The organism is Citrobacter sp. Cpo015 (genome assembly GCF_030333035.1).
Lineage (GTDB): Bacteria > Pseudomonadota > Gammaproteobacteria > Enterobacterales > Enterobacteriaceae > Citrobacter > Citrobacter portucalensis.
Genome location: NZ_JAOWGS010000019.1, coordinates 921674 through 1037016, shown reverse-complemented (window position 1 = coordinate 1037016; position 115343 = coordinate 921674). Strand labels below are relative to the sequence as shown.

The 115343-nt window shown below is 51.0% G+C and carries 112 protein-coding genes and 2 pseudogenes (2 of these 114 running past the window's edge); 51 read left to right on the top strand and 63 right to left on the bottom strand.

The features are described 5' to 3' along the window. Both curA and OGY67_RS05065 read right to left on the bottom strand, forming a co-directional pair. Positions 1-893: the 5' portion of an NADPH-dependent curcumin/dihydrocurcumin reductase gene (gene curA, locus OGY67_RS05070; protein ID WP_286573629.1), read on the bottom strand. Its footprint begins 142 nt before the window's first position; 893 of the gene's 1035 nt are visible here — the first part of the coding sequence; its start codon is at positions 891-893; its stop codon lies beyond the left edge, outside the window. 58 nt (positions 894-951) lie between these two features. Then, positions 952-1527 carry a helix-turn-helix domain-containing protein gene (locus OGY67_RS05065; protein WP_191215778.1) on the bottom strand — a complete coding sequence of 192 codons (576 nt, stop codon included), beginning with the start codon at positions 1525-1527 and terminating at the stop codon, positions 952-954. Positions 1528-1564: 37 nt separating this feature from the next. Here OGY67_RS05065 and OGY67_RS05060 point away from each other — a divergent pair, with 37 nt between their 5' ends. Continuing rightward, positions 1565-2083 (top strand): GNAT family N-acetyltransferase, encoded by a 519-nt coding sequence (locus tag OGY67_RS05060; RefSeq protein WP_286573627.1) that lies wholly within the window; start codon positions 1565-1567, stop codon positions 2081-2083. Next, positions 2080-2529: a DMT family transporter gene (locus OGY67_RS05055; RefSeq protein WP_048227592.1), complete on the top strand. Its 450-nt coding sequence runs from the start codon at positions 2080-2082 to the stop codon at positions 2527-2529. The genes OGY67_RS05060 and OGY67_RS05055 overlap by 4 nt, the downstream gene beginning before the upstream one ends. Positions 2530-2593: 64 nt before the next feature. Here the strand turns inward: OGY67_RS05055 and OGY67_RS05050 are convergent, their stop codons facing one another. Beyond that, a complete protein-coding gene (locus OGY67_RS05050; protein ID WP_003020183.1) occupies positions 2594-2827 on the bottom strand; it encodes a YdcY family protein in 234 nt (77 codons plus the stop codon). A gap of 17 nt (positions 2828-2844) precedes the next feature. Beyond that, positions 2845-4443, bottom strand: a complete 1599-nt coding sequence (locus tag OGY67_RS05045) for an ABC transporter substrate-binding protein (protein WP_048227591.1) — start codon at positions 4441-4443, stop codon at positions 2845-2847. Positions 4444-4725: 282 nt separating this feature from the next. Here OGY67_RS05045 and OGY67_RS05040 point away from each other — a divergent pair, with 282 nt between their 5' ends. The 3 genes from OGY67_RS05040 to OGY67_RS05030 are packed head-to-tail and all read left to right on the top strand — an operon-like array spanning position 4726 to position 11178. Continuing rightward, positions 4726-6033 (top strand): SrfA family protein, encoded by a 1308-nt coding sequence (locus OGY67_RS05040; RefSeq protein WP_286573625.1) that lies wholly within the window; start codon positions 4726-4728, stop codon positions 6031-6033. A gap of 4 nt (positions 6034-6037) precedes the next feature. Continuing rightward, positions 6038-9019 (top strand): virulence factor SrfB, encoded by a 2982-nt coding sequence (locus OGY67_RS05035; protein ID WP_286573623.1) that lies wholly within the window; start codon positions 6038-6040, stop codon positions 9017-9019. After that, positions 9016-11178: a virulence factor SrfC family protein gene (locus tag OGY67_RS05030; RefSeq protein ID WP_286573621.1), complete on the top strand. Its 2163-nt coding sequence runs from the start codon at positions 9016-9018 to the stop codon at positions 11176-11178. Before OGY67_RS05035 ends, OGY67_RS05030 begins: the two co-directional genes overlap by 4 nt. A 19-nt stretch (positions 11179-11197) precedes the next feature. Here the strand turns inward: OGY67_RS05030 and OGY67_RS05025 are convergent, their stop codons facing one another. After that, the gene (locus OGY67_RS05025; RefSeq protein ID WP_003020198.1) at positions 11198-11371 is read right to left on the bottom strand and encodes a GhoT/OrtT family toxin; all 174 of its coding nucleotides are present in this window, start codon (positions 11369-11371) and stop codon (positions 11198-11200) included. Positions 11372-11563: 192 nt separating this feature from the next. Between OGY67_RS05025 and yncL the strand changes: the two genes are divergently transcribed. Continuing rightward, positions 11564-11659 carry a stress response membrane protein YncL gene (gene yncL / locus OGY67_RS05020; protein ID WP_071524268.1) on the top strand — a complete coding sequence of 32 codons (96 nt, stop codon included), beginning with the start codon at positions 11564-11566 and terminating at the stop codon, positions 11657-11659. 119 nt (positions 11660-11778) lie between these two features. Here the strand turns inward: yncL and OGY67_RS05015 are convergent, their stop codons facing one another. Next, entirely contained in the window at positions 11779-12558 is a 780-nt protein-coding gene (locus OGY67_RS05015) for an AraC family transcriptional regulator (RefSeq protein WP_286573619.1), read from the bottom strand. Between the two features lie 101 nt (positions 12559-12659). Here OGY67_RS05015 and OGY67_RS05010 point away from each other — a divergent pair, with 101 nt between their 5' ends. Then, positions 12660-13787 (top strand): multidrug effflux MFS transporter, encoded by a 1128-nt coding sequence (locus OGY67_RS05010; protein WP_286573617.1) that lies wholly within the window; start codon positions 12660-12662, stop codon positions 13785-13787. A gap of 193 nt (positions 13788-13980) precedes the next feature. Here the strand turns inward: OGY67_RS05010 and patD are convergent, their stop codons facing one another. The 6 genes from patD to OGY67_RS04980 all read right to left on the bottom strand — a co-directional run bounded on the left by patD (position 13981) and on the right by OGY67_RS04980 (position 21086). Then, on the bottom strand, positions 13981-15408 hold the full coding sequence (gene patD, locus OGY67_RS05005) for an aminobutyraldehyde dehydrogenase (protein ID WP_079934066.1): 1428 nt from the start codon (positions 15406-15408) through the stop codon (positions 13981-13983). Positions 15409-15429: 21 nt separating this feature from the next. After that, positions 15430-16236, bottom strand: coding sequence for an ABC transporter permease (locus tag OGY67_RS05000; RefSeq protein WP_003020204.1), 807 nt, complete (start codon positions 16234-16236; stop codon positions 15430-15432). Then, the gene (locus OGY67_RS04995) at positions 16226-17170 is read right to left on the bottom strand and encodes an ABC transporter permease (RefSeq protein ID WP_003833133.1); all 945 of its coding nucleotides are present in this window, start codon (positions 17168-17170) and stop codon (positions 16226-16228) included. The genes OGY67_RS05000 and OGY67_RS04995 overlap by 11 nt, the downstream gene beginning before the upstream one ends. Then, positions 17171-18187: an ABC transporter ATP-binding protein gene (locus OGY67_RS04990; protein ID WP_048235324.1), complete on the bottom strand. Its 1017-nt coding sequence runs from the start codon at positions 18185-18187 to the stop codon at positions 17171-17173. Between the two features lie 16 nt (positions 18188-18203). Continuing rightward, positions 18204-19349, bottom strand: coding sequence for a putative ABC transporter substrate-binding protein YdcS (ydcS, locus tag OGY67_RS04985; protein WP_286573613.1), 1146 nt, complete (start codon positions 19347-19349; stop codon positions 18204-18206). A 327-nt stretch (positions 19350-19676) separates the two neighbouring features. Continuing rightward, on the bottom strand, positions 19677-21086 hold the full coding sequence (locus OGY67_RS04980; protein ID WP_286573610.1) for an aminotransferase-like domain-containing protein: 1410 nt from the start codon (positions 21084-21086) through the stop codon (positions 19677-19679). A 310-nt stretch (positions 21087-21396) separates the two neighbouring features. On the opposite strand from OGY67_RS04980, the gene OGY67_RS04975 reads away from it, so the two are divergent. The 4 genes from OGY67_RS04975 to OGY67_RS04960 all read left to right on the top strand — a co-directional run bounded on the left by OGY67_RS04975 (position 21397) and on the right by OGY67_RS04960 (position 24355). Beyond that, positions 21397-22800 (top strand): cytochrome ubiquinol oxidase subunit I, encoded by a 1404-nt coding sequence (locus OGY67_RS04975; protein ID WP_060682173.1) that lies wholly within the window; start codon positions 21397-21399, stop codon positions 22798-22800. Further along, complete coding sequence (gene cydB / locus OGY67_RS04970; RefSeq protein ID WP_111465540.1) at positions 22800-23810, top strand: cytochrome d ubiquinol oxidase subunit II; 1011 nt, start codon at positions 22800-22802, stop codon at positions 23808-23810. The genes OGY67_RS04975 and cydB overlap by 1 nt, the downstream gene beginning before the upstream one ends. Beyond that, a complete protein-coding gene (locus OGY67_RS04965; RefSeq protein ID WP_003020230.1) occupies positions 23810-23935 on the top strand; it encodes a DUF2474 domain-containing protein in 126 nt (41 codons plus the stop codon). The genes cydB and OGY67_RS04965 overlap by 1 nt, the downstream gene beginning before the upstream one ends. A gap of 189 nt (positions 23936-24124) precedes the next feature. Further along, a complete protein-coding gene (locus OGY67_RS04960; RefSeq protein WP_003020233.1) occupies positions 24125-24355 on the top strand; it encodes a DUF2554 family protein in 231 nt (76 codons plus the stop codon). Positions 24356-24358: 3 nt separating this feature from the next. Here OGY67_RS04960 and rlhA read toward each other — a convergent pair whose 3' ends face one another. Beyond that, entirely contained in the window at positions 24359-26320 is a 1962-nt protein-coding gene (gene rlhA, locus OGY67_RS04955) for a 23S rRNA 5-hydroxycytidine C2501 synthase (RefSeq protein ID WP_198802257.1), read from the bottom strand. 79 nt (positions 26321-26399) lie between these two features. Further along, positions 26400-26936, bottom strand: coding sequence for a helix-turn-helix domain-containing protein (locus OGY67_RS04950; RefSeq protein WP_071446326.1), 537 nt, complete (start codon positions 26934-26936; stop codon positions 26400-26402). 105 nt (positions 26937-27041) lie between these two features. Here OGY67_RS04950 and OGY67_RS04945 point away from each other — a divergent pair, with 105 nt between their 5' ends. Further along, on the top strand, positions 27042-28208 hold the full coding sequence (locus OGY67_RS04945) for a benzoate/H(+) symporter BenE family transporter (protein WP_126317998.1): 1167 nt from the start codon (positions 27042-27044) through the stop codon (positions 28206-28208). On the opposite strand, the gene OGY67_RS04940 is transcribed toward OGY67_RS04945, so the two are convergent. Beyond that, the gene (locus tag OGY67_RS04940; RefSeq protein WP_286573606.1) at positions 28191-29060 is read right to left on the bottom strand and encodes an AraC family transcriptional regulator; all 870 of its coding nucleotides are present in this window, start codon (positions 29058-29060) and stop codon (positions 28191-28193) included. The two genes, OGY67_RS04945 and OGY67_RS04940, sit on opposite strands and share 18 nt — an antisense overlap. 184 nt (positions 29061-29244) lie before the next feature. Between OGY67_RS04940 and OGY67_RS04935 the strand changes: the two genes are divergently transcribed. Beyond that, entirely contained in the window at positions 29245-30153 is a 909-nt protein-coding gene (locus OGY67_RS04935) for a DMT family transporter (RefSeq protein ID WP_032943534.1), read from the top strand. A 37-nt stretch (positions 30154-30190) separates the two neighbouring features. Here the strand turns inward: OGY67_RS04935 and OGY67_RS04930 are convergent, their stop codons facing one another. From OGY67_RS04930 to tehA, 3 genes are all read right to left on the bottom strand, one after another. Then, positions 30191-30865, bottom strand: a complete 675-nt coding sequence (locus OGY67_RS04930) for a DUF3313 domain-containing protein (protein ID WP_003833157.1) — start codon at positions 30863-30865, stop codon at positions 30191-30193. A gap of 155 nt (positions 30866-31020) precedes the next feature. Then, positions 31021-31617: a tellurite resistance methyltransferase TehB gene (gene tehB / locus OGY67_RS04925; protein ID WP_071446324.1), complete on the bottom strand. Its 597-nt coding sequence runs from the start codon at positions 31615-31617 to the stop codon at positions 31021-31023. Continuing rightward, on the bottom strand, positions 31617-32618 hold the full coding sequence (gene tehA, locus OGY67_RS04920; protein WP_008784854.1) for a dicarboxylate transporter/tellurite-resistance protein TehA: 1002 nt from the start codon (positions 32616-32618) through the stop codon (positions 31617-31619). The genes tehB and tehA overlap by 1 nt, the downstream gene beginning before the upstream one ends. 113 nt (positions 32619-32731) lie before the next feature. Here tehA and ydcK point away from each other — a divergent pair, with 113 nt between their 5' ends. Continuing rightward, the gene (ydcK, locus tag OGY67_RS04915; RefSeq protein WP_286573603.1) at positions 32732-33712 is read left to right on the top strand and encodes a YdcK family protein; all 981 of its coding nucleotides are present in this window, start codon (positions 32732-32734) and stop codon (positions 33710-33712) included. On the opposite strand, the gene rimL is transcribed toward ydcK, so the two are convergent. Continuing rightward, the gene (gene rimL / locus OGY67_RS04910) at positions 33704-34249 is read right to left on the bottom strand and encodes a 50S ribosomal protein L7/L12-serine acetyltransferase (protein ID WP_286573601.1); all 546 of its coding nucleotides are present in this window, start codon (positions 34247-34249) and stop codon (positions 33704-33706) included. The two genes, ydcK and rimL, sit on opposite strands and share 9 nt — an antisense overlap. Positions 34250-34467: 218 nt before the next feature. Here rimL and alr point away from each other — a divergent pair, with 218 nt between their 5' ends. Then, the gene (gene alr, locus OGY67_RS04905; RefSeq protein WP_003833167.1) at positions 34468-35694 is read left to right on the top strand and encodes an alanine racemase; all 1227 of its coding nucleotides are present in this window, start codon (positions 34468-34470) and stop codon (positions 35692-35694) included. Positions 35695-35760: 66 nt separating this feature from the next. On the opposite strand, the gene OGY67_RS04900 is transcribed toward alr, so the two are convergent. From OGY67_RS04900 to OGY67_RS04885, 4 genes are all read right to left on the bottom strand, one after another. Continuing rightward, a complete protein-coding gene (locus tag OGY67_RS04900) occupies positions 35761-35985 on the bottom strand; it encodes an HP1242/YdcH family protein (RefSeq protein ID WP_003833168.1) in 225 nt (74 codons plus the stop codon). 167 nt (positions 35986-36152) lie between these two features. Further along, positions 36153-37808 carry a glucan biosynthesis protein D gene (locus OGY67_RS04895; protein WP_286573600.1) on the bottom strand — a complete coding sequence of 552 codons (1656 nt, stop codon included), beginning with the start codon at positions 37806-37808 and terminating at the stop codon, positions 36153-36155. A 193-nt stretch (positions 37809-38001) separates the two neighbouring features. Further along, entirely contained in the window at positions 38002-39345 is a 1344-nt protein-coding gene (gene hglS, locus OGY67_RS04890) for a 2-oxoadipate dioxygenase/decarboxylase HglS (protein WP_130714628.1), read from the bottom strand. A gap of 120 nt (positions 39346-39465) precedes the next feature. Then, positions 39466-40368, bottom strand: a complete 903-nt coding sequence (locus tag OGY67_RS04885; RefSeq protein WP_286573597.1) for a manganese-dependent inorganic pyrophosphatase — start codon at positions 40366-40368, stop codon at positions 39466-39468. Positions 40369-40599: 231 nt separating this feature from the next. Here OGY67_RS04885 and OGY67_RS04880 point away from each other — a divergent pair, with 231 nt between their 5' ends. Further along, entirely contained in the window at positions 40600-41523 is a 924-nt protein-coding gene (locus OGY67_RS04880) for a LysR substrate-binding domain-containing protein (RefSeq protein ID WP_234096136.1), read from the top strand. A gap of 52 nt (positions 41524-41575) precedes the next feature. Here OGY67_RS04880 and OGY67_RS04875 read toward each other — a convergent pair whose 3' ends face one another. The 3 genes from OGY67_RS04875 to OGY67_RS04865 form a co-directional block, all read right to left on the bottom strand. Then, complete coding sequence (locus OGY67_RS04875; RefSeq protein ID WP_234096137.1) at positions 41576-43252, bottom strand: methyl-accepting chemotaxis protein; 1677 nt, start codon at positions 43250-43252, stop codon at positions 41576-41578. 169 nt (positions 43253-43421) lie between these two features. Continuing rightward, the gene (locus tag OGY67_RS04870) at positions 43422-44540 is read right to left on the bottom strand and encodes an S-(hydroxymethyl)glutathione dehydrogenase/class III alcohol dehydrogenase (protein ID WP_008784862.1); all 1119 of its coding nucleotides are present in this window, start codon (positions 44538-44540) and stop codon (positions 43422-43424) included. 32 nt (positions 44541-44572) lie between these two features. Beyond that, complete coding sequence (locus OGY67_RS04865; protein ID WP_003833178.1) at positions 44573-44848, bottom strand: metal/formaldehyde-sensitive transcriptional repressor; 276 nt, start codon at positions 44846-44848, stop codon at positions 44573-44575. A gap of 724 nt (positions 44849-45572) precedes the next feature. Here OGY67_RS04865 and OGY67_RS04860 point away from each other — a divergent pair. Together OGY67_RS04860 and OGY67_RS04855 are read left to right on the top strand one after the other, a co-directional pair. Beyond that, positions 45573-45935, top strand: coding sequence for a CHAP domain-containing protein (locus OGY67_RS04860; protein WP_103285263.1), 363 nt, complete (start codon positions 45573-45575; stop codon positions 45933-45935). A gap of 1 nt (position 45936) precedes the next feature. Next, complete coding sequence (locus OGY67_RS04855) at positions 45937-46389, top strand: DUF3828 domain-containing protein (protein WP_060683722.1); 453 nt, start codon at positions 45937-45939, stop codon at positions 46387-46389. Between the two features lie 491 nt (positions 46390-46880). On the opposite strand, the gene OGY67_RS04850 is transcribed toward OGY67_RS04855, so the two are convergent. From OGY67_RS04850 to OGY67_RS04835, 4 genes are all read right to left on the bottom strand, one after another. Continuing rightward, positions 46881-47669 carry a hypothetical protein gene (locus tag OGY67_RS04850; RefSeq protein WP_137377961.1) on the bottom strand — a complete coding sequence of 263 codons (789 nt, stop codon included), beginning with the start codon at positions 47667-47669 and terminating at the stop codon, positions 46881-46883. Positions 47670-47854: 185 nt separating this feature from the next. Continuing rightward, complete coding sequence (gene ompA / locus OGY67_RS04845) at positions 47855-48901, bottom strand: porin OmpA (protein ID WP_032943541.1); 1047 nt, start codon at positions 48899-48901, stop codon at positions 47855-47857. A gap of 150 nt (positions 48902-49051) precedes the next feature. Next, positions 49052-50320 carry a Y-family DNA polymerase gene (locus OGY67_RS04840; protein ID WP_286573590.1) on the bottom strand — a complete coding sequence of 423 codons (1269 nt, stop codon included), beginning with the start codon at positions 50318-50320 and terminating at the stop codon, positions 49052-49054. 2 nt (positions 50321-50322) lie between these two features. Continuing rightward, entirely contained in the window at positions 50323-50742 is a 420-nt protein-coding gene (locus tag OGY67_RS04835) for a translesion error-prone DNA polymerase V autoproteolytic subunit (protein WP_286573588.1), read from the bottom strand. A gap of 260 nt (positions 50743-51002) precedes the next feature. On the opposite strand from OGY67_RS04835, the gene OGY67_RS04830 reads away from it, so the two are divergent. Continuing rightward, positions 51003-51929 (top strand): DMT family transporter, encoded by a 927-nt coding sequence (locus OGY67_RS04830; protein ID WP_286573586.1) that lies wholly within the window; start codon positions 51003-51005, stop codon positions 51927-51929. A 38-nt stretch (positions 51930-51967) separates the two neighbouring features. On the opposite strand, the gene cybB is transcribed toward OGY67_RS04830, so the two are convergent. After that, on the bottom strand, positions 51968-52498 hold the full coding sequence (gene cybB, locus OGY67_RS04825; protein WP_008784870.1) for a cytochrome b561: 531 nt from the start codon (positions 52496-52498) through the stop codon (positions 51968-51970). A gap of 189 nt (positions 52499-52687) precedes the next feature. Here cybB and gap point away from each other — a divergent pair, with 189 nt between their 5' ends. Both gap and OGY67_RS04815 read left to right on the top strand, forming a co-directional pair. Further along, positions 52688-53689, top strand: a complete 1002-nt coding sequence (gap, locus tag OGY67_RS04820) for a type I glyceraldehyde-3-phosphate dehydrogenase (protein ID WP_008784871.1) — start codon at positions 52688-52690, stop codon at positions 53687-53689. A gap of 126 nt (positions 53690-53815) precedes the next feature. Beyond that, positions 53816-54742, top strand: a complete 927-nt coding sequence (locus OGY67_RS04815) for an alpha/beta hydrolase (protein ID WP_204192504.1) — start codon at positions 53816-53818, stop codon at positions 54740-54742. A gap of 41 nt (positions 54743-54783) precedes the next feature. On the opposite strand, the gene aldA is transcribed toward OGY67_RS04815, so the two are convergent. The 3 genes from aldA to hrpA form a co-directional block, all read right to left on the bottom strand. Further along, positions 54784-56223, bottom strand: coding sequence for an aldehyde dehydrogenase (gene aldA, locus OGY67_RS04810; RefSeq protein WP_060682156.1), 1440 nt, complete (start codon positions 56221-56223; stop codon positions 54784-54786). Positions 56224-56422: 199 nt separating this feature from the next. Then, entirely contained in the window at positions 56423-57220 is a 798-nt protein-coding gene (locus tag OGY67_RS04805; RefSeq protein ID WP_286573803.1) for a YdcF family protein, read from the bottom strand. A gap of 79 nt (positions 57221-57299) precedes the next feature. Next, positions 57300-61202 (bottom strand): ATP-dependent RNA helicase HrpA, encoded by a 3903-nt coding sequence (hrpA, locus tag OGY67_RS04800; RefSeq protein WP_286573582.1) that lies wholly within the window; start codon positions 61200-61202, stop codon positions 57300-57302. A gap of 201 nt (positions 61203-61403) precedes the next feature. On the opposite strand from hrpA, the gene azoR reads away from it, so the two are divergent. Further along, positions 61404-62009, top strand: a complete 606-nt coding sequence (gene azoR / locus OGY67_RS04795; protein WP_003020341.1) for an FMN-dependent NADH-azoreductase — start codon at positions 61404-61406, stop codon at positions 62007-62009. A gap of 42 nt (positions 62010-62051) precedes the next feature. On the opposite strand, the gene OGY67_RS04790 is transcribed toward azoR, so the two are convergent. The 4 genes from OGY67_RS04790 to OGY67_RS04775 form a co-directional block, all read right to left on the bottom strand. Further along, entirely contained in the window at positions 62052-62243 is a 192-nt protein-coding gene (locus OGY67_RS04790; protein WP_008784880.1) for a hypothetical protein, read from the bottom strand. A 124-nt stretch (positions 62244-62367) separates the two neighbouring features. Continuing rightward, complete coding sequence (locus OGY67_RS04785) at positions 62368-62694, bottom strand: YdbL family probable chaperone protein (RefSeq protein ID WP_208744859.1); 327 nt, start codon at positions 62692-62694, stop codon at positions 62368-62370. Positions 62695-62701: 7 nt separating this feature from the next. After that, positions 62702-62893: a YnbE family lipoprotein gene (locus OGY67_RS04780; protein WP_008784882.1), complete on the bottom strand. Its 192-nt coding sequence runs from the start codon at positions 62891-62893 to the stop codon at positions 62702-62704. Next, positions 62890-65529: a YdbH family protein gene (locus OGY67_RS04775; protein ID WP_286573580.1), complete on the bottom strand. Its 2640-nt coding sequence runs from the start codon at positions 65527-65529 to the stop codon at positions 62890-62892. Before OGY67_RS04775 ends, OGY67_RS04780 begins: the two co-directional genes overlap by 4 nt. A gap of 616 nt (positions 65530-66145) precedes the next feature. Here OGY67_RS04775 and OGY67_RS04770 point away from each other — a divergent pair. Together OGY67_RS04770 and hslJ are read left to right on the top strand one after the other, a co-directional pair. Next, positions 66146-67135: a 2-hydroxyacid dehydrogenase gene (locus tag OGY67_RS04770; RefSeq protein ID WP_003833196.1), complete on the top strand. Its 990-nt coding sequence runs from the start codon at positions 66146-66148 to the stop codon at positions 67133-67135. Positions 67136-67247: 112 nt separating this feature from the next. Further along, the gene (gene hslJ / locus OGY67_RS04765; RefSeq protein ID WP_008784884.1) at positions 67248-67664 is read left to right on the top strand and encodes a heat shock protein HslJ; all 417 of its coding nucleotides are present in this window, start codon (positions 67248-67250) and stop codon (positions 67662-67664) included. Between the two features lie 13 nt (positions 67665-67677). On the opposite strand, the gene OGY67_RS04760 is transcribed toward hslJ, so the two are convergent. Beyond that, the gene (locus tag OGY67_RS04760) at positions 67678-67944 is read right to left on the bottom strand and encodes a putative hemolysin (protein ID WP_003833199.1); all 267 of its coding nucleotides are present in this window, start codon (positions 67942-67944) and stop codon (positions 67678-67680) included. Positions 67945-68218: 274 nt separating this feature from the next. On the opposite strand from OGY67_RS04760, the gene nifJ reads away from it, so the two are divergent. From nifJ to ttcA, 8 genes and pseudogenes are all read left to right on the top strand, one after another. Beyond that, positions 68219-71743 (top strand): pyruvate:ferredoxin (flavodoxin) oxidoreductase, encoded by a 3525-nt coding sequence (gene nifJ / locus OGY67_RS04755; RefSeq protein ID WP_234691979.1) that lies wholly within the window; start codon positions 68219-68221, stop codon positions 71741-71743. A 367-nt stretch (positions 71744-72110) separates the two neighbouring features. Then, positions 72111-73250, top strand: a complete 1140-nt coding sequence (gene ompC, locus OGY67_RS04750) for a porin OmpC (protein WP_128611628.1) — start codon at positions 72111-72113, stop codon at positions 73248-73250. A 146-nt stretch (positions 73251-73396) separates the two neighbouring features. After that, entirely contained in the window at positions 73397-73609 is a 213-nt protein-coding gene (locus tag OGY67_RS04745) for a KTSC domain-containing protein (RefSeq protein ID WP_003833205.1), read from the top strand. An 81-nt stretch (positions 73610-73690) separates the two neighbouring features. Further along, complete coding sequence (gene uspF, locus OGY67_RS04740; RefSeq protein ID WP_003833207.1) at positions 73691-74125, top strand: universal stress protein UspF; 435 nt, start codon at positions 73691-73693, stop codon at positions 74123-74125. A 163-nt stretch (positions 74126-74288) separates the two neighbouring features. After that, complete coding sequence (locus OGY67_RS04735; protein WP_139762107.1) at positions 74289-74546, top strand: hypothetical protein; 258 nt, start codon at positions 74289-74291, stop codon at positions 74544-74546. A gap of 321 nt (positions 74547-74867) precedes the next feature. After that, entirely contained in the window at positions 74868-75110 is a 243-nt protein-coding gene (locus OGY67_RS04730; protein ID WP_032943565.1) for a DinI family protein, read from the top strand. Between the two features lie 321 nt (positions 75111-75431). Continuing rightward, positions 75432-75695: pseudogene (locus tag OGY67_RS04725) on the top strand (tyrosine-type recombinase/integrase); the annotation flags it as partial. Between the two features lie 49 nt (positions 75696-75744). Next, positions 75745-76680: a tRNA 2-thiocytidine(32) synthetase TtcA gene (gene ttcA, locus OGY67_RS04720; protein ID WP_008784889.1), complete on the top strand. Its 936-nt coding sequence runs from the start codon at positions 75745-75747 to the stop codon at positions 76678-76680. Between the two features lie 78 nt (positions 76681-76758). Here ttcA and dbpA read toward each other — a convergent pair whose 3' ends face one another. From dbpA to OGY67_RS04700, 4 genes are all read right to left on the bottom strand, one after another. Further along, complete coding sequence (dbpA, locus tag OGY67_RS04715) at positions 76759-78132, bottom strand: ATP-dependent RNA helicase DbpA (RefSeq protein ID WP_286573574.1); 1374 nt, start codon at positions 78130-78132, stop codon at positions 76759-76761. 28 nt (positions 78133-78160) lie between these two features. Beyond that, positions 78161-78328: a proline-rich small protein YnaL gene (gene ynaL / locus OGY67_RS04710; RefSeq protein ID WP_108912468.1), complete on the bottom strand. Its 168-nt coding sequence runs from the start codon at positions 78326-78328 to the stop codon at positions 78161-78163. 275 nt (positions 78329-78603) lie between these two features. Further along, on the bottom strand, positions 78604-79587 hold the full coding sequence (gene zntB / locus OGY67_RS04705) for a zinc transporter ZntB (RefSeq protein ID WP_003833215.1): 984 nt from the start codon (positions 79585-79587) through the stop codon (positions 78604-78606). A gap of 154 nt (positions 79588-79741) precedes the next feature. Further along, a complete protein-coding gene (locus OGY67_RS04700) occupies positions 79742-80851 on the bottom strand; it encodes a methyl-accepting chemotaxis protein (RefSeq protein ID WP_032943572.1) in 1110 nt (369 codons plus the stop codon). A 411-nt stretch (positions 80852-81262) separates the two neighbouring features. Here OGY67_RS04700 and OGY67_RS04695 point away from each other — a divergent pair, with 411 nt between their 5' ends. Then, positions 81263-83377: a putative bifunctional diguanylate cyclase/phosphodiesterase gene (locus tag OGY67_RS04695; protein WP_111465508.1), complete on the top strand. Its 2115-nt coding sequence runs from the start codon at positions 81263-81265 to the stop codon at positions 83375-83377. 67 nt (positions 83378-83444) lie between these two features. Then, the gene (locus tag OGY67_RS04690) at positions 83445-84677 is read left to right on the top strand and encodes a GGDEF domain-containing protein (RefSeq protein WP_008784893.1); all 1233 of its coding nucleotides are present in this window, start codon (positions 83445-83447) and stop codon (positions 84675-84677) included. Between the two features lie 12 nt (positions 84678-84689). Here the strand turns inward: OGY67_RS04690 and smrA are convergent, their stop codons facing one another. Further along, positions 84690-85253, bottom strand: coding sequence for a DNA endonuclease SmrA (gene smrA, locus OGY67_RS04685; protein WP_234691981.1), 564 nt, complete (start codon positions 85251-85253; stop codon positions 84690-84692). Positions 85254-85478: 225 nt separating this feature from the next. On the opposite strand from smrA, the gene ogt reads away from it, so the two are divergent. The 3 genes from ogt (at position 85479) to uspE (ending at position 88043) form a co-directional block, all read left to right on the top strand. After that, the gene (gene ogt / locus OGY67_RS04680) at positions 85479-85994 is read left to right on the top strand and encodes a methylated-DNA--[protein]-cysteine S-methyltransferase (protein WP_008784895.1); all 516 of its coding nucleotides are present in this window, start codon (positions 85479-85481) and stop codon (positions 85992-85994) included. A gap of 194 nt (positions 85995-86188) precedes the next feature. Next, on the top strand, positions 86189-86941 hold the full coding sequence (gene fnr / locus OGY67_RS04675; protein ID WP_003020397.1) for a fumarate/nitrate reduction transcriptional regulator Fnr: 753 nt from the start codon (positions 86189-86191) through the stop codon (positions 86939-86941). A 151-nt stretch (positions 86942-87092) separates the two neighbouring features. Next, the gene (uspE, locus tag OGY67_RS04670; RefSeq protein WP_003833229.1) at positions 87093-88043 is read left to right on the top strand and encodes a universal stress protein UspE; all 951 of its coding nucleotides are present in this window, start codon (positions 87093-87095) and stop codon (positions 88041-88043) included. A gap of 48 nt (positions 88044-88091) precedes the next feature. On the opposite strand, the gene OGY67_RS04665 is transcribed toward uspE, so the two are convergent. Beyond that, the gene (locus OGY67_RS04665; protein WP_003020403.1) at positions 88092-88352 is read right to left on the bottom strand and encodes a DUF2534 family protein; all 261 of its coding nucleotides are present in this window, start codon (positions 88350-88352) and stop codon (positions 88092-88094) included. A gap of 245 nt (positions 88353-88597) precedes the next feature. Here OGY67_RS04665 and OGY67_RS04660 point away from each other — a divergent pair, with 245 nt between their 5' ends. Beyond that, the gene (locus tag OGY67_RS04660) at positions 88598-89629 is read left to right on the top strand and encodes a mechanosensitive ion channel family protein (protein WP_003843943.1); all 1032 of its coding nucleotides are present in this window, start codon (positions 88598-88600) and stop codon (positions 89627-89629) included. Positions 89630-89667: 38 nt separating this feature from the next. Here the strand turns inward: OGY67_RS04660 and OGY67_RS04655 are convergent, their stop codons facing one another. The 4 genes from OGY67_RS04655 to OGY67_RS04640 form a co-directional block, all read right to left on the bottom strand. Then, positions 89668-90720, bottom strand: a complete 1053-nt coding sequence (locus OGY67_RS04655) for an NAD(P)-dependent alcohol dehydrogenase (protein WP_286573571.1) — start codon at positions 90718-90720, stop codon at positions 89668-89670. 43 nt (positions 90721-90763) lie between these two features. Beyond that, positions 90764-91171: a cupin domain-containing protein gene (locus OGY67_RS04650; protein ID WP_020996378.1), complete on the bottom strand. Its 408-nt coding sequence runs from the start codon at positions 91169-91171 to the stop codon at positions 90764-90766. 32 nt (positions 91172-91203) lie between these two features. Continuing rightward, positions 91204-91833 carry a carboxymuconolactone decarboxylase family protein gene (locus OGY67_RS04645; protein ID WP_020996377.1) on the bottom strand — a complete coding sequence of 210 codons (630 nt, stop codon included), beginning with the start codon at positions 91831-91833 and terminating at the stop codon, positions 91204-91206. A 172-nt stretch (positions 91834-92005) separates the two neighbouring features. Then, positions 92006-92389: a VOC family protein gene (locus tag OGY67_RS04640; protein WP_008784902.1), complete on the bottom strand. Its 384-nt coding sequence runs from the start codon at positions 92387-92389 to the stop codon at positions 92006-92008. A 120-nt stretch (positions 92390-92509) separates the two neighbouring features. Here OGY67_RS04640 and OGY67_RS04635 point away from each other — a divergent pair, with 120 nt between their 5' ends. Continuing rightward, the gene (locus OGY67_RS04635; protein ID WP_234691982.1) at positions 92510-93280 is read left to right on the top strand and encodes a DeoR/GlpR family DNA-binding transcription regulator; all 771 of its coding nucleotides are present in this window, start codon (positions 92510-92512) and stop codon (positions 93278-93280) included. Here OGY67_RS04635 and OGY67_RS04630 read toward each other — a convergent pair. Then, a complete protein-coding gene (locus OGY67_RS04630) occupies positions 93277-93561 on the bottom strand; it encodes a Rho-binding antiterminator (protein ID WP_032943584.1) in 285 nt (94 codons plus the stop codon). The genes OGY67_RS04635 and OGY67_RS04630 overlap by 4 nt on opposite strands. Before the next feature lie 66 nt (positions 93562-93627). Further along, the gene (locus tag OGY67_RS04625) at positions 93628-93858 is read right to left on the bottom strand and encodes a glutaredoxin family protein (protein ID WP_008784905.1); all 231 of its coding nucleotides are present in this window, start codon (positions 93856-93858) and stop codon (positions 93628-93630) included. A 114-nt stretch (positions 93859-93972) separates the two neighbouring features. Here OGY67_RS04625 and OGY67_RS04620 point away from each other — a divergent pair, with 114 nt between their 5' ends. Beyond that, the gene (locus OGY67_RS04620; protein ID WP_008784906.1) at positions 93973-94536 is read left to right on the top strand and encodes a MarR family winged helix-turn-helix transcriptional regulator; all 564 of its coding nucleotides are present in this window, start codon (positions 93973-93975) and stop codon (positions 94534-94536) included. A gap of 37 nt (positions 94537-94573) precedes the next feature. Here the strand turns inward: OGY67_RS04620 and mppA are convergent, their stop codons facing one another. Next, positions 94574-96187 carry a murein tripeptide ABC transporter substrate-binding protein MppA gene (mppA, locus tag OGY67_RS04615; RefSeq protein ID WP_008784907.1) on the bottom strand — a complete coding sequence of 538 codons (1614 nt, stop codon included), beginning with the start codon at positions 96185-96187 and terminating at the stop codon, positions 94574-94576. A gap of 184 nt (positions 96188-96371) precedes the next feature. On the opposite strand from mppA, the gene mpaA reads away from it, so the two are divergent. Beyond that, entirely contained in the window at positions 96372-97100 is a 729-nt protein-coding gene (gene mpaA / locus OGY67_RS04610; RefSeq protein WP_060682138.1) for a murein tripeptide amidase MpaA, read from the top strand. Here mpaA and ycjG read toward each other — a convergent pair. Continuing rightward, entirely contained in the window at positions 97075-98040 is a 966-nt protein-coding gene (ycjG, locus tag OGY67_RS04605) for an L-Ala-D/L-Glu epimerase (protein WP_008784909.1), read from the bottom strand. The two genes, mpaA and ycjG, sit on opposite strands and share 26 nt — an antisense overlap. A gap of 115 nt (positions 98041-98155) precedes the next feature. Here ycjG and tpx point away from each other — a divergent pair, with 115 nt between their 5' ends. Then, positions 98156-98662, top strand: coding sequence for a thiol peroxidase (tpx, locus tag OGY67_RS04600; RefSeq protein WP_003020437.1), 507 nt, complete (start codon positions 98156-98158; stop codon positions 98660-98662). A 55-nt stretch (positions 98663-98717) separates the two neighbouring features. On the opposite strand, the gene tyrR is transcribed toward tpx, so the two are convergent. The 4 genes from tyrR to pspE all read right to left on the bottom strand — a co-directional run bounded on the left by tyrR (position 98718) and on the right by pspE (position 103325). After that, entirely contained in the window at positions 98718-100262 is a 1545-nt protein-coding gene (gene tyrR, locus OGY67_RS04595; RefSeq protein WP_008784910.1) for a transcriptional regulator TyrR, read from the bottom strand. A 147-nt stretch (positions 100263-100409) separates the two neighbouring features. Then, positions 100410-101471, bottom strand: coding sequence for a YcjF family protein (locus OGY67_RS04590; RefSeq protein WP_008784911.1), 1062 nt, complete (start codon positions 101469-101471; stop codon positions 100410-100412). After that, positions 101468-102865 (bottom strand): YcjX family GTP-binding protein, encoded by a 1398-nt coding sequence (locus OGY67_RS04585; RefSeq protein ID WP_286573567.1) that lies wholly within the window; start codon positions 102863-102865, stop codon positions 101468-101470. Before OGY67_RS04585 ends, OGY67_RS04590 begins: the two co-directional genes overlap by 4 nt. 142 nt (positions 102866-103007) lie before the next feature. Beyond that, a complete protein-coding gene (pspE, locus tag OGY67_RS04580; RefSeq protein ID WP_008784913.1) occupies positions 103008-103325 on the bottom strand; it encodes a thiosulfate sulfurtransferase PspE in 318 nt (105 codons plus the stop codon). 155 nt (positions 103326-103480) lie between these two features. Between pspE and OGY67_RS04575 the strand changes: the two are divergent. Beyond that, positions 103481-103606, top strand: a pseudogene (locus tag OGY67_RS04575) (LacI family DNA-binding transcriptional regulator); the annotation flags it as partial. Positions 103607-103771: 165 nt separating this feature from the next. Here OGY67_RS04575 and pspD read toward each other — a convergent pair. From pspD to pspA, 4 genes are read right to left on the bottom strand one after another with little or no spacing between them, the layout of a single operon-like run. Further along, the gene (pspD, locus tag OGY67_RS04570; RefSeq protein WP_286573565.1) at positions 103772-104002 is read right to left on the bottom strand and encodes a phage shock protein PspD; all 231 of its coding nucleotides are present in this window, start codon (positions 104000-104002) and stop codon (positions 103772-103774) included. An 8-nt stretch (positions 104003-104010) separates the two neighbouring features. Then, positions 104011-104370 carry an envelope stress response membrane protein PspC gene (gene pspC, locus OGY67_RS04565; RefSeq protein WP_040093158.1) on the bottom strand — a complete coding sequence of 120 codons (360 nt, stop codon included), beginning with the start codon at positions 104368-104370 and terminating at the stop codon, positions 104011-104013. Further along, positions 104370-104594: an envelope stress response membrane protein PspB gene (gene pspB / locus OGY67_RS04560; RefSeq protein WP_003020509.1), complete on the bottom strand. Its 225-nt coding sequence runs from the start codon at positions 104592-104594 to the stop codon at positions 104370-104372. Before pspB ends, pspC begins: the two co-directional genes overlap by 1 nt. A gap of 54 nt (positions 104595-104648) precedes the next feature. After that, the gene (pspA, locus tag OGY67_RS04555; protein WP_003020532.1) at positions 104649-105317 is read right to left on the bottom strand and encodes a phage shock protein PspA; all 669 of its coding nucleotides are present in this window, start codon (positions 105315-105317) and stop codon (positions 104649-104651) included. Positions 105318-105472: 155 nt separating this feature from the next. Between pspA and pspF the strand changes: the two genes are divergently transcribed. After that, complete coding sequence (gene pspF, locus OGY67_RS04550; RefSeq protein WP_161495982.1) at positions 105473-106462, top strand: phage shock protein operon transcriptional activator; 990 nt, start codon at positions 105473-105475, stop codon at positions 106460-106462. A gap of 94 nt (positions 106463-106556) precedes the next feature. Further along, a complete protein-coding gene (locus tag OGY67_RS04545; protein ID WP_063865802.1) occupies positions 106557-107201 on the top strand; it encodes a quinolone resistance pentapeptide repeat protein QnrB16 in 645 nt (214 codons plus the stop codon). Between the two features lie 41 nt (positions 107202-107242). Here the strand turns inward: OGY67_RS04545 and OGY67_RS04540 are convergent, their stop codons facing one another. After that, positions 107243-107695, bottom strand: a complete 453-nt coding sequence (locus tag OGY67_RS04540) for an SgcJ/EcaC family oxidoreductase (RefSeq protein WP_003833285.1) — start codon at positions 107693-107695, stop codon at positions 107243-107245. A 534-nt stretch (positions 107696-108229) separates the two neighbouring features. Here OGY67_RS04540 and sapA point away from each other — a divergent pair. The 5 genes from sapA to sapF are packed head-to-tail and all read left to right on the top strand — an operon-like array spanning position 108230 to position 113512. After that, positions 108230-109873 (top strand): ABC transporter substrate-binding protein SapA, encoded by a 1644-nt coding sequence (gene sapA, locus OGY67_RS04535; RefSeq protein ID WP_003833288.1) that lies wholly within the window; start codon positions 108230-108232, stop codon positions 109871-109873. Further along, on the top strand, positions 109870-110835 hold the full coding sequence (gene sapB / locus OGY67_RS04530) for a peptide ABC transporter permease SapB (protein ID WP_252431221.1): 966 nt from the start codon (positions 109870-109872) through the stop codon (positions 110833-110835). The genes sapA and sapB overlap by 4 nt, the downstream gene beginning before the upstream one ends. Further along, complete coding sequence (gene sapC / locus OGY67_RS04525) at positions 110822-111712, top strand: peptide ABC transporter permease SapC (RefSeq protein WP_003833291.1); 891 nt, start codon at positions 110822-110824, stop codon at positions 111710-111712. The genes sapB and sapC overlap by 14 nt, the downstream gene beginning before the upstream one ends. Continuing rightward, a complete protein-coding gene (gene sapD / locus OGY67_RS04520; RefSeq protein WP_003020556.1) occupies positions 111712-112704 on the top strand; it encodes a peptide ABC transporter ATP-binding protein SapD in 993 nt (330 codons plus the stop codon). The genes sapC and sapD overlap by 1 nt, the downstream gene beginning before the upstream one ends. Position 112705: 1 nt before the next feature. Continuing rightward, a complete protein-coding gene (gene sapF / locus OGY67_RS04515; RefSeq protein WP_003020558.1) occupies positions 112706-113512 on the top strand; it encodes a peptide ABC transporter ATP-binding protein SapF in 807 nt (268 codons plus the stop codon). A gap of 38 nt (positions 113513-113550) precedes the next feature. On the opposite strand, the gene OGY67_RS04510 is transcribed toward sapF, so the two are convergent. Next, positions 113551-114243: an EAL domain-containing protein gene (locus OGY67_RS04510; RefSeq protein ID WP_032943595.1), complete on the bottom strand. Its 693-nt coding sequence runs from the start codon at positions 114241-114243 to the stop codon at positions 113551-113553. Positions 114244-114685: 442 nt separating this feature from the next. On the opposite strand from OGY67_RS04510, the gene fabI reads away from it, so the two are divergent. Further along, on the top strand, positions 114686-115343 hold the 5' portion of the coding sequence (gene fabI, locus OGY67_RS04505; protein WP_032943597.1) for an enoyl-ACP reductase FabI. Its footprint extends 131 nt past the window's final position; only the first 658 of its 789 coding nucleotides appear in the window; it begins with the start codon at positions 114686-114688; its stop codon lies off the right edge, out of view.

Genomic DNA, 115343 nt, shown 5'->3' with positions numbered 1-115343 from the left:
TCCCGCTGAAACTCATGAATACGGTGTCCATAATCCTGACCAATGATAAAACCCTGCATGCGGATACGCTTTTTCAGCAGCGTTGCCATTAACAGCGGTAATCTGTCAGGTCCGGCCGGAAGCGACGTTGCGTTATAACCGCTGACCAGGCCACAAAGCGGGATCCGCGCTGAGGTGTTGAGTAACGGCAAGACAGCATCAAATACTTTTCCTCCGACGTTTTCGTAATAAATATCAATACCCTGCGGACAGGCTTTTGCCAGTTGTTGCGCAAAATCTTGTGCGTGGTGATCGAGACAAGCATCAAAACCCAATACCTCGGTGGCATGTCGGCATTTCTCTGCCCCACCCGACACACCGATCACCCGACAACCCTTAAGCTTACCGATCTGCCCGACCGTTGCGCCAACCGGCCCGGTTGCGGCAGCTACCACCAGCGTTTCCCCCGCTTTTGGCTGACCAATATCCAGCAGGCCCATATAAGCGGTAAACCCCGGCATACCCATAACACCTAGCGCCCAGGAGGGATGCTCGGGATGATCGCCAAGCTTCACCAGCCCGTTTCCGTCGGAGATGTCATAGTCCTGCCAACCGCTGTAGCTCAATACCCATTCGCCTGGCTGGTAGTCCGGATGGTGGGATGACACCACGCGACTTACGGTCCCCCCCACCATAACACCACCAACCTCTACTGGTGGTGAGTAAGATGGCTCATCGCTCATGCGGCCACGCATGTAGGGATCTAGGGAAAGATAAACGGTGCGCAGCAAAATCTGGCCTTCACCTGGCGTTGCCACCTCATCTTCTTCAAGACGGAAGTTCTCTGGGACCGGCGCGCCATGCGGGCGGGAAGCCAGTACCCAGCGACGGTTACGATTAGTCTGTTGACCCATGATGTGCTCCTCTGCTTTTGGCATGAATCCATCAATAGTAGCAGCCCGTTCCTGCTATTTAGCTGACGACGTGGTTTAACCGCACAACCAGGTAAACGCAGGGTTGCGCGGTTTCATTGATAAACCGACAGTCATTCGGCGGGCCAAGTTCCAGGCAATCACCTGCCTGCATTTCATGGCGTACGTCCCCTTCGACAAAGACTAATTCTCCCTGCTGTAACCAGATAAGTTGTCTGGCCTGCACATAGGAAGAGGCTGGCATCGGGATATCACTTCCGGCAGGTAATTCGATCTGCACCAGATCGATAGGCAGATCGCTGCGCGGTGAAACATGGCGGCGCAGATAGTGGCTTTGTGGATCGTGCCAAACAGGCTGATCGACGAAGCGCAATAGCTTGCCCTCCTGCATTTCAGCCCGCGCAATCAGGGTAGACATGCTGATGCCAAACGCGCCGGAAAGCCTGCCCAGCAGCATAGCCGTTGGACTACTCTCGCCGCGCTCTATTTTATGGATCATGGCCCGCGACACACCCGCGCGCTCGGCAAGTTCCGTGAGTGACCAACCGCGAGATTCCCGCTCAATGCGAATTCTTGCACTGATCCGTTGATTTATGCTGTCTTCAATAGTATTCATATTGTAATACTATAGTGAACAACCCCTGAGGTTCAACATGTCAATTCGATTTGCCAGCAAAGAAGACTGCGCCGCCATTGCAGAAATCTACAACCATGCGGTACTGCATACGGCGGCTATCTGGAACGATCAAACGGTCGATGCCGAAAACCGTATTTCCTGGTATGAAGCCCGCCAATTGATGGGGTATCCGGTGCTGGTGAGTGAACAGAATGGCGTGGTTACGGGATACGCCTCCTTTGGCGACTGGCGTAACTTTGATGGCTTCCGTCATACCGTTGAACATTCGGTGTATGTTCATCCTGAACATCAGGGAAAAGGGCTAGGACGGGCACTGCTCAGCAGACTGATAGACGAAGCCCGCGCATGCGGCAAGCATGTGATGGTGGCAGGTATTGAGTCTCAGAATCAGGCATCACTGCATCTGCACAGCTTGCTGGGTTTTAAAACCACCGCGCAAATGCCGCAGGTTGGAACCAAATTTGGCCGTTGGCTGGATCTGACCTTCATGCAGTTACAGCTAGACGATCGCCGCGATCCGGATGCCCGTAGATGAACCAGACGCTGACCCTCTCCTTTCTGATTGCCGCAGGTATTGGTCTGGTGGTGCAAAATACCTTGATGGTACGCATCACCCAGACATCCTCGACGATCCTCATCGCCATGTTGCTTAACTCGCTGGTCGGGATCGTGCTGTTTGTCAGCATACTGTGGTTTAAACAAGGAGCTGCGGGATTTGGAGAACTGGTATCCAGCGTGCGCTGGTGGACACTCATCCCCGGATTGCTGGGATCGTTCTTTGTTTTTGCCAGTATCAGTGGGTACCAAAATGTGGGGGCCGCTACCACTATCGCGGTGCTGGTGGCTAGCCAGTTAATCGGCGGGCTGGTGCTGGATATTCTACGTAGTCACGGCGTGCCGCTGCGGGCGCTGGTAGGCCCGGTCTGTGGCGCGGTGCTGTTGGTCATCGGGGCGTGGCTGGTGGCGAGACGTTCATTTTAATTGCCTGATGGCGCTTCGCTTATCCGACCTACAGAGCGTGCCTGTAGGTCGGATAAGTGAAATATCAGAGGATTGTGCCGCCTTTGGTCAATTGTTCGCGACGGGCTTCCATATCTTCTTTATGCTGACGGCCATGATGTGCGATAGCCGTACGCAAACGCTGTTGCTGGGTATAGCGATCTTCCCGGCTCAACGCGACATCATCGCTGAGCTCAATCAGCAATTCATTCATATGCGTAATGACGCTCTCTTCAATGGCGGCATCAACACGTGCGCTGACCTCATCCAGATGCGACATAACCTCTCCTTAACTCATTAATTTAATTTTGCTTTTGAAAAATCACTGCCCATCAGGCTGACGCTGTATCCGCTGACGTTGCTGCGCGTAGCGTAGAACGTTTTACCGTTTGCCAGGGCTATCCACGGAGCCTGCTGGTAGAAAATCTCTTGCGATTGCTGGTAAAGCGCGGCGCGCTCTTCCGGTTTACTCACCAGCTTCGCCTTTTGAACCAGCGAATTATACTCTTTATCGCACCAGCGCGCGGCGTTAGATCCGGTTTTTATGCTGTCGCAGCCCAGCAGCACATCGGCGAAATTATCCGGATCGCCGTTGTCTGACATCCAGCCAAACAACGCGGTGTCATGCTCACCTTTACGCATTCCGGAGAGATATTCCCCCCACTCGTACGACACAATTTTCGCCTTCACGCCCACCTTTGCCCAGTCGCTCTGGATCATCTCAGCAATCCGTCGGGAGTTCGGGTTGTAAGGGCGCTGAACCGGCATTGACCACAGCGTCGCTTCAAAGCCGTTTTCCAGCCCCGCCTGCTTCAGCAGATCTTTTGCCTTTTGCGGGTCGTAAGCGTAATCCTGCAGATCTTTATTGAAGCCCATCATATTCGGCGGGATCGGTGATTTTGCCACCGTACCGGAACCTAAAAAGACGGCGTTAATAATGGCCTTTTTATCGGTCGCGTAGTTTAGCGCCTGACGCACCAGTACGTTATCAAACGGTTTTTTCTCGGTATTAAACGCCAGATACCCGACGTTTAGCGCTTCAACCGAATGCAGCGTCAAATCTTTATTCTTTTTAATCTCGTCAAACTGTACGGGGGCTGGCGCCGGGATTATCTGGCACTCATTGGTTTGCAGTTTTGCCAGTCGCGTCTGGACGTTTGGCGTGATTGAGAAGATCAGGTGCTTCGTTGGAACGGCGCCATCCCAGTAGTTAGGGTTGGCAAGATAGCGGATTTGCGAGTCCTGCTTGTACTGTTGCAACACGTAAGGCCCGGTGCCAATCGGCCAGTTATCGACGTTTTCCGGGGTGCCTTTTTTCAGCATCGCGTCGGCATATTCCGCAGAAAGGATGGAGGCAAAATCCATACCCCAGTCGGCAAGAAACGCGGCATTAGGTTCATTGAGGACAAACTGAACGTGATAATCATCGACCTTCTTCACTTCTTTAATCAGTTTATCCAGACCAACATCGTTAAAGTATTCGTAGCTTCCCTGAGAAACCTTGTGATACGGATGATCGGCATCTTTCTGCCGTAATACCGAGAAAATCACGTCATCTGCGTTGAAGTCGCGGGTCGGTTTAAAGAATTTATTACTGTTGAATTTCACGCCCTGACGCAGGGTAAACGTGTAAGTCTTACCATCCGGGGAAATCGTCCAGTCCGTTGCCAGAGACGGTATCGGGGTATTCTTTACTGGATCAAAGTTGATGAGTCGGTTGTAGAGCACCTGTGAACTGGCCACAAATGAAGGACCTGAACTGGCGATTTGCGGGTTAAATGACTCCGGAGATGCTTCAGAGCAATAGATGATGGTGTCAGTATTGGCCGCGAACGCAGCGCCTGACGGTAAGACGGCGCTGAGAGCCAGCGCGAGTAACGTTTTCCTTGCAATCATAGTTATAAGCCTTCTTATTTTATTATTAACAGGGATATCAGAGCATAGCTGACAAAAACTGACCAATAACAAATCACTATCAGGTTATTCTAATCCGGTGTATTTCGCTGAATAATTCATCACTCCAAGCGAATTAATTTCCCTTAAGTCTTTTTCAAAACGTCAAGATTTTTCCCGGCACTCTATGCCATGAAAATTAGCCCCTTTTTGCCTCTCTTTCGCCGTTTGCTCGTTTTTATAAAACGTAAAGTAGATACGTGAAGAAGTCTAAGGGGTAACAACGTGGCAAAAACTCTCTTGCGCAGCGGCAATTTGGATGACTATCAGGCCGTGGGCGGCGGTGGTCAGGCCGTGTTTGATTCAGCATTGCAAATTCGTGAAACGCTTCGTCTGCGTAAACAGCAGGCGATGGTGGATTGTCTGGCGATCCCACAAATTAACGACAACGGCGATCGGGTTGACTGGTATTCCCCGATAGAAGGGAAGGCCGTGGCGTGGAAAGCCGCTGATGAAGAAGCACGTTTTCGTGCGCTGCGCTATCTGGGGAGCACGCTGGAAAATGCGGCGACCCTGAGCCGTAAAAGCCTGCAATCGGGGAAAACTTCCCTACAGCTGTTTGGCTCACTGCTCGAAAAAGCCATCCAATTTCCCGGTGAAAATCACGTGTTTCTGGTTGATGGCAAACCCGTTATTACGTTCTGGGGCTTCGTCAATCTGAATGAAAATCCCCGCGACGATGTGCTCGACTGCCTGCGCATTGCCGATGTTCCTCCTGTGGTTACCGTAGCAGAGCCAGAACAGGAAGAAGAAATCGCACCGGAAATTACCTTTGCCGAGGCCGATGTCCCCTTACTGACGCCGGTCGTTGATCTGCCAAAACCGGTTGAACCTGAACCTCACCCCCCGGTTATTGTTAGCGAACCTGAAGTCACTGCCCCGCCGGTACATGAAAAGCCCATACGCCGCCTGCCGCTGTGGAGCCTCCCCGTTGCCGCAGTGATTATTGCAGCCATCGTTGGGCCGCTGCTGTGGAAGCAACAGACCACCCAGCCCTTACCCGCAGTAGCCGCTATTGAAGTCGCTAAGGTTGATATGGCACCGCTACCAGCACTGACATCTGCACTGCCCCTGCATCGTGCTGAAGTGACTCCCGCTGCGAAGAAAGAGAAACCTGTCGAAGGACCGGTGGTGATCGCCGCGATTCCAAAAGATGCGCTGGTGATGGATGCCAACCAGATGAAGGCAGGAACGACGCGTTTTCTCAACGGTAACTGGCGCGTCATGGTCGATGTTAAAGATCCGGTGAGCGGCAAAGCGCCGTCGCTGCGCTATCAGATCCAGGCCAATAAAGGCACTGCGCGCGTGGTTCATGGTGACAACATTGTTTGTCGTGCCGAGATTTTCTCTGGTTTGCACCAGTCGGGTGAATTAATGATTAAGAGTCGCGGCAATGCCCGTTGTACCGACGGTTCACGTTATCCGATGCCTGAAATTACCTGCAAAGCGGGAACCAATGACGTCGCCGCCTGTACCGCGCGTTATGACGATCACGCGGAAATCCCTCTGACGATCAAAAAGATAGGTGCCTGATTTTATGTTGGTGAATCTGTGTGATTACAAACAGAGCGTGACGCTCATCGCCAATAGCGGTGTGCAATTTCTGGATTTCGGCCTCACGCCGCAGGAATCTGCGCACCATGGACGCTTTGTGCGCAAAACGGCAAACGGTCCGCTACTGAGACTAGACTTCGATCTGACGTCAGGACGCTATACCCTACCGGGCAGCACCGGCGCGCAACCCGAAGTGGTGAAGCCGGAAAGTACTCAGACGCTGCACTATTCGCTGGACGTGCTCGACGGCGTCTGGCTGCCACTGCCGTTTTTGCGCTTTAACCCGCCGCGTACGTTTGTTGAAGGTCCGGATAACTGGGCACGCGTGCAGGTGCGAAAGCTGCCGCAGCCGGACAGCGCGGGCAACACCCACCGTGTTACCGTAGCGCTGGACAGCCAGCTTACTGAAAATGCCCCTGCGGCGTTAACCCCCAACGAAAATGATCTGCTTAACGGTACACGGTTTGCGCTGGCCTGGCATGACAACGAAATTGCTGATTTCCTTGACCAGACCTGGATTGACGGCTGGTTGCGCGAATCTTTTATGCACCATGTCACCCAACATGAGAACCGCTCAGAACAAGAGATCCAGCAGGCGCTGCGTAACTTTGAATACCAGGCGCACTGGCTGAATGTGCTGACCCTGTTAGGTGAGCAGCTTTCCGTCCCGGAAGTGAAACTGGTTACGCACACCCTTAGCGCACCCGCCATTCCCGTCGATCTTATTTTGGATATCGGTAATACCCATACCTGTGGTGTCCTGATTGAAGATCACGGGGATGCCAATGACGGGCTGCGTCAGACCGCTGAATTGCAGGTCCGTTCGTTAAGCGAGCCGCAGTTCCTCAACGATCCGCTATTCACCAGTCGGCTGGAGTTTTCCGAAGCACGCTTTGGTAAGCAGCACTTTTCCGTTGAGAGCGGACGTGATGACGCCTTTATCTGGCCGTCGATTGTGCGTGTGGGTGATGAAGCCCGTAAGCTGGCGATGCAGCGTATGGGCACCGAGGGCAACAGTGGGATCTCAAGCCCGCGCCGCTATCTGTGGGATGAAACGCCGGTGCTGCATGACTGGCGCTTTAGCCAGATGAATGGCAAAACCCAGCGCGAACCGCTGGCTACCGCCTTCCCGCTGATGAACCTGATGAACGATGACGGGCAACCGCTGTTCAGCCTGCCGCAGGACGATCGTCTGCCAGTGTTCTCACCACAATACAGCCGCAGCACGCTGATGACACATATGCTGTGCGAAATACTGGCCCAGGCGCTGGGGCAAATTAACAGCGTAGCGACGCGTTTGCGCCTCGGATTCCCGGCGTCTCCTCGTCAGTTGCGGACGCTGATCCTGACCCTACCGTCGGCGATGCCCAAACAGGAGCGCGAGATTTTCCGCCTGCGCATGTTTGAAGCTATTGCCCTGGTCTGGAAAGCGATGGGCTGGCACCCGCAGGATGAAGACTTCACCACCCGTAAGCAGCAGGAAAAAAGTGTGGTTCCCGTACCTGAAATTCAGATGGAATGGGATGAAGCCAGCTGCGGGCAACTGGTGTGGCTGTATAACGAAGCTATCTCACACTACGATGGCCACACCGAATCGTTCTTTAACGCCCTTGCCCGCCCGGACCGTTTGCCGGAGCCTGGTGAGACTAAAGGTCGAGCACTGCGCGTGGCATCGATCGATATTGGCGGCGGGACAACGGATATGGCTGTCGTTCATTACCAGCTTGATGACGGCGTTGGCGCGAATGTCAAAATTACCCCGCATCTGCTGTTCCGTGAAGGTTTTAAAGTTGCGGGCGATGACATGCTGCTGGACGTGATTCAGCGCTGCGTGTTGCCTGCACTGCAAACCCGCTTACAACAGGCTGGCGTGACCGACGCCGCCGCATTGCTGGCCACGCTATTTGGCGATTCTGGTCGCATTGACACCCAGGCGATTTTGCGTCAACAAACGGCGTTGCAGCTCTTTATGCCGCTTGGTCATGCGGTCCTCTCTGCCTGGGAACAAAGCGATATTAACGATCCGGTCGCCGGACTACATGCCACCTTTGGGGAACTCCTGAGTCAACAACCCACGCGCAACGTGATGAACTACATCCAACAGGCTATCGATCATGCGTTGCCAGCAGGGTCGCCAGCGTTTGATGTTCTGAGCGTGCCGTTACAGGTACAGTTCAGGCAGTTACAAGAAGCACTATTGGCGGGGCAATTTACCCTGACTTCCCCACTGCACGCGGTTTGTGAGGCCATTTCACATTATCGCTGCGATATCTTATTAGTGACCGGCAGGCCCGCCTGTTTACCGGGTGTACAGGCGTTGATCCGCCATCTGCAACCTGTTCCGGTTAACCGTATGATCTGGATGGATAACTACCGCGTGCATGAGTGGTATCCGTTCAGCCAACAGGGGCGGATTGGTAACCCTAAATCCACCGCTGCTGTAGGCGCTATGCTGTGCAGCCTGGCGCTGGATTTGCGTTTGCCACGTTTTAACTTTAAAGCTGCCGATATCGGCGCTTACTCGACCGTACGCTTTCTCGGTGTGCTGGATAATACGGTCAATACCCTGCGCGATGAGAACATCTGGTATCACGATATTGATCTGGATAAACCTGGGGCGAAGCTGGATACCCGGTTGCATTTCCCGTTACGTGGCAACGTGACGTTAGGATTTCGGCAACTGGCAAACAGCCGCTGGCCTGCCACGCCGCTGTATACGCTCAGCATAAACTCTGCCGAACTGGCAAAAACTATCGCCGGAGATGGCGTGTTGAATGTTCGGCTGCAGCTACGCGGCGGCAGCAAAGAAAGTGGCCCGGAATTCTTCATCCTAAGTGATGCCTGGTTACAGGATGGCACCCCCGTTGCCGCCAATGCCTTAACGTTAAAACTGAATACGCTGGCAGACCGTCGCCATAGCGGAAGCCATTACTGGATTGATAGCGGGAGCGTGTACCTGAAATGAGTAAGATGTTAAATACCGCGCAGGCCGCCATCGAGTGGGTGGTAGATACCCGTCAACGTGCGGCGCGTCTTGATGATGAAGCGGATGCCCTGCTGGCACAGCTTACGCTAGCCGCAGTGAGTGAATCTGCGTTGAAGGAGACCTTTTCATCGCAAGGATGTATAGGGTTATACGGACACTCACAATCGGCAAAAGCACATCTGCTGGCGGCATTGTGCTGCAATGCCACTGGCAAAGTGAATATTGTTACCCCGGATCGCAGCTTTGATTATTTCTCGCATATTAATCCGGGCCATGCACCAACCAATATGGCGATCCGCTTTACGCGCGATGAAAATCCGCATGATAGCGAATGGCCGTTGCGTCTGCGATTACTCAGTGAAGCCGAACTGGTACAGCTATTTATCGCCCAGTTCAGCGCGCTCCCGGGCAACCGACAGGTCGAGAAATCGATTATTGAGGCGCGCCTGGAAAAATGGCAAACGCTGCGTCAGCGTCACCCGGTGCCGGGCATTACCGCACATGATGTTGCGGCAATTGGTCGTTTCTGGCGCTCCTGCGTACCGGCAAACCAGCAGCAAATTGACGATGCACTATGGTATCAGTTTGCCACGTTGCTGCCCGCACTGGACCTGACTACCCGGGCAAACGCCTGGGCGTTACTGTGGGGAGAACAACCAGAACTGACGCAGCAGTGGCTGGCGCTGGCGCACACGTTGCAACAAACCGGACACGCGCAAGAATTAGCGGCCCCGCTGAGCCTGCTGGTTGATCATTTTGGTTTACCTGCCGAAAGTTTCCTGACCCAGGTGGCATTGACCAGCAATAATGAGGCGCAAAGCGATGTGGTGGTTCATCCGATTGAAAATCATCAGTTGCTCAATGCGGTCAGTCTTTCTTTGTCGTCACTGGCGCTGCTCACGCGCGAGCTGGTCCTGACGGTTGAAGACTCGGTGCTGGAGAATGTCGATCTGCTCGATATTCCCCTCGCCCCGGATGCTCATCCTCATCCACTGTGGCAGGCAAAATTAGGCTGGATGCTGGAACATTATCGCCAGCACCTGCAACCGGATGTGCTCTTAATCTGCAACGCGGTCTCTGCCCGCGCCCAGACGCCCGCCATCACCCGCAAGCTGTTGGGCTGGGTCAACGATACCCAACCTGTTCATGATGCCGCATTACCGGGCGTGGTTTGGGCCATTACCCCGCAGGATGCGCGTTTTAGTACCCAGCAAAACCTTGATGAATCCGTGCAGCAATTAATGGGCAAGCCCGGGCTGCATTGGGGCACGTTGCAGGCGCTGGATAAACATAGCTTACAACGTCTTGTCGAATGGCTGACTCAGGCAACCTCACCACAGCAGCGCCAGGCCAGGTTGACTTCTCTACGCGAGCAGCATCAACAGCGCATCCGCGAAACTCTGATAAGCTGGATTAATCCCGCTCAAGCTGAATCGGATAGCCACGAGTCGGTGATCCGCCAGTTACAGGCGCAAGCGGCAAAACATGGCGAACTGCTGGATGGTTTGCTCCCGCCGATGCGCATTTTTGAGTCGCTGCTGCGTATTCAGCAACCTCGCGAGGAGCAGGTAAGCGGTTTATTTAATGAAGAGATTGACCTGTTTGCCGAGGTGCGTGACACACTACACTCGCCGGAAAGTCAGGAGACCGGATATCAGGCACACAAAATGTGGATTAACCACGTGCGCCAGTGGTGTCGCGATGAAAATAATGCCCGTCGTTTACGACTCGATCCCCGTACGTTAAGGCAGGTTGCCGACATTCTCGTCACCACCAGCTATCGCCTGGAGATGCCACAACGCTTACAGCGCATTATGCAGCGCGAAAATGTCTGTGCCGCGCAGTTACACGCCGATATTGGTGATTTTATTACCTGGCTTGGATTTGCCGACGTTGCTGAGGAACAGCGCCCTGCCAGCAGGATCCAAAAAGGATCGGCTATTTTTAGCGCGCCGAAGCAATCGCCGATGTTACGCCTGACGAAGCTGGATGAACAACCCTCGCATGGTGCAAGCCGTTACGTTTACGACTGGCTGGTTGCCTTGTACACCCGTGCGAATGAGAATGCGGAATATCAGCACCCACAGGATGTCTCTGAAACCGACAAAAAACGATTAGATGCCCTGCTTTTCTCCTGAAACGGCGTATACGCCGTCATCAGAAAAGAGAAAACATCAGCGCAACGGGAAAACTCATCGGCCAGGTCGCTCCGACTAATACCGCGCTAAGAAAGCGGATCCGCTTTTTATCGCGGGAAAGAAACCAGGTGATGATTGCCGTGATGACGGCCATCACCGCATAAAAAACCAACATTTTTTGGTATAGGGACATTTAAGGCATCCTGGCCAGAAGGGAAAATCGCGCGCAATATGCTCTTTTTCATGACTCACATCAAGTTTTATTAATTAATTTAAGAAAAACGGCTGTAAAACAACCCATTTTCATTATGTTCAGAATTCGTACTATTGCGGATAGTTATAAGCCGTACTATACCCATAAGGGTTAAAACGAAAGGTGGCAAAAATGAATGTTTCCAGTAAAACTGTGGTGCTGATAAATATATTTGCTGCTGTAGGACTTTTCAGTCTGATATCCGCAAGGTTCGGCTGGTTTGCTTGATGTAACGCTTCTTGATTAATTGCAGCGTCCGCTGGCAGAGAGGATCTTCTCTCTGCCATCAGTAAACAATCTTCCCACTCTGCTATCACTGGGTAAATTATCCTTAATATGTAATACCCCTAATCCTTCTGCGGCATTATATTGCCCGAATAACGGCCAGGTGTTGTGCCGGTATGTTGATGGAAGAAAGCAATAAAAGCACTGTCGCTGACAAACTCCAGATATTGCGCGATCTGGCTGATATGGCATCCATCAGCCAACATTTCCATGGCTTTTAACAACCTAAATTGCTGCCGCCAGTCCTGATAATTCATCCCGGTATCCCTGATAAATATTCGGCTGATCGTCCTCTCGCATGCCCCAACCTGTCGGGACAATTGATTCAGTCGTGGTGGCAATTCACCCATGCGTAATCCCTTGAGCCACACGTTGAGCCGTGGATCTGAGGGGTACTGCAATGTCCAGTTTTCAGTGCGGGCGGCACGCATTTCCTCACAAAAAACGGTAATGAGGCTGGACTGCTGTGCGGCAGGCATTTCCCATGGCCAGAAGGCCATACGTTCTATCACTTCAAAAAACAGCGGATTAACTTCGACTATCTGCAGCGGTAACTCAGATAACGGCAATGCGGTAGAAAAGTACAAAGAGCGATAAGCCATCACACCACGCATTATGGCACGATGTACCGTGCCTGCCGGGATCCAAACCGCACGACGTGGCGGTAGCAGACACAGGGCCTGCTCCAGCTCAATCGTAATACTTCCCGCTGCCGAAAAAAGTAGCTGATGACGAAGATGACTGTGCCGCCCGGAATCATGTACCCCCATATCGGCAGCAATACCGATTACCGGTTTATCAAAGCTATCCGCATCAAAAGCATCATCAGGGGCAATTTTCATTATCTGTCTGATATTTGATATTTAAAGTCCTGATAATGGTAATACGACATATCCCTTTCAGCAATAATGCCCGCCTGTTTTCTGTCTCTCTGGATATTGCTATGAACACACTTCGTCGCCCATCGCTGTGGCTTCTTACGCTACTGATTATGTTTCCACAACTGGTGGAAACCATTTACAGCCCGGCATTGCCGGGTATCGCTACCTCTTTTCACGTAAGCAGTGAGCGCGCGGCTCAAACACTCTCCGTTTATTTTGTTGCCTTTGCCGTCGGCGTAGCGATGTGGGGTTGGCTAAGTGACTGCATCGGACGACGTTGGGCGATGCTGGCAGGGCTTATCTGCTATGGAACAGGTTGCGCATTGGCCGTTGTTGCCACCGACTTCAGCGTTTTGCTGCTGGCACGGATGATCTCCGCCGTCGGTGCGGCTGCGGGGTCGGTCGTGGTACAGACCATGCTAAGGGACAGTTATGAATCAACTGCGCTATCCCGCGTCTTTTCCGTGATGGGGGCCGCACTGGCATTGAGTCCGGTTTTTGGCCTGCTAAGCGGAGGTTGGTTAGTGAGTCTGTACGGCCATACCGGTGTCTTTGTTGCCCTTGTGCTGTTGGCGTTGCTACTGCTAATACTGACAGCGACCATGCTGCCAGAAACCCGGCCCGAACATACGCTCAGCCCGAAGCTTGCCGCGCTATTTTCCCGCATGATGCGGGACAGTGAGTTGCGGAAAAACGCCATGCTGGTTGCCCTGCTGAACACCATGCTGTTTAGCTATTACAGCCTGGCACCGTTTCTTTTTGGGCAATTAGGATGGAGCTCCAGAGCCTTTGGCTGGACGGGGTTGCTACTTGCGTTTGCTTCTCTGTCAGGTAGCCTGCTGAACCGAAGACTGTTAACGACAGGTCTGACGCCGGAACAACTGGTACGTTATGCCTGTGTGCTGGCAGCGTTGTCAGGTCTCGTCGCGTGGTGTTTGCAGCACTCCGCGTGGATCCTGATTCCGGTGTTCGGCGTGGTGATTGCCTATGGTATCGCCATTCCCAATGTGCTGAGTCAGGCGCTGCGTCACTACCGTGAACAGGCCGGTGCCGCAGGTGCTTTGTTCGGATTAAGCTATTACCTGTTACTTGGGATGATGCTGGGTTTAGCAGGCATGGTGCAGCAACTGGGGCTGGTTCTGAGCGTCTGTGCCCTACTCGCCTGGCTTTGCAGCCTGGGCCGCAGATAAACCCGATGGCGATCCTGAAAGCACAAAGCCCCGGCTATATGCTGGGGCTTTGTTGTATCAATTAGCCTGACCTCGCGGATATTTCCAACTTACCGCCGTCCGATGGCGACGAGGCCAGTGGCGCGAATAGTATAGACACACGTATGCCAATATTTAGCTATCCGTGCCCCATTCGCCGATCGCGCTTAAGATATTACTCATGCTTGATCATAACATGGCGAATAACCGTGTAATCCTCTAGCCCATAAACCGACATATCCTTTCCATAGCCAGACTGTTTTTGCCCACCGTGCGGCATCTCGCTAACCAGCGTGAAATGGGTATTGACCCAGGTACAACCATATTGCAGGCGAGCGCTAAAGCGATGCGCTCGCCCAACATCCCGGGTCCAGACGGAGGATGCCAGGCCGTATTTCGAATCGTTGGCCCATGCCAGCACCTGATCTTCATCATCAAATACGGTCACGCTGACCACCGGACCGAAAACTTCCCGCTGTACGATGGCATCGTCCTGCTTCGCCCCAGCAAGCAGCGTCGGGGCAAAATAGTAGCCTGAACCATCCACTTTTTTACCGCCGGTGATGACCTTAATATGGCCCAACGCTTTAGCCTCATCGACCGCTTTAGTCACGCGATCGAGATGTGCCTGCGAGCTCACTGGTCCCAGCTCGGTCGATTCATCATTCGGCGGACCGATTTTCAGGCTGGCAACGGCGGCGCCAAGTTTTTCGACCAGTGCATCATAAATGCCTTTCTGGGCATAGATTCGGCAAGCAGCGGTACAGTCCTGCCCGGCATTGTAATAACCAAAGGTCCGCACGCCGCTCACCACTGCATCCAGATCGGCATCATCAAAAATGATCACCGGAGCTTTTCCGCCCAGTTCCATATGCGTACGCTTAATTGACGGCGCGGTGTGCTGAATAATGTGTTCGCCGGTTGCAATGGAGCCGGTCAGCGAAACCATACGCACTTTTTCATGACCGGTCAGCGGATCGCCCACCGTTTTACCGCGACCAAACAGCACGTTAATCACGCCAGCCGGATAAATGTCTTTGGCGAATTCGGCTAATTTAAGCGCTGTCAGCGGAGTAATTTCTGACGGTTTAATCACCACGCAGTTCCCCGCCGCCAACGCTGGAGCCAGCTTCCACGCCGCCATCATCAGCGGATAGTTCCACGGCGCAATAGAAGCAACCACGCCCAGCGGATCACGGCGAATCATCGAGGTATGCCCTTCCAGATACTCACCGGCCGCCTGTCCTTGCAGGGTACGCGCCGCACCGGCGAAGAAGCGGAAAACATCGGCAATAGCGGGAATTTCATCGTTGAGAACACAGTGCAGCGGTTTACCGCAGTTAAGTGATTCCAGCTCAGCGAAGGTTTGCGCGTTATCAGCAATAGCATCCGCTAGTTTCAGCAGCAGTTCAGAGCGGACTTTCGGCGTGGTTTGCCCCCAGGTGGCAAACGCGGCGTCTGCCGCACGTACAGCGGCATCAACCTGCATGGCTGACGCCTCAGCAATCTCCAGAATGAGTTCACCAGTGGCAGGGTTATAGACTGGCTGCTTTTCACCTTCACCGTTGACCAGCTCGCCATTAATCAGTAATTGATGTTGCATAGCAATTTCCCATATCGTCGTTTATTTACCGTTTCCGGCGAGAGTGTCGCCTTCACGCGTTAGCCACCAGGCCCCTAAAATTGGCAGTGTTGTCACCAGCATTACCAGCAATGCCACAACGTTGGTGACCGGCACATCCCGTGGACGGCCCAATTGATTGAGCAGCCACAGAGGAAGTGTTCTTTCATGTCCGGCGGTGAACGTTGTCACGATGATTTCATCAAACGACAAGGCAAACGCCAGCATCCCCCCCGCCAGAAGTGCCGATGCCAGATTTGGCAGCACGACATAACGAAAGGTTTGCCAGCCATTGGCGCCAAGATCCATAGACGCTTCGACCAGACTCCATGAGGTACGGCGAAAACGCGCCACAACGTTGTTAAACACCACCACCACGCAAAACGTCGCATGGCCCACTACGATCGTGAGAAAACCTGGTTCCAGGTTGATGGTTTTAAACGCCGTCAACAGCGCAAGGCCGGTAATAATGCCCGGCAGCGCGATCGGCAACAGTAGCAACAGCGATATTGCACTTTTGCCAAAAAAGTCCCTACGCCACAGCGCGGCCGCGGCCAGCGTCCCCAGAACAAGGGCAATAGCTGTCGACAACGCAGCGATCTTAAGTGACAACGTCACAGACTCCAGGATATCGCTACGCTGCGCAGCAACGCTAAACCACTTCAGCGTTAATCCCTGGGGTGGAAAACTAAAAGCAGCCTCCTCAGTATTAAAAGCATAGGTGGCGATGATGAGGATGGGAAAGTGCAGGAAAATAACCCCGCCCCATGCCGCCAGTTTGAGTAGCCAGGGTGCGCGTTCAGAGTGCATCGAAAGCTCCCAGACGCTTCACGAACGCCAGATACAGTGCGATTAACACAATCGGCACCAGAGTAAATGCCGCCGCCATCGGCATATTGCCGATCGCCCCTTGTTGTGAATACACCATGTTGCCGATGAAATAGCCCGGCGGTCCTACCAGTTGCGGCACAATAAAGTCACCCAACGTCAGAGAGAAGGTAAAGATTGAACCCGCTGCAATGCCCGGTATCGCCAATGGAAGCACCACATAGCGGAAGGTTTGACGCGGACGCGCGCCCAAATCAGCAGAAGCCTGTAACAGCGACGGCGGAAGTCTCTCCAGCGCGGCCTGTACCGGCAGGATCATAAACGGCAGCCAGATATAGACGAACACCAGGAAACGCCCTAACCCTGAAGTCGACAGCGTATTGCCGCCTACCGCAGGCAATGTCAGGAACGAAAGCAGCAACGGCTCCAGCCCAAGGTGGGTTAAAAACCACTGCGCCACGCCGTCTTTAGCCAACAGCAGCGTCCACGCATAGGCTTTAACGATGTAGCTGGCCCACATTGGCAACATTACGGCAATGTAAAAAAAAGCCTTCATTTTGCCGCTGGTATAGCGAGCCATATACCACGCCATCGGAAACGCCAGAATCGCGCTGGCGATGGTGACTGCTACCGCCATCGTCAGAGTGCGCAAAATGATGTCGTAGTTAGCGGGATTAAACAGCGCCTGCAAATTCGCCAGCGTCAGGTCTGGTGTGACCGACATGGTGAAATCGTCGAAGGTATAAAAACCTTGCCACAACAGCGTCAGTAATGAGCCAAAGTAGACGATGCCAAACCACATCAGCGGTCCGAGGAGCAGCAAAAATAACCCCAACCCCGGATTACGCCAGAAGTAACCTGAGATCCGGTTCAGATTGGTCGACTGTGGAGGCGAATGTAAGACGTTCATAGCCATTCACCTCTCCTCAACCAGCGGTACCATCACGTCGCGTGACCAGGATGCCATCACCTGCTGACCTGGCGACAACGTTGACGGTAGCATTTCTCCCGTCAGGTTCGCCTGGCTAACCAGCAATTTTTCCCCTCCGGCGAGTTTTAGCTCAAACCGCGTCGCCGCCCCCTGATACTGCACCGCCTGAATAACCCCCCGGGCCTGAACTTCTCCTCCGGTATCATTCAAGCGAATGTGTTCCGGACGCAGGGAGAACATCCCCTGTAGCCCACAAACGTTCGCCGACATCGTCGCATCGAAGACATTGGACGTCCCGACGAAACTTGCCACAAACGGCGTACGTGGACGCATATACAGTTCACGCGGAGAATCTACCTGTTCAATGCGACCGTTATTAAACACCGCCACACGATCGGACATCGACAGGGCTTCCCCCTGATCGTGGGTAACAAAAATGAACGTGATGCCAAGAGATTGCTGTAATTTTTTCAGTTCCAGCTGCATCTGTTCACGCAATTTAAGATCCAATGCCCCGAGCGGCTCATCCAACAGCAGGACGCGCGGCTCATTGACCAGCGCCCGGGCAATCGCCACGCGCTGACGTTGCCCACCGGAAAGCTGCGACGGTTTACGCTCATGCACAAAACCGAGTGCGACCTTATCCAGCGCTTCACGTGCTTTCGCGTGGCGCTGTTTTTTATCGATGCCTTTGACCATCAGCCCGTAGGCGACGTTGTCGAGAATCGACATGTGCGGGAACAACGCGTAATCCTGAAATACCGTATTGACGTCCCGTTCCCAGGGCGGCAATTCGCTGGCCTGCTTACCAAAAATGGTAATTGCGCCGCCTGACAGCTGCTCAAACCCGGCAATCAGGCGCAGACAAGTGGTCTTGCCGGAGCCGGATGGCCCCAGCATAGAGAAAAACTCACCGTCGTTAATCGCAATACTTACCCCATCAACTGCACGAACATCCCCATACAAACGCGAGACGTTATGAAACTCCACTGCGTACGTCATAAAACCCCCAGTGGAATTAACGACCGCCCATAATGGCGATGTAATCCTGCGTCCAGCGACTGTAAGGAACGAATTTTCCACCTTCGGCAATCGGCGTTTTCCAGAAGGCAATTTTGTCAAAGTAGCTATAGCCGTTGGTTTCACAACCCTTTTCACCCAACAGAGGGCTGGCTTTACAACCTTCAGGCACCACTGGCAGAGAACCAAACCAGGCCGCTACGTCGCCCTGTACTTTCGGGGTTAATGACCAGTTCATCCATTTGTAAGCACAAACCGGGTGTTTCGCTTCACTGTGCAGCATGGTGGTATCAGCCCATCCTGTAACCCCTTCTTTTGGGAAGACCGTGGCAATTGGCTGACCTTCGCCTTTCAAGGCGTTAGCCTGATAAGGCCAGGCGCTTGACGCTACCACGCCTTCGTTTTTGAAATCGCTCATTTGCACGGTGGTATCGTGCCAATAGCGATGGATCAGCGCGTGCTGATCGCTCAGGACTTTGATCACCGCCTGATACTGTTTTTCAGTGAGCTGATAGGGATCGGTAATACCCAACTGCGGCTGAGTGGCTTTAACGAATAACGCGGCATCGGCAATATAGATCGGGCCATCGTAGGACTGAACGCGCCCTTTATTGCTTTTCCCATCCTCAAGTTTTTGCTCAACAAACACCACGCTCCAGCTATCCGGCGGCGTTGGGAAAATTTTGGTGTTATACATCAGCAGGTTTGGTCCCCACTGGTACGGTGTGCCGTAAACTTTTCCGCCAACGTTAAACCATTCGCCTTTTACCACGCGTGGATCGATGGTTTTCCAGTTAGGGATCAGCGCGGTATTAATTGGCTGAACGCGTTTTCCCATAATCAGGCGCAGTGAGGCATCACCAGAAGCGGTAACCAGGTCGTAGCCGCCTTTTGCCATCAGGCTGACCATTTCATCAGATGTGGCTGCCGTTTTTACATTAACCGCGCAGCCGGTATCTTTCTCAAACTGTGAGACCCAGTCATATTGCTTATCGGTTTGCCCACGTTCGATATAACCCGGCCAGGCAATAATATCCAGGCGGCCTTCCGGTTTATCTAATGATGTGGGGGGTTCGGCTGCCTGCGCAGTCATCAGCGTCATACTGAGTGCGCACAGGCTACTGAGGGCAAACTGCTTGCTCATAACGTCTTACTCCTGTCTAAAAAATATTGAGCGGCAGCCTTGCCGTAAATATATGTCCTTTTCTAAAAATAGTCGGGGTGTTGTAAGCGTTCCTGCTGGCGCAAGGAAATTTAATCAGGTTGTGAGCTAACGCTCATTACGCTACAGACTCTGACCTGGGGGTAATCTTCTGGAGTATAGACAAGGAGTTAGACGCAGAGGTGGCAATAGTAATAACTATTGATATTTTGTATGGACGCACCCGATATAAATAATACCGTGGTTCAGCATTCACTATTTCGAAAATAAGAACACGCTATTCATTTATATTGAATAGCGCGTTATGGTTTATTTCATCATTTCACGAATTAATTTACCAAGCTGTTTTACGGCCTGCTCTTCGCGATCTCCCCAGTGCCATGCCGTATTAAAACGAAAAAAACGTGTCCAGCTTCCCGAGGTCGAGAACATTTTCCCCGGCGCAATACTGATGTGGTGTGCCAGCGCATGGCTACTGAGCACACCGGCATCAAGCGGTTCCGGCAGCTCCAGCCACAGAAAATAACCGCTGTCGTTGTGGTGAATTTTGACTTCCGCCGGAAGATGACGCAGCAGCGTTTGCCAGGCCTGTTGTTTACGTTCCGCCAGTTGCCGACGCAAGCGCCGCAGATGCGCGTCATAGCGCCGGGTTGAAAGATAATCAACAAGGGCAAGCTGCATAGGCGAACTGGTAGATAAGGTGCTCATTAGCTGGAGTCGCTGAATACGCCGGGCATGTTTCCCTGCTGCTACCCAGCCAATACGAAATCCTGGTACCAGACACTTCGAGAAGGACGAACAATGCAGAACGCTGTCGGCGCGATCCCAGGCTTTGGCGGGCAACGGTTTTTCGCGGCCAAAGTACAGCTCGCTGTAAACATCATCTTCAATCAGTATTACGTGGTATTTTTCCAGCAAGGCAACCAGACGCGCCTTTTTCTCTGCGCTGAGCGTAAAACCCAGTGGATTTTGGCTGTTTGTCATTAGCCAGCAAGCTTTTACCGGGTACTCCTGCAACGCCTGCTCCAGCGCGGTGAGATCGATCCCCTCTTTTACGTCGGTGGCAATCGAAAGCGCCTTCAGACGTAATCGCTCCAGGGCCTGCAACGCCCCGTAAAAACAGGGGTTTTCGACAATTACCCAATCACCCGGTTCGGTGACTGCTTGCAGGCTCAGGTTGAGGGCTTCCATCGCGCCGGTGGTGATGACGATTTCATCAGGTGAAATGGTCATCCCCTGTTGAGCATAGCGACGGGCAATGGCATGACGCAGCTCAGCATTCCCCGGCGGCAGGTTTTCAATCACGCTCATGGCGGTGGCAGTTTTACTCACCTGCGCCAACGAGCGATTCAACTGCTGAAGTGGAAACAGCCGCGGGTCGGGGAATGCGGAGGCAAAGGGCATCACTGACGCATCCCGGCTGGCCTGCAACATATCAAAAATGTAGGTATTGATATCCACCGCTTCATCGCGCATAACCTGCACCTGCGGCGCAGCAAATTCACGTTCGGGGCGCGCGGCGACATAATAGCCAGACTGCGGTCGGGCAATAATCCGCCCCTGGCTTTCCAGCAACTGGTATGCGTGTCCGACGGTCATAAAACTCATTCCGCTGCTGACCACCTGCTCACGCAAGGATGGCAAGCGATCGCCTGGCTGCCATACGCCAGACGCAATTTGATCGCGAATTTGCTCTGCCAGTCGCTGGTACTTTTTCATTTTTCGTCCTGATTACCGGTGTCGGTGACAACCACTGTGTATATCAGTTTACATAATCAGGGTATTTTATTTAACTGTTATAGTTAACAGTTTTACAACATCGGTAATGACAGTTCTTTGCCTACGGCGCGTATTTCAAGAAGAGAACGCTATTCAATAACAGGAATCAAGCTTCCAGATTTCATATCAGCGAGTGCAACTTATAACAGAGCTGCAACTGTTATGGTTAAAAAGAACTGTTCTGTTTCTGCCTTCCATTGCTCCTCAGACTTAGAATTGCGCTAAATCAATTTTGCCTGCGGAGTTAAGCATGTTCGGTCTTGACGCGTTTCACCTGGCAAGGATCCAGTTCGCGTTTACGGTATCCTTTCACATCATCTTTCCGGCTATTACTATCGGGCTCGCCAGTTATCTGGCTGTGCTGGAAGGGCTATGGCTAAAAACGAAAAATCCCACCTGGCGATCGCTTTACCATTTCTGGTCGAAAATATTCGCCGTAAATTTTGGTATGGGTGTAGTTTCCGGGCTGGTGATGGCTTATCAGTTCGGCACCAACTGGAGTGGTTTTTCCGAGTTCGCCGGGAGTATCACTGGGCCGTTGCTGACCTATGAAGTATTAACCGCCTTCTTCCTCGAAGCTGGTTTCCTTGGGGTGATGTTGTTTGGCTGGAATCGGGTTGGTCCAGGACTTCATTTCTTTGCCACCTGCATGGTCGCACTGGGTACCATTATTTCAACCTTCTGGATCCTCGCCTCCAACAGCTGGATGCAGACACCGCAAGGCTATGAAATAGTTAACGGCCAGGTCGTTCCCGTCGACTGGTTCGCCGTTATTTTCAATCCCTCATTCCCCTATCGTCTGCTGCATATGTCGGTTGCCGCCTTCCTGAGCAGCGCGTTGTTTGTTGCTGCCTCGGGGGCATGGCATTTGCTGCGCGGGAATAACACACCAGCAATTCGAGCGATGTTTTCGATGGCGCTGTGGATGACATTAATCGTCGCTCCACTGCAGGCCTTGATTGGCGATATGCACGGTTTGAATACGCTGAAGCATCAGCCGGCAAAAATTGCTGCGATTGAAGGACACTGGGAAAATCGCCCCGGTGAACCGACTCCGCTGCTGCTGTTCGGCTGGCCGGATATGGAGCAGGAACGCACCCGCTATGGGCTGGAAATCCCGGCGCTGGGCAGTCTGATCCTGACCCATAGTCTGGACAAACAGGTCCCGGCTCTAAAAGAGTTTCCTAAAGAAGACAGGCCCAACTCCACCATGGTGTTCTGGTCGTTTCGCATAATGGCCGGGCTAGGCATGCTGATGATCCTGTTGGGCGCGTTTGCCCTGTGGCTGCGCTATAAGCAGCGTTTATACACCTCGCGCCCTTTTCTGCGCTTTGCCTTATGGATGGGTCCTTCCGGTCTGATTGCCATCCTTGCCGGTTGGGTGACCACTGAAGTTGGCCGTCAGCCGTGGGTGGTTTACGGTCTGCAACGTACGGCGGATGCGGTTTCTGCACATGGCGATTTGCATATGAGCATCAGCCTGCTGTCCTTCTTTGTGGTGTACAGCTCAGTGTTTGGCGTGGGTTACAGCTACATGATCCGCCTGATCCGTAAAGGGCCACAGGAAGATGACCCGACCATTCCGCCGACAGGCACGCCTGCCCGGCCGCTTTCAGCCGCCGTCCTCGATTCTCAACCGGAGGCACATCGCTAATGGGTATCGATTTATCAGTTATCTGGTTTGTAATTATCGTCTTCGCCACGCTGATGTATATTGTGATGGACGGTTTTGATCTCGGGATTGGCATTTTATTCCCAGCGATTCAGGACGCTGACGACCGCGATGTTATGGTCAACAGCGTAGCCCCGGTATGGGACGGCAATGAAACCTGGCTGGTATTGGGCGGAGCCGGATTATTCGGCGCTTTCCCCCTGGCCTATGCGGTGATCGTCGATGCGCTGACCATCCCGCTGACGCTGATGCTGATCGGTCTGATTTTTCGCGGCGTCGCGTTCGAGTTTCGCTTCAAAGCCACACCGGCTCACCGACCATTCTGGGATAAAGCCTTTCTCGGCGGTTCAATCCTCGCGACATTCACGCAAGGTGTCGTGGTGGGTGCCGTACTCAACGGGTTTTCCGTTACCGGACGCAGCTACAGCGGCGGTCCTTTCGACTGGTTGACCCCGTTCACGTTGTTCTGCGGCGTTGGTCTGGTCGTGGCTTACGCCCTGCTGGGGGCGACATGGCTGGTGATGAAAAGCGAAAATCCGTTGCAGGATAAAATGCGCAGTGTGGCCAAAAAACTGCTGCTGGCAATGTTGGTTGTGATTGCCATTATCAGCCTGTGGACACCACTGGCACATAGCGCGATTGCCGAGCGTTGGTTTAGCCTGCCCAACCTTTGGTTCCTGATGCCGGTTCCGCTGCTGGTTGCGCTTATCAGTCTCTGGCTGTGGCGTTCGCTGGGGCAACATAACTGCCATACGCTGCCTTTTGTATTAACGCTGGGGCTGATTTTTCTCGGGTTTAGCGGGCTGGGGATCAGTATCTGGCCACATATCATTCCACCGTCTATTACGCTCTGGCAGGCGGCGGCTCCGGCACAAAGTCAGGGCTTTATGTTGGTTGGCGCACTGCTGATTATCCCGATAATCCTGGTGTACACCTTCTGGAGCTACTACGTTTTCCGCGGCAAAGTTCAACATGGTGAGGGGTATCATTGATGCAACAAACAATCTGGAAACGCCTGATGTGGCTGGTGATCCTCTGGGGCGGCAGCGTGCTGGCCCTGGCCGCCGTTGGTATGTTCTTTCGTCTCCTGATGACAGCCGCCGGATTTAAGTCCTGATACTCTCCTTGCAAACAACCGGGCAGCACTGTATTGCCCGGTTGTTACAAATCCCAACATCGACTAAACAAAAATGTAAAAAACATCGAAATGGCAAAACAGAGATTGTCATTAACCCGATTAAAATATTGAATAGTCACCGGGCGAAATTATCGCCAATTCCGCAGCTAACGTACCAGAGGGTGCATGATGTTTAAGAAAGGGTTAACGGTGTTATTGCTGGCCAGCGCGCTTTTTTCCGGTCAACTTTTCGCTACTAATCAGGGACATGAATATCTTCAGGTGCAGGATGCCGATCATTTACTACGACACACGGCCGACAGCGATGAACTTCGAGTGACGGCGGAAGAATCCGCCGCCGATCTTCGTGAGCACCATCACTGGCAAAAATCACGCAAACCCGATACACATCTGAGCTAACGATTAACCTTTGCGCTTCGGCAGTGTCTTCATCAGTTCTTCTGGACTGACCGAAGCCACGACGCTGCCCGGCAACGGCATCTTCAGAATGTGGTGCTTCATCTTGCCGATTACGTGCATTTCGCACGGTCGGCAATCAAATTTCAGCGTCAGGACTTCATCGCCGTTAACCAGTTGCATCGGTGTTGCTTTCCAGCTTTTGATGTTACCTTTCGCCTGTTTCGGACACAGGTTAAAGGCGAAACGCAGGCAATGTTTGGTGATCATCACCGGCACTTCGCCCTTTTCTTCATGTGCTTCATAGGCTGCATCAATCAACTGAACGCCATAACGGTGATAAAACTCACGCGCTTTTTGGTTGTAGACGTTAGCCAGGAAACTCAAGTGCGTTTGTGGATAAACCGGCGCTGGCTGAGATACCGGTTTGCGGCTACCGCGCTGATAGCTTTGCAGGCGCGCTGCATCCAGCATATCAACGGCTTCACGCCGGAACTGATTTAGTTGACCGTTTGGCACAAACAGCGCGCCCGGCAGATTCACCTGAATATTACGGGCGTAGTACATAGTCTGACCAAGTTTTGCCAGTCCATCCTGTAGGTTACTCAACGCTTTTTCCGCATTGTTCGCTTCCTCAAACTGGCCGTCCAACGTATGGGTGATACTCACGCCCTCTTCACTGGTGAGCGTCAGAATCAACTGCTCCTGCCAGCCGCCGAGCTCAATATCGATCGCAACACGGCGTTCGCTGGAAGTTTTTGTTAACGCTTGCTGCCAGTTATGATCGAGGTTGCGATTCAGCGGATGATGCGGACGCACTTTGTGCAGATCGGCGGGCATTTCATTCGGCCATACCCGATAACGATTGTTCCCCATTTTTTCCACGGTGTTGGCGCGGAATCCAACCACCTCACGTTTGATTAACACGTTCAGGCCATCCCCGTTTGCCAGCGGTTCGGTCACTTCAACATCGAGATGATCTTTTGCCACCTTCAGGACTTCGCCGACCGGCAAACCGATAAACTTTGGTGAGTCGAATGCACCGATATCCCCTTTACGGGCATTCACAAAATAATCGGTACTGCCGCGATGGAAGGTTTTCTCTGTGGATGGGGTAAAGAAATGTTCGGTGCGTCCCGCTGATGAACGGGCCAGATCGCCGCGTTCTTCAATGATGGCGTCGAGCATCTGGCGATAATGCGCGGTAATATTCTTCACATAACTCATGTCCTTATAGCGCCCTTCAATTTTGAAGGAACGCACACCTGCGTCAATCAACGCACCCAGATTGGCGGTCTGATCGTTATCTTTCATCGATAGCAGATGTTTTTCATAGGATACCACGCGCCCCTGATCGTCTTTCAGGGTATACGGCAGACGGCAAGCCTGGGAACAGTCGCCGCGGTTAGCGCTGCGTCCGGTTTGTGCATGTGAAATATAGCACTGCCCTGAATAGGCAACGCACAGCGCACCGTGAATGAAAAACTCAATGGTCGCATCGGTAGCCTGATGGATAGCGTTAATCTGCTCAAGGCTCAGTTCGCGCGCCAGCACAATCTGGGTGAATCCCACATCGGATAGAAATTTCGCCTTCTCAACGCTGCGAATATCGCACTGGGTGCTGGCGTGCAGTTCAATCGGGGGAATATCCAGTTCCAGAATCCCCATATCCTGCACGATCAGGGCATCAACGCCGGTCTGATACAGATCGGTAATTAACCGTTGTGCGGGCTCCAGCTCATCATCATGCAAGATCGTATTTAGCGTCACAAAGATTTTTGCCCCGTAACGATGGGCAAAAGGCACTAATTCGGCAATATCTTTCAGGCTATTACTGGCGTTATGACGCGCGCCAAAACCTGGTCCACCAATGTAAACGGCGTCTGCGCCGTGCAAAATGGCTTCGCGCGCAATGGCGGTATCCCGAGCCGGGCTTAACAATTCAAGGTGATGAGGCTGCTGGCGCATACAGTTGTTACCATCCACAAGCGGTAAAAATGGCGGTTATTGTAGTCACAAGCGCGGCGTTTCGGAATAGTTTTCCCGATTAACCGCGTGGGTAATGGATCAGCGAATGAAAATGAACCGTTTGCTCGCTACTGTTACGGTAACTATGTGCCGTATCTCCGGCGAAACGGACACCCTCACCGGATTTAAAGGTGCGCCACTGCCCCTCAATACACATATCCAGCAGACCACTAATCACCACCACGTGCTCAATTACGCCGGTTTCATGCGGAGTAGATTCACTGAGCGCGCCGGGTGCCAGCAGTATCGAAAAATGATCGAAGCACAGTTGCGGATCCCACGGGAACAACGGTGTGACGACCATCGCCTGCTGCTGGGGATCGAATGTTAGCGTGCCGTCTGACTCTGGTGGTGAAATAAACGTTGAAAACGGGACGTTCAGTCCGGTGGCTATTTTCCACAATGTTGCCACCGTTGGACTGGATTCGTTGCGCTCAATCTGCCCCAGCATCGCTTTTGACACGCCAGTTTCCTCCGCCAGACGCGAAAGGCTCCATTCCCTCTGGTGACGTAGCGTTTTGAGCGTTGTGGCCAGATAGTGGGTTAAGTTGTCCATTTTTCTCCTTCGTCGCTCTCCTTTCTCAGGGCTACAGCTTAGCACTTGTACGCTATAACGCACAGTGTTACAGTGACTGACCGTTATAACGCACGCGGAGTTGCTATGCGCACATTTTCCATCCCCCTGCCTACAGTTTTGTCGGGTTTTGTGGCGGTCCTGGTCGGCTACGCCAGTTCAGCGGCCATTATCTGGCAAGCGGCGCTCGCCGCAGGTGCGACGACCGGACAAATCGCAGGCTGGATGACCGCACTAGGGCTAGCAATGGGGGTCAGTACGCTGGCGCTGACATTGTGGTATCGCGCCCCTGTACTTACCGCATGGTCAACGCCCGGTGCCGCGCTGCTGGTGACGGGCCTGCAAGGGGTATCGATTCAGGATGCTATCGGTGTTTTTATCGTAGCTAATGCATTGATTGTGCTGTGCGGTATAACCGGGCTGTTTGCCCGCCTGATGAAAATTATTCCCCACTCGCTGGCATCGGCCATGCTGGCCGGGATCTTGCTGCGTTTTGGTTTGCAGGCGTTCAATAGCCTGAACAGTGAGCTTATCTTGTGCGGCAGCATGCTGCTGGCGTGGTTGGTACTAAAAGTAATCGCCCCACGGTATGCCGTTATCGCCGCAATGTTGGTAGGTATAGCCATCGCCCTGGTTAAAGGTGACATTGTCACCGATGGTGTTAATCTGTCACCGGTGTTGCCAGCGTTTATTGCACCACACTTTTCATTAGCCCACAGTATCAGTATTGCGCTACCGCTGTTTCTGGTCACTATGGCTTCGCAAAATGCCCCCGGTATTGCGACCATGAAAGCATCTGGATATTCGTTACCCGTTTCACCCCTGATTGTTTTTACGGGTCTGTTGGCACTGCTATTTTCGCCGTTTGGCGTCTATTCCATCTGCATCGCCGCCATAACCGCCGCAATTTGCCAAAGCCCCGAAGCCCATCCAGATGCAAATCGACGCTGGCTCGCCGCAGCGGCAGCGGGTGTCTTTTACATTCTGGCTGGGGTGTTTGGCGGTTCGGTCACAGGACTGATGGCAGCCCTGCCCGTAAGCTGGATCCAGATGCTTGCTGGTCTGGCATTACTCGGCACGATTAGCGGTAGTTTATTTCAAGCCTTACATAATGAAGCAGAACGCGATGCGGCCATCGTCACTTTTCTGGTTACGGCCAGTGGTCTGACGGTATTTGGTGTTGGGTCTGCATTCTGGGGGCTGGTCGTCGGCGGTATCTGCTACTCAGTGTTGACGTTATTTCGCCGCGCGTAGCTGCGTTGGCGTTTTACCCGTCACTTGTTTAAACCGGTTACTGAAATGGCTCGCCGAACTGAACCCACAGGCCATTGCAATATCCGACAGGCTGCGTGATGAACAACAGACCAGTTGCTGCGCCAGCGCCATACGGCGTTGCATGACGTACTGATGAGGCGCCATATTCATCGACTGGCGAAACATTCTGGCAAAATGGAATTCACTTAGCGCTGCTTCACCTGCCAGATCGCTCAACGTTATGGGATACGCCAGATGTGCTTCAATATAGGCCAGCACGTTGCGTAATATGGCAGGCGCAAGCCCTCCGGTGACGACGGGAAGTCGCCATTGCACATTGCTGTAATGCTGGATCAGATGCGTTAACAGTAGTGAAGATGCCGCGCTAAGCGTGAGGTGATTGGCCGGTTGCTGCCAGTCATTACCAAGCAAAAACTGACGGTAAACCGCCGTGATCCCCGGGTCACTGCCAAACGTATGCTCGTCCAGCGTGAAGCTATAGGGGCTTTTGTCCCAGACTTTTTCACCCACTTCGCGCAAATGCGTGTCCGTACAATAGAGATGAACAAAGGAAAGATCGTCACGAATATCCCAACTGGACTCACTCTCTTTCGGCATCAGGCAAAAACGGTCTGGTCCCCCGCCATTCTTCCAGCCTCCCGCCGTCTTGTGGTAACTCTCGTAACCATCTGCGATGTATAAACTGAGCGTATGGTGATCGCAATATTGGGTGATGGTATCGCGTTTGTTCGACCAGGCCGCCAGTTGGATCCCTGAATGTAACGCAACCGATTCATGCAGCACGGCATTATGTTTGCGCAAGTTTTCAAAGGCACCGTAGGGCTGAGACATACCATCACATTCAAAATAAGTTAGCAGGCTTTCAGTCTATATCAGCTACATATCGTTAACAGCTGCCTTTTCACTATTACGCTAAAAAAAGCGCAAGATTTTGCAAGTCCACCGCAAGCCGATGAAAGCCTCCTGCATTCCGTCGTGACACAGTGTAAGTCTGAATGAATAAAGAGAGAGTCGTATGAACGCACTGTTGTACTGCCTGGTAGTGGTTATTTGGGGAACGACATGGATTGCGATTTATTTGCAGCAAGGTCCGGTTTCTGCACCGGTTTCTATCTTTTGGCGCTTCGCCGTTGCCAGCTCGGTGATGATAGTGATCCTGTTGCTAAGCGGTAAATTACGCAAACTGTCTGGCCGCGATCATCTGTTTTGTCTGTTACAGGGCGGGTGCGTTTTTTGCTTTAACTTCTGGTGTTTTTATACGGCTGCGGCATGGATTAATACCGGCCTGGAGTCGGTGATTTTCTCGATGGCCGTCCTGTTCAATGCAGTCAATAGCTTCATCTTTTTTGGGCAAAAACCACCGCTGCGCTTCTATATTGCAGCGGGTCTGGGACTAACGGGCATCGTGACTCTGTTCTGGCAGGATTTGCTCAACAGCGGGTTTAATCATTCACTGTTACTGGGCATCGGTTTAAGCGCTTTGGGAACCTTCGGCTTCTCATTAGGTAATATGATCAGCCTGCGTCACCAGAAAAAAGGGCTGGAAGTGTTAACAACCAACAGTTGGGCCATGCTGTACGGTACGCTGCTGATCGCCGCCATTGCGCTGGTGCGCGGCGACAACTTCACGCCACAGTGGACATTCAGCTATCTTAGCGCGCTGTTATATCTGGCTATTTTCGGCTCAGTGATTGCCTTTGGCGCTTATTTCACGCTGGTAGGTCGCATTGGTCCCAGTAAGGCGGCATACAGCACGCTGCTGTTCCCGCTGGTGGCGCTGACGCTGTCAACATTGTATGAAGGATACATCTGGCAAGTTAACGCGATTGCTGGACTCGTGTTGATCTTACTGGGAAATCTGGTGATGTTTGCCCGACCGGAAGCGCTGATGGGTAAACTACTCTACCGTCGTCGTGTGGCATAAAAAAACGCACCATCCAGAGATGGTGCGTTCATCATTTTTATTGTGGTTTTTTGTTCACATCAAACATGGAGGCATCGGTCGCCATGTCATCAACAACTTTCTTCAACGTTTCGAACGCCATCGGCGTGCTTTCGTTGTTCAGGTCTTTACCTTCACCCTTACGTACAACTTTAATCACCGGTTTATTGGTCGCTGCATCAATCAACTCACCCTCGAAATAGAGGTTGGTATCCATGGTACGGTGACCCGTCGCCATTTGCGTTCCCGCAACCAGCAGTGCAACCGGGACCACTTCATAGAACTGCAGTCCTTCTTTGCTGGTCGCAACACCGGTAATCGCTCCGCGGAAAATCAGGCTACGTGGCCCTGGGGTTGTAACCAGAGGTTTACGCTGACCGATCGCCGTTTTCAACTTCGTATTGGTATAGGTCAGTAATTGATCAAGAACCTGCTGCCCTACCTGTGTAGTAGGTTTAGGAACCGGATAATACGTTACCGGGTTATACACGATGTTGTCATATTTGGATTCGTTGTAGCTCGGATCAACCCAACGGAGTACCGTTTGTCCCGATGCTGATTTTGTTTCCTTCAGATCAGAGTAATTTTTTAAAAACCCAGAATATTTATCCGGCTCGGTCACTTTTGACGCACAGCCGGATAATGCCAACAAGCCAGTAAGCACTGCAACTTTAAATAAAGTTTGAGTACGCATGAAACGATCCCTTTAGTTTTCGCAATGATGCCTAAAAAGGATAGCAAAACAGTTTCATTTTGGATGTACTAAAAATGGTAAGCACCGCACAATTTTATCTCTGCGCTCAGCACAAAAAATGCTGAACGCAGAAAGAGTTAACCCAAACGGGAGGTTCAGGAAGTTTTGCGTGCCAGCATGGTGGCAAAGCGCAGTTTAATTCGATTACCGTTTTCATCTGTACGATGAAGTTCACCTACGTCTTCGTTATATTTCAGCAGATCCCACCCACTGTAATAGTTGCGTAATTCTCCGGTTTTAAACGCGAACGGAAAACCAACTGTGCACGGAAAATCTTCGGTATCCATCGCCGCGACGATTAAGTTATATCCACCCGGTTTAGTACAACGTTGCATATTCTCAATAAGGCCAGGGATTGTTTTGGCTTCAAGGAACATCAACACAACGGTAGATAGAATAAAATCGTATTCCCCCTCAAAACGTAACGCATTAAGGTCAGCGACCTTCGCGTTCAGGTTGGTCAGCCCCTCAGCCGCTTTGATGCGCTCAAGGTTAGCGATGCTCATGGGGTTTTTATCCCATGCGGTAACGTCATAGCCGTTTGCCGCCAGGTACAGGCTGTTTCGGCCGTTACCGCAGCCCAGATCTAACGTTTTACCTGGTGCAACCACTTTTGCCGCTTCAACGACATCGGAATGCGTACGGGTTAAATCATATTTTTCAGTAAAGTAGTTTTCGTCGCAAAGGGTCATTATTTATCCTCAGATTTCAGTAATGCAGCACGCTCCGTGCGGATGAGCAGTTTCCCTTGCATCAGCAATGCAAACGTACGTATCAGTAATAATGCAATGATAAAATTGGTAAAAATAAACAGTGGGATAGACAGCGTATGAAAAAATCCTGATTCACTGCCGTGCCCAAGATGCAATCCCGTTGTCGCCAACGCAGACACGCCAAACGAGAAGCTCCAGAATGACGCATTAAATGGCTGTGACAAATACCACGGCATAAGGCGTAGCATGAACAGAAGTTGCAGCAGACCATAACCAAATAGCATTTTAGCTAACGTATCCCCCTCGCCGCCGTTGACGCTAAGCCAGGCGCTACAGGCCACCAGCGCGGGTGCCAACTGTATACCAAGTGAAGTCCGTAAAACCGTCGGTAGTTCACCGCAGCTACGTAAACGCTGCAGAATCACCGGCTCCAGGCTGAGCCAGGAAAATACCCCGGCGCCCAAAAACACCAACCCGGCATCGTTGAACCCAAGTGCACCACAGGCCATGGCGCTGATAAAGTTATTGGCAACGGTTGGCAGATACAGACCCGGCGTGGTGGCCTCTTCCGGATGCTCCCCACGCCACAGCCCTGCCGTTTGCCAGGCTGCGTATGCCAGCTGTATGACCACGCCAATACTGAATAACCCAATCGCCAGCGGTCGATACCACGGAACAAATCCAATCGCGACCAGCATCGTGGTGGCCGGAAACAGACTGACAAAGCTACTCATCACCGGATGACGAATTTCCGCCAGTACGCTATGCGGAAAACGCAGTAAACGGCTCAGAAAGGCCAGCGTCAGCAATCCCCAGATGACCATTGCAAGGATGACTAAGCCATCACCAATCCAGTGGCTCACCGGCCACACCTGGCTGGCGTAACGCCACGCAAATCCCATCCCAATTGTACCCAGTACCATGCCAAAATAACCGGCCGGAAGATTGAGGACCCGTTCACTCTGTTTGTTCTTACTCATTTTGTTTATTTTTTAAAGTATATTTGAAATACATTTTATGGAATATCTGCCGGTTTAGCCAGTGCAGAAAACTTTGCTACGTTTAACTAAGGTGCGCAACATGGAAATGAGCTATGACCAAATACCGTCTAAGCGATGAATCTCGCTCCTTTAGTTACCAGGATAATGGCAATAAAAAAAGTGTATTACTACGCCAAATCATCGCACTCATTGATTTTAATGATGTTAGATCCGGTACGCTCGGTGGCTGGATTGATGATGAAAGTGTTCTGTCGCAAAGCGGTAATTGCTGGATATACGATGAGAATGCGCTCGCGTTTTCCGGCGCAATGATAACCGGAGACGCCCGTATTACAAAGGCAAGCGTGGTCAGAGATGGCGCGCAGATTGGTGATGCCGTCTGGATTGACCGAGCAGAAATCAGCCATAACGCGCAAATACGTGACAACGTCACCATTCAGGATTCTGTTGTTCGCGGTGAGTGCCTCATCTGCGGTGATGCACGCATTGTGTGTGACTCTGAAATCATTGCAGCCAGAGGGTTAACCCGTGAAAGCGACCAGCTCCTGCAAATTTACGAGCGGGCGGCAGTCAGCAATTCACGCGTGGTGCATCAGGCGCAAATCTATGGCGATGCGATGATCAATTATGCCTTTATAGAACATCGGGCTGAAGTTTTTGATTTTGCACGGATAGAAGGCAACGAAGAGAATAATGTCTGGATCTGCGATTGCGCCAAAGTCTATGGGCATGCACGCGTCATCGCCGGAACGGATGAAGACGCCATTCCTACCCTGCGCTACAGCTCGCAGGTGGCGGAACACGCGGTGGTTGAAGGTAACTGCGTGCTGAAACACCACGTGCTGGTTGGGGGGCATGCGCAATTACGTGGCGGACCGCTCCAGCTTGACGGTCACATCCTGATTGAAGGCTATGCCTGTATTCTGGGTGAAGTGCTGATCGAGCATCATATTGAGATAACCGATCAGGCCCAAGTTGAAGCCTTTGATGGCGATGCAATCCATCTGCGCGGGCCAAAAGTGATCAACGGCGAACAACGTATCACGCGCACCCCTATCGCCGGTTTATTCTGAAGAGCCATCAATGATGCGGGCGTAGAGATTCACGTCATGGTAATCGCCATTAAGGAACTCCGCCTGTTGCATACATCCTTCCAGTCGGAAGCCATTGCGCAGTGCAACCTGGTTGCTCTCAACGTTATCTACACGACATTTAATCACGAAGCGGCGAATCTCCTGGCGCTGCGCATAATGACGAATCATTGCCTGTAGCGCCTGAGACAGAATGCCTTTGCCCTGGTGCTCTTCATCCAGCCAATAACCAATATAAGCGGCTTTGTTCAGCGGCTCTATCTGGTTAAACGAGATAACGCCAGCCACCTCCCCTTGTTCGAAAATAAGGAACATTTTGGCGTAGCCGCGCTGGTGCAACATCATATTCCCCTGCACGTTCTTACGCGTGTCGTCCTCAGATTCGACAAACTGCGGCCAGTTCAGTGACTGTTGGAGCCAGGTTTTATTTTTAAGCACCAACTGATGCAGAGGGGTGACGTGTTGTTCTTCTACCGCCCGCAGTTCCAGCGCGTCACTAACGATAATTATTTCTGACATGTTTATCTCCTTTGCGATCGTAAACGGGGCATTTCTGACTGGCAGTAGCCGATATTACTCTGTTTAGCGCCGGGGATGTCTTATTTTTATGCTGTAACAGCAATCACTTAGAAAGAATCTCTGGCGTGGAACCCGTTACTCTGGTGATCCGGGTATCCCCTCATGGATAGACCGTAATGATGACAATAACACTTTCATTCTATTGCTAAGGAGCAAGCATGGCAGCACCTTTGGGTCGTTTAGCACTTATTCCGCTTTTACTGATTACCGCCTGTCACCAACCTGTTTCTACCACGCAAGCGGGCCCCGTTCCCTTTGCCGTCAATAAGCAACAGGTCGTGGATAATACCACGCTGGAAATTTCCCGTAGCGCGCTGGAATATAACATTCATAAAGTTCAGCAACTGCTGGGAGATAAAACCCGGATGTGCGCCATTCTTAAAGGCGACGCGTATGGCCACGATCTCTCACTGGTAACACCGGTGATGATGCAAAACGGCGTACAATGTATTGGCATCGCCAGCAACGAGGAGATTAGTACCGTTCGCCAGTCAGGCTATACATCGCAGCTCATGCGCGTGCGTAACGCGACGGAAAAAGAGATGCGCCAGGCGGCGGATTTCGATACCGAAGAGCTTATCGGTAATCTGGATATGGCTAAGCGTCTAAGTGCAATCGCTCAGGAGAAAGGTAAAACTATTCGTATCCATCTGGCGCTGAACTCTGGCGGTATGTCGCGTAACGGTCTGGAAGTCAGTACCGCTGCAGGTCTGGAAGAAGCACGCGCTATTTCCGCATTACCTGGCCTGAAAATTGTCGGCATCATGTCGCATTTCCCGGAAGAAGATGCGGCAGTGGTAAAACGCGATCTGGCCCGTTTCAATACGCAATCAGCCCAGGTACTGAAAATTACCGGGCTTAAGCGCGAAGATGTCACCCTGCATGTCGCGAATACGTTCGCTACCCTGACCGTTCCAGAATCCTGGCTCGACATGGTGCGTGTTGGCGGTATTTTCTATGGCGATACCATCGCCAGCACCGAATACAAACGCGTCATGACGTTTAAATCTGCCATCGCGTCGGTAAACCATTACCCCAAAGGAAACACCGTCGGATATGACAGAACCTATACCCTTAAACGTGATTCCGTTCTGGCCAATATCCCGACAGGTTATGCCGATGGTTATCGCCGTGTGTTCAGTAACGCGGGACACGTGCTGATCCGCGGCCAGCGGGTTCCGGTACTGGGTAAAACATCCATGAATACCGTGATCGTCGATGTAACCGATTTGCCGCAGGTTGCATCCGGTGATGAAGTGGTGCTGTTCGGTAAACAGGGAAATGCGCAGGTTAGTGCAGAAGAAGTCGAAGAAATTAGCGGCGCGTTGTTCACTGAAATGTCGATCCTCTGGGGGGCGACGAACAAACGCGTGATGGTCGATTAACACCTAAAACAGGAAGGGCTTCCGTTTCTCGCAGGAAGCCCTTTTACACAGCAAGCGCCGTTCTACTTAGCTCTCACTGACACTCTCTTTTTGCAATATTTTGAGCAGATCTTCCTTCAGGTGGAGTTTCTGTTTCTTAAGACGAACAATGTCCAAACTATACCCCCGACCATCCGAACCTTCCAGTCTGGAGATCTCATGATCAAGGCTGTTGTGTTTTTCGAATAAGGACAGAAAGCGAGGGTTCTCGGATTTCAGTCGGGAAATAAGGTCTCTGTATTCTGGAAACATACTTTCTCCCTGTTAGTGGACAAGAACGTGTATAAGAAATACACACCCACAGAGTACCCATTTGCCATACAGAAAAATGCGAACAGGATCGAGTAAATAGTGTACAGAGTCGTTATGAGGATGAATGCAGATACGGCTCCCCATCAGGAGAGCCGTAAAGGGCGTGATTAACGCATCTCGCGGTCGTCAACGTACTGACGTTTATCCGGCGCTGGCGGGAAGTACTGATACAGCCAGGTTTCGCTGATGGCGTCACCCTGACAACGCAGGAACATACGCATATCTACCGGATCGGTTGAGTCAGAAGTCGGATACCAGTCAAACTGAATGCGATAACCGTCGATAGGCTCCACGTAGAGGATCTCAATCTGTTTCGCTTCACCGCTGGAGAGCGTAATCACCGGTTCAATGCCTTTCGGCGCAGCAGCTTTTAGATCGCCACCAACGAAGTCAACGGCAAAACGACGCGCCCATTTTTCCGGGTAATGCTCGCCCGGTGCCCATCCTTCCGGGAAACCGCCCATGCCTGTCCGGGTCGCCATCACGCGAGCCAGCGGTGAACGCACCGGCGGCTGAGCGCTCCAGTACAGGCGATATTTGAATTCCAGCTCATCGCCGGCTTTGATCTTCTTGTCCGGCTGCCAGAAGCAGACAACGTTATCCAGCGTTTCGCCGGTCGTCGGGATCTCCATCAGACCGATGGTCCCCTTGCCCCACTGGTTGCGCGGTTCGACCCACAGGCTTGGACGCTTGTTATACCAGCCCATGATGTCCTGATAATGGGAGAAGTCGCGATCGAGTTGCAGCAAGCCAAACCCTTTCGGGTTGTTATCGGTATAGGCGTTGAACTGCAGCTTTTGCGGGTTATTCAGCGGACGGCAGATCCACTCGCCATTGCCCCGCCACATCGCCAGACGATCGGAGTCATGGATTTGCGGGTGAATAGTGTCGCACATCCGACGCTCGTTGTTGCCACAGCTGAACATGCTGGTCATCGGCGCAATGCCGAACTGCTTGATGTCTTTGCGCGCATAGATGTGGTTTTGTACATCCATAATCACCTGCGTTTTCTCGCAGTGGATCACGAACTTGAATGCGCCGGTTACGCTTGGACTGTCGAGAAGCGCATACACGGTAAAGGAGGTTGCGCCCGGTTTAACCGTTTCGAACCAGAAAGAGGTGAAATCAGGAAACTCTTCTTTGCTGTCGGTGTAGGTATCTACCGCCAGACCACGGGCCGATAAACCGTACTGATAGGTGTCATCCACGGCGCGGAAATAGCTGGCGCCCAGGAAAGAAACGACATCGCGGCGGGCCAGTTCTGGCGCTTTAAACACGCGGAATCCAGCGAATCCGAGGTCAGTCTGCCCTTCCAATTGTTTGGTATCCACACCCGCGTCGTTGTATTTAAACAGTTCCGGACGGAAGTGAATTTCACGCGCCATATGCGTACTACCATCAACCGAGAACATGCGTACACGACGACGGAAGCCCATTCCCACGTGGAAGAACTGCGCATCAAGCTGACGATTTTCAACATTGTTCCACAGAGACTGCTCTGCGTCATATTGAATGCTGTTGTAGGCCTGCGGCGTCAGTTTCGCCAGCGTGTCCGGTAACGCGCGTGGTGCGCCGCCCCAGGGTTTCTGTGCTAAGTCATGGGCCATCGATTGCAGAACGGAAAAATCAAAACGTACGGTTTTTCCGTCTGCAATGTCAGACTCTGCCGCAAAGGCGGCGCGGGAAAAGAGTGATGCAATACCACTGGTTCCGCACACGGCGGCCATTGCCATTGAACCTTTAATAAATCGTCTGCGATTCATGCCTGAAAGTGAGTCCTTCTGGTCGTGTAAATGGTCCCGCGCCGGTCAAAATCTGCGGCATGAGAGTGCACATTTCTGACCGCTCACTCTAGACAAAATTCATTAATAATCCAATTGTTGGTCGCCGATTATCTGTACAAAATCGAAAATATTTTATGTCGATGGGAACAGACCGAATCCCATGTAAATTCCATTAAAGTAAACCACACCGACGTTTACTTCGTTCTTGAGCCTCCTGATACAGCGCAAACTCATCATAAACCGCGCAACCCAGCGCCTGTTCAAACGCGTCGCGGCTGGAATTTCCGTGACTGCGAGCTTGTGTTTCATTACCCAAATTGGACTGGAAAATTCCTGCGGCGCTCACCGGTAAAAAATCTTCGTAGGTGATGGGTTGCGCAACCAGCCAGCCCCGTTCAATGAGCGGCTGCGGCTCGTCATCAGGGCGAATCGCCTGCCGATGCGCTTCACCCGATGGTGTCAGACGATAGCGGAACCAGGCTAGCCCCTGCTGGCGCAGCAGGAATTCGCTATCCGGGAAGGCTTTAAACACCTCCTGAAGATGTAGCTGGTGCGTCAGATTGTCTTTCCCCGTTCCCGCTTTATTCAGCAATTCGTCGTACAACGCCCTACCTTTCGGCGTCAGGGCCACGCCGCGCTGTTCGATCTCACCAAAACGTGCCGTGTGAGTGCCGCGCATTTCACCGGCAAACAACACCGGTTCTTCCAGCGCTTTGAAACTGGTCTGACGCAATAAAATGGGCACCTCGCGGCGCGGCGGCCCTTCAATCAGTATTTTCGGTTCAATGCCGCATTCCGGCATCATCGACTGCACCCGGTCAATATCCAGCGTTCGCGGTGTCAGATGGTTGATATGACAACCGGGGAAGCACACCACATCGGCAATCAGCCGGTGTTCGTTGTGTAATGCGTGATAGGTCTCTTCATCGACCGTGGCGTGCTGATGCCAGCGGAATGTTTCCAGCGCTTCATGCACAAATTCTTGCGCCTGTTCAGATGTAAAACTGCCCTGCGCATCAAATTCATCCAGTAGTTCGTGGCAACGGCGAGTGAAAATATCGCGTTTCGCGAGGATCTCAGCGGCTTTTTGCCGCAGCGCGGCGTTTTCGATTAGTTCGAGCCGTAATAACGAGGTGAATACCCTAAACGGGTTGCGCGATAGCGAGGCATCGTCGATGGGACGAAAGGCTGTAGAATGTACGGGGACGCCCGCCTGGGAGAGATCGTAATAACTCACCGGATACATGCCCATAACGGCAAACATCCGGCGCAGCGTAGAAAGCTCCTGCGCGGTACCCACTCGAATGGCGCCATGACGCTCAACGTTTAGCCGGGCCAGTTCATCCGCATTCGCCAGTTTTTCATGCAGCGTCGGATTATTTTCCAGTACCGCCAGATTCACATCAGCGACAAGTTCCAGCAACGTGCCGTACTGCGGGACTTCCTGCTGGTACATTGCTGACATTGCCTGCGAAAATTGTTCCCGAATCTCATCTGCCGTGATGGTGTTCGCCATAATGTCATGCCTCCAGTGAATATTACCTGGAGTGTAGAAAACGCCGCTGACTCCGGTGGGAAGAATTTACAAAGTGTGACACCGCGTAAACTTCCCACCCATACAAACGATGAACAGTACCTACTGGCGTGGTTTCAAATGACTTTCCAGCCAGGGCAGCATCTGTTTTTTACGGCTAAGCATACCTTCTACCTTGCAAGGCTGCGGGATGTCTGAAAGTTCTGATCCAGCAAACCATAAGCTGGTATCACCCAGATTGATGTCAGTGAGCATCAGCACGACTAACGCAGCGTTCTTTTCTTCTGCATAGCGCGCCACTTCCTGACGGAGATCGTCCAGCACCGCATCCACCTGTTGCAGCGCATACAGTTCGAGCTGCGCTACACAGACTGAATGTCCATGGATGGTGAAGGTTTTAATGTCTTTCTGCAAAAGTTCCCGGGCGCTCATCCCTTCCACACTTGTTTTAGCTGACAGCAGGTCGCGACTGAAAGCGTCAAGATCCACTCCGGTTTTTTGGGCCAGCGCATCAACCGCCAGGCGATCGTCAGTGGTCGTCGTTGGTGAACGAAGCGTGACAGTGTCACTCAATACGGCGCCGAGCAGTAAAACAGCCTCAGCGGAAGATAACTGGTTGCGTTCACCTTCCTTCATCAGGTGCCACAGCAGGGTTGCGCTACTGCCGACAGGCTTCACCCACACTTCCGGTGGCAGACGGGTGACTAACCCACCAAGTCGGTGATGATCGATAATTCCCACCACGTTACTTTCTGTTAACGATTCCGGTCCCTGGGCCGGCTCGGTGAAATCGACCAGCCAGACATCACGATCGGTCAGTTCAAACGTCAACCGTTCAGGCATCGTCAGCCCCGCCTGCTCAAAGATAAACTGCGTTTCGCGGTTAGGCTCGCCCAAACGCCATGCCGTCGCCTGCTGGCCACGTAAACTAAGCCAACGCGCCGTCATTGCGGCGGTGCAGATGGCATCGCTATCGGGATTAAGGTGCCCTATTACATGTATCATTCATCAGTGCCTTGTGAAGAGAAATCGTTCAAAAGTAAACAATCACCAAAGTATAACGACTGGGCACACTCCCTTCCATGATCCCACCACCCAGCAATGCTGTACAAAACATAAGCAAAATAAATCAGTTGTAAGTAAAACATGATAAATGTTAATAATATTTTGCTATCAAGTTATCAAAAACAAACAACTTTACTTGTCACCGATACGGCTCTGTTTTTAACATCGCTTATGGAAAAAAATGTTCTGTTCAATCAGCGCATTCGCTTGCGCCACCTTCATACTTTTGTCGCCGTTGCACAGCAGGGAACGTTGGGGCGCGCGGCTGAGACCCTTAACCTGAGCCAACCGGCTCTCTCCAAAACGCTAAATGAACTGGAGCAACTGACCGGTACCCGGCTCTTTGAGCGTGGCCGCCTTGGCGCGCAGTTAACGCTGCCCGGAGAACAGTTTCTTACCCACGCGGTAAGAGTGCTGGATGCGCTCAACACCGCCGGACAAGCGTTAAATCAGCGCGAAGAGTCGCAGACTGATGTCGTACGGATCGGGGCCTTACCCACCGCGGCACTGGGCATTCTGCCTGCGGTAATTGGTCCTTTCCACAAGCAGCAAATGGAGACCACGCTACAGGTCGCCACCATGAGCAATCCGATGATTCTGGCAGGTTTAAAATCCGGGGAAATCGACCTTGGCATTGGTCGCATGGCCGATCCGGAATTGATGGTCGGTCTGAATTATGAATTGTTGTTTCTGGAATCACTTAAACTGGTCGTGCGCCCTAACCATCCGCTGTTGCAGGAAACCATCACGTTAAGTCGGGTAATGGAGTGGCCGGTGGTGGTTTCGCCAAAAGGAACCGCGCCTCGCCAGCACGCAGAAGCATTGTTGCAAAGTCAGGGTTGTAAAATGCCGACAGGCTGCATTGAAACGCTGTCAGCATCGCTTTCCCGCCAGCTGACGGTTGATTACGACTATGTGTGGTTTGTCCCTTCAGGTGCGGTTAGAGAGGATTTACGCCAGGCGACGCTGGTGTCGTTGCCGATACCTACCCACGGTGCGGGTGAACCCATCGGTATTCTTACCCGTGTCGATGTGCAACTCTCTCAGGCCGCGCAGATCCTTATCGCCGCAATACGCAAAACCGTACCGTTTTGATGCCAAATATTAAGGGACCATCAGGTCCCTTAATTTATTGTTAAAACGTTTCTCAGTTATCGCCACTGGCCGTTGCCGTCTGCGGACGCGATTGGTCAGGCGTAGTGGTTACGGGAGGGCGTTTAATTGCACTCGTTCCCGTTAAGCGAAATGTACCTACGGCTTCCGTTAAGCGCGCCGCCTGCTCTTCGAGAGATGCCGCCGCAGCCGATGCTTCTTCAACCAGCGAGGCATTTTGCTGCGTAACCTTATCCATTTCTGATATCGCCTGGCTCACCTGTACGATACCCCGGCTCTGCTCATCAGAAGCCGCCGCAATTTCCAGCATGATATCGGTCACGCGTTTTACCGCGTCGACAATATCCGTCATCGTATTGCCCGCCGCGACGACTTCTCCGGAGCCCTGGTCAATCAGTCGGACCGATTCGCTGATCAATCCTTCAATCTCTTTTGCCGCCTGAGCGCTGCGGCTTGCCAACGTACGGACTTCACTGGCGACCACGGCAAATCCACGCCCCTGCTCTCCTGCCCGCGCCGCCTCAACCGCCGCGTTCAGCGCCAGGATATTGGTCTGGAAAGCAATGCTATTAATCACGGCTGTGATTTCGGAGATTTTCTTCGAACTCGTTGAGATATTACCCATGGTTTTCACCACGCCAGAAACCATCTGACCGCCCCGGCTGGCCTTACCGGAAGCATCTTCCGCCAGTTTGCTTGCGTGATGCGCATTGTCGGCGTTTTGCTTCACCGTGGCGGTCAGCTCTTCCATGCTGGCTGCCGTTTGTTCAATCGCTGCGGCCTGTTGTTCAGTACGTGAAGACAAATCGGTATTACCCGCCGAAATCTCACTGGTACCGCGGTATATTTCTTCCGCACCCTGACGTACCGTACCCACCGTTTTCCCCAACGATCGTTGCATTGTCTGTAGGTGACGGCTCAGACGGCCAATTTCGCTACGCCCGGTCGGTTCATCTTGCATCGTCAGATCGCCCGCGGAAATTTGCTCAATACGCTTGGCCGCGCGTAGCAGAGGGTGAATGACCGTGCGGCGCAGAACAATGAACGTCATTACGGTCAGCGCCAGCGCCAGGACAAATGCGCCCAGCATAAAAGCCATGCCGAGTTGTGTACGCTGATGCGCCTGTTCGCTTAACTGGTTCGCCCTTGCGGTACGGATGTCGATCGCTTTCAACAATACCTTGTTGTAAGCAGTATCCAGCGATCTGGCATGTTCGTTTTCATGGTTGATAATGGCTTCAAACATACCGTTTCTGGCGTACTTCAACATGGGCTGTAAACCGTCGGTATAGGCTTTGAAGCTGGCGCTCAGTTCAGCATCTAGCGCTTCATCAGCAGACGTTTTTACCGCACGCGACATATACGCGTTAAAACCGTCCTGCGATTGCTTAATACGTTTTTCTGCCTCGGCGATATTGGCCTTCATATCATCCATTTCGGCGATACGGCTCGCCGCGCCGGCGTGGATCATGTTGATACGCGCGGTGCGTAAGTGGTTAGAGCTGTTAGATAACCCCATCCTGACCTGAATCTCATCGGTCACGTCGCGCTGATCGCGATCGGCCTGCATAAGAAAATAGCTTGCCAGCCCAGAACTTAGGGCGAACAGCAGGAGAATGCCACCGAGAATGGAGGAAAACAGCGGAACCAGCCGGATTTGATGCAGAAAGCCCAGTTTATGCTGGGCTTGCATCGATGTAGTGTTGTCCATGACCGTCGACTCTCTTGTAGGGTTTATGCGTGAAAACACGCCCGTTAGATAGTCATCGGCAATCCGGGAAGTTTACTTACCGTGAAAAGCGCCGGATTCGTCACACTTTCACAACATAATTCTAAAAAATTCAGGAAAGTGCCAGCGGTTAAATCCGCTGGCCAATGAATCAGTTATCGCCAAAGTGGATAACGGTACGGATGGACTTACCCTGGTGCATTAAATCGAACGCTTCGTTAATCTGCTCCAGCGGTAAACGGTGGGTAATAAAGGGATCCAACTGAATTTTCCCGCTCATTGCTTCTTCAACCATGCCAGGAAGCTGAGTACGCCCTTTCACACCGCCAAACGCGGAACCGCGCCAGACACGCCCGGTAACCAGCTGGAACGGACGAGTTTTGATCTCTTGCCCTGCTCCCGCCACGCCAATGATGATGCTTTCGCCCCATCCTTTATGGCAACATTCCAGTGCCGCGCGCATCACGTTAACGTTGCCGATACATTCAAAGCTAAAATCCACGCCGCCGTCGGTCAGCTCAACGATCACATCCTGAATCGGTTTGTCGTAATCCTTTGGGTTGATGAAATCGGTCGCGCCCATTTCACCTGCCAGCTTAAATTTTTCCGGATTGGTATCAACGGCCAGAATACGCCCGGCTTTCGCCTGCACCGCGCCCTGAATTACCGCCAGACCAATACCGCCCAGACCAAATACGGCTACGGTGTCGCCTTCTTTCACTTTTGCGGTGTTATGGACTGCTCCGATACCGGTGGTCACGCCACAACCCAGCAGACACACTTTGTCCAGCGGGGCCTGCGGGTTAACCTTCGCCAGAGAGATCTCCGCGCAAACGGTGTATTCGCTGAAGGTGCTGGTGCCCATATAGTGATAAATCGGCTCACCGTTATACGAGAAGCGCGTTGTGCCATCCGGCATCAGACCTTTGCCCTGGGTCGCACGTACGGCCTGGCACAAGTTGGTTTTACCCGATTTACAGAACTTACACTCGCCGCACTCTGCGGTGTACAGCGGGATCACATGATCGCCCGGCTTCAGACTGGTAACGCCTTCGCCTACTTCAACCACAATGCCGCCACCTTCATGGCCAAGTACCGCCGGGAATACGCCTTCCGGATCGTCGCCAGAGAGCGTAAAGGCGTCGGTGTGGCACACGCCGGTATGGGTAATTTTAACCAACACTTCACCTTTCTTTGGCGGTGCGACGTCGATTTCGACAATTTTTAACGGTTGGCCGGGGCCGAATGCAACTGCTGCACGTGATTTCATTTGTCTCTTCCCATTATTGCGAGGTGATGATGTTATTTTAGATAAGCACGCAGAAGATGGCCGATTTCAGCCATGCGCACGGCACGCTGGTCTGGCGTTGTTTCTCCGCTGACCAGCTCGTCTTTCAGATGGATCTCAACCATTTCGCCCATCAGGCCATTGGATGCACCGCGCACGGCGGCAATTTGCTGCAGGATTGCCAGACACGGTTCGCCAGATTCCAGTGCACGCTCAAGCGCATCAACTTGACCGCGAATACGGCGTACACGGGTAAGAATGCGTTTCTTGTCTTCAGGTGAATGCGGCATACGCCCTCCGGATACTATAGGGGGGTATACTATCAGATTTGTTATTTCATTGTAAAATATAAGACTTATTTAATATCAGTAGCTTAGATTAAGCTGTTATCGGATATATGCGGACACCCGTTTACTATCGCCTGCACAGGCAAACGGAACCCCGGTTTATATCCACAGCGCTATGTGGGTATGAATGACTGTCGCTAGTTCCCGCTGGCGGCGGTCAACCACCTTCTAATAGTCACTACGCTGCGATGGAGCTGGGTGCTGATTACTGGCAATAAAAAACCGCCCAAGGCCGGCTGATTTTGATGTGTAACGGTTTAGCTAATTGGTTGATGATTAGTGTCTAATATCATTTCCCAAATATTGAAATTCTCTTCAGTACATCTGCCATAAGGTAAAGCTGTCGCCCTGGCTGTACGAAATTACCAATACGATACTCAATCTGTTCACCACCCGATTAGACACAAAAATTTCTTTCATCCGAAGGTTGTGCTGCGCCCCTTTTATTTCACGCTCGCTAATTTAACGACGGACCTTCGTTAACCACTTCGACTCCGCCCCCCCCTTTTTTCATTACCTAAATATATAATTCCATGTTTTATGACTTAATTAACTTCATATTTATTCTTGATGATGATTAACATCACTTAATGATAATTTACAAAAACAATTAAATTTAAAGCGTAATGTTTTACTGTGGGCTTTTTTATTAATACAAGGAAACGTTATGAGCTGGAATAAAGATGCTGCCGTTAATTACGCACGAAATCACGCAGGAAGTGCCAGTCAACATAGATGCGCTCATTTTGTCTCTAATGCCGTGCGCGCTGGCGGCGCTAGACTCATCAATACAAACTATGCAAAAGATATGGCGTTTAACCTACGTGCAGCAGGCTTTCGAGCTGTTTATGGCGCCCCAATGAAAGGCGATGTTGCTGTAATACAACCGATCGCTGGCCATCCGGCGGGACATGCTTGCATTTACGGCGGTGATGGCACCTGGTATTCAGATTATAAACAAAACAGCATGTACCCTGGCAATAATTGGGCATCTGCGGCACCGTCTTATCAATTATTCAGGCACAATTGATATGAAATTATTAATATTTACCAGCCTACTAATCTGCACTTCCGCGTTCGCGACTGTTTCCCCTACTGGCCCAGAGGCAGCAGCATTGAAATTTAATCACTGGTATATTGCACAATTGTTAAAAGAGAAAAATCCTTTAACGGATTACGCTGGACTTAAACCTTACGTCACTACCAGCACGATTGCCGCATTGAAAAAATCTAATGCGGCTGACCCCAATACCGAAGACGTACCGGACTCTGATATGTTTATCAAAGCCCAGGATTATAGTGAAGACTGGCGGCAGATCGAGATTGTGTCGTCAGATTATGATCCCGTGTGTATGCAAGTTTATGTGTCGTTTGGAACGAATAAAGCACATACCGTTATCGACTGTATGGTGCAGGAAGGCGGGGCCTGGAAAGTTCAATCTGTAGCCAGACAGGATATCTTGCCGAACATCAGTCTAAAGTAATCTATGTAAAGCCCGTTAATTCGTATGGGCTTCATTCCCCTTAATTATTTTTTCGTTGCGCTATAAGCTTGCGCAAATCGATACCAAACCGTTTTTTAATACCCCGAAGATAACTTCCTTCAGCCCCTTATAACCGAGCATACCCAACACAAACACGATCTCATTGTGTGTAAATGTGACCTCGCCAACTTGCGGGATAGTGAACGTTACGTTTGGGAGGTGAACTGCTGCAAACATCATGATCACTGCCCCGATCAGGACGTCACCACAACATTCACGGAATTTCCCCCCCCCCCCAATAAAAACTCGAACGATAACGCCCAGGGCAACCAGGATTACTAATTTATGGTTCACCGCAGCAGATTTATCAATACCTCATCACAGGTCTTCGCGAGGGAACGGATACTCTTCAGCATTTCAAGGAGTACGGCAGCAGCGAAACGCAACATCTCAAGTTTGTATTCCTGCCAGGACTAAAAAATTGTGTTTTATCATATTAATTTGAACAACACCCTGATTGGCTTTAACTGTGTCAGATGCACCCAAAGATTATGTAGATTAATAAGACCTGCCTGAGCCAGTATTGCCAGGGTGATCATCAATGTGGACGCGGTAATCACAAGCATCAAACGACTAATATTTTTCTGGATCCTGATCTGCTGCTTTTCCCGTTTGTCTTCAGATTCCCATGAAACAATTGTTGAAATAGCCTTGCCTTGTATATAATATTTTTCATCACTAAATCTGACATCCTCTGTAATTACAAGTGACTGGAGCAGCAGAAAGACCTTCCTCCTGAAATCTTCATTCTTGATATGTTTATACCAAAGCGTCCCGTACAATAGATCAATAACCTCATCACATGTTACTCCAGTGTGAGTTTTCTCTGGCGATTGATGTACATATTCGTTCACCAGCATCTGTAGCAACATTATACGATCAAGTCCACTCAACGCCTTGTTACTGGCGAATGAAGAAAAGAGATTGCTTTTTGCTCTCGTCAGAGCATTTTTTGCATAAGCAATACGTGTAAAATAATTTATTGCAAAAAGAAAAATCGAATCAAACCTTAATGGACCTTGCTTTCTCCAATGAATAATCTCAACATTCATTTTTTCAATATCATTGAGTGGAAGGTTTATTTTCTCCATATAGGCGTGCTGCTCAGCATGCCATTTTTCAAGCACAACATTTTTGCCTCTTAGGCTCACAAGCTGATATTTTTCTTGTTTTACATCCGAAAAATAAACACCATAGTAATTATATACTTGATCATCCACATGATTTTTCAGAGTAAACCGTGGCAGAAAATAACGCCATAATCTACCTTTAGCTCTCGAAACTAAGGATTCTATGAACATAATTACGCTCTAACATCTTTAATTTGTCACAGTTAATGATAGTCCACTGTGCGAATAAAAAAGCCCTCCCCATTCGATAATGTGGAGGGCTTTTGTACACCGATTTAGTACTTATCAGTGATCTCAACAACGACATGGCGATCTGGAGCAAGGCAATTAATCAGCTGCTGTCCGGTCTGCCCATCACAACTGGATCCCGTGACAGAATCACTCGAACCATGTCCTTGTGCAGTAATATTTGCAGCTGGCATGCCTAACGCGACTAATTCATCGGCAACAGCCTGCGCGCGCTGGGCTGACAGTTGCTGGTTATAATCTGCGGCTCCGGTGCGATCGCTATAGCCAATAACAACGGTCGCTTTGTCTTTGGCCGGTTGCAGACCGGGATTTCGGTATAACTGCGCAATCGCCGCTTTCCCTTCTGGGGTTAATGCTGCTGAATCATAACCAAACATCACATCAGATTTTAAGTTAAAACGCTGAGGTTCAGGCGCAGGAGTTGCGGCAACTGCCGGTGCAGGCGTAACCTCCGCGTCGTCATGCTGGCCAAAGCGATATGACAACCCAGCGGTAACGGAACTAACATCACTTGATACGCCAATCTGGTTTTCATTACCCACATTGCTCACCCATTGATATTCCACGCGGCCAGCCCAGTTCTTATTAAAGGCATATTCCGTACCAACAGCCACAACCGGACGCACACCAGTATCAAAGCGGTTATTGCCTTTAATATCTGACTCCGCGCGATATCCCATTGCCCCTGCACGACCGTAGAGATCCCAATCATCAGTCAAACCATAACTTGCTTTCAGCGATAATTGCAGACCCTGGCTTTTCATTTGAGAACCAGAAGAACCATTTTTACCGTTGAATTGCATATTACCTAAATAATCATAGCCGCCTTCAACTGCCAGCCATGGAGTAATCTGGTAGCCTGTAAATACCCCGCCACCGACGTTATCGCTATCAAAACCAACATCACCATATTTATTACCATTGGCCCCCGTTTGCTGGCTTGCGCTGGTATCAAAGTAATGTGACCAACCAAATTTCCCACCAGCATACCAGGTTCCCGCATCCGCTGCGGCAAATGCCGTAGTCGCGGTCAGCGCATTTGCAATAATGAGTGTAATAAGCGTCTTTTTCATAAATTTCCTATTATAGACTTGCCGTTTGTCAGTTAGTTATCTGTTAGTCGGCGCTACAATAAGATTTTTAATGAAGGCTGATAATCGTTTTTTTATTTATTTCTGGACAGTTTTAGAATCGCTCTGGACGCTTATTTACGATAATAATGGCTATCCCACCCGCAGTAAATCGCTATATCTCGTTGTATAACGCGGTGAAAGCATATCTCGCTTCATTGCCCACGGTTGTTGTATACCTTGTCCGGCAAAATAGAGTGTTCCTTTACCCTTTTCAGCATTGAGTGTATCCAGAACGGCCATCAGCTTATCGCTGTTATGCCGTGGGGCGTTGTCATCAAACAGATTCAACTGCGCAACGCCAGAACTAAAAAAATCGCCCAGCATGACCCCTGCTTTTTGATAGCGCAGCCCCTCCCGCCATATTGCGTCCAGGCTACGTGTGGCCGCCCTTATAATTTCCCGACTATCCTGGGTTGGTGTCAGCAGTTTTATCGATGCGCTGTTACCGTAATACGGTTCATTCAGGGAAAATGGGCTGGTTTTGATAAACGTAGAGATAAACCGGCAGAACTGGTGCTCTCTGCGTAATTTTTCCGCAGCACGTGCAGCATAGGTACAAATAGCCTCTCTCATCGCATTGTAATCCGTGAGTTTTTCACCAAACGATCTTGAACAAATGATCTCCTGCTTAACTGGCGCAAACTCTTCCAACGCCAGGCACGGTTCACCGCGCAATTCCCGCACAGTGCGCTCAAGCACGACGTTGAAATGTTTGCGGATAAAGCGAATATCGGTATCCGCCAGGTCGCAGACCGTTTTAATACCCATGGCGTCCAGTTTTTTACTGATACGGCGTCCGACACCCCAGACTTCATCAACCGGGAGCGCAGCCATCAGCTTACGCTGACGCTCAATATTCGAGAGATCCACCACCCCGCCAGTCTGTTCCTGCCACTTTTTGGCAGCATGGTTCGCCAGCTTGGCCAGGGTTTTGGTCTGGGCGATACCGACCCCAACCGTGAGGCGTGTTTTCTGTAAAATGGTTTCTCTGATTTCACGACCAAAATCTGTAAGATCCCTGCAGTTTCGCACGCCAGTTAAATCACAAAAGGCTTCATCGATACTGTACATTTCCACGCGCGGAGACAGCTCCTCCAGAATCGACATTACCCTGCTGCTCATATCCGCATACAGCTCGTAGTTCGAACTAAAGCAGAACACGCCGCAGCGCCTGAACAGATCTTTCTGTTTGAAGTATGGTGCTCCCATATTGACGCCAAGCGCCTTCGCTTCCGCGCTGCTGGCAATGACGCAGCCATCATTATTTGAAAGAACAACAATGGGTTTACCTTTCAGGTCCGGTCGGAATGCCAATTCACAACTGGCATAAAACGAATTAACATCCACCAGCGCAAACATGATCAGCCCGCGGATTTAATGATAAATGTCACCACGCCAAATATATCCAGCGTGTCCTCGCTGCCGATCATGATCGGCGCGTAGGCGCTGTTCTCTGGCTTCAACATCACCACCGGATGCAATTGCAGGCGCTTAACGGTGAATTCGCCTTCAATAGCAGCAATCACAATGTCTCCGTGGGCCGCTTTTCTGGCACTGTCGACTACCAACAAGTCGCCAGCACCGATCCCTGCCCCCATCATGGAGTCGCCAGACGATTTTACAAAATAGGTTGCGCTGGGATGCTGCACCAACAGGTCGTTAAGATCGATACGTTTCTCAACGTAATCCTGCGCCGGAGAAGGAAAACCGCAGGGCACGAGATCGCTAAATAGCGGGAAGTGTTTGATTTCGGGATGTTCAACTGGCTGGAAAAACACCATAATAATCTGCCTCTCATATAACTGTATTTATATACAGTAGTTTTAATGAGGACAGTGATCAAGTGACAGACGTGGCGAACTGAGCGTTGTTTAATCATCTTGCCGGTAAGCGTTTATGCTATCTGGAAAAATAATTTTCGGTTTTATTCCACAGAAGAAAGTACAAATTTTCGCGACATGTACTCAGCCGGAATGATAACGACTACGGCGCCCTGAAAGCGCGTATAGTGGCGTACTAAAATCATTAAAACGGATACATTATGACCACCGCAGGGAAAAGTCATCCGCTGGCCATTGGCGGCCTCATCACCTTAACGCTCATCTGGAGCTACAGCTGGATCGCGATGAAACAGGTCACGCACTACATCGGCGCGTTCGACTTCACCGCACTACGCTGTTCTTTTGGCGCATTATTGTTATTCATCGTTCTGTTACTGCGTGGCCGAGGAATGCGCCCGACACCTTTCGGCTATACGTTAGCGATCGCCTTACTACAAACATGCGGCATGGTTGGATTATCACAATGGGCGCTAGTCAGCGGCGGCGCAGGTAAAGTAGCCATACTGAGTTATACCATGCCATTCTGGGTGGTGATTATGACCGCCATTTTCCTCGGTGAACGCATGCGGCGTTTACAGTATTTCGCCATTGCCGTGGCAGCTGCGGGATTATTGCTGGTTTTACAGCCATGGCAACTGAACTTTGCCTCAATGCAGAGCGCGCTACTGGCGATCCTTTCTGGGATCAGTTGGGGGGCCAGCGCGATTGTCGCAAAGCGAATGTATACCCGCCATCCGAATATCGATCTGTTAGCGCTGACCGCATGGCAGATGCTGTATGCCGCGCTGGTGATGAGCCTGGTGGCCTGGCTGGTTCCACATCGAGATCCAGACTGGCAACCTGTCGTTTTCTGGGCATTAGCTTATAGCGCCGTGCTGGCGACGGCGCTGGCATGGAGTTTATGGCTGTTTGTGTTGCGTAACTTACCAGCCAGTATTGCCAGCTTAAGTACGCTGGCGGTACCTGTCTGTGGCGTTCTGTTTTCCTGGTGGTTGCTGGGTGAAGAGCCTGGCGTTGTTGAAGGTTGCGGTATTGTGCTGATTGTTGTTGCGCTGGCTATCGTCAGCCTGAAAAAACGCGTCTCCCAGGTTCAAAGCGTACGAAAAGCACCATCCTGCGAAAATTAATCGGCTAAAAAAATGCCCCGCATTTGCGGGGCGTTACCTCAGGAGCGTTTACGCGGCATCATGCGCAATAGCGTATTATCCTTCCAGAAATAGTGATGCATCAGGGCGGCAACGGCATGCAGACCAATAACAAAATAACCCAGGTTTGCCAGCGTCACGTGCCAGGACTTCAGCATATCCACTAAATCAAAGTTAGCCTCTGCCGCATGCGGCATAACGATGCCGAATGCAATCCACGGATTACCCCGGTTGTACATCATCACCAGCCCAATAATAGGCAGCACAATAAACAACAGATAGATAACCAGATGCCCCAGATGCGCCATGCCGGTCATCATTGGCTTTGGTTTTGGCACAATCGGCGGTGCCGGATATTTCAGCCTGACCAGCAGACGCGCCACCATCAGCGTTAATATCGTGATACCACAGGATACGTGCACCATGTTGAATAAGGGACGATAGCTGCGCGGGAAAAATCCGCGAAACTCCATGGCGCTATAGGCCACAATAACTAACAAAAAGACCAGCCAGTGAATACCGATTTGCAGGCCAGAATACTTATTCCCCATAACACTTCCTGAATAAAAACAATAATGCGTCAACATAACGGGCTTTTGTTAAAAATTCATTAACTTTTGTTCACCCATTTTCAGTCGCTTACGCTTAACCGCAAGAACCGCTATTGCCGAGGATGCCTGTCTGGACTAAGCCTGGTAAGGAAAATATGTCGTACCGCCTCATCCTGACAGGAGAAAACCATGAGTAAAATTGGCATTAACGGTTTTGGTCGTATCGGTCGTCTGGTATTGCGTCGGCTACTGGAAGTCAAAAGCAACGTGGAGGTTGTGGCCATAAATGACCTCACCTCGCCCAAAATTCTCGCCTATCTGTTAAAGCACGATTCAAACTACGGCCCGTTTCCCTGGAGCATCGACTTTACCGAAGACGCGCTGATTGTCGACGGTAAAAAAATCGCGGTTTACGCAGAAAAAGAGGCCAAAAATATTCCGTGGAAAACCACTGGCGCTGAGATAATCATCGAATGCACCGGTTTTTATACCTCGACAGAAAAAGCCAACGCGCACCTGGATGCAGGGGCCAAAAAAGTGCTGATATCCGCCCCGGCTGGCGACATGAAGACCATTGTCTTTAACGTCAACGACGACACAATGGATGCGAACGATCGGATTATCTCGGTCGCATCGTGCACCACCAACTGCCTGGCACCGATGGCGAAAGCGCTGCACGATAGCTTCGGTATTCAGCTTGGCACTATGACCACCATCCACGCCTACACGGGAACGCAGTCGCTGGTTGATGGTCCACGCGGGAAAGATCTGCGCGCCTCGCGGGCAGCAGCAGAGAACATCATTCCCCATACCACTGGTGCCGCCAAGGCCATTGGTCTGGTTATTCCGGCGTTGAGCGGAAAATTAAAAGGCCATGCCCAGCGTGTTCCGGTGAAAACAGGATCTGTCACGGAACTGGTATCGATATTGGGGAAAAAAGTCACTGCTGAAGAGGTCAACAACGCGCTGAAAAAAGCCACGCAAAATAATGAGTCGTTTGGTTATACCGACGAGGAAATCGTCTCGTCAGATGTCATTGGTTCGCATTTCGGTTCGGTATTTGATGCAACACAAACCGAGATTACCGAAGTTGGCGATCTGCAACTGGTAAAAACCGTCGCCTGGTACGATAACGAATACGGTTTTGTCACCCAGCTTATTCGTACGCTGGATAAATTTATCAAGCTCTAATGTTCTGGCGGAGGCCTGCCTCCGCCCTCTTTCATTTCCCGCGAATTCAATACGTTGTGAGTCTCTCCCCGTTTTCGATTCACTGACTGTGCTATAGCTAACCTTTGCCACTGAGGGAGCATAGTAATGGAAGCACTGAGTCGTGAAACGTTAGAAAACATGATGGAGCAAGCCGTTGCCCACGCAACCACCGTCTCATTCTGGCCGCAGAGTGAAGCCCCCGGAGCAAAAAACAGCGATGCGGTGTTTACGCCTGAACCCCGACATACAGGAACATCTCAGTATGATCGTGCTGTCACCGGTATTCGCGCCCCGGAAATTACCGTTTATGCCCCCGAAAAACCTAACGGCGTAGGGATCCTTGTTACACCGGGAGGTTCTTACCGTCGCGTGGTGATGGATAAAGAAGGCAGCGTACTGGCACCATTCTTTAACGCCCGCGGTTATACCCTGTTTGTGATGACCTACCGCATGCCGGGTGATGGCCATGAGGAAGGTGCAAACGCGCCGCTGGCCGATGCCCAGCGCGCCATGCGCTACATTCGCGCCAACGCCCATGAATGGAAAATTAACCCTGATCGTATCGGTGTGTTGGGCTTCTCTTCCGGTGGTCACGTAGCCGCCAGTCTGGGAACCCGGTTTGCCGAACCGGTTTATACACCGATTGATAGCATAGACGAGCAACCAACGCGTCCTGCGTTCATGGCGTTGGTCTACCCGGTGATTACTCTGCGTGAAGACATCGGCCACCCGGGCTCTCGTCTTGAGCTGGTTGGCGCTACGCCCGAAAAGGAAGATCTGCGCCACTATTCTCTGGAAGAGCGAGTGGATAACACGACACCGCCGACATTCCTGCTACACGCCATCGACGATCCTGCGGTGAAAGTAGAAAACAGCCTGGTTTTCTTTAATGCGCTACGTGGGCTGGGCGTTCCGGTCGAAATGCATCTGTTTGAACGCGGTAAGCACGGATTTGGTATTCGCGATGCGCAAGGGTTACCGCTGGCCATCTGGCCGGAAATGATGATGAACTGGATCGCCACCAAAGTGTGAGAATTGCGCCGGGTGGCGTACAGGCTCACCCGGCGAAAAACTTAAGACTGCAAATACACTACCTGTGTTTGCAGGTATTCATTCAGACCGTGTTTACCATCTGCCCCGCCAATCCCGGACTTGCGCCAGCCAGCGTGGAAGCCCTGCATCGCCTCGAAGTTTTCGCGATTAATATAGGTTTCGCCAAACTTCAGCCCCTTAATCGCCTTCATTGCCGTATTCAGATTCTGCGTATAGATCGATGAGGTCAGTCCGTAGTCGCTGTCATTGGCCATTGTCAGCGCCTGTTCCAGCGTATCAAATGCCACCACCGGCAGCACCGGACCAAACGTCTCCTCGTGCATAATCGCCATATCCTGGCGCACGTCTAACAGTAACGTCGGCGGATAGTAATAACCTTTACCGGCAACGGCTTTACCACCCAGCACCACACGGGCGCCTTCCTGCACCGCTCGCTCGACTTTTTGCTCTACACGCGCCAGCGCAGCGGCATTAATCAGCGGCCCCATCGCAATGTCATTGCGTTCGGCCGGATTGCCAAACTGCACGGCTTTCATCGCCTCACCCAGACGATTAACGAACTGGTCATAGATACCTTTCTGAACGTATACACGCTCGGCACAGTTGCATACCTGTCCGGTATTGATCACCCGCGAGTCAACAATAGCCTTCACCGCCAGCTCAAGGTCAGCATCGTCCATCACGATAGCCGGGGCCTTGCCACCCAACTCCAGACAAACTTTGGTGATGTTTTTGGCCGCTGCGGCCATAATTTTCTCACCCGCACCGACGCTACCGGTCATGCTCACCATGGCGACCTTCGGGTTTCCGGCCAGCTCCTGCCCGACCGTTTCACCGCGTCCCAGCACCAGGTTAAAGACCCCGCGCGGTAAACCAATGTCATCAACAATTTTGGCAAAGGCGATGGCGTTATTCGGTGTGAATTCACTCGGCTTAACGACGATGGTATTTCCCGTCAGCAAGGCGGGAGCCAGTTTGCGGGCAATCAGGAAAAACGGGAAGTTCCACGGCAGAATGCCCGTCGTCACGCCCAGTGCACGCTTAAACAGCAGGATATTCTCACCCGGACGATCGCTTTGCAGGATCTCGCCTTCATAGCGACGCGCCCACTCCGCCATGTAATCAATATAGTCGGCGGTAAACGCGACTTCTACGTCAGCCAGTTGTTGAATTTTTCCACCTTCCGCCACAATCAACGCGCTGATTTCATCGGCTCGCTGGCGGATACCTGCAGAAATTTTGCGTAACCAGTTTGCCCGTTCAATGGCAGGCAACGCTTCCCATTGCGGCTGAGCGCGATCCGCGGCATCGATCGCTTTACGCGCGTCTTCGGCACGCCCATCGGGAATACGCGAGATAATCTCTTCCGTGGCCGGATTGACGACATCAATCCAGGCGTCATCGTGCCAGGTCACAAACTGCCCATCGATATACATAGGATGTTGTACGGGTACTGACATGCGGCTCTCCTGTGACTGATTTGTTTTTAACAAGTAAAACTATTGTTAATTAATATCAATCATGCATGACGCATTATCGCTGGAGTGGCGGTTCTGTGAACTGCTTCATAAAAGCGTCTGGAAAAGTAAGAATAAAGAGAAAAACCAGGTGGGATTTCTGCCCGTTTGCCGTAAAACGCCGACAAACGGGCAGCAAGAATTACAGAGAACGGCTCTCCAGTAAGTCGGTCAGCGCGGTATCATTTTTTAGCTGCTGCCAGGCTTGCTCGACGTCCTGGGGTATATCAACATGTACGATAAAATCGTGTCCACAGGGCCCGTAGCCAGTTGCATCATCACGCAGACGCGGAAGTTCACCGGTAATGAGAGAAAGGTAGCGTTCTACCGACCACAGACCTTCTGCGGCAGGCACAAAATCCACGCCGTTGTGCTGTTGAGACAGTTCAGGGATGAAACCAGGGAAACTCAACCAGCGCGGCGCATGCGGCTCATCGCGGGTGACGCGCTGAAACGTGGCCATTGTGCGGCGTTGCATAGTGGGATCCTGCACCACTATGACGGTATGAATACTTTCTGCCGCCTGATTCAGTAATGCACAGCTAAACCGGGCATTCTCACCGCAGTTTGTCGACTGATCTTCCACCCAAATTTTCTCACCCGGAATTTGCCAGAACTGGTGAGCAATATCGGCAAGGATCGCCGCTTCCGCGCGTCCGGTAGTACGAATGATGCTATAACGCGGATGCTGGGCAATCGCATCATACAGAAAGCGCGTGGAATGACCGATACCACCGCTAATCAGCAAGGGAACCTGTTGCTCTTTCGCGATCCGACAGGCGGCGTCGATGGTCGGAATAACCGCATTCCCTGCCAGAATCACGCAATCTGACTGAACGGTGATATTCCCCGTAAAATCATTCTGCGCCAGCCATCGCCCTACGGTATTGATAGCCTCAAGGGTGGTTGCGGAAAGTGTCGGAAACTGACTCATATTGATGACTCCTGGTGTTTATCTTTACCGGGTACAGATGCCGGGTGGCGGCTACACCTCATCCGGCCTACGGCCCTGCACCGATTTATCCCGAAATCTGCTCCATCGCCTGCAGAATACGTTTATCGGAGATCGGATACGGCGTACCAAGCTGCTGGGCAAAATAGCTGACGCGCAGCTCTTCTATCATCCAGCGGATCTCTTTGACATCGGCATCTTGACGGCGCGCGGGAGGTAGTTTATTGAACCACTGCTGCCAGGCCTGCTGCACACTGTCCACTTTCAGCATCTGTGCACGGTCACGGTGCGGGTCGATAGCCAGTTTTTCCAGACGTTTTTCAATAGCCTGCAAATAACGCAACGTATCGCCCAAGCGTTTGAAACCATTGCCGGTAACAAACCCGCGATACACCAGTCCGCCCATTTGCGATTTGATATCCGCAAGACCCAGCGCCATGGTCATATCCACGCGCCCTTTCAGACGTTTGTTGATATTAAACACTGCGGTCAGGATCTGTTCGACCTGCTTCGCAATCTCCACCACCGTATCGTTCAGTTCAGCCCGCACTTTCTCATGCAGTGCGGTAAAGCCTTCTTCGGTCCACACCGGACCGCCGTTGGCGTCAATTAACTGATCCACACCGCAGGAGATACAGTCGTCAATCAAATCCAGAACTTTACCGTATGGGTTAAAGTACAGCCCCAGCTTGGCTTTATTGGGCAGCTTCTCGTGCAAATATTTGATTGGCGAAGGAATATTCAGCAGCAACAGGCGGCGTAAACCACACCACATCGCCTGCTGTTGCTCCAGTGGGTTATCAAACAGTTTGATGGCGACGCTGTCACGCTCATCGACCAGCGCCGGCCACGCTTTGACCTTATAGTTACCGCGTTTTTGTTCGTAACTTTCCGGAAGCTGACCGAAGCTCCAGATGTGCAACCCGCTCTGTTCGATGCCGTCATCGGCCACCGCAGACAATGTTTCCTGAACTTTACCCTTCAGCGCATCCTTCAAATCTTGCAGCGAACGCCCTTCCTGTAGCTTCTTATTTTTATCATCCACCACCCGGTAGGTGATTTTTAGGTGATCGGGCACCTGATCCCAGTGCCAGTCTTCACGGTCAACGGTAACGCCGGTCATGCGGCGCAGTTCACGCTCCAGCGAGTCCAGCAGCGGCAGTTCCAGCGGTGTGACGCGGCCTAAAAACGCTTCCGCATAGTTCGGCGCGGGCACAAAGTTGCGTCGTACCGGTTTTGGTAACGACTTAATCAGGGCAATCACCAGTTCGCGGCGCAGCCCCGGGATTTGCCATTCAAAACCGCTCTCTTCGATCTGATTAAGCAGCGGGAGTGGAATATGTACGGTCACACCGTCCGCATCGGCTCCAGGTTCGAACTGGTAGCTCAGGCGCAGCTTAAGGTTACCCTGATGCCAGAAGTTCGGATAATCCAGCTTACTGATTTTCTCCGCACCCTCTTTGATGAGCATGCTCTTTTCAAAGTTGAGCAGATCCGGTGTTTCACGGCTGACCTTTTTCCACCAGCTATCAAAGTGACAAGCAGAAACCACGTCATGGCTGATGCGTTGGTCGTAAAACTCAAACAGCGTCTCATCATCGACCAGAATGTCGCGACGGCGTGATTTGTGCTCTAACTCTTCCACTTCAGCCCGTAACTTCAGATTGTCACGGAAAAACGCATGGCGCGTTTGCCAGTCGCCTTCCACCAGCGCATGACGAATGAACAGTTCACGCGACAACGCGGGATCGATCTGGCTGTAATTTACCTTACGGGCCGCAACAATCGGTAAGCCGTAGACAGTGACTTTTTCTGTCGCCATCACAGCACCCTGCGCGCGTTCCCAGTGCGGTTCACTGTATGAACGTTTGATCAGATGCTGGGCTACCGGCTCCACCCATTCGGGATCGATACGCGCGGCAATGCGTCCCCACAGTCGGCTGGTTTCCACCAGCTCCGCGACCATCGTCCACTTCGGCGGTTTTTTGAATAAACCTGAACCCGGGAAGATCGAGAAGCGAGCGTTACGCGCCCCGGTAAACTCCTGCTTATCGGTATCTTTCATCCCGATGTGCGACAGTAAACCGGTCAGCAACGCGACGTGGATCTCCCGATATTCAGCAGGTTCGCTGTTGACCGGAATACCCAGCTCTTTCACCACCTGGCGCAGTTGCGTGTAGATATCCTGCCACTCGCGCACGCGCAGGTAGTTCAGAAAATCAAGTTTGCACTGGCGACGGAACTGGTTTGACGACAGCGCTTTTTGCTGCTCGCCGAGATAGTTCCACAGGTTCACAAATGCAAGAAAATCAGACTCTTTGTCATGGAAGCGGCGGTGCTTCTCGTCGGAAGCTTGCTGCTTGTCCATCGGGCGCTCGCGCGGATCCTGAATGGACAGCGCTGAGGTGATGATCATCGCTTCGCGCACACAACCATGTTTTTGTGCTTCCAGCACCATTCGCGCCAGCCGTGGGTCTACCGGAAGTTGCGACAGCTGACGGCCCAACGGCGTTAACTTGTATGCAGTTGCCTGTTCGTCGGTGGTTATCGCCCCCAACTCTTCGAGCAGGCGTACACCGTCCTGAATATTGCGCTTATCCGGCGCTTCAACAAACGGGAACGCCGCGATATCGCCCAGCCCCAACGCGGTCATCTGCAAAATAACGGATGCCAGGTTGGTACGCAGGATCTCCGGGTCGGTAAACTCCGGGCGCGACAGGAAATCGTCTTCGGAATACAGACGAATACAGATCCCTTCCGAAACACGACCGCAGCGACCTTTACGCTGGTTAGCAGAAGCCTGCGACACCGGTTCAATCGGCAAGCGCTGAACTTTGGTGCGGTAACTGTAACGGCTGATACGCGCGGTGCCCGGGTCAATTACGTATTTGATTCCCGGAACGGTCAGCGACGTTTCCGCCACGTTGGTCGCCAGCACGATGCGGCGACCGCTGTGCGACTGGAACACGCGGTTCTGTTCGCTGTTTGAAAGACGCGCATACAGCGGTAGCACTTCGGTATGTCGCAAATCCAGCTTATTCAGCGCATCGGCGGTATCGCGAATTTCACGTTCGCCGCTCATGAAGATCAGAATGTCGCCAGGCCCTTCACGCCCCAGTTCATCTACGGCATCAAAAATTGCCTGCAGCTGGTCACGCTCAGTGTCATCTGCATCTTCAACAATTGGACGATAGCGCACTTCCACCGGATACGTTCGGCCGGAGACTTCGATAATCGGCGCGTTATTGAAATGCTTTGAAAAACGTTCAGGATCGATGGTCGCCGAAGTGATGATAATTTTTAGATCCGGGCGACGCGGTAGAAGTTCTTTCAAATAGCCGAGCAGAAAATCGATATTCAGACTGCGTTCATGCGCTTCATCGATGATGATGGTGTCGTACTGCATTAGCAGCCGATCCTGTTGGATTTCTGCCAGCAGAATACCGTCCGTCATCAGCTTGACCATGGTGTTATCACTGACATGATCGCTGAAACGTACCTTATAACCGATACAGCCGCCCGGTTCGGTCTGCAGCTCTTCCGCAATACGGTTCGCCACGGTGCGCGCCGCCAGACGACGCGGCTGGGTATGGCCTATCAGCCCTTTTACCCCGCGCCCCAGTTCCATACATATTTTGGGTAACTGGGTGGTTTTCCCCGAACCGGTCTCACCGGCGACAATCACCACCTGATGGTCGCGAATAGCCTCCAGAATATCCTGTTTTTTCTGGCTGACGGGCAGGTTTTCCGGGTAGCTAATTTCCGGACGCGCCGCTTCACGCAGCACAACTTTACCGGCTGCCAGCTCAATCTCTTTCGCCATCTTCTGGTAAATGGCCTGTTGTGCATCAGGATTTTTAACCTTCTTCACACCGTGCAGGCGGCGGGCAAAACGCTGTCTGTCACGCAGCATCAGTGAGTCCAGCTGTTGCTGCAAAATGTTGAAGGTTAATTTTTGTTGTTCTGTCATAGCGTTAAAAGGCAGTGCTCTGCCGGGTTAAATCTCTTTTAGATGATGGGTATAGAGTACCACATCGGCGCTTTTCATGTGTTGTTCAATAATTTCGAACATAGGATTCGATATATTGCGCTATCACTGCGACAGGATTGTGAATAAAGTGTCAACAAGCAACGGGGCACTACCCCTTCAAACACATAAAAGGAAACACCCATGAGCAAGGTATTAGTTCTTAAATCCAGTATTCTGGCAGGGTACTCTCAGTCTGGTCAGTTGTCTGATTATTTTGTTGAACAGTGGCGTGAAAAGCACTCTGCTGATGAAATCACTGTCCGTGACCTGGCTGCAAATCCTGTACCGGTACTGGATGGCGAACTGGTGGGTGCGATGCGCCCGAGCGATACACCGCTGACGCCGCGTCAGCAAGAAGCGCTGGCGCTGTCCGATGAGCTGATTGCTGAGCTGAAAGCGCATGATGTGATTGTTATCGCCGCGCCGATGTACAACTTCAACATCCCAACGCAGCTGAAAAACTACTTTGACCTGATTGCCCGTGCAGGTGTGACTTTCCGTTATACCGAGAAAGGCCCGGAAGGTCTGGTGACAGGTAAACGCGCGGTGGTGCTGACCAGCCGTGGTGGTATCCATAAAGACACACCAACCGACCTGATCACGCCGTACCTGAACGTATTCCTGGGCTTTATCGGCATCACCGACGTGAATGTCGTCTTTGCTGAAGGTATTGCTTACGGCCCGGAAGTGGCGTCTAAAGCACAGTCCGATGCGAAAGCCGCTATCGACAGCGTGGTAGCTGCCTGATAATTCCCCCTCTCACCATCCGGTGGGAGGGTTTCTCCACACTTACTTCTTTCCCTGCATCTGTATCTGTTTGCCGTGAATGCGATTAATATCACGCCAGATGGTTGCATAATCCCTGCATTTCGCCAGATTCTCTTCCCAGCAATGAAGCAAAAATTGTTCAGGCTCCGCGACATCCCGGCTTAACAGCTTGAATACCCAACGATTCCAGACATACCACTTGAGAAGCCACATGATTTCATCCCACGACGCGACCGGTGTTGGACTATACCAGCATCCATTTTATGCCGTGTGGCAACTATTGCGATGTCGATGAATAATCCAGCGTCGTGTCCCTCTGGCTGTGTGAAAAAGCGATTTACTCTTTTCTCAACCACTTACCATTAATACCCTGCACATACTCTCCCGGTTTAGCACGAGCAACCAGCTTTTGCCCGGCCATTTTTGCCACTTCATCTGGAGGAATATTATTGCTCTCAGCCAGTTGCTGATAGCTGGCGTTGCGCGCTTTATTAATCTCACTCACCAGCGCCTGCGTTTCGGCATCGGTTTTCAATGCAACCAGATAGCCATTGAGCGTTTCCCCTACTCGCCCCTGAGTTCTGGCTTCATTCAGGGTCAATGCCCACGTATTGTTGCTGAGTAAACTTAGGACGACCAGCGCCACTGCAAACTGTTTTCTCATCATGACCTCAGAACAAATCGCTGCGCGATTTCAATAAACTTTCGACGTCTTTATCAACTTTGATATGGATCTCATGCTCGATTTTGACGTTCATATTAATGGTGATGGGCTCTTTTGGCGCAGCCACTTCGATTCTGGGAGTACACCCTACCAGCAGAGATGAAGTCAGCAGACCCAGCATGGCAGCTATCGTTTTCATTGTTGTTCCTCACATTCCTTGCCTTCCGGGCAATGGGTTTCCGGCAGCGCTGCATTTTGTTCAAGCCATGCCTGTAAATTGTCGCCAAAACGCAAACTGCGCCATAGCGTAAAGACGTTTTCCTCGTGGGTATAATTCAAATTAACCGTACCTACTTTGCCATCTACCCGACTATTGCCAGTCACGGTTGACTGCATGGTTAAGACACCGAGGTTATCCAGATTTATTTTCGTCCACGAATGGCTTATTTCCATATAACGCAGCCAGTTAATGGCCGCCCCCGCCGCCATGTTATCTTTGACGACCGCATCCGCTGTGTCCTTATCAATACGCAACGTCATCGGTCCTGGATTAGTCAACCAGCCGTCTTTAATGATCCATTTTTCGTTATCCAGCCATAATGGCAACGCGCCACTGACCGGGCCAGACATGGCGAACTGTTTGGGGTTAACTGCACTGATAAGCTCGCTGGAAGAGATATTCTGCACCCGCAATAAGGCCGGGTCGTGCTGCGGCATCCGCAGTTGCTGCATGATGATTTTGCCACCCAGCAGGTCGGCACTGACATCGCTCAACAGTAACGGGTTGTTTTCACTCCAGGGGTACGCCCCCTGCAGATCGGCGGCGATATTCTTCACCGTCACCTGATTCACCACTTCCGCAATACGCAGTGAAATAGGTCCACGCGTACCCAGTTGCCATGCGCCTTCACTGAACCGGAAAGGCAATACAAAATCGACACCGTTGATTTGGTTATCGGGCATCCAGGCGCTACCGCCTTTTAACACCCCATGACCGCCTGCTTCAAAGCCCTGCTCCGGGGCTGCCGAAAACGCGACTTGCGCATACAGATCACCTTCACGTAGCTTCATTTTCCAGTCAGGTGGAACCAGAGGTTGGAATACGGTGAGCGATTGTTTTGGCCACCATGCCTGTCCGCGCAGACGGATACCGTCCCAACGACCATTCAGCTGTACGGGCCCAATCGCCCCCGCGTGAAGCTGGCCTTTGAACTGGAAAATTGTCGGATCGCTACCTTCGACGCTGAACTTCAGCGTCGATGGTGGTAACACGCTTCCCCCGGTGAAGGTGGTGTTTCCTGCGTCCAGCGACAGCGCGCCGCTAAATGTCGGTTTGGTTGCATCCCGCACCCAAACTATCGGTTCGTCCATCACCAGACGCGGATTTTCCACCTTCATCGTGCCGTATTGCAGATGATCAAATCCGGTAGAAAGATCAAATAGCTTCAGGGTGTTGTCATGCCATTCTCCCTTACCCGCTACGTCCCAACGGGCATGCATCGGCGTAAAGCTGCCTTCCCCCCAATATCGCCACTGCCAACGACCGGCATCAGGAAGAAAATCATTTGCCAGGCCATCCAGATGCAGTTCAAAGCCCCCCATCTGGTTTTCATGCGCACGTAAAATAGCCTGCAGACGCCCATCCACACCACGTTGCGTGACTTTTACGCCTGCCAGCGGCCAGCGAATCTCGTCAATATCCAGCGAATCAATCAACCGTCCACGTGAGCGCAGCAGCGCCCCTGGCTCGAAAGCCAATTGCGGATCGTTCAGACTTCCAGTGAGTCTGGCGGGTAATTTCGCGTAGAAGATCAGATCGCCCTGTTTCGCTTCACCGGTCAACTGTAGCGGCATATCGCTACTATCCATGCCAAGCTTACCTGGCCCCAGCGTTAATACGGCGTTTCCTTTACCGGCATCGCCATGCGTCAGAACGTTCAGACGCCCGCTCACCACCGCGTTTTCCAGTCCGGCCTGCCAGTTTTCAACTTTTATGCCCAACCGCCCGCTTAACGGGAATCCCTGATAAGGCCAGTTCCAGCGTCCGTCGCTGATGGTCAGTTGCTGGCGTGTTATTTCCCACGGAAGGTCCAGCAGCGGATCGGCATTATCACGCGCCATGACAATCAGTTGTCCGCTGTTTTCTTGCCACTCCAGTTCGGCGTCCACAAGCGTAGGCTCTTGCGGCAGACTTAACGTCGCAACCGCATGACCGCTTACCGGTAGCCCATCGGGAACCAGTGGCATAGTAAATTCACCGACCAGTTTTACCGGCGGCTGGCCTTCAAATGCCGCAACATCCAGCTCAGTTACCGTGAGGTTTTGCCCGTGCAAACGCCCCTGAAATTTAACTTTTTCACCCTGGTAACGCAGCTGTTGAGTAGCGGGAGTGAGCGAGAGTGACAGTTTTCCCTGCCATTCCTGCCATGGAGAAAGAATAAGTTTGTCGATGTTAATCCAGGTATTGGGCAGCATTGACTGCCATTCAGCCAGCGTTTTAGGCGCTGCTGGCGACGGCTCTGCCTGCGGCAATTTGGCCAGGCAAGCTGAATCCAACTCAATGGTCCCGACATTCAGCGACCAGCGGCTGGGGTGAGACAGATCCGCCTGAGTGATGCGTGCTAGCGGGCAATCTTCAACCAGATAGCGGAGTTCAGGTATATGCAACCCATGCCGTGTCAGCCGCGGGCTCTCATCCAGCGCGATGCGTGTTCCAACGGGTAACCAGATACCCACCAACGTAGGCACCCACAGGCCAAGCGTCATCACTAGCGTCAGCGGCACGAGAATCAATAATAAGAGGAGTGCCAGAACGGCTTTATATTTACCCTTCATGGGTAGTTAATATCCTGATTTAGCAAAAATTTAAGCCGGTTTAGGCCTGTATTGTGGCATGTTTAACTGGATATGCCCACATTAAGGATAGATAACCGATTTCTAGGCACGCTGTTACACGTGCCGTCTGGGATATTAAGATTCAGACTCAATGAGGCCTAAGTTGTCCATCGCTATGTTTAGGTCCGATACGACCTGCTTCTATCAGAATTTCCTCAATGAGTTCTTCGAGGCACTCCCTACCATGATGATCGCAGACCAGATGTACCTGCCGGGAAATCTCATCAGGTTTCATACCATCGCATAATGCCGCCTTGAGCATTAGGGTGGCCCATCGTTTTGCTTCAGAGTGAGTCAGCATAACCCCTCCCGATAATTGCTACCTGTATAAGCGTAGCTGTCCGGATGTGATTCGGCTGGCTTTTTACCTGCCGCGATATTCAGGTGTTGAGTTGGATAGAAAAATATCCAGTTGTTGAAATTGTGTAACCTGCCCACACTAACAACAGATGCGCTGACATTATTCATTACGCCTATGACTATCAATAACTTTTTAGATTTTGTAAAATAATTTGAATTGGATTAATGTGACGTCAAAATCACTGGAGAAAGTCTTATGAAACTCGCCATCTATAGTACAAAACAGTACGACAAGAAGTATCTGCAGCAGGTTAACGAGGCTTTTGGTTTTGAACTTGAATTCTTTGACTTTCTGTTGACGGAAAAAACAGCGAAAACCGCCCATGGCTGTGAAGCTGTGTGCATTTTCGTCAACGACGATGGCAGCCGCCCCGTTCTGGAAGAACTGAAAAAGCATGGCGTGAAATACATTGCGCTGCGTTGTGCCGGGTTCAATAACGTCGATCTCGACGCAGCAAAAGAGCTGGGTCTGCAGGTGGTGCGTGTTCCAGCTTATTCACCAGAGGCCGTCGCTGAGCATGCGATTGGCATGATGATGACGCTGAATCGCCGAATTCACCGCGCCTACCAGCGTACCCGTGATGCCAATTTCTCTCTTGAGGGGCTGACCGGTTTTACTATGTATGGCAAAACCGCTGGGGTGATCGGTACCGGTAAAATCGGTATTGCTGCACTGCGGATCCTGAAAGGTTTTGGTATGCGTCTGCTGGCGTTCGATCCTTACCCGAGCGCTGCTGCGCTGGAGCTAGGCGTTGAATATGTCGATCTTAAAACGCTGTTTGCCGAGTCAGATGTCATCTCTCTGCACTGCCCGTTAACACCGGAGAATTATCATCTGCTCAATCACGAAGCCTTTGAACAGATGAAAAACGGCGTGATGGTCATTAACACCAGTCGTGGTGCATTGATCGACTCACAAGCCGCTATCGATGCGCTGAAAAACCAGAAAATTGGTTCTCTGGGTATGGACGTGTATGAGAACGAACGCGATCTGTTCTTTGAAGATAAATCTAATGACGTCATTCAGGATGATGTATTCCGTCGTCTCTCAGCCTGTCATAACGTGTTGTTCACCGGACATCAGGCATTCCTGACAGCTGAAGCGTTGACCAGTATTTCTGAGACTACGCTACAGAATCTGGCCCAAATCTCCAAAGGCGAGACCTGTCCAAACGCCCTCTTCTAATTCCTGTGCTCCCCTGGCGTCAGGGGAGCATTTTCAGACAATCACCGATGATAAATCATTCAGTATCATTATTATATTGAATGTATTCCCGTCACAAACGTAGAGAAATTTAATGAAGAACGTTGTCACGTTGATTGCGCTCAGCATGCTGATGGCTGGCTGTGTGAGCAATGGAAAAGTTTCCGTCAATCGCGAACAGTTGCAGCATCACCGCTTCGTTTTGCAAAGCGTGAATGGTAAAGCCGTCACCGCCACCAACCCACCTGAGTTAAGTTTTGGCGAAAACATGACGGTATCAGGAAAGATGTGTAATCAATTCCACGGTCAGGGCAAGCTGTCCGACGGTGAGTTGAAGGTAAAAGATATGGCGATGACACGTATGATGTGCGCCGATCCACAGCTTAACGCGCTCGACGGGATCGTCAGCGAAATGTTTAAGCAAGGCGCACAGGTCGATCTGACTGCTGACCAGTTAACGCTGGCGACAGCAGAACAAACGCTGACGTATAAACTCGCGGATTTAATGTAGGAAACGTGGTGGCTTAATAGCTCCCACAACTTCCGGCGGCAAGCGACTGCTCACTACAGCGTTTGCCGTTGGGTAGCGCACACATCCCGATAGCAGAACCATCCAGTTGACGAGCAACAGAGAGCGAACCGCCAATCATGGCGCAATTAGCTTCTCCTGAACTGGACATTGCTGCCTTCATGCCCGGTGCGACATGCGCGGCGGTTGCCTGCTGAACAGGTTCGCTGCTACAAGCCGATAATAATAACGCGGCACACCCTACCCAAAACGCTGCGCGCATCTTACTCCCCTCTGAATATTAACCAAACGACACAGCCATAAATAATAGGCAGCGGAAACACCGCCGTCGAGAGGCAAAATACGCATTTATGCGTACTGTTTACATTTTCTGGCAATTTTTTGCCGGCTCCTTTGATCAAACCATTCATTCTGTTTATTCCGGGGACACAAAAGCGAAAATCTGTCTTTAGCGCTTTTGCTAAAATAGAAAGATAACTACAGGATTCGCCGCTGTTACGCGTGTCCCTCTTTTTGCGCAATGTAAGGGTGTCAGTATGATCACAATTGACGGTAATGGTGCGGTTGCTTCAGTCGCATTTCGTACCAGCGAGGTTATCGCCATCTACCCGATTACGCCCAGTTCGACGATGGCTGAACAGGCAGATGCCTGGGCCGGGAACGGGCTTAAGAACGTGTGGGGGGATACCCCTCGCGTCGTAGAAATGCAGTCAGAAGGCGGCGCGATCGCAACCGTTCATGGCGCGTTGCAGACCGGTGCGCTCTCTACGTCGTTTACCTCATCGCAGGGCCTGTTGCTGATGATCCCAACGCTGTACAAACTGGCCGGTCAGTTGACCCCGTTTGTACTGCACGTTGCGGCTCGTACAATTGCAACTCACGCATTATCGATCTTTGGCGATCATTCCGACGTGATGGCGGTGCGCCAGACAGGATGTGCGATGCTGTGTGCCAGCAGCGTTCAGGAGGCACAGGACTTTGCGCTGATTTCGCAAATAGCCACCCTGAAAAGCCGGGTTCCGTTTATTCATTTCTTTGATGGTTTCCGTACATCCCATGAAATCAATAAAATTGTGCCACTGGCAGACGACACGATCCTCGGACTGATGCCGCAGGCGGAAATCGATGCTCATCGCGCTCGGGCGCTTAATCCTGAGCATCCGGTTATTCGCGGTACGTCTGCGAACCCGGACACCTATTTCCAGTCACGCGAGGCAACAAACCCGTGGTACAACGCGGTTTACGATCATGTAGAACAGGCGATGAACGATTTCGCCGCGGCGACAGGTCGCCAGTACCAGCCATTTGAATATTACGGCCATCCTCATGCTGAGCGCGTCATTATCTTAATGGGCTCGGCGATTGGAACCTGCGAAGAAGTCGTTGAAGAACTGCTGGCGCATGGCGAGAAAGTCGGCGTTCTGAAAGTGCGTCTGTTCCGTCCATTCTCTGCCAGACATTTACTGCGCGCGCTGCCGGAAACCGTACGCAGCATCGCCGTCCTGGATCGCACCAAAGAGCCTGGCGCACAGGCAGAACCGTTGTATCTGGACGTGATGACCGCGTTAGCAGAAGCCTTCAACTGTGGCGAGCGAGAAACGCTGCCGCGCGTGATTGGCGGACGTTATGGCCTTTCTTCCAAAGAGTTTGGTCCAGACTGCGTGATGGCGGTCTTTAATGAGCTGAACAGCGCGAAGCCGAAACCTCGCTTTACGGTCGGCATCTATGATGATGTCACCAACTTGTCGCTACCGTTACCGGAAAACACCCTGCCCGGTACGGCTAAGCTCGAAGCGCTGTTTTACGGGCTGGGCAGCGACGGTAGCGTGTCAGCCACCAAAAACAACATCAAAATTATTGGTAACTCGACGCCATGGTATGCGCAGGGTTATTTCGTCTACGACTCGAAAAAAGCAGGCGGTCTGACGGTTTCCCACCTGCGCGTCAGCGAGCAGCCTATTCGATCAGCGTATCTGGTTTCACAAGCCGATTTTGTTGGCTGTCACCAGCTGCAATTTATCGATAAGTATCAGATGGCCGAGCGCCTGAAACCAGGCGGTATCTTCCTGCTTAATACGCCATACAGTGTGGATGAAGTCTGGGGTCGTCTGCCACAGGAAGTTCAGGCGGTACTGAATCAGAAGAAAGCCAGTTTCTACGTGATTAATGCGGCCAAAATCGCCCGCGAATGCGGTCTGGCAGCGCGTATTAATACCGTTATGCAAATGGCCTTCTTCCATTTGACGCAAATCTTACCCGGCGACAGCGCGTTGGCTGAATTGCAGGGGGCGATTGCGAAAAGTTACAGCAGTAAAGGACAGGACCTGGTTGAGCGTAACTGGCAGGCTCTGGCCCTGGCGCGCGAATCCGTCGCCGAAGTAGCACTCCAGCCGGTTGATCCGCACAGCGCAAACCGACCACCGGTGGTTTCTGATGCCGCACCTGATTTCGTGAAAACCGTCACCGCGGCAATGCTCGCCGGTCTGGGTGATGCCCTCCCCGTATCAGCGTTGCCGCCAGACGGCACCTGGCCAATGGGCACCACGCGTTGGGAAAAACGTAATATCGCCGAAGAGATCCCCATCTGGAAGGAAGAATTGTGTACCCAGTGTAACCACTGCGTTGCCGCGTGCCCGCACTCGGCAATCCGCGCCAAAGTGGTTTCACCTGAAGCGATGGAAAACGCCCCTGCCAGTCTGCATTCTTTGGATGTGAAATCACGCGATATGCGCGGTCAGAAGTATGTCCTGCAGGTTGCACCAGAGGATTGCACTGGCTGTAATCTGTGTGTCGAAGTTTGCCCGGCAAAAGATCGCCAAAACCCGGAAATCAAGGCCATCAATATGATGTCGCGTCTTGAGCATGTTGAAGAAGAAAAAGTTAACTATGACTTCTTCCTCAATCTGCCGGAGATCGACCGCAGCAAGCTTGAACGCATTGATATCCGTACCTCGCAGTTAATCACTCCGCTGTTTGAATATTCCGGCGCCTGTTCTGGTTGTGGTGAAACGCCGTATATCAAACTGCTTACGCAGCTGTATGGCGACCGCATGCTGATCGCTAACGCGACCGGCTGTTCATCGATTTATGGCGGTAACCTCCCTTCAACGCCATATACGACCGATGCCAATGGTCGTGGACCTGCGTGGGCAAACTCTCTGTTCGAAGATAACGCCGAGTTTGGTCTGGGCTTCCGCCTGACGGTGGATCAACACCGTGTGCGCGTCATGCGTTTGCTGGAACAGTTTGCGGATAATATTCCGGCTGAACTGAATGACGCTCTTCATGCTGAAGCGACGCCAGAAGTACGCCGTGAGCAAGTTGCTGCGCTGCGCCAGCATCTGAAAGATGTCGAAGGTGCACAGCAACTGTTAACCGATGCCGACGCGCTGGTCGAAAAGTCCATCTGGCTGATTGGCGGCGATGGCTGGGCTTACGATATTGGTTTTGGCGGGTTGGATCACGTCCTGAGTCTCACCGAGAACGTCAATATTCTGGTACTGGATACCCAGTGTTACTCCAACACGGGTGGACAAGCGTCGAAAGCCACGCCGCTTGGGGCGGTTACCAAGTTTGGTGAGCATGGCAAGCGCAAGGCTCGCAAAGATCTTGGCGTCAGCATGATGATGTACGGACATGTTTATGTCGCACAGATTTCTCTGGGCGCCCAGTTGAATCAGACGGTCAAAGCTATCCAGGAAGCTGAATCCTACCCCGGCCCGTCGCTGATTATCGCGTATAGCCCATGTGAGGAGCATGGCTATGACCTCGCGCTAAGCCACGATCAGATGCGTCAACTCACGGCTACCGGATTCTGGCCGCTGTACCGCTTTGACCCACGCCGAGCAGACGAAGGTAAGCTGCCGCTGGCGCTCGACTCGCGCCCACCGTCAGATGCGCTGGCCGAAACATTGCTTAACGAGCAGCGTTTCCGCCGCCTGAACGCCCAACAGCCAGAAGTTGCAGAACAGCTGTGGAAGGATGCGACGGCTGATTTGCAAAAACGCTACGACTTCCTGGCCCAACTGGCAGGCAAAGCGGAAAAGAGCGGTACCGAATAATACGTTTTTCTCAGTATTAGCCCGGAACCAAAAAAAAAGCCCGAACAGTTGTTCGGGCTTGTCAATTTATTCGCTGGCTAATTAATAAGTGTCATCAATATACCAACGAAAAATAAAACGTGACAATAAAGGCATATAACACGCGCAGAATAGCCCAACAAAATTCAATTGTATAATTTTTATTTTATATATATTTTCATTAACTCATTCATGTAAACTATCACTATTTCCGTAGAATTATTTGTTTAAGGTTTTACTTAAGACGTAACAATTCATATTTATCTCTTTACGGAACTTCTCCTTTAGCATGCTTTTACTCCCTACATGGGTAGTCACAGGTTAATAAAAAAACTAAAGGATTATTTCAATGAACAGAAAAGTACTGGCTCTCGTAATTCCTGCCCTGCTGGCTGCAGGCGCTGCTCACGCTGCTGAAGTTTATAATAAAGACGGCAACAAATTAGATCTCTATGGCAAAGTAGACGGCCTGCATTATTTCTCTGACGACGCTAACAGCGATGGCGATCAGACTTATATGCGTATGGGTTTCAAAGGCGAAACACAGGTTAATGATATGATCACCGGTTATGGCCAGTGGGAATATCAGGTTCAGGCCAACGGCACCGAAGGTGATAAAGGCGACTCCTGGACTCGTCTGGCATTCGCAGGTATTAAAGTCGGCGACTACGGTTCATTCGACTACGGTCGTAACTACGGCGTTATGTACGACGTAGAAGGTTGGACCGATATGCTGCCAGAATTCGGTGGCGACTCTTACACCAAAGCTGACAACTTCATGACCGGTCGTGCAAACGGTGTTGCAACCTACCGTAACACCGACTTCTTTGGTCTGGTTGACGGTCTGAACGTTGCACTGCAGTACCAGGGTGCGAACGAAAATCAGTCACCAGAGCAAGAAGGCACCAATAACGGTGGCGACGATCGTAACATGAAGAACTCTAACGGTGACGGCTTCGGTATCTCCTCTACCTACGATCTGGGTATGGGCGTAAGCTTCGGTGCGGCATACACCTCTTCTGACCGTACTAATGAGCAGGTAAACCATTCTACCGCAGGTGGTGATAAGGCTGACGCATGGACTGCTGGTCTGAAATACGACGCCAACAATATCTACCTGGCAACCATGTACTCTGAAACCCGCAATATGACCCCGTATGGCGGCTCAGATGGTCACGACAATACTATTGCCAACAAAACCCAGAACTTTGAAGTCACTGCACAGTACCAGTTCGACTTCGGTCTGCGTCCGGAAGTTTCTTTCCTGATGTCTAAAGGTAAAGATCTGGGTGTAAACGGATCAGACGGCGACAAGGATCTGGTTAAATATGCCTCCGTAGGTGCCACTTATTACTTCAACAAAAACTTCTCCACCTACGTTGATTACAAAATCAACCTGCTGGATGAAGATGATAGTTTCTACAATAAAGATCACAATGACATCTCTACCGATGACACTGTAGCACTGGGTATGGTTTACCAGTTCTAAGTTCGTCAGCCCGCTGGCAACGGCGGGCTCTCTTTACGCTCTAATAACTCTGTTTTATCCAGATCAAAACATTATATCTGTTGCGTTAAAACACATCTCTGATAGATGATATCTTGCATTAAGGTCTGTAGTAGAGGATACCTGCAATGAATCATCATCCTGTAAAATCATCCCGTATTGCATCCGTCGGCTATGACGAATCCTCTTGCACGCTAGAAATTCGCTTTCACCAGTTGGCTACCCTGCAATATCAACAGGTCCCTGCCCGTATTTTTCGTGATTTCCTGATCGTGGTCTCTAAAGGCCGATTTTACGATGGGGTAATAAAAGGCAAATTTCCTGAAATCAAAATAAAGTGATGCCAAAATGTGATCGTTGTCATTGTACATAAAGTGCCATTACGCGGTAAGCTTTAGGTGGATACTTAAACAGGAGGTTTTATGAACAGAACGATTCTTGTACCCATCGATATTTCAGACTCAGAATTAACTCAACGCGTTATTGCCCATGTTGAAGCAGAAGCAAAGATTGACGATGCGCAGGTTCATTTTTTGACCGTCATTCCGTCATTGCCCTATTACGCTTCCCTGGGACTGGCCTACTCGGCAGAGTTACCGGCCATGGACGATCTGAAAGCCGAAGCGAAATCTCAACTGGAAGAGATTATCAAGAAGTTCAATATCCCAACGGACAGAGTGCACGTTCATGTCGCAGAAGGTGCGCCGAAAGACAAGATTCTGGAGATCGCTAAAAAATTACCGGCTGATATGGTCATTATTGCCTCACACCGACCTGACATCACCACCTACCTGCTGGGCTCTAACGCCGCGGCTGTAGTGCGTCACGCGGAGTGTTCGGTACTGGTAGTCCGCTAAACTTTCTGGCCCGCACATCGTTGCGGGCTTTTTGTTTCTACGCCTTATCCCCCACGATTCCTGTCTTAAATGTGCGGACATTTTTCCCGCCAGAACATTCAGCACGTTGCCGCAAAAGGCAAACTTACTTGTTCCTTTATTAAGCGCCTGTAGTTTCAGTTTTATGAAATTTGATAATGATCCACTTGTGCAAGCAACCTACGCCCCTAATGCGACAAAATCTACAGTTTTTGCCGCAGGTGGAAAACCAGATAGTGAGAAAAATATTCTGGAAATCAATGGGACTTGCATCAACTACACCTTAAGAAAAGATGCAGAGACAATGCCTTTTTATGTGGCATTCGATAAGAATGGGAATAAAAAACATTTTGGCTATATCTCCTGCCAACAGGCGAGAGATAGGGGAATATTTAGCCAATAAGGAAGAATCCTGGCAAGGAGCCATTTAAACAACCCGTTAAGCAATGAGAGTATCATTACTATTTTTTAAATGAGGATATTCAAAAAGAATAAATCGGCCCGCAAAAAGATATATTACATAATGGACCCTATGTTTCTACGCATCTTTCCTACATGACTATCCTAAATGACAGATCGATGCACAGATAATATCGATGGTAAGGTTCCCGCTTTCCTGCGTTGATGTATCGCTACATCGCGACAACATTACGTCCTCTCTTGAAACCCAGGTAAAAACAGAGTATATATACTGTATATATATACAGCAAAAGAGCGATGAGCAATGTTCGTGGAACTCGTTTATGACAAAAGGAATTTTGATGGTCTGCCCGGCGCAAAAGATATTATTCTCGGCGAATTGACCAAGAGGGTTCATCGGATCTTCCCCGATGCTGAAGTTCGGGTTAAACCGATGATGACACTTCCGGCGATCAACACTGACGCCAGCAAGCATGAAAAAGAACAGATAAGCCGAACGGTTCAAGAAATGTTTGAAGAGGCTGATATGTGGCTGGTTTCAGATTAAGCACCTTGAATCGTCATATTGCTTAAGTACCATCCGCTGTGACTGGCAATCATTCAATACTCGCACTATCGGACGTTTGCCGGTCGGCCGCAGCCATGCTCTTGCATACGGCATGGTTGCGGCAGTTTGCCACACCCTGCGTTTTTCGCTCCCTGACATTGCTCGTTGATAGTTCAGAACTGAATTATCTGTCGGTAAGTTGCTCCACAATTTTCTTCAGCGCTTCAATATCTGCTTTCAACTGATTAATTGCTTCCTGTCCGGGGCTATGTACCTTTATCCAATCATGCTGTTCGCTGTTTATTCTGGTCTGGTCACGAAGAGCAAAAATCTTACTACTCTATGAGTAGCATAGGTGCCAGATAGAACTCAGCTGTAAAACGTGCTGGTATTCGTCGCCGTAATCCGTACCATACGCGGCATGCTTTTGCCTGCTGGCTGTAATCGGCTGGAGCGAACCCATCATTTATAGCTAATCAGATGGGGCATGAAAACGCGCAAATAGTGTACGACGTCTACAGTACATGGATTGAAGAAATGAATGACGATCGGGTTGCAATGTTGAATAGCCAACTAGCCCTGTGATTGAAGTTTGCCCATTATATGCCCCTTTTGGTTTTTGAGAACGGTAAGAATGCAAGATAATCAACAAGTTACAAAGAAAGAACAATACAACCTGAACAAACTGCAAAAACGTCTGCGTCGTAACGTGGGCGAAGCCATTGCCGATTTCAATATGATCGAAGACGGCGATCGCATTATGGTGTGCCTTTCCGGCGGGAAAGACAGCTATACCATGCTGGAGATCCTGCGTAATTTGCAGCAAAGCGCCCCGATCAGTTTTTCCTTAGTTGCGGTTAACCTCGATCAAAAACAACCCGGTTTCCCGGGGCACATTCTGCCAGAGTATCTGGAACAGCTGGGCGTTGAGTACAAGATTGTCGAAGAAAACACTTACGGGATCGTCAAAGACAAAATCCCTGAAGGCAAAACGACCTGCTCGCTCTGCTCTCGCCTGCGTCGCGGCATTCTGTACCGTACGGCAACCGAATTAGGAGCCACCAAGATTGCGCTCGGCCACCATCGCGACGATATCCTGCAAACGCTGTTTTTAAACATGTTCTACGGCGGGAAAATGAAAGGCATGCCGCCGAAGCTGATGAGTGATGACGGTAAGCACATCGTGATCCGCCCACTGGCTTACTGCCGTGAGAAAGATATCGAACGTTTCTCCGAAGCGAAAGGTTTCCCGATTATTCCGTGCAATCTGTGCGGCTCACAGCCTAACCTGCAGCGCCAGGTCATTGCTGACATGCTGCGTGACTGGGACAAACGCTATCCAGGCCGCATTGAAACCATGTTCAGTGCGATGCAAAACGTTGTACCTTCACATCTGAGCGATATCAATCTGTTCGATTTTAAAGGCATTAAGCACGGTTCAGAGGTTGTGGACGGCGGGGATTTAGCGTTCGATCGTGAAGAGATCCCGCTGCAGCCTGCGGGCTGGCAGCCAGAAGAAGATGATGCTCAACTGGATGAATTACGCCTGAACGTGGTGGAAGTGAAGTAAGCGTCTGTCAGGCCTACAACGTGCATAAGCGCCTGTAGGCCTGATAAGCGGAGCGCCATCAGGCGCCCCAACGGGTAGTTATTTCAATAACCGGACCCGGCAAGTCTTGCCTTTAATCTTACCGTTTTGTAATTGTTTCCACGCCTTGTGCGCTATGTTCTGGCGAACGGCGACATAGACGTGTGCCGGATGAACGGCAATTTTGCCGATATCTGCGCCATCCAGACCAATATCACCGGTCAGAGCCCCCAGAACATCACCAGGGCGCATTTTCGCTTTTTTACCGCCATCAATGCATAATGTCGCCATCTCTGCTTCCAGCGGCAGGATTGAGCCGTTAGCTGGCGCAGTTAGCCAGTTCAGCTTCAGTTGCAGCATTTCAGAAAGAATGTTGGCACGCTGCGCTTCTTCCGGCGCACAGAAGCTAATCGCCAGACCGCTGTTGCCGGCACGCGCGGTACGTCCGATACGATGGACGTGTACTTCCGGATCCCACGCCAGTTCGAAGTTAACTACCAGCTCAAGTGATTTGATATCCAGGCCACGTGCGGCCACATCGGTTGCGACCAGGACGCGCGCGCTACAGTTGGCAAAACGAACCAGCGTCTGATCGCGATCGCGCTGTTCCAGGTCGCCATGTAATGACAGTGCGCTTTGCCCTGCCGCATTCAGTGCATCACAAACGGCCTGACAATCTTTTTTGGTGTTACAAAAAACCACGCACGATGCGGGTTGATGCTGGCTAAGTAGCTTTTGCAGCAGCGGAATTTTTCCGTGGCTGGAGGTTTCGAAAAACTGCTGTTCAATCGCCGGTAACGCATCGACCGTATCAATTTCAATCGTTAATGGATTTTGCTGTACCCGGCCACTGATAGCAGCAATGGCTTCCGGCCAGGTTGCGGAAAACAGCAAAGTCTGACGTGACGCAGGCGCAAAGCGAATGACATCATCAATCGCATCGCTAAAGCCCATATCCAGCATGCGGTCGGCTTCATCCATAACCAGCGTATTCAGGGCATCCAGAGAAACGGTGCCTTTTTGCAGGTGGTCAAGTAAACGACCCGGTGTGGCAACAATAATATGTGGTGCATGTTGCAGGGAGTCACGCTGTGCGCCAAAAGGTTGCCCACCGCACAGCGTTAAGATCTTGGTGTTTGGCAGGAAGCGCGCTAAACGACGCAGTTCACCCGCCACCTGGTCGGCAAGCTCGCGCGTTGGGCACAGTACCAGAGACTGCGTCTGAAACAGCGCGGCATCAATATGCTGTAATAGCCCAAGACCAAAAGCAGCCGTTTTGCCACTGCCGGTTTTAGCCTGCACGCGAACATCTTTACCCGCCAGGATTGCCGGTAACGCAGCAGCCTGAACAGGCGTCATTTCAAGATAGCCCAGCTCGTTAAGATTCTCGAGTTGAGCAGCAGGTAAAACATTCAGGGTTGAAAAAGCGGTCACAATTTAATCTCACGGTAAAAACTCACATTCAGCAGGCGCGTATCCTCGCAGATATGTGCCCGTGATGCGACAATTTAATCGGTTCTTCATCCGGCGGCGGATCCGGCATGGGCTGCGGACGAGGTATGGGATCGGGAATGGGAACCGGATCGGTCGGTAGCGAATCAGTGTTCGACGTTGCAATCAGACAGGTCATATACCCCTCCAGTCATTCAGGTTGACTCTTTTAGGGTAGACGCTGATTTCCTGCAGGCAAAAAAAAGCCGACTAATCTAAGTCGGCGTCGTACGAATCAATTGTGCTATGCAGTAATTCAAAAAAGGAAGTAAGACAATATGGAGCGCAACGCCCATCGCTTGACGTTGCATTCACCTGCGAGAGAGATATTGCCCCGAATAGGTAGATGGTTTATTGACTTCGCTCAAAAATCAGGACGTTTTCATGCGCAAAAGCCACTAAAAAACGTTGTTGTTACAACCATTTACTACGATGCAACCATAAAGTAACACCACCAATCAGGACCACTAACAGAATACAAAAAAGTGAGAAACCAAACTGCCAACCACCGCCGGGGATACCGCCGAGGTTAACGCCGAAAAGCCCGGTTAAAAATGTGCTGGGAAGAAAAACCATTGCCATCAATGACATTGTATACGTTCGGCGAGCCAGAGACTCCTGCATCACCTGCGCAATTTCATCCGCCATAATACCGGTCCGGGCAATACAGGCATCTATTTCATCCAGCCCTCTCCCCAGCCTGTCAGCGATATCCTGCATCCGTCTCCGATGGTCGTCGGTCATCCAGGGTAAACGTTCACTCGCCAGACGCGCATAAACATCTCTCTGAGGAGCCATATAACGTCGCATCACAATTAGCTGCTTACGCAGTAAAGCCAAAAAACCACGCGGTGGGATCTGCTGATCGAGCAGGTTATCTTCCAGATCGATAATCTTGTCGTGCAGCTGTTCGATAAATTCGCTGGCATGGTCGGTTAGCGCATCACAAACATCCACCAGCCAACTGCCACAATCAGCCGGTCCCGTCCCTTCCTGGAGATCGCTGACCACATCATCCAGCGCCAGCACTTTGCGCTGACGGGTTGAGACAATCAGACGTTCATCCATATATAAACGCATCGCCACAAGTTGGTCAGGACGCTCGTCGGTGCTGCCGTTAATGCAGCGCAACGTGATCAAGGTACCTTCCCCGACTCTACTGACGCGTGGGCGTGTACTTTCGCCCGCCAGCGCATCACGCACATTGTTGGGAAGAAGAGGTGTTGTCGCCAACCATTGGGCACTTTCAGGATGAGTGTAATTAAGGTGTAGCCAGCAGGGATGCTGACTATCAATTACATCATTATCGCTCAGCGGTTTTACTCCACCTCGACCATCCAGCAGCCAGGCAAACACGGCATCCGGCACATTAACATCCGTTCCCTTAATGGCTTCCACAGCGCCTCCACAAACATTCAGCCTTTTTCGTTAGTCTAGCTGTCAGAATATGTTAAGCAATATCTCATTGTCCCATTGTGCTGAAATGATTCATAAAAATATCTGATAATACAAAAAGCGCCGACGATTGCGACGCTTGCATCGAGATGCCCAGTTAAGCCCGCTGCCATCTCGCTGACTCAAGAGCGTTACTTAAGCGAAATTTATGTGTTCGCGACTGGAGATCAATCACCTGGTTTTTCAGGATACCCGAGGAATCAGAAAGCTCATCAACCATAATGGCATTACTTTGGGTTACATTCTCCAGTTCGGCCAGTGCATGAGTAATTCTGATAATTCCTTTCTCCTGCTCCTGTGTAGTGGTTAATATCTCGCCCATCAGTTGGTTTAATTGACCGGCACCACCGACAATATCATGCATATTTTTTTCTGCTTCACGCACAATAGCTGCACCTTGCTGAACATTTTGATGGGTTTGCGCAATCAGCTGCTTAATATTCTTAGCAGCATCCGCACTTCGGTGTGCAAGCATTCTGACCTCACCGGCCACCACGGAAAAACCTTTGCCATGTTCACCGGCCCTCGCCGCTTCCACGGCAGCATTCAATGCCAGAATATTTGTCTGGAATGCGATACCATCAATTAGCGTAATTATTTCCGTCATCTGCTGTGCACATTCGGTGATTGAACGCATATTTGTCGCAACCTGCACCATTAATTCGCCACCCTGAATGGCGCATTGCGTGGCAACTGTTGCCTGGACGCTGGCGATTTGCGTGTTGTCAGCATTATTTCGCGTATTAACGGCTATTTCATCCATATTAGCAGCCGTCTGCATCAATGCTCCGGATTGTTGTTCCGTTTTCACTGAAAGCTCGGCGCTGCGTTCCGCAAGCTGTTCAGAGAGCGCCATCGCCGTTTGTGAGGATGTTCGGATCTCATTAACGAGTGTTGAAATATTACTCGATAAACTATTGATGCCCGGTATTAGTCTACCTGCACAATTATTACCAAACTCTGGAATACTGATCGCCAGATTCCCAGACGTCACTTCCTCAATGCTCCTTTTTACCGTATTGATCGGCATGACCAGGTATTTCGTCATATACCACCATAAGCATAATATAGAAATAACGCTTACCACATTTGTACCAATTATAATTTCCGGCGCGGCCGAGAAAATCATCTCAACAATATTGAGAGCAACTGCCGAAATGAGCAGAAATAAAATAATAAAGGTTCTGACGCTAATATCATTTAACATTTTAGTCCTGTGCACTAAGAAATTATGTAGATATTATTTTTTATAGCACCTGCAATGCAGGATGCCATTGCTCTGCGACGAAAGCTGAACTTTCAATGAGAACCTGCAATCCTTTTACTTAAGGCAAGAAATTACACCCTTTATTCCTGTTAGCTCAGTGTTTTATTCCATCAAATGGCTGTGATGGCGCCAGTCATCAGGTTATTGTGATGACAAGCACATGGAGAGCATAAAACACACAGAACTATAAATTTGGTGAATGTTTATATAAGTAATGGCTCGTTATTTTCACTATCTTCCTGTTCCCTCTAATACCAGTGTAAAAACATAAGAACATTCCCGGTTTTATCATGTTAACTGGACAAAACCTGCTAGATTTATTACCACGGCTTTTTTTCGATAGGTAGTATGATGTTGAACGTGTCGTGGGACCCTGTATTGATTGGGATTTCCTTTGTTGTCGCGTTTATTGCCTCTTTTATTGCTCTCGATAGTGCGGGCAAGGTGGCAATCTCCAATCGACGTGAATCAACCTTCTGGCGCCTGTCTGGCGGGGCTACGCTAGGGATGGGGATATGGTCAATGCATTTTATCGGTATGCTGGCCATGAAAATGAGTATGCCGATCAATTACCATTTTTCGCTCACGGCATTTTCTTTCTTTATTGCGCTCATTTCTGCAACTCTCGCCATTAATATCGCCATTTCCGGTAATACGCTTTCAACAAAACGATTAGTCGTAGCCACAGGAATATTAAGCGCCGGTGTCGTCACCATGCACTACGTTGGCATGTATGCCATCATTGAGCATGTTGCCATCCTATGGAGTCATTCGCTGATACTGCTCTCAGTGATGATTGCCATCGTTGCATCTGGTGTAGGTTTGTGGCTGGCGTTTCATTTACGCCAAAATACCCGTCGAGCCCTGATCAATCGGCTTGTCGCCGCCCTTATTATGGCGCTGGCGATTGCCTCTATGCATTACACCGGGATGGGAGCGGCAACATTCACCCATTTTGGACACACGGTACACAATGGACTCAGCACACTGGAACTCTCTGTCTGGGTCTGCGCCGTCACGCTGGTTATTTTGGGTATCATGCTGGTGGTGTCGATGGTGGATTCGCAACTGCGTACCTCCCGACTGGCAGACAACTTACATCAACTTAACTGCCAGCTTGAGCATCAGGTCCACTTCGACGCACTTACTGGACTTGCCAATCGCACACAGATAGATGCCTGCTTACAGGCCTGTCTGCAGCATTCCAAACTGCATCAGCATCAATTTGCTCTGGTATTCATCGATCTCGATCGCTTCAAAGTCGTTAACGATACCTGGGGACATCACATCGGCGATCAGTTGCTGATCGCCAGTACGCAGCGAATCTACAGCTGCCTTGATGACACCATGACGCTGGCGAGGCTGGGGGGAGATGAGTTTATTCTTCTGGTTCCTGACTGTAATAAAGAGGATATCACCGCTCTGCTGACCCGGATTGCGGCTGCGATTGGTGATCCTTTCACGCTGTTTGGGTACACCATTCGGGTTTCGTTAAGTGCGGGAAGCAGTATTTATCCTGAACATGGTTCCACGTTGCATGAGTTAAAAGTAAAGGCTGATATGGCGATGTATCATGTCAAACAGGCTGGCAGAAACGGTTGGGCTATTTATAGCCCGGAAATGGAAGCTATCGCCGATACACCGCCGACATTTCTACAGGAACTGTCACAAGCACTGGAACACGATCAATTTGAGCTTTGGTACCAACCCAAATACACCGCCGGGGATCATTCCCTGACCGGTTTTGAAGCGTTATTACGCTGGCATCACCCGGAACGCGGCATGCTGTTACCCGCAGAGTTTCTGCCTGCGCTGGAAGAGACAGGCCTTATCATTCCGGTCGGGAAATGGGTTATCCAGCAGGCATGCCAGCAGTTACATCAATGGAAGTTACAAGGCCATGCGGAATGGACCCTCGCCGTTAATCTTTCCCCTTCCCAGTTTGAACAACATGACATCGTTGATGTGGTTTGCAGCGCCCTTGCACAATATCAACTATCACCTGCATATCTCACGCTGGAATTGACTGAAAGTACAGCACTTAAAAATTTAAAACGTAGCGCTGAAGTCTTAAATGCATTTTCAGCTTTAGGGATCACCGTTTCTATTGATGATTTCGGTACCGGTTATTCAAATATATTGATGTTGAAGTCTCTTCCGGCACGGGAATTAAAAATTGACAGAGTATTTGTTAAAGATATTAGCGAGAACAGCAAAAATACAAAGATTGTGTCTACTATTATTGACATAGCCCACTCCATGAATATGCAAGTGGTGGCTGAAGGAATAGAGACCCAGGAGCAGGAAATACTCCTGACCCAGATGGGATGTGGTGTGCTGCAAGGTTTCTTGTTTGCAAAACCGTTGCCTGCGCATCAGATCCATGAATTGATTCCAACGGAAAGCAACATTAAGCAGCAGCGAATCGTACAGTCTTTGTCTCCTCAACAATCAATAACATTATGAGACTGTAATATAAAAAACAGATGCCATTAAACGGGCAACACAGCAGATAAAGATAACGGGATTATCGATGAGCACAACCGAGCTGCATTCACTGGATTTATTAACCCTGCCGGTGTGGATTGTTTCGCCGCATACCGAAGAACTGGTGTTCGCTAATACCGTTGCACGGGAACTGATGCAGGCCCCCTGCTTTTCTCTACTCCGCAAGGGCATATTTTCAACTCATGCCCAGAATGATTTAACCATGTATCTCAGCGATTTGAGAAATCATCACGACATTGTAGAAATCCTTACAGTTTGCCGCGAAGGTGAAGACGTCGCGATGGCCAGCCGCCTGTCCATCCGCTCTCTGCCGGAATCAGGTGACGTTATTCTTTTCGAAGGCATTGAAACACCGACTTCGCAAGGTCTGAAAGCGAGCCGTTCAGCGAATTATCAGCGAAAAAAACAGGGATTTTACGCGCGTTTTTTCCAGACTAACTCGGCCCCAATGTTGCTTATCGATCCGTCCCGTGATGGGCTTATCGTTGATGCAAATCTCAGTGCGCTAAATTTTTATGGCTATAGCCATGATACGATGTGCCAGAAACATACATGGGAAATCAATACGCTGGGCCGTCATATACTCCCGGTGATGCATGAAATCGCCCATCTTCCCGGTGGCCATAAGCCTTTGCATTTTGTGCATAAACTGGCAGACGGCACATCCCGGCACGTACAAACCTACGCCGGGCCAATCGAAATCTACGGCAATAAGCTCATGCTGTGCATTATTCATGATATTACCGAGCAAAAGCGGCTGGAACAGGAGCTTGAGCGTGCGGCCCTACGTGACGCCTTAACGGGATTGCTTAACCGCCGACATTTTTATCAGGTAACCGAGCCGGAACAAACCCACGCGATGTCACTAACACAGGATTACAGCCTGCTGTTGATCGACACCGATCGCTTTAAAAGCATTAACGATCTTTTTGGTCATTTAAAAGGTGATGAGGTACTTTGCGCTCTGGCCCGCACACTTGAATCCTGTGCAAGAAAGGACGATCTGATTTTTCGCTGGGGAGGTGAAGAATTTGTGCTGCTGCTGCCGCGAACCTCGTTAGATATTGCCCTCAATCTCGCAGAAGTGATACGGGCGACAGTGGCCAAAGTTACTCTCCCTGGCCTTCCCCGCTTTACCGTCAGCATTGGCGTAGCTCGGCACGAAACAAATGAAAGCATCGATGAGTTATTCAAACGCGTTGACGACGCGTTGTACAAAGCCAAGAACGAAGGCAGGAACAGAGTGCTGGCCGCCTGATGTTTACGTCGTTCAGCGACTGCGTTTAGCGTGACGCTCCCAGTTGTCCTGTTTTGCCTGTGCGGTTTTACGCAATGCCACATAACATGCCCCGCTGCCGCCGTGATGCGGCAGTGCGGCGCAGTATGCTTGCACGTCGTCAAATTCCGTCAACCAGCGCGCCACGTAGCTGCGAACAATATTGGCATGGGAGTTATCGTCACGTCCCTTGCCGTGTATCACCAGCACGTTACGCAACCTTTCCTGCTGCGCCTGCAGAATAAAGCTAAAGAGCATCTGGCGACATGTTTCAACAGGTTGGCGAATAAGATTAAGGCTCGCCTGCTGCGGGTATTTTCCGTTTCGCAGCTTGTCGGTCACGCCGTTCTGTAAACCTTCGCGACGAAACTCGAGCGGCACATTCAACGGGACAATATCGAGAAATCCCGTCGAGAGAAAATTATCCAGTTGTAGCGTATCGATACGCGCCGGAGTGCGAAGATTGCGCATGGGCTGCCAGTGCACATCGGCATGGTTTTTCAGCGGTTGAACATCCCCCATTGCGTCAAGAAACAGCGATGCATCATCAAGGTTCATGTTTCATCCTCCAGCGTATTGCGACGGGCATTATCATAACCGCGCACTATTATACCGACAACTATACCGGTAACGGTTTACGGTTATTTCCAATAATTAACCGGATCCTCCGCGCTGAACCGATCTACTCACGACAAGTTGATATCCGTTTTTAGGGGTATAGCTGCGACGGTCACTGGCGTGATAATGTGTAGGCTCGCCTGAATGCTGTAATGAGAGAAACGGATGCTTAACTTACTGGAAGACACCATCGACACGCCGCTGGGCCCGCTGTGGGTTATTTGTGATGAGCAATTTCGCCTGCGCGCAGTGGAATGGGATCAGCACAGCGATCGCATGGAACAATTGCTTGATATTCATTACCGTACAGAAGGTTATCAGCGCATTACCGCCAAAAATCCTGGTGGATTAAGCGACAAACTCTCTGAGTATTTTGCCGGAAACCTCAGCATCATTGACACGCTGGAAACGGCAACCGCTGGGACGCCTTTCCAGCGTGAAGTCTGGCAAGCATTACGCACTATCCCCTGCGGGCAGGTCATGCATTATGGTCAGTTGGCCGAACAGTTGGGGCGCCCCGGCGCTGCAAGAGCCGTCGGCGCTGCTAATGGCTCCAATCCAGTAAGCATTGTGGTTCCCTGTCATCGTGTCATTGGACGTAACGGCACCATGACCGGATATGCCGGCGGTGTACAACGAAAAGAGTGGTTATTGCGCCACGAAGGTTATTTGCTACTCTAGATTCCAGGCAATTAATGCCTTATTCATCACACTTCCGCATAATGCGACCCCAAATTAAGTGTGGTTAATCAAGCAGATACAAACATTCGCTCCAGTTATGCCTGAATTATTCTCTATTGGGAGTAGCTCAGGCTTACGTGCTCACCAAAAAGATGTTAAAATTGACAAATATCAATTACGGCTTGAGCAGACCTATGATCCCGGAAAAGCGAATTATACGGCGCATTCAGTCTGGCGGTTGTGCTATCCATTGCCAGGATTGCAGCATCAGCCAGCTTTGCATCCCGTTCACACTTAACGAGCATGAGCTTGACCAGCTCGATAACATCATCGAGCGCAAAAAGCCTATCCAAAAAGGGCAGACGCTCTTTAAAGCAGGTGATGAGCTTAAATCACTCTACGCTATCCGCTCCGGAACGATAAAAAGCTATACCATTACCGAACAAGGCGATGAGCAAATTACCGGTTTCCATCTGGCGGGTGACCTGGTAGGTTTTGACGCCATTGGCAGCGGCCATCACCCGAGCTTTGCTCAGGCGTTGGAAACCTCAATGGTATGCGAAATTCCTTTCGAAACCCTTGATGACCTGTCCGGTAAGATGCCGAACCTGCGTCAGCAGATGATGCGTCTGATGAGTGGCGAAATCAAAGGCGACCAGGATATGATCCTGTTGCTGTCGAAGAAAAACGCTGAAGAGCGCCTGGCGGCCTTTATCTACAATCTGTCTCGTCGCTTCGCCCAGCGTGGGTTCTCGCCTCGTGAATTCCGCCTGACCATGACCCGTGGCGACATTGGTAACTACCTCGGTCTGACGGTTGAAACCATCAGCCGCCTGTTGGGTCGTTTCCAGAAAAGCGGCATGCTGGCGGTGAAAGGCAAATATATCACTATTGAGAACAGCGACGCGCTGGCAGTTCTTGCCGGCCACACGCGTAACGTTGCGTAATCTTTCCGCAAGCCTCTCTGTTATCCTTCTGTCAAATCGCTAAATTTTCCCGATTTATTGATCTGGCAGGAGGTTATTCCCTGTTTCAAACCACATTATTGGGTTACTCTTTTAGTTACAAACTGCGATGACAGTTGTAAGGAGACCCTGTATGGCTATGTATAAAAATATGCTGGTCGTCATCGACCCTAACCAGGACGATCAACCAGCATTACGGCGAGCTGTTTATTTGCATCAACGGATTGGTGGCAAAATTAAAGCCTTTTTGCCGATCTATGACTTTTCCTATGAAATGACTACCCTGCTGTCGCCTGATGAGCGTACGGCAATGCGTCAGGGGGTCATCAGCCAGCGAACTGCATGGATACGTGAACAAGCGAAATACTACATCGAAGCAGGGATCCCTCTGGAGATTAAAGTGGTCTGGCATAACCGACCCTTTGAAGCCATCATCCAGGAAGTCATCAGCGCCAGGCATGACCTGGTCCTCAAGATGGCGCACCAACACGACCGCCTCGAAGCCGTAATATTTACGCCAACCGACTGGCATTTATTGCGTAAATGTCCAAGTCCGGTATGGATGGTGAAAGACCAGCCATGGCCTGAAGGGGGTAAAGCACTGGTTGCCGTAAACCTCGCCAGTGAAGAGGCTTATCACAACGCGCTCAATGAAAAACTGGTTAAAGAGACGCTACAGCTTGCAGAACAGGTTAACCATACCGAAGTGCATCTGGTTGGCGCCTACCCTGTCACACCAATCAACATCGCGATTGAACTGCCTGAATTTGATCCCAGCGTTTATAACGACGCAATCCGTGGACAGCATCTGCTGGCCATGAAGGCGCTACGCCAAAAATTCAGTATTGATGAGAAAGTGACACACGTTGAAAAAGGCTTACCTGAAGAGGTCATTCCTGATTTAGCCGAGCACTTGCAGGCGGGTATTGTGGTATTGGGGACCGTCGGACGTACCGGTATTTCTGCTGCGTTTCTTGGTAACACCGCGGAACAGGTTATCGATCATCTACGCTGTGACCTGCTGGTCATCAAGCCGGATGAATATCAGACGCCAGTTGAACTGGACGACGAAGAAGACGATTAACCACACAATGAAATGCCGGATGGCGATATCATCCGGCATTTTAAACGCCTAGTGTTGCTCCTCACCGCCGAGGAAATAGATACCAAGCGGGATAGCCAACAGAATCGTAAACACCATGCTGTAGACACAAATCATTGCAGATTGAATGGCGTACATTGAAGCGGTCCAGTCGGATAGCGGAATGTCATACTGTTCAATAACGCCACCTATCGTCGCTCGCGTCACGACCGACGCTGCGATAATAAACACTCCAAGCAGGCACAACAGAAACTTCCGTCCCTTCGCTGTTTTCAGCTTAGCCATGATCATAGTACTGTCCTTTTGCAAATGAAAAACCTTGTTACTTTGCGCTAACAATACCATGACATCAACTGACTGTCTGCTACATAAACCGCATACAGGGTTGACGTCAGCGTTATTTCGCTGAAAATAGCGCTGATTGCATTATTTATCTCTCCTTTTGATTAATGATCTGACCGCCTTAACTGAGTAAAATATCTGGGGATTAGGATGTCAGATGATATTTAGCTAACACGGAGTTGCCAGGAAGAATCATGATCGCTGAACTGTTTATGAATAATGCGTTTAATTTGACGGTAATTCTTAGCTGCTGTGCCGCGCTGGTCCTGATGAGCGTCTGGTATCATCGTGGAGAGCGTCGCTGCAAAGGATTCATATTTCATGCCGCACAATTTTTTGTCTATGCCATTATCATTGGGACGTTTGGCAGCATTGCTAATAACGTTATCGAAAGTTACAGCCTGAAATTTATCTCCCCCAGCGTGGTCGACTTTATCTGCACCTCGTTGATTGCGTTGATCCTGACCATCAAACTTTTTCTGGTGATTAATCAGTTTGAAAAGACGCAGATTAATAAAGGCAGAGATATCACCAGCGCGAGGATCCTGTCGCGTATCATCAAGATTACCATCGTGGTTGCCATCATTTTACTGTATGGCGAACACTTCGGTATGAGCTTATCCGGTCTGTTAACCTTTGGCGGTATTGGCGGTATCGCAGTGGGTATGGCGGGGAAAGATATTCTGAGCAACTTTTTCTCAGGCATTATGCTCTATTTCGACAGACCGTTTAGCATAGGCGATTGGATCCGCTCCCCGGACCGCAATATTGAAGGCACGGTAGCAGAAATTGGCTGGCGAATGACTAAAATAAACACCTTCGACCATCGTCCGTTGTATGTGCCAAACTCGATTTTCTCCTCCATCAGCGTAGAAAACCCAGGGCGCATGACCAACCGGCGAATTAAAACGGTGATCGGGTTACGATATGAGGATGCCGATAAAGTCGGTGCCGTTGTCGAGTCGGTCAGAGAAATGCTGCAAAACCATCCTGGAATAGACCAGAAACAAACTCTGTTGGTCTATTTTAATGAATTTGCCGATTCATCGTTGAATATCATGGTGTATTGCTTCACGAAAACCACCGTCTGGAAGGAATGGCTCGCGGTACAGCAAGACGTTTATTTAAAGATTATCACGATAGTCCAGGCAAACGGCGCCGACTTTGCGTTCCCCAGCCAGACGCTGTATATGGATAATCCTGAAGCATCGCCATCGACACACTAACAAAAGAAAAGACGCGGAAATCCGCGTCTTTTTTGTACTTATTTCAATGAGGCAATATCAATTACGAAGCGGTATTTCACATCGCTTTTCAACATCCGCTGCCAGGCACGATTAATATCCTGAATATCGATCACTTCGACATCGGCGGTAATACCATGCTGACCGCAAAAATCCATCATCTCCTGCGTTTCGGCAATGCCGCCGATAACTGAACCCGCCACAGACCTACGCCCAAGGATCAGGGGAACCGTATTCAAAAACGGATCCAACGCACCAAGATAACCAACCAGCACCAGCGTACCGCTTAGCTCCAGGGTTGGGATATAAGGGTTCAGGTCATGAACGTAGGGCACAGTATCGATAATCAGATCAAACTGATTCGCTGTCGCTTTCATCTGTTCACTGTCAGTGGAAAGCACAACGTGACTGGCACCCAAACGTCTGGCATCAGCTTCTTTGCCCGGTGAACGCGTAAACAGCGTAACTTCCGCGCCCAGCGCATTTGCAAGTTTGATTGCCATATGCCCGAGTCCACCCAGACCGACAACCGCGACTTTACTGCCCTCGCCTACCTGCCAGTGGCGCAGAGGCGACCATGTTGTGATCCCGGCGCAAAGCAGCGGCGCCGCACCGCGTAAATCGATCCCTTCAGGGACCTTCACCACAAACTTTTCGGTAACGACAATTTTGTCAGAATAGCCGCCGAAAGTAGGCAGACCGTCATGACGGTCGATATCGTTATACGTTAGCGTGTTACCTTCTTCGCAATACTGCTCTAGCCCCTGCTCGCAGGCGCTACAGTGTTGACACGAATCAACCATGCAGCCGACCCCTGCGAGATCGCCCACTTTGAATTTTGTTACCGACTTACCAACATGCACCACGCGGCCAATGATCTCATGCCCTGGTACCATCGGATATTTAGCACCGCCCCAATCGTTGTAGGCGTTGTGAATATCCGAGTGGCATACACCGCTGTATAAAATATCGATAACCACATCATCTTCACGCGGATCGCGACGAACAAAATTATGGGGGACTAAATCTTCTTTCACCGCCAGAGCAGCATAACCCTTCACATTCATGACCATTGAGATCTCCTCAGGGATTAGGTGTTACCAGAACCAGCATAGTTCAGGGCAGCAGGTTGTACTCAGCGTCGCTAACCGGTTCCAGCCATTCGTTCGACGCGCCAGGGGCCGGGATTTCCACGGCGATATGGGCAAACCAACTATCACGCGCGGCGCCGTGCCAGTGTTTCATTCCCGCCGGAATGTGCACGACATCGCCGGTTTTCAGCTCACGTGCCGGTTTATTCCACTCCTGATACCAGCCTCTGCCACCGGTCACCAGCAATATTTGTCCACCCTCATGATGAACATGCCAGAAGTTACGACAACCCGGTTCAAATGCGACATTGCCAATTACCACGCCTTCCATGGAGAGCATGGTCAGATAGCTGTCGCCAGTGAAATACTTCGCATACGCTTCATTTTTCTCTCCACGTGGAAAGACGCTGTTACCATCAAATTGTTCGTTCATAGTGACTCCAGTATGGATAATGTCCGCGGTGTTCATACCAGACATTCATCAAGAACCGTACGGGCATTTTCCCCAATCCCGGCTCCACAGTGCTGTTCGAGTATCGTAATAAACTCACTGAGTTGCTCAGGGAGGATCCCGATGTTAAGGCATATCGCAAAATGGCTTTTCAACTGGCTGTTAACGCCGCCCAGAACGGCCAGCGCCGAAACGGTCACCCATTCACGGTCCTGCCAGTCAAGTACATCTCGCTGAAAAATATCGCCAAACAGATGTGCTTTAAGCCAGACATCAATAGCGGGTGCAAAGTCAAACAGCGGACCGCTTACAGGCTGTCCAACCAGTTGCGTCTGAGTTAGGCTCCCAGCCTGAACACTGTTCCAGTCTGCAGGTGGCGGCGTGGCCGTTCTACCTTCGTCGTCTGAAAGCCCTTTCTCGCTTCGACTTTTCACCACCGACATAAAGCAGGACAGACCGTTCAGGCTGCGAGGGAAACCGCAGTATGCGTAGAGCTGTAGCAGGATCTCTTTTACTTCATTGAGCGTGAGTCCCGCATCCAGTCCGGCGTTGAGCGCGACGTCCAACTTTTCCATCTGTCCTGTGGCAGTGAATGCCGCAATGGGGATGATTGCCTGTTGTCTGGCATCCAGTTGGTATTGCATATTCGACTCTCCAAAACGGTGGCAACATTGCACCACCGGGGGCTGAAAACAGTAAAATTATAGAGACTCGACGTGTCGGTGATTAGAGAGGAAAAGAAGGACAAACTTATGAGCTGTGCTCATCAATAATGAGCAGCAGGTACTCTTTATTTGCAGGTAATTGATTGAAGACTTACGCCACAATCTCGATTAAATTGCCGTCAGGATCTTTTATCACCGCTTCGTAATAACCATCGCCAGTAGTGCGCGGACCTGAGACTAATATCCCCTGTTCCTGCGCTTGCATTGCAATGGCATCAACATTTTCATTGCCGCCAACAGAAATGGCGAGGTGTACCCATCCGCAACGATTATTGTCAGGTTGCTGCCCGATAAGACCCGGTTTGGTCATTAACTCAATCGCAATTTCCTCGCCAATTTTGACAAAATAAGATTCAAACCCAGGATTGGTTTTACTGCGGTATTTCTCGTTGATCTTGCCGTCAAAAAACGAGACCCAGAAGCGAGCTTGCTGCTCGAGATCCTGTGTCCATAACGCCATATGCGCAATCTTCATAGCGAACCTCTTCCCGTTGTATCCAGAATAGTACGGCCCCTGTAAGGGATGTTGACATCGTTAATCATAATGCACGATCATGCACTCTATTGCTCGATGTTTATTTCACCTGGAGTATCTATGCTCGATTACGCCGCATTCCCGGAACAGCGCCAGGCGCTTATCTTTCAGATCCTGCAAGAAAACGGCAGAGTCATTTGTTCTGAACTTGCTAACCGATTAGGTGTTTCTGAACACACAATTCGTCGTGATTTGCATGAATTGAGCAAAGATGGCGTGTGTAAAAAAGTCTATGGTGGCGCGGTCATTACACTCCCTGAATCCGAAGACATCGACGTGCGCAAGAGTATTAATGTAGCCAAAAAGAGCAACATCGCGCAGAGATGTGCCCGACTGGTCAAATCTGGAAGCTGTATTTTTATCGACACGGGTAGCACCAATCTGGCGATGGCAGAAGCTCTGCCCGCCGAACTGGCGTTAACCGTGGTGACAAATTCACCGGAGATTGCCGCCGTTTTGCTAAAAAAACCGCTGTTTGAAGTCATTATGCTGGGTGGCGTGGTGCAGAGATCTTCAGGTGGGTGCGTGGGAGCTTCTGCCATCGCACAAGTGCAGGACATTTTATTCGATCAGGGATTTATTGGCGGCTGCGCGATGTCGCCTGAATCCGGCTTAACGGGATTTGATTATGCGGATTGTGAATTCAAAAAAGCGGTGATTAAACAATGTAATGAAACTATCGTCGCGCTAACGGCTGAAAAAATCCCAGCCGTCGCCCGATATGTCGTTACCGAAAGCAGCAATATCGATGTGATTGTTGTAGAGGACAACATCAGCAAAGAGTACGCCACAGAGTTCCAGGCGCACGACATTCGAATTTATACCGTCTAACCGCGGTAGACTCGCTGAAAATTTACTGTGCTAAACGTCGCTCCTGGCGTCAGCGCGGTGATCGCTGACAGATAATCCAGACGGATTTTTTGCTGGTTTTCAGATTGCCCCACGACCAGAAATTCTTCTTTTTCCACGGTGGTACACGTCGTCAGCGCTTTAGCATCAAAACATGTGCCATCCGTTAGTTCAATGCGCAACCAATAGTGGTACATGCAGGCGATTTCCAGATAATCATGAAGATCGCAATCTATCGGGTGATACTCTTCGGTCGTTTTCATCATGCTACCTTCCCCAACGTCTTGTATATTCGGGAAATCGCCAACGCAACTTCCCGAACTATCTAGCTATTTCAACGCTTCAATGGGAGCGCCGAAATTAATATGCAGCACATTGCCGTCAATCACCAGCGCCGGAACAGATTTCACGCCAGCCACTTCAGCCTCAGCAACCCGATCAGGTTGCTCTCCCAGATGAACCACATCGATTTCAACATCTGCAGACAAATGCTGCAGAAGTGTCTGTTCTGCGGAAACACAAACCGGGCAACCTGCATGATAGAAACGAGCTTTAGTCATGATACATCTCCTTTAAATTATAGTATCGATTCGATACTATAATTCATGCTACGCTGCTTTTATCCTTTGTCAATATAGTTTTTAATCGATACTATATGCCGAGGAGGATTTGTTATGCCCGACATGTCACTTTTCGACGTACTTGACCGGCTTTCCAGCCTGACAAGGATGTGGTTTCGCCAGCATCCTTTACTGGCGGATCTCCAGCCAGTGCAACTTAGCGCGTTAATGTATCTGGCCCGTTGCAACCGTTATTCCAATACGCCGCTTGGCGTGACAGACTACCTTGGGCTCACCAAAGGTACCGTGTCACAATCGCTGAAGCTTTTGGAAAACAAAGGGTTGATTGTTCGCAAGCCGGATGACCGTGATAAACGTAGCGTCCATCTACACTTAAGTGAGTCGGCCAATACCTTACTGGACGCCCTGCTCCCGCCAACGTTTTTAGTGGAGGGTGAATCGGCAATGGGTGAACGGGCGATCGTGCTCAGAGAGCTGCTGTTAGAACTGTTACGCGGGATCCAGAGGACCAACAATGTGCCTGGCTTTGGTCTTTGCCATAGCTGTCGGTTCCACCAAAAAATTGATGGTCAGGGATTTTGTAATCTGACGAAAGAGAGATTGAGTGAAGAAGATTCATTGCTGATTTGCCGGGAGCATCAGCCGCCGGAAACATAAAATGGCTGGTGCAAAATCACACCAGCCATTATCTCTGTTAGTGCTTAACGATATACATTGTGCGGCTGTATGCGACATCTTCAGGGTTAGTAATCGGATACCCTTTCAGCCACGGTTTAATTAAACGCCCGTTGGTATACTGATAAATCGGTGCAATAGGTGCCTGTTCCATCAGAATTTTCTCCGCGGCGTTATAATCGGCATTGCGCGCTTTCTCTGTATTCTCCAGAGTTGCCTGGGTCAACACTTTGTCGTACGCCGGATCATTAAAGCGGGAGATATTGCCCGTATGGGTCGATGTTAATAGCGACAAGAACGTAGATGGTTCATTGTAGTCACCCACCCATGAGGCGCGGATCACATCAAAATTACCGGTATTACGGCTGTCGATATACGTTTTCCATTCCTGGTTCTGCAGTTTCACGTCAACACCGAGGTTCTTCTTCCACATAGAAGCCACTGCGATAGCAATCTTCTGATGATTTTCTGAGGTGTTGTACAGCAGCGTCAGTTTAAGCGGTTTCTGTGGGCCATAGCCCGCCGCACGCAGCAGCGTTTTTGCCTGCGCGTTCAGTTCTTCCTGACTCATTTGCTCAAACGGTGAAGGTTCCGGCACAAATCCTGCCGTTACATCCGGCGTAAAATGCCATGCCGGTTTCTCACCGGTACCCAAAACTTTCTCTGCCATCAGACGACGATCGATAGTCATGCTGAGCGCCAGACGCACGCGCGAATCGGCGGTCGGTCCCTTCTGGGTATTGAAAGCATAATAATAAGTACCAAGTTGCGGCGGGGTGTAAACCTGACCCGGGATATCCTTCAACAGTTTCTGGTACATATTTTTCGGGAAGGATTCCGTGATATCAATATCACCCGCAAGATAGCGCTTGGTCGCAGCTGATTCCTGGTTGATCGGCAGGAAGGTGACTTTTTGCAGCACCGTTTTGGCGTTGTCCCAATAATGCGTGTTCGGCACCACTTCCAGTTTTTCGTTCACGACGCGATCTTTGAGCACATAGGCGCCGTTACCAATAAGATTGCCTGGTTTTGTCCACTCTTTGCCGCTCTCAACGTTAGCTTTTTGTACCGGATAGAATGCAAAACTCGCTGTCAGATTGGCAAACCAGGGCAGCGGTTTATCCAGTTGAACTTTCAATGTCCGTGCATCGACAGCACTAACGCCAAGTTTATCAGGCGTGGCTTTGCCATCGATAATAGCCTGAGCATTATTAATTCCCGCCAGCGCCGCAAACCAGGCAAACGGCGACAGCGTTTTTGGATCAACCAGACGCTGCCAGCTATAGACAAAATCCTGCGCCGTTACCGGCGTACCATCGGCCCATTGCGCATTGTCACGCAGCGTAAACGTCCAGATGCGGTTATCGTTACTCTTCCACTGGGTAGCGACGCCAGGCACGATCTCACCCTTCTCATTCTGGTTGACCAGCCCTTCAAATAGATCACGAATAACCTGTATTTCAGGTAGCCCTACAGCTTTTGCCGGATCAAGCGATGCCGGTTCGTCTTTTATATGACGCACCAGTTCTTGTTTCTCTGCCAGTACCGTTCCGCTGGGAACATCAGCAGCCCAGGATAAAGAAATGCTGCTAACCAACAACGCACAACAGGTTACTGAAACAGAATGCTGCATAAGATACCCTCAATTCCGGCTACTAAGTGAATGTGTAATTATTTGTATCGCCAGCAGGAAATGCAATTAACTTCCGACAAGAAAGTGATATTACACCTGAAAAGATAAGTGTGTGAAAACGATTTGATTATCCATACATTTTGCACAACACTGCGAGTAACAATCCAAGCATTCAGAGATGACTATGACCGTTACCCGTCCCCGTGCCGAGCGCGGCGCATTCCCACCAGGAACCGAACATTACGGACGTTCATTGTTAGGCGCACCGCTAATCTGGTTTCCTGCACTGGCAGCCGATCGTGAAAGCGGTCTGATACTGGCGGGAACGCACGGCGACGAAAACTCCTCGGTCGTTACCCTTTCCTGCGCATTGCGTACGCTTAACCCTTCTCTGCGTCGCCACCATGTAGTGCTGGCCGTAAACCCTGACGGTTGCCAGCTTGGACTGCGCGCAAATGCGAACGGCGTCGATCTGAACCGTAACTTTCCCGCCGCAAACTGGAAAGCGGGCGAAACGGTGTACCGCTGGAACAGTAGCGCAGAAGAGCGTGATGTGGTGTTGTTGACCGGCGAAAGTCCGGGTTCAGAACCAGAAACCCAGGCGTTGTGTCAGCTTATTCACCGAATTCATCCCGCCTGGGTAGTCTCTTTTCACGATCCACTGGCCTGTATTGAAGATCCCAGAAGCAGCGAGCTGGGTTCGTGGCTGGCACAGTCGTTTGAATTGCCTCTGGTCACCAGCGTAGGTTATGAAACGCCCGGCTCTTTTGGGAGCTGGTGCGCAGACCTGAATTTACACTGCATAACCGCCGAATTTCCGCCCATTTCATCGGATGAAGCGAGCGAAAAATACCTGCTGGCCATGTCCAATCTGCTGCGCTGGCACCCTAGAGATGGAGCTGCCCGGTCGTAAAATGCAGGGCTGGCTCCGCATCGCTGGCAAGCCAGGTAGGGCCATCAAGATCTGCAAAGTTAACCTGCGGCGTAAGCGGTAACGCCGCACCGATAGCCCGGGAGGTACACAGCATGCAGCCCAGCATCAGCGCAAATCCCTGCTCGCGGGCTTCCGTTGCCAGCGCCAGTGCCTCCGTCAGACCGCCTGTTTTGTCCAGTTTGATATTGACCATTTCATAGCGTCCGTGCAGCGCTTTCAGGCTACTGCGAGTGTGGCAACTTTCATCTGCGCAGATGGGCAGCGGATGCACAAAATTCTCCAGCGCGGCATCATCCTGAGCCGGCAGCGGCTGCTCCAGCATTGCCACCCCTAAATCAGCCAACAGCTGACAGCGTGCCGCAAGGCCTTCTGCCCGCCAGGATTCATTGGCGTCGACAATAATCGTAGCGTCAGGAACAGCCGCACGAATGGCAACCATCCGCTCACTAATCAAGCGAGCATCCAGTTTAACTTTCAGCAGTTTCGCGCCATTTCCCCACAGCGCAGCCGCGCTCGCGGCCATTTGTTCCGGCGAGCCAATCACCACTGTTTGCGCCGTCGTCACCACTTCCGCCAGTTCACTTCCCACCAATTCCGCCAGCGACTTCTGCTGTTGACGCGCACTCAGATCCCACAACGCGCAGTCTACGGCATTTCGCGCAGCCCCTGCTGGCAGCAGCTTTTGCAGCTCTTCTCGCGTAAGTCCGTTTTCCAGCTGTGGCGCAATGCTCATAATTTGCGCCAGGACAGAGGCATCGCTTTCACCGTAGCGTGGGTACGGTGTGCACTCGCCAATACCTGTGACGCCATTTTCTGTCAATTCGACGACAACCACATGCGCTTCGGTCCTGCTCCCACGGGCGATGACAAAGGGAGTGTGCAGCGGCCAGGCTTCCTCATATACCTTAACTGTTCTCATTTGTTTTCCTTAATGCAGTCCCTGAAGCGGATATCCGCAAATAGCGTTTGCCGTGTTAACTGTTGATGGCATAAACTAGCCTCGACGTTAACTATATGTAAACAGGAAGATAACCATGTCACAAACCGTTCATTTCCAGGGCAACCCGGTTGCAGTTGCCGGCTCCATTCCTCAGGCTGGAAGCAAAGCTCAGGCTTTTACCCTTGTGGCTAAAGACCTGTCTGACGTTACGCTGGGCCAGTTTGCAGGCAAGCGCAAAGTGCTGAATATTTTCCCAAGCATCGATACTGGCGTTTGCGCGGCATCGGTACGTAAGTTTAACCAACTGGCGACAGAAATCGACAATACCGTCGTACTGTGTATTTCGGCCGACCTGCCATTCGCCCACTCTCGTTTTTGTGGCGCGGAAGGTCTGAGCAACGTTATCACGCTGTCCACCCTGCGCAACGCAGAATTCCTGAAAAACTACGGTGTTGAAATCGCTGAAGGCCCGCTGAAAGGTCTGGCCGCACGTGCCGTAGTTGTTATCGATGAAAATGACAACGTCGTCTTCAGCCAACTGGTCAATGAAATCACCAACGAACCAGACTACACAGCGGCGCTGGACGTACTGAAAGCGTAAAAGCTGCGTTTGCATACAAAAATGCCTCCGAATGGAGGCATTTTCATTTACGGCATTACTCTTCGCTTTTTTTCTGTTGGCTCAGGCCGTACTCGCGCAATTTATTGGCAATCGCGGTATGCGAAACGCCGAGGCGCTTGGCCAGCTTGCGCGTGCTGGGATAATTCATATACAGCTGCGTCAGCACGGAGCGTTCAAAGCGGCTGGTAATTTCATCCAGCGACCCTTCCATTACCTCTTCTCCGACCGCAACCGTTGCCGCATCATAATCCGGCAGTAAAATATCCTGCGGCCGCAGCTCATAGCCTTCAAGCTGGGTCAACGCCCGGTAGATAGCGTTTTTAAGCTGACGCACGTTGCCCGGCCAACCGTAACGGGTTAACACCGTGCTGAGATCGGCGGACAGCTTCGGACGCGGCACGCCCTGCTCATCGGCAAAACGCGCCACGAACAGTTCGGTGAGCGGCATAATATCTTGTGGGCAATCGCGCAGCGGCGGCAGGTTTAACGTCAGTACATTCAGACGATAATAGAGGTCTTCACGGAAAAGTCCTTTCTGCACCAGCTCCACAAGGTTCTTTTGCGTTGCGCAAATCACGCGAACATCGACATGAACTTCGTGATCTTCTCCCACACGACGGAACGTGCCGTCATTGAGAAAACGCAGCAATTTGGTCTGCATACGCGGCGACATTTCGCCAATTTCATCTAACAGAACCGAACCGCCATTCGCCTGCTCAAAGAACCCTTTTTTACCTTCCGGCGCATGGCCAAATAGCTCGCTTTCAACCGCATCTTCAGGGATTGACGCGCAGTTCAGCGCCAGATACGGTTTCGACGCACGTGGGCTTGCCAGATGGCAGGCGTGAGCAAAGAGATCTTTGCCGGTGCCGGTATTACCAGTAATCAGCAGCGGCGCGCTCAGCGTCGCCAGCTTGCGCGCCTGTTCCACCACGTGTTTCATTTTGGCGCTGACGGCAATAATCTGGCTAAACGCGCTGAGATCCTGCGTAGTCATATTTTGCAGCTGACGTCCCATTCGGATGGTGGAGCGCAACATTACCACCGCGCCGGTCAGCATCTGCTCCTGATTTTCGCCCTGCAAATGGACAGGCGTAATCTCCATCAGGAAATTCTGCCCGTTAATCACGACATGTTCGCTATGGGAATCCTGCGGATTGCTTTCCAGCCAGCGCTGGAAGTTAAACCCATTGATTAACTGGGCTGCGGTATGGTTGCGCATCCGCTCCTGGGTGTGCGCAAAAAGTTGACAGCTCGCAGGGTTCGCCATCTCAACTTTGCTTTTCATATCAAGAGAAAGGACCGGCTCTGGCAACGCTTCAAGCAGAGCACTCAGCGCCAGATGTTCACGTTCGGAAGGCATCCAGGGCACGGTACGCACATCCGTAACCCCTGAAATACGGCGAATTTCAGCCATCAGGCTGCTGAAGTTGGTGAACTCCAGCTCCGCAAAATTAAGGTAAATCCGCCCGATGGGGTCAATCTCGATACCGCGTAAATCAATGCTTCTTAGCACCAGTAAATCGAGCAATTCGCGGGTCAGACCAAGACGGTCTTCACAAAAGACTTCCAAACGCATAGGAACCTTCATCAGGACAAGGGATTATGTAGTAAATGATAAGACAGTATTTGGTTCGCAGGAAGAACTCTGTCAACAAATATTGACAGCGCGCTGGAAAATTGGGCGCCGGGGCGTAAAGTTATACGATCGGCGCCTGTTTTTTAGCTAACTTTCGCGCGGAGATTTGTTCTTTTGTAAGGTCTCTTTCACCTGACCAATCAGTTGACGGCGAAAATCGCCCAGTCGTGGCTTATCATCATCGATCCACGGCAGCGGTCGGCAAAGCTCCATAGCTTTAATGCCCAGACGCGCCGTTAATAACCCCGCGCCAATGCCCTGTGCGGCACGCGTTGATAAGCGGGCGGCTAAATCCTGCGACATCCAGTCCATCCCTACTTCCCGCACCAGCTCACTAGCCCCGGCAAAAGCGATATTCAGCAGCACCAGGCGGAACAGGCGCAGACGGCTGTAATAACCAAGTTCAATGCCATACAGCGATGCAATGCGATTAATCAGCCGCAGATTTCGCCAGGCGATAAACGCCATATCCACCAGCGCCAACGGACTGACTGCAATCATCAGCGTGGACTCTGCCGCTGAACGGCTAATCTCACGCCGGGCTTGCGCATCCAGTACCGGCTGTACAAGATGGGCATACAGACTGACCACTTCGCGATCGTTCTGCGTTTCATGAATTGAGGCATACCAACGCTGTAGCGCCGGATGCGACTGATCGATACCCGCCTGCTGCGCCAGTTTTTCACAAAATGCACGACCTTTTCCGGTTCCATGGCTGTGGAGCAAGTCTCGCGCTTCATCACGTTCGTGCGCGCGCTGACGCAATCGCCACAATCTGCGCCACTCGGTCGCCACCGATCCGACACCTGCGCCGATAATCAATGCGCCTGCGGCACATCCTCCCAGCGCGACCCAGTCCTGAGTCTGCCAGGCGTTCATGGTCCACTGCACACCCTGAGCAACAACGCTTACGCCAAACAGCGCCAGCCCGCCCATCACCATCTTGCGCCACAGACTGCGTTTGGGGCGTAAGGCCGCATCAATGACGGCCTCCGCCTGACCATCGTCTTCCAGGGGTTCATCCACTTTCGCCGGAGAAAAAGTCTGCGCCTCCGTTTCGTTGAACATTTGCTGCGCTTTAAACGCCGTGTTTTGTTCCACGTCCAGCGGACCTGAGAAATCGATACGCGGTTTTAACGGCTCGCTCATCGCAATTTATCTCCTATTAAAAACTCCAGCGCGGCATCGAGGCGGATATGCGGTAAGGGTTTATCGACATCCATAACCTGCGGGCGAAATGCTTCAAACTGAAATCCCTGGCTGTCCCAGAACGCCTGTCCTGGCAGTCGCGCGGGCACTTCCCCCGGATAAACGGTTAGCGGTTCGCCATCGCTCAGACGATTACCACGCAGCGCCGGGATCTTATCACCTTTCACGTCGATCAAGCCGCTGGTGGTTGCCTGCACCGATGCCAGCCCCAGACAATCCATGCTGATACCTTCGAACGCCGCGTTTTGCCATGCGTCCTGGATCAGCTGCTGCAATAACGACACCATATTGGCGTGCTGATCCACCGTGACGTGGTCGGCTTTGGTGGCGGCAAACAGCAGCTTGTCGATCACCGGAGAAAATAGCCGACGAAACAGCGTACGCTGCCCGTAATGGAAGCTTTGCATCAACTGGGTAAGCGCCAGGCGCATGTCGTTGAACGCCTGTGGCCCGCTGTTGAGCGGCTGCAGGCAATCGACCAGCACAATCTGGCGGTCAAAGCGCAGGAAGTGATTCTTATAAAACCCTTTGACGACCTTTTCGCAGTAATAATTGAATCTTTCGCGCAACATGCCCGCGTTGGTGTGTTTGTCAGCCTGCGCCAGCTTTGATTCACCCCAGGCATCGACATCCGGCCACGGGAAGAATTGCAGCGCAGGCGCGCCCGCCATATCTCCGGGCAGGACAAAACGGCCCGGTTGAATAAAATGTAGGCCCTGCTGTTTACACTGATGCAGATACTCCGTCCAGGCGGCAGCAATTTCCGCCAGACGGTTTTCATCAGCAGGCGCCAACGGATCCAGCCCCTGGCATAACTGCCGCCATTTTGCCGACCATTCGCCCCGCTGCCCCTGCAATAATCCGGTCATTTGCCGCGACCAGCTCAGATAATCCTGGGCAAGCATCGGTAAATCGAGCAGCCACTCCCCCGGATAATCGACGATCTCCAGGTACAGCGTGGAGGTGTCTTTAAAGTGGCGCAGTAAAGAGTCATTGGATTTATAGCGCAGCGCCAGACGTATTTCACTCACGCCACGCGTAGGGGTCGGCCAGGTCGGCGGAGAACCGTACAGCTGTGCCAGTCCCTCATCATAGGTAAAGCGCGGAATGCCAAAATCGCGTTGAGGAACCCGTTTCACGCCAAGCAGACGCTCTTCGCGCACGCAACTGAGCAACGGCAAGCGCGCACCGGCATGAATATTAAGTAACTGGTTTACCATCGCGGTGATAAACGCCGTCTTACCGCTGCGGCTAAGTCCGGTAACAGCCAGGCGTAAATGCCGGTCTACCCCGCGATTAACCAGCGAATTGAGTTCATTTTTAAGTCGCTTCATCGCCATCCCGTTTTGCTGAAGGAACCGAAGAAATTATAACAAACAGGAAGTAAAGATAGGGGTCAATTCTTACTTATCAACTACCTGGGCGGTACCTGGCGGCATTATTCTTACCGCCAGGAGCAGAAGAACTGCGTACGGCTTATTTATTCTCTACTTTAGGAAGCGAGATCTGGTTGATGCCACCTTCATTCGTCACCTGCGTATAGCCCATTTCAGTCAACATATCCTTCGCTTGTCCCGATTGACGCCCGGAGTTGCAGTACAGCTTCACAGTGTCGTTCTTATCAGGAACTTCAGCTGCAATACGTGCCTTCATTTCTTTTAACGGAATATTGACGGCCCCCTGAATATGCTGCTGTTGGTACTGTTCAGGAACGCGAACATCGATCCAGTGTTCGGCTGCGTAAACCGGCATGCCGATGACCAGAGCCAATGCTAATACACCTTTTTTCAACATAATATCTTCCTGACTGATAGTTGGATTTACCTCTACACTATACGCCAGTTCTTAAGAAAATATTGCGACTGCATTATCACCGTCTGCAGGCGCGGACGATTGTTCCTCAGGTTACCCATGCTGCAGTTAGCCTGTTGATTTTTCTACCCACATTTGATGTTCCTACCCAACAATTAGGTGAGCAAAGCTGTAATTTATTATTTAATCTGATTGCAGGTGAGAAAGGATTACAGAATATCACGATAGGAACACAAATATTGCTGACCGACTTCCTGATATAAAACTTGGGTATTAATGCTCTGCGAAATAGATTTTTTAGTTCACCCTCAATACCCGTGGTAACGATCCAAAAGAATTCTGACAGCCCCAAAATTATATTTGTGAGCTGCCGCAAATTAACTGAGGGAATGTTGATTAATTGTTGCTTGCTTTTGCTGATTCAAATATCAGGGTTGATTACCTGAATAGCGTTTCGACAATTTTGCCGCAGCCCGACTCAACACCGGTTCCAGAACCAACGCCAGCAGCATGTTTAGCGGGCGTCGGGCGACGGACTTCACCGCCCACCCTGCTACACCCGCCGGGCCGTAGCGCAGCGCGGTTAGAAGCACCAGCTTACCTGCTATTTTAAAGCCCGGCTTAACCCTTTGCCCGGCACGTTGCCAGCGATTGTTCATTTCTGTCCTCACAATTGACGGAAGCGACTACGTAAGGAAAAAGTATCGGACGTCACATAACGTTCCATTTCACGTAAACGCTTTTCACTTGCCGCCAGCTCGCGATCGACGGCATCCAACAGCTCACCGCTTGATGGCTGCTGTTCGCCGGAAACCACGTTGTCCGGCATCGGATCCAACACAAACGTCAGCACGATGTAGGCGACAAAGGTGAAAAAGGCCAGACCAAAAAAGATGGACAGTACCACCAGGATCCGCACCAGTTTCACAGGCACATCGAGATAATGCGCAATACCCGCGCAAACCCCTTTCACCATGCCCTGCTGCGGTATACGCCACAGTTTTTTATTCAGATTAACGCCTCCCATTAGCGGTCCCTCCAGTTTGGATGTTCAGCATCAAGAATGTCTTCCAGCGCCTGAATGCGCTCGCGCATCCGCTGTGCGTCATCGTTGAGTTCGACCAGACGTTGCTGTTCACTTTGCGACAGTTCACCACGACTGGAACGGTTGCTGTAATGCAGCCAGAGCCAAATCGGTAAAACGAACAACACAAAGATGGTTAACGGGATGGCCAGAAATAGCGCGCTCATGAGTACTCCTTACAGGTGATGAGCGGCGGCGCGTTCGGGCGCCGCCAGATGTTATTATTGCTTGTCTTGCTGCATTTTGGCTTTAAGTTGCGCCAGCTGCTCGCTGATTTCATCATCTGCTTTCAGGTCAGCAAATTGCTGATCCAGAGACTTCTGTTTACCGAAGTTATGGCTTTCAGCCTCGGCTTCCATCTGATCGATACGACGCTCGAAAGATTCAAAGCGCGCCATCGCTTCATCGAGTTTACCGCTGTCCAGTTGACGACGAACATCACGAGAAGAACTCGCTGCCTGATGACGCAGCATCAACGCCTGCTGACGAGCACGGGTTTCACTGAGTTTATTTTCCAGCTCACCGATCTCTTTTTTCATACGCGCCAGCGTATCGTCAACCAGTGTCACCTCATGCTCCAGAGAGGCAATTAAATCGGTCAGTTTCTGCTTTTCAATTAACGCAGAACGCGCCAAATCTTCTTTCTCTTTACGCAGCGCCAGTTCAGCTTTTTCCTGCCACTCTGCCTGTTGCGCGCTGGCCTGTTCAATACGGCGAGATAATTGTTTCTTTTCTGCCAGCGCACGCGCTGAGTTGGAACGTACCTCAACCAGCGTGTCTTCCATTTCCTGGATCATCAACCGCACCAGCTTCTGCGGATCTTCAGCCTTTTCCAGCAACGCGTTAATGTTGGCGTTCACGATGTCGGCAAAACGAGAAAAAATACCCATAATGTAATCCTCACTTACTGTTCTGATATCGGGCAATGCCCTGCTATTTTCGTAATGCACGGGGCGTGCCAACTTTTTATCTAATTGATTCTATTAATTATATCTAATTTTACCTGTTGCGAAAATTAGGGTAAATTGGTGAATAACACTAACAAATGGTGAATTTCATCATGGCAGGATACAAAGATAATCTTCTGGGCGAAGCGAACAGCTTTATTGAAGTGCTGGAGCAGGTTTCTCATCTCGCGCCGCTGGATAAACCAGTACTGGTTATAGGTGAGCGCGGGACCGGGAAAGAACTTATCGCCAACCGCCTGCACTACCTCTCCACCCGCTGGCAAGGCCCGTTTATTTCGCTTAACTGCGCGGCGCTAAACGAAAATTTGCTTGATTCCGAACTGTTTGGTCACGAAGCGGGTGCCTTTACCGGCGCGCAAAAACGCCATCCAGGACGTTTCGAACGCGCCGACGGCGGTACGCTGTTTCTCGATGAACTGGCAACTGCCCCGATGTTGGTACAGGAAAAATTGCTGCGCGTTATTGAATATGGCGAGCTGGAGCGCGTAGGTGGTAGCCAACCATTACAGGTTAACGTACGACTTGTTTGTGCGACCAATGCCGACTTACCTCGCATGGTTAGCGAAGGCACTTTCCGCGCGGACCTGCTGGATCGCCTGGCCTTTGACGTGGTGCAACTCCCACCGTTACGCGAGCGTCAAAGTGACATTATGTTAATGGCCGAACATTTTGCCATTCAGATGTGCCGCGAGATCGGATTACCTCTGTTTCCGGGTTTTAGTGCCGAGGCCAGAGAAACTCTCCTCCACTACCGTTGGCCGGGCAATATTCGTGAACTGAAAAACGTCGTGGAGCGATCCGTTTACCGGCATGGAACCAGTGATTACCCGCTGGATGAGATAATCATTGACCCCTTTCGCCGCCACACTACTCAGCCGCAGGCGCCGGAAACTAAACCGATGTCTGTAGGGTTACCGCTGGATCTGCGTGAATTCCAGCAGCAGCAAGAGAAAGACTTTCTACAAACCAGCTTACAGCAGGCAAAATTTAACCAGAAAAAAGCCGCTGAATTACTGGGTCTGACTTACCATCAGCTTCGCGCTTTGCTGAAAAAACACCAGATTTAACGCACATTTGCAGATGTCATATTGGCGGATTTGACGCATAACCTCATCAGGGTTTACCATGACGCCATTACTGTATATAAAAACAGGTACAAATATGGCTCTGGCACTCGTTGGCGAAAAAATTGACAGAAACCGCTTCACCGGTGAGAAAATTGAAAATAGTACATTTTTTAACTGTGATTTTTCAGGTGCCGACCTGAGCGGCACTGAATTTATCGGCTGTCAGTTCTATGATCGTGAAAGCCAGAAAGGGTGCAATTTTAGTCGTGCGATGCTGAAAGATGCCATTTTTAAAAGCTGTGATTTATCCATGGCGGATTTTCGCAATGCCAGTGCGCTTGGCATTGAAATTCGCCACTGCCGCGCACAAGGCGCAGATTTCCGCGGCGCAAGCTTTATGAATATGATCACCACGCGCACCTGGTTTTGTAGCGCATATATCACGAATACAAATCTAAGCTACGCCAATTTTTCGAAAGTCGTGCTGGAAAAGTGTGAGCTGTGGGAAAACCGTTGGATGGGTACCCAGGTACTGGGCGCGACGTTCAGTGGTTCAGATCTCTCCGGCGGCGAGTTTTCGACTTTCGACTGGCGAGCAGCAAACTTCACACATTGCGATCTGACCAATTCGGAGTTGGGTGACTTAGATATTCGGGGGGTTGATTTACAAGGCGTTAAGTTGGACAACTACCAGGCATCGTTGCTCATGGAACGTCTTGGCATCGCGATTATTGGCTAGTCTTCAGGGAGCGGTGAATATTCCGCCCCCTGCACTGTTTTTTACCCCTCAGGCATCGCTGAAGAGTGGTGTGTGGAAATTTTCCACTCTTTACCGTCCCAAGCATAAGTGAATGTGTAGCGGGCTGAAACCGTTGATTTGTCCGCGAAGGTAAATGTGTAGGTACCGGTGTCTATCGCCTTATTACACCCCAGGCGAATGGTACGCATGTCAATTTTCCCGGTCGGCTTTTTCGCAAGAAAATGCTCGAAATAATCAACACGTTCAGCGTCCGTTAAACGCGCTTTATTGGATACAGTAGGCAGCAATACCGCATCGCTAAGATAATTTTCAGATACCGTCTGCGCGTTACCTGTTTTCAATGACTCGTTCCACTTATCAAATAGCGCTTCGATTTGCGCTTTATTCACCTTCACACAGTCTGGAGTCGACGCTGCAAAAACGGCTCCAGGCAATAGGGCAAGTGAAACAACAAGGCTCAGTAATTTATTCATACAATTCATTCCATTAGAAGTTATATGGCAACAGAAAACCGTTCATAACCAGGATCTAAGCCAAAATGCATTTAATAACCAATGGAAATCATCACCATAAATGGGTGAGAAGATTAAGATGCCATGAAGAAAAAATGGAATTAACATATTGAAATAATTATAGATACTTTAGCTATTACAACTCACATAACGTGTACTACTTCCTGAATGATTATAGTTCAGCATTGATAGTGACCCTCTAAATGCTCGCTCCACACTTCGTTATCGATGCCATACTCCATCTTCCGAGCACACACTGATATCAATCAGTAAACAACGACAGGTACGCCCCCACGTTTATTGCAAGTCAGATGGGCCATGAAAATGCTAAGATAGTTAACAGAGTAGATTCAAAGTGGATAGCAGGTATGAATTTTGACCATGTCGCGGTGTTGAACTCGCGCTTATCGAGCCTGTTACTCCCAAAAACAAACGGTAATGGCAAATGTCATTAAGTATTAGTAAGATAGCCTCTTTATATAATCCATTAAAATTATGCGCCTGGTTTTATCATCTCTGATCGTGATGGCTGGATTTCTGAGTGGTCAGGCTGCTGCTGCGCCTGAGCAAGCTCCGCACGCTGATATCCGTGACAGTGGGTTTGTCTATTGCGTCAGCGGGCAAGTCAATACGTTCAACCCACAAAAAACGAGCAGCGGTCTCATCGTCGATACGTTAGCGGCCCAATTGTATGACCGACTGCTTGATGTAGATCCCTACACCTATCGGCTGGTGCCTGAGCTTGCTGAAAGCTGGGAGGTGCTGGATAACGGCGCAACCTACCGCTTCCATCTGCGTCGTGACGTTCAGTTTCAGAAGACTGCCTGGTTCACCCCCACCCGCAAACTGAATGCAGACGATGTGGTGTTTACCTTCGAGCGCATCTTTGATCGCCACCATCCGTGGCACAATGTGAACGGCAGCAGTTTCCCCTACTTCGACAGCCTGCAGTTTGCCGATAACGTCCAAAGCGTGCGCAAACTGGACAACAACACCGTTGAATTCCGCTTAACGCAACCGGATGCCTCCTTTATGTGGCACCTTGCCACACACTATGCCTCCGTAATGTCGGCGGAATATGCCGCTAATCTGGCAAAACAGGATCGCCAGGAGTTGCTCGACAGACAACCCGTCGGCACAGGCCCGTACCAGCTTTCGGAGAATCGTGCCGGCCAATATATTCGGTTGCAGCGACATGAAAAATTCTGGCGTGGCACTCCTCTGATGCCGCAGGTCGTAGTGGATCTCGGTTCTGGTGGAACCGGACGCTTATCGAAATTACTCACTGGCGAGTGCGACGTCCTGGCCTGGCCTGCCGCCAGCCAGCTCAGCATATTGCGTGATGACCCTCGCCTGCGTCTGACGCTGCGCCCGGGGATGAACATTGCCTATCTGGCGTTCAACACCAATAAACCGCCGTTGAATAACCCTGCCGTGCGGCATGCGTTGGCGCTAGCGATCAACAACCAGCGGTTAATGCAGTCTATCTACTACGGGACGGCAGAAACCGCGGCATCTATTTTGCCTCGCGCCTCGTGGGCTTATGATAACGAAGCTAAAATTACAGAATACAACCCGGCAAAATCGCGCGAGCAGCTAAAAGCGCTGGGGCTGGAGAATCTGACGTTACAACTTTGGGTCCCTACCAGCTCTCAAGCCTGGAACCCCAGTCCGCTGAAAACCGCCGAGCTGATTCAGGCAGATATGGCTCAGGTGGGTGTGAAAGTGAAGATCATCCCGGTAGAAGGTCGTTTTCAGGAGGCGAGATTAATGGATATGAACCATGATCTGACGTTATCCGGCTGGGCGACGGACAGTAACGATCCTGACAGTTTTTTCCGGCCGTTGCTCAGCTGTGCCGCCATCAATTCGCAGACCAACTTTGCCCACTGGTGTAATCCACAGTTTGACAGCATTCTGCGCAAGGCCCTCTCTTCGCAGCAGCTATCATCGCGAATTGATGCCTATGACGAAGCGCAAAATATTCTTGCCCAAGAGTTACCGATCCTGCCACTGGCCTCTTCACTGCGTCTGCAGGCTTATCGTTACGACATCAAAGGGTTGGTGCTCAGTCCATTCGGTAATGCCTCTTTTGCCGGCGTGTCCAGGGAAAAGAAAGATGAGGTGAAAAAACCATGATTATCTTCACCTTGCGTCGATTTTTATTGCTACTGGTAACCCTGTTCTTCCTGACCTTTATTGGCTTCAGCCTGAGCTACTTCACGCCTCATGCGCCGTTACAGGGTGCATCGCTGTGGAACGCATGGGTATTCTGGTTCAATGGTCTCATTCACTGGGATTTCGGCGTATCCAGTATCAACGGTCAGTTGATCTCAGAGCAGCTGAAAGAGGTGTTCCCGGCCACAATGGAACTGTGCATTCTTGCCTTTGGTTTTGCACTAATGGTTGGGATCCCCGTTGGTATGCTGGCCGGTATCACGCGGAACAAATGGCAGGACCACTGCATCAGCGCATTGGCTCTGATGGGGTTTTCTATCCCCGTTTTTTGGCTGGCGCTGCTGCTGACATTGCTCTTCTCACTGACCCTCGGCTGGTTACCCGTTTCCGGGCGTTTTGATCTTCTCTACGAGGTGAAACCTGTTACCGGTTTTGCCATTATTGATGCGTGGATCTCCGACTCGCCCTGGCGCGATGAAATGCTGGTCAGCGCTATCCGTCATATGGTGCTCCCGGTGCTGACGCTCTCCGTTGCGCCCACCACAGAAGTTATCCGCCTGATGCGTATCAGCACCATTGAGGTCTTTGACCAGAACTACGTCAAAGCGGCGGCCACGCGCGGTCTGTCACGATTAACGATTCTGCGTCGTCACGTCCTGCACAATGCCCTTCCGCCGGTGATCCCGCGTCTGGGCTTACAGTTTTCCACCATGCTGACATTGGCGATGATCACCGAGATGGTCTTTAGCTGGCCAGGTCTTGGTCGTTGGCTGATTAACGCGATTCGCCAGCAGGATTACGCGGCGATTTCAGCGGGCGTGATGGTGATTGGTTCACTGGTTATCATCGTTAATGTCATCTCTGATATTCTGGGTGCTATGGCTAACCCTCTGAAACATAAGGAATGGTATGCCTTACGATAGCGTCTATAGCGAAAAACGCCCGCCAGGTACGTTGCGCACCGCATGGCGCAATTTCTATGGTGATGCGACTGCGATGATTGGCCTGTACGGCTGTGCGGGACTGGCTATTCTGTGTATTTTTGGTGGTTGGTTTGCCCCTTACGGCATCGATCAGCAATTTCTCGGCTATCAGCTTTTACCGCCGTCATGGTCGCGCTATGGCGAAGTCTCATTCTTCCTCGGGACTGACGATCTGGGACGTGACGTTTTAAGTCGTCTGCTCAGCGGCGCGGCCCCGACCGTTGGCGGCGCGTTTGTCGTTACTCTTGCCGCCACGCTGTGTGGCCTGGTATTGGGCGTAGTTGCCGGTGCGACGCACGGCTTGCGCTCTGCGGTGCTGAACCACATTCTGGACACCCTGCTGTCGATCCCTTCTCTGCTGCTGGCGATTATTGTGGTGGCCTTTGCCGGGCCGCATCTGACACACGCCATGTTTGCCGTCTGGCTGGCGCTGCTGCCGCGCATGGTGCGCTCCGTTTACAGCATGGTGCATGACGAGCTGGAGAAAGAGTACGTCATTGCCGCTCGCCTGGACGGTGCAACCACACTGAATATTCTGTGGTTCGCCGTTCTGCCCAATATTACCGCTGGCCTTATTACTGAAATCACCCGCGCACTGTCGATGGCGATTCTGGATATCGCCGCGCTGGGTTTTCTCGATCTTGGCGCACAGCTGCCGTCCCCGGAATGGGGAGCCATGCTCGGCGACGCGCTGGAGCTGATTTATGTCGCACCGTGGACGGTGATGCTGCCAGGCGCGGCAATTATGATAAGCGTGTTGCTGGTTAACCTATTGGGTGACGGCGTGCGCCGCGCAATTATTGCGGGGGTGGAGTAATGCCATTACTGGATATCCGCAACCTGACCATTGAATTCAGGACCGGTGACGACTGGGTAAAGGCTGTTGATCGTGTCAGCATGACCTTGAATGAGGGTGAAATCCGCGGGCTGGTCGGCGAATCTGGCTCCGGCAAAAGTCTGATCGCTAAGGCCATTTGCGGCGTCGCTAAAGATAACTGGCGCGTAACCGCAGACCGTATGCGTTTTGATGATATCGATCTGCTACGCCTTTCCGCGCGTGAACGACGCAAACTGGTCGGTCATAACGTCTCCATGATCTTTCAGGAGCCGCAGTCATGTCTCGATCCGTCCGAGCGTATCGGACGTCAACTGATGCAAAATATTCCGGCATGGACCTACAAAGGTCGCTGGTGGCAGCGCATCGGTTGGCGCAAGCGCCGTGCGATTGAACTCTTGCACCGCGTCGGGATAAAAGACCATAAAGACGCCATGCGCAGCTTCCCATATGAACTAACCGACGGTGAATGTCAGAAGGTCATGATCGCTATCGCATTAGCGAATCAGCCGCGTTTGCTGATTGCCGATGAACCGACGAACGCGATGGAGCCAACCACCCAGGCGCAAATTTTCCGTCTGCTAACCCGTCTGAATCAAAACAGCAATACCACCATTTTGTTGATAAGCCATGACCTGCAAATGCTCAGCCAGTGGGCTGACAAAATCAACGTGATGTACTGCGGGCAAACGGTCGAAACCGCGCCAAGTAAAGATTTGGTGACCATTCCTCATCATCCTTATACTCAAGCGTTGATTCGCGCTATTCCTGATTTTGGTAGCGCAATGCCGCACAAAAGCCGCCTGAATACCATGCCAGGAGCTATTCCATTGCTGGAACAATTACCCATCGGCTGTCGTCTGGGGCCACGCTGCCCTTATGCACAACGCGAATGTATTGAAACCCCAAGACTGACCGGAGCAAAGAATCATCTCTACGCCTGTCATTTCCCGCTGAACATGGAGAGAGAGTGAGATGGTAGAAACCCTGCTCGAAGTTCGTAATCTGAGCAAAACCTTTCGCTACCGGACAGGTTTATTTCGCCGCCAGACCGTTGAGGCCGTCAAGCCCCTGAGTTTCACCCTGCGTGAACGTCAGACGCTCGCCGTCATTGGTGAAAACGGTTCGGGGAAATCTACGCTGGCAAAAATGTTGGCGGGTATGATTGAACCCACCAGCGGTGAACTGCTGATTGACGATCATCCGTTAAAATATGGCGATTATTCATTTCGTAGTCAGCGGATCCGTATGATTTTCCAGGATCCGTCAACATCGCTTAATCCGCGGCAACGTATCTCGCAAATCCTCGATTTTCCGCTACGTCTGAATACCGACCTCGAGCCTGAGCAGCGTCGTAAACAGATCGTGGAGACCATGCGCATGGTCGGGCTGCTGCCCGATCACGTAAGCTATTACCCACATATGTTGGCCCCAGGGCAAAAACAGCGTCTGGGCCTTGCCCGTGCGCTCATTTTACGCCCCAAAGTCATTATCGCCGACGAAGCCCTGGCCTCTCTGGACATGTCGATGCGTTCGCAGCTCATCAATCTGATGCTGGAATTGCAGGAAAAACAGGGGATTTCGTATATCTATGTGACCCAACATATTGGCATGATGAAGCACATCAGCGATCAGGTATTAGTCATGCACCAGGGCGAAGTGGTAGAACGCGGCAGTACAGCGGATGTTCTGGCGTCCCCGCTTCATGAGCTTACCCGCCGCCTGATTGCAGGTCATTTCGGCGAAGCGCTTACCGCTGATGCCTGGCGAAAAGATCGTTAGCAAACGGCTGCCCTCCTCAACCGGGGGGCAATCTGTCATCAGTGACACAACGTGGGTAAGAGCAGCGTATCAACTTCAGTAAACGCGACTGACGGGTAAAGGGCACCACCCTGCATTGCCCAGACACCTGCGGTACTGGCCTCGTCGATAAGTCGTACTGTTTCTACTCCCTTCACCACAACACGGTCGCAATATTCCCTGATATTTTTGATCAGCACCGGGAACATCGGTTTTTCTACCTGTTCCAGGAAGAAACCGCGATCCAGTTTCACAACGTCAAAATGACCGCAAACCAGCGGACTGGCCCCTACGCTGCCGGAGCCAAGATCGCCCAACCACAATGCGTTTGGGCCGTCGCGAAGTGAATTAATCAGCAGATTATTCAGGCACACGGTATTCGACAGAAAACGTTCTGAAAGTTCCAGTGCAATAAATGGTAGAGCATGTAAGGCCGACTTGATGGCTGGATCACCAATCGCCAGCAGTGCCATTTCGTCAATGAGGTTCAGGGTGCAAATAAGGCTGTTGCGCTCAAACCAGTCACGCTTTTCGGCAATTAGTCGAATTTGCTCGAGCATGAAATTACGCTTTTGTTCGCTATCCCACGCTGAAATGATGAAATCTGGATGCAACGGGTGAACCGTATCTGAAGTAAACCGGGCGTTAATCTCTACACCCAGTAATTTATCTGTTGTGTCTCTCATCGGTTCCGCGATGAAATGATAGTGCATAAGACCACTCCAATTGATCATAAAATCCTGATAATGCACTTCTAATCACAATCAATCAATAATATCGATCAATGAATCGATATTGATCGATAAAAACAATATATCATAACAAGCTGAATATTGTCATGTTTTATGTTTTAAGAAAGTTCCTACCTTGCTATGTTTATTAACATCAGCTAGCAATGAAATAATACCATTTCAATGCCTTTGAAACCTCGTATTTTCTCTGATTCACCGACGTTAGATGCCTGAACGAAGCATAAGCGGAGGGGGATGATATACTCCTCACATGTAATAACGTGACAGGTCACGTGAGGCGGATAACCATTCTCAAGGGAAAAAGCGTGGGATATAATTTCAGGCCAATTTCGAGTGTGTTTGATGCGTCAATCATAACTCATTGATTGATAAAAGATAAGTGTTAACCAAAAGGATTAAAGCCATGGGTTTTTTATCAGGTAAGCGCATTCTGGTGACAGGCCTTGCCAGTAAATTGTCTATCGCATGGGGAATCGCTCAGGCGATGCATCGCGAAGGTGCCGAACTGGCGTTCACCTACCAGAACGACAAGCTGAAAGGTCGTGTGGAAGAATTTGCAGCGCAATTAGGCTCCAACATTGTTTTGCAGTGTGATGTAGCTGAAGATGCCAGCATTGACGCCATGTTTGCTGAACTGAGCAAAGCCTGGCCGAAATTCGACGGTTTCGTACACTCCATCGGCTTCGCACCTGCTGACCAACTGGAAGGCGATTATGTGAACGCAGTTACCCGCGAAGGATTTAAAATTGCGCATGACATTAGCGCTTATAGCTTTGTTGCGATGGCAAAAGCATGTCGTTCCATGCTAAACCCTGGCTCTGCGCTACTGACGTTGTCCTATCTGGGCGCAGAGCGTGCAATCCCTAACTATAACGTGATGGGCCTGGCGAAAGCCTCATTGGAAGCAAACGTCCGTTATATGGCTAACGCAATGGGGCCTGAAGGCGTACGCGTAAACGCAATTTCCGCAGGTCCAATCCGCACCCTCGCTGCTTCCGGTATCAAAGATTTCCGTAAAATGCTGGCCCATTGCGAAGCCGTTACGCCGATTCGTCGCACTG

What these genes read in the sequence shown, in the direction of transcription:
- OGY67_RS05065 (WP_191215778.1), bottom strand. Translation starts at nt 1,527, where the DNA reads ATGAATACTATTGAAGACAGCATAAATCAACGGATCAGTGCAAGAATT.
- OGY67_RS05060 (WP_286573627.1), top strand. Translation starts at nt 1,565, where the DNA reads ATGTCAATTCGATTTGCCAGCAAAGAAGACTGCGCCGCCATTGCAGAA.
- OGY67_RS05055 (WP_048227592.1), top strand. Translation starts at nt 2,080, where the DNA reads ATGAACCAGACGCTGACCCTCTCCTTTCTGATTGCCGCAGGTATTGGT.
- OGY67_RS05050 (WP_003020183.1), bottom strand. Translation starts at nt 2,827, where the DNA reads ATGTCGCATCTGGATGAGGTCAGCGCACGTGTTGATGCCGCCATTGAA.
- OGY67_RS05045 (WP_048227591.1), bottom strand. Translation starts at nt 4,443, where the DNA reads ATGATTGCAAGGAAAACGTTACTCGCGCTGGCTCTCAGCGCCGTCTTA.
- OGY67_RS05035 (WP_286573623.1), top strand. Translation starts at nt 6,038, where the DNA reads ATGTTGGTGAATCTGTGTGATTACAAACAGAGCGTGACGCTCATCGCC.
- OGY67_RS05030 (WP_286573621.1), top strand. Translation starts at nt 9,016, where the DNA reads ATGAGTAAGATGTTAAATACCGCGCAGGCCGCCATCGAGTGGGTGGTA.
- OGY67_RS05025 (WP_003020198.1), bottom strand. Translation starts at nt 11,371, where the DNA reads ATGTCCCTATACCAAAAAATGTTGGTTTTTTATGCGGTGATGGCCGTC.
- yncL (WP_071524268.1), top strand. Translation starts at nt 11,564, where the DNA reads ATGAATGTTTCCAGTAAAACTGTGGTGCTGATAAATATATTTGCTGCT.
- OGY67_RS05015 (WP_286573619.1), bottom strand. Translation starts at nt 12,558, where the DNA reads ATGAAAATTGCCCCTGATGATGCTTTTGATGCGGATAGCTTTGATAAA.
- OGY67_RS05010 (WP_286573617.1), top strand. Translation starts at nt 12,660, where the DNA reads ATGAACACACTTCGTCGCCCATCGCTGTGGCTTCTTACGCTACTGATT.
- patD (WP_079934066.1), bottom strand. Translation starts at nt 15,408, where the DNA reads ATGCAACATCAATTACTGATTAATGGCGAGCTGGTCAACGGTGAAGGT.
- OGY67_RS05000 (WP_003020204.1), bottom strand. Translation starts at nt 16,236, where the DNA reads ATGCACTCTGAACGCGCACCCTGGCTACTCAAACTGGCGGCATGGGGC.
- OGY67_RS04995 (WP_003833133.1), bottom strand. Translation starts at nt 17,170, where the DNA reads ATGGCTATGAACGTCTTACATTCGCCTCCACAGTCGACCAATCTGAAC.
- OGY67_RS04990 (WP_048235324.1), bottom strand. Translation starts at nt 18,187, where the DNA reads ATGACGTACGCAGTGGAGTTTCATAACGTCTCGCGTTTGTATGGGGAT.
- ydcS (WP_286573613.1), bottom strand. Translation starts at nt 19,349, where the DNA reads ATGAGCAAGCAGTTTGCCCTCAGTAGCCTGTGCGCACTCAGTATGACG.
- OGY67_RS04980 (WP_286573610.1), bottom strand. Translation starts at nt 21,086, where the DNA reads ATGAAAAAGTACCAGCGACTGGCAGAGCAAATTCGCGATCAAATTGCG.
- OGY67_RS04975 (WP_060682173.1), top strand. Translation starts at nt 21,397, where the DNA reads ATGTTCGGTCTTGACGCGTTTCACCTGGCAAGGATCCAGTTCGCGTTT.
- cydB (WP_111465540.1), top strand. Translation starts at nt 22,800, where the DNA reads ATGGGTATCGATTTATCAGTTATCTGGTTTGTAATTATCGTCTTCGCC.
- OGY67_RS04965 (WP_003020230.1), top strand. Translation starts at nt 23,810, where the DNA reads ATGCAACAAACAATCTGGAAACGCCTGATGTGGCTGGTGATCCTCTGG.
- OGY67_RS04960 (WP_003020233.1), top strand. Translation starts at nt 24,125, where the DNA reads ATGTTTAAGAAAGGGTTAACGGTGTTATTGCTGGCCAGCGCGCTTTTT.
- rlhA (WP_198802257.1), bottom strand. Translation starts at nt 26,320, where the DNA reads ATGCGCCAGCAGCCTCATCACCTTGAATTGTTAAGCCCGGCTCGGGAT.
- OGY67_RS04950 (WP_071446326.1), bottom strand. Translation starts at nt 26,936, where the DNA reads ATGGACAACTTAACCCACTATCTGGCCACAACGCTCAAAACGCTACGT.
- OGY67_RS04945 (WP_126317998.1), top strand. Translation starts at nt 27,042, where the DNA reads ATGCGCACATTTTCCATCCCCCTGCCTACAGTTTTGTCGGGTTTTGTG.
- OGY67_RS04940 (WP_286573606.1), bottom strand. Translation starts at nt 29,060, where the DNA reads ATGTCTCAGCCCTACGGTGCCTTTGAAAACTTGCGCAAACATAATGCC.
- OGY67_RS04935 (WP_032943534.1), top strand. Translation starts at nt 29,245, where the DNA reads ATGAACGCACTGTTGTACTGCCTGGTAGTGGTTATTTGGGGAACGACA.
- OGY67_RS04930 (WP_003833157.1), bottom strand. Translation starts at nt 30,865, where the DNA reads ATGCGTACTCAAACTTTATTTAAAGTTGCAGTGCTTACTGGCTTGTTG.
- tehB (WP_071446324.1), bottom strand. Translation starts at nt 31,617, where the DNA reads ATGACCCTTTGCGACGAAAACTACTTTACTGAAAAATATGATTTAACC.
- tehA (WP_008784854.1), bottom strand. Translation starts at nt 32,618, where the DNA reads ATGAGTAAGAACAAACAGAGTGAACGGGTCCTCAATCTTCCGGCCGGT.
- ydcK (WP_286573603.1), top strand. Translation starts at nt 32,732, where the DNA reads ATGACCAAATACCGTCTAAGCGATGAATCTCGCTCCTTTAGTTACCAG.
- rimL (WP_286573601.1), bottom strand. Translation starts at nt 34,249, where the DNA reads ATGTCAGAAATAATTATCGTTAGTGACGCGCTGGAACTGCGGGCGGTA.
- alr (WP_003833167.1), top strand. Translation starts at nt 34,468, where the DNA reads ATGGCAGCACCTTTGGGTCGTTTAGCACTTATTCCGCTTTTACTGATT.
- OGY67_RS04900 (WP_003833168.1), bottom strand. Translation starts at nt 35,985, where the DNA reads ATGTTTCCAGAATACAGAGACCTTATTTCCCGACTGAAATCCGAGAAC.
- OGY67_RS04895 (WP_286573600.1), bottom strand. Translation starts at nt 37,808, where the DNA reads ATGAATCGCAGACGATTTATTAAAGGTTCAATGGCAATGGCCGCCGTG.
- hglS (WP_130714628.1), bottom strand. Translation starts at nt 39,345, where the DNA reads ATGGCGAACACCATCACGGCAGATGAGATTCGGGAACAATTTTCGCAG.
- OGY67_RS04885 (WP_286573597.1), bottom strand. Translation starts at nt 40,368, where the DNA reads ATGATACATGTAATAGGGCACCTTAATCCCGATAGCGATGCCATCTGC.
- OGY67_RS04880 (WP_234096136.1), top strand. Translation starts at nt 40,600, where the DNA reads ATGGAAAAAAATGTTCTGTTCAATCAGCGCATTCGCTTGCGCCACCTT.
- OGY67_RS04875 (WP_234096137.1), bottom strand. Translation starts at nt 43,252, where the DNA reads ATGGACAACACTACATCGATGCAAGCCCAGCATAAACTGGGCTTTCTG.
- OGY67_RS04870 (WP_008784862.1), bottom strand. Translation starts at nt 44,540, where the DNA reads ATGAAATCACGTGCAGCAGTTGCATTCGGCCCCGGCCAACCGTTAAAA.
- OGY67_RS04865 (WP_003833178.1), bottom strand. Translation starts at nt 44,848, where the DNA reads ATGCCGCATTCACCTGAAGACAAGAAACGCATTCTTACCCGTGTACGC.
- OGY67_RS04860 (WP_103285263.1), top strand. Translation starts at nt 45,573, where the DNA reads ATGAGCTGGAATAAAGATGCTGCCGTTAATTACGCACGAAATCACGCA.
- OGY67_RS04855 (WP_060683722.1), top strand. Translation starts at nt 45,937, where the DNA reads ATGAAATTATTAATATTTACCAGCCTACTAATCTGCACTTCCGCGTTC.
- ompA (WP_032943541.1), bottom strand. Translation starts at nt 48,901, where the DNA reads ATGAAAAAGACGCTTATTACACTCATTATTGCAAATGCGCTGACCGCG.
- OGY67_RS04840 (WP_286573590.1), bottom strand. Translation starts at nt 50,320, where the DNA reads ATGTTTGCGCTGGTGGATGTTAATTCGTTTTATGCCAGTTGTGAATTG.
- OGY67_RS04835 (WP_286573588.1), bottom strand. Translation starts at nt 50,742, where the DNA reads ATGGTGTTTTTCCAGCCAGTTGAACATCCCGAAATCAAACACTTCCCG.
- OGY67_RS04830 (WP_286573586.1), top strand. Translation starts at nt 51,003, where the DNA reads ATGACCACCGCAGGGAAAAGTCATCCGCTGGCCATTGGCGGCCTCATC.
- cybB (WP_008784870.1), bottom strand. Translation starts at nt 52,498, where the DNA reads ATGGGGAATAAGTATTCTGGCCTGCAAATCGGTATTCACTGGCTGGTC.
- gap (WP_008784871.1), top strand. Translation starts at nt 52,688, where the DNA reads ATGAGTAAAATTGGCATTAACGGTTTTGGTCGTATCGGTCGTCTGGTA.
- OGY67_RS04815 (WP_204192504.1), top strand. Translation starts at nt 53,816, where the DNA reads ATGGAAGCACTGAGTCGTGAAACGTTAGAAAACATGATGGAGCAAGCC.
- aldA (WP_060682156.1), bottom strand. Translation starts at nt 56,223, where the DNA reads ATGTCAGTACCCGTACAACATCCTATGTATATCGATGGGCAGTTTGTG.
- hrpA (WP_286573582.1), bottom strand. Translation starts at nt 61,202, where the DNA reads ATGACAGAACAACAAAAATTAACCTTCAACATTTTGCAGCAACAGCTG.
- azoR (WP_003020341.1), top strand. Translation starts at nt 61,404, where the DNA reads ATGAGCAAGGTATTAGTTCTTAAATCCAGTATTCTGGCAGGGTACTCT.
- OGY67_RS04790 (WP_008784880.1), bottom strand. Translation starts at nt 62,243, where the DNA reads ATGTGGCTTCTCAAGTGGTATGTCTGGAATCGTTGGGTATTCAAGCTG.
- OGY67_RS04785 (WP_208744859.1), bottom strand. Translation starts at nt 62,694, where the DNA reads ATGAGAAAACAGTTTGCAGTGGCGCTGGTCGTCCTAAGTTTACTCAGC.
- OGY67_RS04780 (WP_008784882.1), bottom strand. Translation starts at nt 62,893, where the DNA reads ATGAAAACGATAGCTGCCATGCTGGGTCTGCTGACTTCATCTCTGCTG.
- OGY67_RS04775 (WP_286573580.1), bottom strand. Translation starts at nt 65,529, where the DNA reads ATGAAGGGTAAATATAAAGCCGTTCTGGCACTCCTCTTATTATTGATT.
- OGY67_RS04770 (WP_003833196.1), top strand. Translation starts at nt 66,146, where the DNA reads ATGAAACTCGCCATCTATAGTACAAAACAGTACGACAAGAAGTATCTG.
- hslJ (WP_008784884.1), top strand. Translation starts at nt 67,248, where the DNA reads ATGAAGAACGTTGTCACGTTGATTGCGCTCAGCATGCTGATGGCTGGC.
- OGY67_RS04760 (WP_003833199.1), bottom strand. Translation starts at nt 67,944, where the DNA reads ATGCGCGCAGCGTTTTGGGTAGGGTGTGCCGCGTTATTATTATCGGCT.
- nifJ (WP_234691979.1), top strand. Translation starts at nt 68,219, where the DNA reads ATGATCACAATTGACGGTAATGGTGCGGTTGCTTCAGTCGCATTTCGT.
- ompC (WP_128611628.1), top strand. Translation starts at nt 72,111, where the DNA reads ATGAACAGAAAAGTACTGGCTCTCGTAATTCCTGCCCTGCTGGCTGCA.
- OGY67_RS04745 (WP_003833205.1), top strand. Translation starts at nt 73,397, where the DNA reads ATGAATCATCATCCTGTAAAATCATCCCGTATTGCATCCGTCGGCTAT.
- uspF (WP_003833207.1), top strand. Translation starts at nt 73,691, where the DNA reads ATGAACAGAACGATTCTTGTACCCATCGATATTTCAGACTCAGAATTA.
- OGY67_RS04735 (WP_139762107.1), top strand. Translation starts at nt 74,289, where the DNA reads ATGAAATTTGATAATGATCCACTTGTGCAAGCAACCTACGCCCCTAAT.
- OGY67_RS04730 (WP_032943565.1), top strand. Translation starts at nt 74,868, where the DNA reads ATGTTCGTGGAACTCGTTTATGACAAAAGGAATTTTGATGGTCTGCCC.
- ttcA (WP_008784889.1), top strand. Translation starts at nt 75,745, where the DNA reads ATGCAAGATAATCAACAAGTTACAAAGAAAGAACAATACAACCTGAAC.
- ynaL (WP_108912468.1), bottom strand. Translation starts at nt 78,328, where the DNA reads ATGACCTGTCTGATTGCAACGTCGAACACTGATTCGCTACCGACCGAT.
- OGY67_RS04700 (WP_032943572.1), bottom strand. Translation starts at nt 80,851, where the DNA reads ATGTTAAATGATATTAGCGTCAGAACCTTTATTATTTTATTTCTGCTC.
- OGY67_RS04695 (WP_111465508.1), top strand. Translation starts at nt 81,263, where the DNA reads ATGTTGAACGTGTCGTGGGACCCTGTATTGATTGGGATTTCCTTTGTT.
- OGY67_RS04690 (WP_008784893.1), top strand. Translation starts at nt 83,445, where the DNA reads ATGAGCACAACCGAGCTGCATTCACTGGATTTATTAACCCTGCCGGTG.
- smrA (WP_234691981.1), bottom strand. Translation starts at nt 85,253, where the DNA reads ATGAACCTTGATGATGCATCGCTGTTTCTTGACGCAATGGGGGATGTT.
- ogt (WP_008784895.1), top strand. Translation starts at nt 85,479, where the DNA reads ATGCTTAACTTACTGGAAGACACCATCGACACGCCGCTGGGCCCGCTG.
- fnr (WP_003020397.1), top strand. Translation starts at nt 86,189, where the DNA reads ATGATCCCGGAAAAGCGAATTATACGGCGCATTCAGTCTGGCGGTTGT.
- uspE (WP_003833229.1), top strand. Translation starts at nt 87,093, where the DNA reads ATGGCTATGTATAAAAATATGCTGGTCGTCATCGACCCTAACCAGGAC.
- OGY67_RS04665 (WP_003020403.1), bottom strand. Translation starts at nt 88,352, where the DNA reads ATGATCATGGCTAAGCTGAAAACAGCGAAGGGACGGAAGTTTCTGTTG.
- OGY67_RS04660 (WP_003843943.1), top strand. Translation starts at nt 88,598, where the DNA reads ATGATCGCTGAACTGTTTATGAATAATGCGTTTAATTTGACGGTAATT.
- OGY67_RS04655 (WP_286573571.1), bottom strand. Translation starts at nt 90,720, where the DNA reads ATGGTCATGAATGTGAAGGGTTATGCTGCTCTGGCGGTGAAAGAAGAT.
- OGY67_RS04650 (WP_020996378.1), bottom strand. Translation starts at nt 91,171, where the DNA reads ATGAACGAACAATTTGATGGTAACAGCGTCTTTCCACGTGGAGAGAAA.
- OGY67_RS04645 (WP_020996377.1), bottom strand. Translation starts at nt 91,833, where the DNA reads ATGCAATACCAACTGGATGCCAGACAACAGGCAATCATCCCCATTGCG.
- OGY67_RS04640 (WP_008784902.1), bottom strand. Translation starts at nt 92,389, where the DNA reads ATGAAGATTGCGCATATGGCGTTATGGACACAGGATCTCGAGCAGCAA.
- OGY67_RS04635 (WP_234691982.1), top strand. Translation starts at nt 92,510, where the DNA reads ATGCTCGATTACGCCGCATTCCCGGAACAGCGCCAGGCGCTTATCTTT.
- OGY67_RS04630 (WP_032943584.1), bottom strand. Translation starts at nt 93,561, where the DNA reads ATGAAAACGACCGAAGAGTATCACCCGATAGATTGCGATCTTCATGAT.
- OGY67_RS04625 (WP_008784905.1), bottom strand. Translation starts at nt 93,858, where the DNA reads ATGACTAAAGCTCGTTTCTATCATGCAGGTTGCCCGGTTTGTGTTTCC.
- OGY67_RS04620 (WP_008784906.1), top strand. Translation starts at nt 93,973, where the DNA reads ATGCCCGACATGTCACTTTTCGACGTACTTGACCGGCTTTCCAGCCTG.
- mppA (WP_008784907.1), bottom strand. Translation starts at nt 96,187, where the DNA reads ATGCAGCATTCTGTTTCAGTAACCTGTTGTGCGTTGTTGGTTAGCAGC.
- mpaA (WP_060682138.1), top strand. Translation starts at nt 96,372, where the DNA reads ATGACCGTTACCCGTCCCCGTGCCGAGCGCGGCGCATTCCCACCAGGA.
- ycjG (WP_008784909.1), bottom strand. Translation starts at nt 98,040, where the DNA reads ATGAGAACAGTTAAGGTATATGAGGAAGCCTGGCCGCTGCACACTCCC.
- tpx (WP_003020437.1), top strand. Translation starts at nt 98,156, where the DNA reads ATGTCACAAACCGTTCATTTCCAGGGCAACCCGGTTGCAGTTGCCGGC.
- tyrR (WP_008784910.1), bottom strand. Translation starts at nt 100,262, where the DNA reads ATGCGTTTGGAAGTCTTTTGTGAAGACCGTCTTGGTCTGACCCGCGAA.
- OGY67_RS04590 (WP_008784911.1), bottom strand. Translation starts at nt 101,471, where the DNA reads ATGAGCGAGCCGTTAAAACCGCGTATCGATTTCTCAGGTCCGCTGGAC.
- OGY67_RS04585 (WP_286573567.1), bottom strand. Translation starts at nt 102,865, where the DNA reads ATGAAGCGACTTAAAAATGAACTCAATTCGCTGGTTAATCGCGGGGTA.
- pspE (WP_008784913.1), bottom strand. Translation starts at nt 103,325, where the DNA reads ATGTTGAAAAAAGGTGTATTAGCATTGGCTCTGGTCATCGGCATGCCG.
- pspD (WP_286573565.1), bottom strand. Translation starts at nt 104,002, where the DNA reads ATGAACAATCGCTGGCAACGTGCCGGGCAAAGGGTTAAGCCGGGCTTT.
- pspC (WP_040093158.1), bottom strand. Translation starts at nt 104,370, where the DNA reads ATGGGAGGCGTTAATCTGAATAAAAAACTGTGGCGTATACCGCAGCAG.
- pspB (WP_003020509.1), bottom strand. Translation starts at nt 104,594, where the DNA reads ATGAGCGCGCTATTTCTGGCCATCCCGTTAACCATCTTTGTGTTGTTC.
- pspA (WP_003020532.1), bottom strand. Translation starts at nt 105,317, where the DNA reads ATGGGTATTTTTTCTCGTTTTGCCGACATCGTGAACGCCAACATTAAC.
- pspF (WP_161495982.1), top strand. Translation starts at nt 105,473, where the DNA reads ATGGTGAATTTCATCATGGCAGGATACAAAGATAATCTTCTGGGCGAA.
- OGY67_RS04545 (WP_063865802.1), top strand. Translation starts at nt 106,557, where the DNA reads ATGGCTCTGGCACTCGTTGGCGAAAAAATTGACAGAAACCGCTTCACC.
- OGY67_RS04540 (WP_003833285.1), bottom strand. Translation starts at nt 107,695, where the DNA reads ATGAATAAATTACTGAGCCTTGTTGTTTCACTTGCCCTATTGCCTGGA.
- sapA (WP_003833288.1), top strand. Translation starts at nt 108,230, where the DNA reads ATGCGCCTGGTTTTATCATCTCTGATCGTGATGGCTGGATTTCTGAGT.
- sapB (WP_252431221.1), top strand. Translation starts at nt 109,870, where the DNA reads ATGATTATCTTCACCTTGCGTCGATTTTTATTGCTACTGGTAACCCTG.
- sapC (WP_003833291.1), top strand. Translation starts at nt 110,822, where the DNA reads ATGCCTTACGATAGCGTCTATAGCGAAAAACGCCCGCCAGGTACGTTG.
- sapD (WP_003020556.1), top strand. Translation starts at nt 111,712, where the DNA reads ATGCCATTACTGGATATCCGCAACCTGACCATTGAATTCAGGACCGGT.
- sapF (WP_003020558.1), top strand. Translation starts at nt 112,706, where the DNA reads ATGGTAGAAACCCTGCTCGAAGTTCGTAATCTGAGCAAAACCTTTCGC.
- OGY67_RS04510 (WP_032943595.1), bottom strand. Translation starts at nt 114,243, where the DNA reads ATGCACTATCATTTCATCGCGGAACCGATGAGAGACACAACAGATAAA.